The organism is Pseudomonas sp. MWU16-30323 (genome assembly GCF_020515595.1).
Lineage (GTDB): Bacteria > Pseudomonadota > Gammaproteobacteria > Pseudomonadales > Pseudomonadaceae > Aquipseudomonas > Aquipseudomonas yamanorum.
Map to the genome: position 1 here is coordinate 1 of NZ_JAIWYM010000009.1, position 115343 is coordinate 115343.

Consider the following 115343-nt stretch of genomic DNA (forward strand, 5'->3'; position numbering starts at 1 on the left):
CGCCGTTACCTAAATAACGGATATGTACACAATCAAACCACCACAGCCTGCCGCACCTGCTTCTCCAGTTCAGCCTTCAACCCAGGCTCCAACTTAAGCTGCCGCGCCAACTCATCGAGATAAGCCTTCTCCATGAAGTTCTCCTCATCCACCAACATCACACTGGCAATATACATCTCGGCAGCCAACTCCGGAGTGCTGGCAGCCCGAGCCACATCCGCCGGATCCAGGGGCTTGTTAAGTTCAGCATGCAACCACTGCTGCAACTCACGGTCGTTGTCCAGTTTCACAAACTCCCCTTCGATCAACGCCCGCTCACGCTCGTCCACATGCCCGTCAGCCTTGGCCGCAGCCACCAGCGCCTTCAAAATCCCCTGGCTGTGCTGCTCCACCTGAGCCGGCGGCAGGCGGTCGATGGTCTGCGGCTCCCCCTGAGGCGCACCGGCCTGCTGCGCCTGCCAGTTGCCATACGCTTTGTAGGCAATCACCCCCAACGCCGCCAACCCACCGTAGGTCAGCGCCTTACCGCCAAACTTGCGGGCTTTCTTGTTGCCCAGCAACAACCCCATGGCACCGGCCGCAAGGGCCCCACCACCGGCACCGCCGAGCAAGCTACCCAGCCCGCCGCCGCCCAGCAGGCCGCCAAGGGCACCTTTGTCATCTGACTTGCGCTGCCCGCCAGCCTTGTTCTGCAACATGTCCTGGCCGGATTTGAGCAGTTGATCGAGCAATCCACGGGTATTCATTCACAGCCTCCAGAAACTAGGGTTCACAGGACCAATAGGCCCCCAGCGTAAAACTAAGTGCCAAAAACCCCCGATCTAGAGTGCTTCCAGATGTAACGCGCTTACCCCTCAATTAAAACGATATGCACTCGAACAAATCCTGCGCCAGGCGCACCTGATCCTTGCCACTGTCAACAACGCCAAGCGCAGCCTGCAAGTGGGCTAATCCCTGTGAATGATCGTTCCCACGCTCTGCGTGGGAATGCATCTCGTGGCGCTCCGCGCCACAACGCTTAGCAGAAACGTCTTGTTTCACATGCAACGCCATCAACACGCCATCAATCATTTTTCCTTCCGCACCGAACCGCTTAAGCTATTTGGCATCTGTTTAATGTCCGTTGCGTTTGGCCGAAGGCATGTCCGAACCGTTTTCCTTGATCCAGCACGTGCCAGGAACGGCGCGGGATTGTTCACGACAGGTTGTATTTATGCACCGCAGGAATTTGCTCAAAGCGTCCATGGCCATTGCGGCTTACACCGGTCTATCGGCCAGTGGCCTGCTGGCCGCCCAAGCCTGGGCGGGCAATCGCGCCGCTGACGGCGAGGCCCAGGCCTTTGATTTCGAGGCGCTGAAGATCCAGGCCAAGCAGTTGGCCGGCAATCGCTATCAGGACACCAAGCAGGTATTGCCACCGACCCTGGCGACCATGACCCCACAGAATTTCAATGCCATCGGCTACGACGGCAAGCATTCGCTGTGGAAAGAATTGAACGGCCAGCTGGACGTGCAGTTCTTCCACGTCGGCATGGGTTTCAAGACGCCGGTGCGCATGTACAGCGTCGACCCGAAAACCCGCCAGGCCCGCGAGGTGCACTTCCGCCCTTCGCTGTTCAACTATGAAAAAACCACGGTAGACACCAAGCAGCTGACCGGCGACCTGGGTTTCTCCGGCTTCAAGCTGTTCAAGGCCCCGGAACTGGACCGCCATGACGTGCTGTCCTTCCTCGGCGCCAGTTACTTCCGCGCGGTGGATTCCACCGGCCAGTACGGCCTTTCCGCACGCGGCCTGGCCATCGATACCTACGCGAAGAAGCGCGAGGAATTCCCGGACTTCACCAAGTTCTGGTTCGAAACCCCGGACAAGGACAGCACCCGCTTCGTGGTCTACGCCCTGCTGGATTCGCCAAGCGCCACTGGTGCCTACCGCTTCGATATCGACTGCCAGGCCAACCAGGTGGTGATGGGCATCGACGCCCACATCAACGCACGCACCGCCATCGAGCAATTGGGCATCGCGCCGATGACCAGCATGTTCAGCTGCGGCACGGTTGAGCGGCGGATGTGCGACACGATCCACCCGCAGATCCACGATTCGGATCGCCTGGCCATGTGGCGCGGCAATGGCGAGTGGATCTGCCGCCCGCTGAACAACCCGGCCACCCTGCAATTCAACGCGTTTGCCGACACCGATCCGAAAGGCTTCGGCTTGGTGCAGACCGACCATGAGTTCGCCAGCTACCAGGACACCGTGGACTGGTACAGCAAGCGCCCAAGCCTGTGGGTAGAACCTACAACTGCGTGGGGCGAAGGCTCTATCGACCTGTTGGAAATTCCTACAACCGGCGAAACCCTGGACAACATCGTGGCCTTCTGGACCCCGAAGAAACCCGTGGCAGCCGGCGAATCCCTGAACTACGGCTACAAGCTCTACTGGAGCGCCCTACCGCCGGTCAGCACGCCACTGGCGCAGGTCAACGCCACCCGTTCGGGCATGGGCGGCTTTACCGAAGGTTGGGCACCGGGGGAGCATTACCCTGAAGTCTGGGCGCGGCGCTTTGCGGTGGACTTCAATGGCGGCGGGCTGGATCGGTTGCCTGAAGGCACCGGGATCGAGCCGGTGGTGACGTGCTCCCATGGCGAGGTCAAAGACTTCAGCGTATTGGTCCTGGATGCCATCAAGGGCTATCGAATCCTGTTTGATTGGTACCCCACCAGCGACAGCGTCGAGCCGGTTGAACTGCGACTGTTCATCCGCACCCAGGACCGCACCTTGAGCGAAACCTGGCTGTACCAGTACTTCCCACCGGCTCCAGACAAGCGCAAGTACACCTGATACCGAACGTTCCCACGCTTGCGTGGGAACGTCCCTTCGGCGCTTTCAGAACCGCGAAATACTCTTCATTGCCCCGATCAAGTACCGCATCGCCACCTGATCACTCTCGGTCAGGGCGCGGTACTGTTCCAGCAATTCCGCCTCGTCCGAACTCAACCGCCGGCCACGCAACGACATGCGTCGGGCCAGAAAGGACGACACAACACCCGCAACACCATAAGACTTGGCCATGGACTGTCTCCTCGTATCAATCGACTGCTCCTGGTTGCCCATAACCTCATCCCGTGGTTCGACCCGCGAGGTTCATCAAGCCGACTTCCTGGGCCAGAAATCAGACTTACTGTAAGCGTAGAAACTATCTTGCCGGGCGTGAGATTTTTTTAGAGTAATCACTTAAAAAAATGCTTATAGGGCAGTGACCTACAGCGTTATCCCACAAGTGGCCGGTAGAGGTGGATGTCGTCCGGTTCCTGTTGATACAGCTCGGGATCCGGCTGCTTGAGCAGGTGGCAGCCATGCCGGAGATAGAACTCCACCGTGTTGCGCGACTCGGTGGCCGATACGTAGAGCGCCTCGGCCCCCGCCGTGCGGGCGTGCTCACAGGCCAGGGCAAACAGCTGGCCACCCAGGCCCAGGCCACGGGCACCATGGCTCACATGCAAGAACTTGAGCTGGCGCATGCGCAGGCCCTGGTTGTGGATAACCCGGTTGTCCACCACTACGGCGGCCAGCAACGTTTGGCCGTCGAACACCCCGTGCAGCCAGCCGCCGCGCTTCAGGCACGCGTGCAGGGCCACGGCATCCTGCTCGGCTTCGCCCTCAGGCCAGCCGTGCATGTCGTGGTGCTCGGGGTATAGCCGCAACTCACCGTGTTCCACGCGATAACACTCGTCGACCCGTTCGGTGCGGTCAATCAGCGCCAGCAACGGCAGGTCTTTTTCGGCCAGGTCACGCTTGATCAACATGCTGTGTGTCCGAGGGCTGATAGTGAACAAGGTTGAAGGCTTCCCCAGGCGTTGGCGCCTCGAAATAGCCGGTGATCAAATCGAACTGGGCATCACTGGTTTCAAACGCGTGGGTACCGGCAGCATTGCGTGCACGCAGGCGTGCCTTGCAGACCTCGTCCGGCACGTCCAGGTAATGCAATTGGTGATCGGCGCCCGCGCCCTCGAACAAAGACCGCATCCAGCGACGGCTGGCCAGGGTGTTGGCGGGAAAATCCAGCACCACCGAGACGCCGGCCTTGAGCAACGAAATGATATGGGCCGTCAACGCATCGCGCAGGTGGCCGGTGCAGCGCACGTAGTCGCCCAGAGCCTGGATCTGTCCGGGATAAAGGCGTGACAGCCACTCATCCTCGCTGATCAATACCGTCTGGGGAGCCTGCGACAACTGCTGGGTCAGGGTCGATTTGCCGGATGCGATTTTGCCGCAGATCAGGTGCAACATGAGTTTCTCCGGTATTGAAGCCAATAAAAAACCCGCCGGTTCAAGGGCGGGCTTTCATGTTTACCACGATTGCTGTGCAGATCAATCCCGCAAATCGGACTCATGAATCGGCTGGTCGCGATGGGTGGCCCGCTGATACTGCGCCGGCCAGGTCGCCTTGCGCCCACCCAGGTCGTCGTCGGCATGCAACGGCCAGTACGGGTCACGCAGCAGCTCACGGGCAAGGAAGATGATATCGGCCTGGCAAGTACGCAGGATGTGCTCGGCCTGGGCGGGCTCTGTAATCATGCCCACAGTGCCGGTGGCGATCCCCGATTCTTTGCGCACACGCTCGGCGAAGCGGGTCTGGTAACCGGGGCCGGTCGGAATCTCCGCATTGGCCGCGGTGCCGCCGGAGGAGACGTCGATCAGGTCGACGCCCAAGTCTTTCAGGCGGCGCGCCAGTTCGACGGTTTCATCCGGGTTCCAGCCGTCTTCGACCCAGTCGGTGGCCGAGACCCGCACAAACAGCGGCAGCTCTTGGGGCCAGGCTTCACGCACCGCCGTGGTCACTTGCAGCACCAGGCGGATGCGGTTTTCGAACGAGCCGCCGTATTGGTCCTGACGCTGGTTGCTCAGGGGCGAAAGAAACTGATGCAGCAGGTAGCCATGGGCTGCGTGGATTTCCGCCACTTTGAAACCGGCGGTCAACGCGCGCTTGGCGGCAGCGACGAAGTCAGCGATCACTTGCTGGATCTGCCCTTCGTCCAGTTGCTTGGGTGAAGTGTGCTGCGGATCGAAGGCAATCGGCGAAGGCCCCACCGGCACCCAACCCCCATCTTCCGGCTTAACGCTGCCGTGCTTGCCGATCCATGGCCGGTGCGTGCTGGCCTTGCGCCCGGCGTGGGCCAGTTGAATGCCCGCCACCGCGCCTTGGGCGTTGATGAAGCGCGTGATGCGTTGCAGGGGTTCGATCTGTTCGTCGTTCCACAGGCCCAGGTCCTGGGCGGTGATGCGGCCATCGGCAGTCACGGCGGTGGCTTCGGTAAAGATCAGCCCGGCGCCACCGACGGCACGGCTGCCGAGGTGCACCAGGTGCCAGTCATTGGCCAGGCCATCGACGCTGGAATACTGGCACATCGGCGAAACGGCGATGCGGTTGAGCAGGGTCAGTTGGCGCAGGGTATAGGGTTCAAGCAGCAGACTCATGGGGCACCTCTTTTATGCAGTGGGCAGGCTCCAGGGTTCTGTTTGAAAGGTCGACGAAAAACCCGTCCCCGGCGGGCTGAAATAAGACAAGGTCACAAGACCGATCACACAGTGCTTAGAGACTAGTCGACAACAGAGGATTGCACAGGGTTCAGCGTGGCTCGATATGGGCAATCATCAGTTGCACGGTTTCCTGACCACGGAACTCGTTCACGTCGAGCTTGTAGGCCAGTTCCACCCAGCGAATGGTCGGGTTGGGCCAGATCTCGCGGTCGATACCGAACGCAATGCCATCGAGTTTCACCGATCCACACTCGCTCTTGAGCACCACTTTCAGATGCCGCTCGCCGACGACACGCTGCTCCACCAACTGGAACACCCCGTGAAACAACGGCTCGGGAAAATGCTGCCCCCACGGCCCGGCGTTGCGCAGGGCGCGGGCCAGTTCCAGGTGAAACTCTTCAACTGCCAGGGTGCCGTCGGACAGCAGCCGGCCAGTCAGGTCTTCTTCACGCAGTTGGCGGCGCACTTCGGCGTCAAAGGCTTCGGCGAACAGTGGGAAGTTGGCCTCGGGCAAGGTCAGCCCCGCCGCCATGGCGTGGCCGCCGTACTTGGCGATCAGCGTTGGGTGCTGGCTGGCCACCACGGCCAGCGCGTCACGGATATGAAAGCCCGGCACGGAACGTCCGGAGCCCTTGAGCAGGCCATCCCCGGCATCGGCAAAGGCGATGGTCGGGCGGAAGTAGCGCTCTTTCATCCGCGAGGCGAGGATGCCGATCACGCCCTGATGCCATTCCGGGTCGAACAGGCACAAGCCATACGGCATCGACTCCACCGGCAAATCCTTGAGCTGGGCCAGGGCCTCACGCTGCATGCCTTGTTCGATGGATTTACGGTCCTGGTTCATGCCGTCCAGTTGCGCGGCCATTTCCCGGGCGGCGGCGAAATCCGAAGTGAGCAGGCATTCGATGCCCAGGCTCATGTCATCCAGGCGACCGGCGGCGTTGAGGCGCGGGCCGAGGATAAAGCCGAGGTCGGTAGAGGTGATGCGGGCGTGATCGCGCTTGGCCACTTCGAGGATCGCCTTGATCCCCGGGCGAGCGCGACCGGCACGAATGCGTTCCAGGCCTTGATAGACCAGGATGCGGTTGTTGGCGTCCAGCGGGACCACGTCGGCCACGCTGCCCAGGGCCACCAGGTCCAGCAGCTCACCGATGTTCGGCTGCGGCTTGTTCTCGTACCAGCCAAGGCTGCGCAAACGCGCGCGCAGGGCCATCAGCACGTAGAAGATCACGCCTACACCGGCCAACGCCTTGCTGGGAAATTCACAGCCTGGCTGGTTCGGGTTGACGATCGCATCCGCCGCCGGCAGTTCATCGCCGGGCAAGTGGTGGTCGGTAACCAGTACCTTGAGCCCCGCCGCTTTCGCGGCCGCCACGCCTTCGACGCTGGAGATGCCGTTGTCCACGGTGATCAGCAGCTGTGGCTCGCGCTGCAGGGCCACCGCGACGATTTCCGGGGTCAGGCCGTAACCGTATTCGAAACGGTTGGGCACCAGGTAGTCGACGTGGGCGGCCCCCAACAAACGCAGGCCCAGGGTGCCCACGGTGCTGGCGGTGGCGCCATCGGCGTCGAAGTCACCCACGATCAGGATTCGCTGGCGCTGTTCCAGGGCCGTCACCAGCAGGTCCACGGCGGCATCGATGCCCTTGAGCTGCTGATACGGAATCAGCCGCGCCAGGCTTTTATCCAGCTCGGCTTCCGATTGCACCCCGCGTGCGGCGTAGAGACGGGTCAACAACGGTGGCAATTCACCGAGGAATGGCAGGACGGCGGGCAACGGGCGAGGATCGATACGCATGGGGTGACGGAAGCTTCTCTTTAATACAGCGTTGAAAATTAATGCTGAAAACAGCGGTGATCCCTTGTGGGAGCTGTCGAGCCCCGGCGAGGCTGCGATGGGATCACCTCGGTGTACCTGTCAGACTGCAGCGCCTGCATCGCAGCCTCGCTGAAGCTCGACAGCTCCCACACTCGACCAGCGTCCGATCAGTTATCGACGTTTCAGCCGCGCTCGCCAGCCAGCCATTCCAGCTGGACTTCGTGCTGGCCACGGTCGTCAGTCACGAAGATCGTGCCTTCGCTGATCATCACGTCCCACTTGATCACCCGGGGCATGTCCTTGGCCAGGACTTCCAGGATTTCCTGGGGTACGGCGGCGATGCTCACGTTTTTCAGGTTCTTCGCCACCGGCACCACTTTGCCTTCCCAGACGCGCAAGCTGCCATAGGCCAGCAAGGTGGTGCGTTCGGTACGGCGGGAACACCAGGTCAGGCGGTCCGCGTCCGGCTGGCCGACTTCGATCCAGTGCAGGACGCGGTCATCCAGGCTTTTTTCCCACAGCGCTGGCTCGTCTACATCTGACAGGCCACGACCAAAAGACAACTGTTCGTTGTAGAAAAGTGCGTAGGCCAGCAGGCGCACGGTCATGCGCTCTTCGGTTTCCGAAGGGTGGCGGGCGATGGTCTGCTTGACGCTCTCGTACACCGAACGATCAAGGTCGGTGAGGTTGAGTTCAAACTTGTAGGTCGTGGACGGCTGGGCCATGAACGGACTTCTAGAGACAGGGAAAGGCGGCAAGTCTAACCGATGGCGAGGTGATTCAACGAATCCTGCGCTGCATCATCCTTATCACTGCGCCACTCGCCTATGTTAAAAGGCTCACATCCCTGCCCTGCCCGAAAGGTTCCTCATGTCGTTTACCGCCAAACCACTTGCCGGCCTGAAAGTCATCGAACTCGGCACCTTGATCGCCGGCCCGTTTGCGTCCCGCATCTGTGCCGAGTTCGGCGCCGAGGTGATCAAGGTCGAATCCCCGGATGGCGGCGACCCGCTGCGCAAGTGGCGCAAGCTGTATGAAGGCACCTCGCTGTGGTGGTTTGTGCAGGCGCGCAACAAGAAGTCCCTGACCCTGAACCTGAAACACCCGGACGGCCTGGCGATCCTCAAGCAGCTGTTGGCGGATGCCGACATCCTGATTGAGAACTTTCGCCCTGGCGTGCTGGAAAAGCTCGGCCTGAGCTGGGAAACCTTGCACGCCCTGAACCCGAAACTGGTGATGGTGCGCCTGTCGGGCTTTGGCCAGACCGGGCCGATGAAGGACCAGCCTGGGTTTGGTGCGGTGGGCGAATCCATGGGGGGCCTGCGTTACATCACCGGTTTCGAGGACCGCCCGCCGGTGCGCACCGGGATTTCCATCGGTGACTCAATCGCGGCGTTGTGGGCCGTGATCGGCGCGTTGATGGCCCTGCGTCATCGTGAAGTGAACGGCGGACTCGGCCAGGTGGTGGATGTGGCGCTGTATGAGGCGATCTTCGCGATGATGGAAAGTATGATCCCGGAGTTTGACGTATTTGGCTTTATCCGCGAACGCACCGGCAACATCATGCCCGGCATCACGCCGTCCTCGATCCACACCAGCCAAGACGGCAAGCATGTGCAGATCGGCGCCAATGGCGACGCAATCTTCAAGCGGTTCATGTCAGCCATTGGTCGGGACGACCTGGCCAACGACCCGGCCCTGGCCAGCAACGATGGCCGCGACAGTCGGCGCGATGAGTTGTATGGGGTGATTGATCGCTGGGTCAACTCGCTGCCGCTGGAGCAAGTGGTGGAGCAGCTGAACAAGGCCGAAGTCCCCGCCAGCCGAATCTACAGCGCCGAAGACATGCTGGGAGACCCGCAGTTTCTCGCCCGAGAGATGTTCCTCAAGGCCCAACTCCCTGGCGGCAAGGACTTCAAGATGCCCGGCATCGTGCCCAAACTGTCAGACACACCGGGCAGTTGTGAGTGGGTCGGACCAGAGTTGGGCGAACACAACACCATGGTGCTCAATGAATTGGGCTACGACGCAGCCGCCATTACCCGCCTGCGTGAGAATGGCGCGATCTGATGGCCCGGCGCTTCATCATTCGCCTGTGCCTGCTGGGTTCACTGCTCGGGGCGTGGCCGCTATCAAGCCAGGCCCAGGGCACCTTGATCTGGCTGCTGCGTGATCTGCCGCCCGTGACAATTTTCGACGGCCCGCAAAAGGGCCAGGGTGCCCTCGACCAACTGCTGCCGATACTTGCCGAGCATATGCCGGAGTATCGACACAGGACCCTCCACGTGAACCGCGCCCGCGGCATGCAAATGCTCCGCGACCCAGACACGCTGACGTGCGACCCGTCCCTGCTGCGGACAGCAGAACGCGCAAAAACCATTGTATTTTCTGCCCAGGCCTTTGCGACGGTGAGCAATGGGGTGACCATCCGCCAGGGTCAGCGGGCAGCGCTGGCGCCGTTTGTGGTGGACGGAATGTTCGACCTGGAGGCGTTTTTGAATGCCCGGGATGCGCGCCTTGGCATCATCGCCGAACGCAGTTACGGCGCCCTTATCGATGAAGCCCTCAAGCACGCCAGTATTCACAAGCTGGCACCGCATTACGGCAATGACGCCCTCGGCAGCCTGCTGCAAATGCAGCGCAAGGAGCGGCTGGAGGCGGTGTTGGGTTACTGGACAGAAGTTCGCTATCAGGCGCTGCAACAGGGCATCGATCCCCAGGACCTGATTTTTTATCCCATCAAGGGCACCCCGCCCTATCAACTGACCCATATCGGCTGCACGGATACGGCAGCAGGACGCGAGGCTATCGAGCGGATCAATCAGGTACTGCGCGAGATCCCGCAGGAGCAACTGCGGCAGTCCTACGCCTCTTGGCTCGACCCGGTCATGCGTGAGCAATACCTGCAAGACAACCCGACGTTTTTCCAGGAGGCCCCCGGCCCATGACAAATCGCGGGCAAAAAGAAACCCCGAGCAGTGGGGAGACAACTCGGGGTTAATAAGGGCCTAAAAAGACCAGTAACAACGAGCCACAAGCACCGGAGCACAATGCTTGATCTCGCTGTTACAAAATCTGACTCGCCTTACCGTAGGAAGGTTCCCAACAAAAATAAATCTTCATGCACAGGCATTCGGCCGAGTCAGGGCCGCATTGCGCAGGGCTGCCATGACCGAGGGTTCCAGGCGTCCTTCGGCGATCATCAGGTCGCGGTGCAAGCAATCCACCACATCCACCAACGCACGCTTGTCGGTCAATTGCGCCTGGTCGACTTCACGTTCGACCACGATGGCACCGGCCGGATTCTTTACGGTTACCAGGCATTCGCCCTGCACACCCGAGGTGGTCAGCGTGACCTGATAAGGGCTCAGTGCTTCACCGAGCAATAGGCTGATACTTTCCATCTCGATCACCACTCAATAGTTCGGGAACAATCGTGTAAACGGGAGCTGCATCTATCCTAAGTGACTATTTGTGTCGTAGGAAAGTTCGCTTTTTCGTCTTTCAAGGGTTGCCGGGGGATGACGTGTCCAGCATGCGCTTGCAACATGACAACCAAAAAACGGCAGCACATAACTGCTTACTCAATGAGTTGCCGTTCTGGCGCTGATGCCGAGGGTGAATCCTATACTCGGTGAGTGCGGGTCACGCGGCCACACAGGCCTATCAAAAGCCCCCATTTCGAAGGATGACGACCATGCTGGAACACAACAAAGAGCAGGCTGTACTAGAGAAAATTCACGCTGACATATCACGAATTTATGCCGAACAACGCAAGCTCAACGCAGAATCCCACAAGATAACCCGTGAGAATTTCTGGTACCCCGTGGGTATCGCCATAGGCTTCTTCACGGCTGTCGGGACCGTCATGGCAATCGCGCAAAAGCTACTCGCGTAAACGCCCCCTACGACCAGGGCTGCCTGAAACGCAACCGCCGCTAACCCAAGGAAGGGAAAGCGGCGTTGTTTTGCCGATCGTTAAAACGCCACTCCGGCCATCCCTCCCATTAACAGGCTAGAATCCCCGAATTGCCCCGGGAGCCTGTATTGAAAGAAGCGTCTGATAAGCCATTGCGCATCGTCCTCGCCGACGACCATCCGATTTTCCTCATCGGTCTGCGGGCGGTCCTGGAACGTGACGAGAGGCTGACCATCGTCGGTGAGGCCAACTCACCCCAGGCCCTTGGCGAACTGCTGCAACAGTGTGCCTGTGACCTCCTGGTGACCGACTTCATGATGCCCGCCGAGCCCCAGGCCGACGGCTTGCGCCTGATCGAACAACTGCGCCGGCATCACCCGACCCTGCCCATCGTGGTGGTGACCATGCTCAATAACGCCGGGTTGTTCCACGCCATCCTGGAATTGGGGGTCATGGGCCTTCTGAGCAAGGCCAGTCTGGCGGATGAACTGCCTGAAGCCATCCGCCAGGTACGCCAGCAGCGACGCTATGTGGCCCAGACCATTCGCCAGTCACTGAACCTCGCCGGTGTCGATCGGGTGCACTCCCAGGATCAACTGTCCCCCCGTGAACTGGAAGTCATTCGCCTGCTGGCCGGCGGCTTGACGGTAGGCGAGATCGCCGCGAATCTTCATCGCAGCAAACAGACCGTCAGCGCGCAAAAAGTCAGCGCCATGCGCAAGCTGGGCCTGAGCAACGACGCGGCGTTATTTATCTATGTGCAGGAACACGGACTGGCCTAGCCTGAAACGCGATCCACTGTTTCAGTGCCTCGGCATCCATGGGCCGGGCGATAAAGCAGCCTTGCAACCACGCAGCCCCCAACTCACTCACCGCGTGATAATCGGCGGCACTTTCAACCCCGGTCACCACCACCCCCACACCCAGTCGCCCCGCCATGCTCATGGCGCCGGCAACCACTGCGGCCTTGCGATCGTCCCTGGCCATGCCGCTGGCAAACGCCGGCGGGATCTTCAATTCGCTGAAGGGTAATTCCAGCAAGCGTTGCAGGCTGGTGCCGCCCACGCCGAAATCACCAATGGACAGCTTGCACCCCATCATCCGCAAACGCAGCAAGCCGGTGACATGGGCGCTGTCGGTGTTCAAGCGCGAGGTTTCCACCAGTTCCAGGGTCAGGCCATGAGCCGGCACGCCGTGAAGTTGCAGCAAGCCTTGCAGCACTTGGGGAAAGTGCGCGCGCTCCAGCATGCGCCCCGGGATATTCACCGCCACCGGCAGCGCCTGGCCGGTTTCGCGCATGACGTGTGCCGCCAGGCCCAGCGCTTGCTCCAACACGTGCCAGGTAAACGCCTCTTCCATGCCGGCAAACTCCAGCACCGGTAGAAACTCATCAGGCAACAGCAGCCCGCCTTCAGGAAGCTGCCAGCGGGCCAGCGCTTCAACACCTTGCAACGCACCTGCCTGGCTGACGATAGGCTGATACCAGACCGTGCCACAGCGTGCGATAACCGCCTGGCTCAGATCCGCCGAGGGCGGCAACAACTCGATTTCGCTCAAGCCCAGCAACTGTCGCACCCGCTCCCAGGACATCGCCTGTGGCCCGGGACGCAAGCGCTCCCGGCACGCCGTCAAGACCTGCCCGATCAGGGTGGCCGACGCAGGCTTGGGCAAACAACCCAGCACGTTTAGCCCCAATTGCCGCGCCATATTCGCCACGCCTTCCAGCACATCCGGCTCGGCGTTGCTCAGCAGAATCAACACTTGGGCCTGGCGACGCTCGGCCATTTCCCGAATCAACTCCAGGCCATCGCCCTGCTCCAGGTACAGATCGCAAATCGCGATATCCACCGCGCCCTTGCTCTGCAGTGACTGCCGAGCGGCGTCAACCGTTTCGGCAGTGCGCACATTGAATACGCCGTTGGCATTGAGCATCTGATGCAGGGCCATCAGTTGGAACGGGTTGTCTTCGAGGATCAGGACGTTGAGGGAGCGCATGAACACTTTACCGGGGAGACGCGAGGGTGCACAGACTAGTCAAAACCCCGCGTCTTCCCCATAGGACATGTCTTATTCGGACTGATCCAGACAGGCATCAAGCTCGCACCGAAACTCGACCAATGCTTCGCGCAGCGCTATCCAATGCCTTTCAATCTCAGCGTTGCGCTGCTCCCGAATACAAACTTCCAGCGCCACGCAGGCCTTGGCCAATGGCAACGCATCCACCAGGCAGCATATGCCCTTCAGGCGGTGCAACGAGGCGATCAGCCGGGCCTGATCGTGGTCCGCCATGGCGGTGGTCATCACCCTTTGTTCCTGCTCAAGACTCCTCGCCAGTTCCTGCAACATCTGCTGCAAAACCGGCCCGTCGGCCTGGGTCATGGTGCGCAGGGTCTCGATACTGAAAGAACGCAAAGGCGCCACCCGGGCGAGCACACGCGTCCAGTGTTCAAGGGTCACGGGCTTGACCAGCAGTTCATCCATTCCAGCCTCCCGGCAGCGCTGCTGTTCGTCATCCTGGGCATTCGCCGTGCAACCCACCAGCGCCAGGCGTGGCCGTTGCTCCTGGGCTTCAAGCCGGCGGATGGCCTCGCTCAAAGCGTAACCGGACATGCCCGGCATGTTGCAGTCGGTCACCAACAGATCAAACACCTCGTTGCGCCAATGCTGCAAGGCCGCCTCGGCCGAGTCGACGGCCACCACCTGATGGCCAAGGAACTGTAACTGCTGAACCAGTACCAGACGGTTGGCCGGCAGGTCATCCACCACCAGCACCGACAGGCTGCGGCCGGCGACGGGCAACGACACGGCAGGCGCCGCCGGCACGTCGTCGCTGCTGACCCGGTCCAGGTACAGCTCGATGCACACCACCGTGCCCTGCCCCACCACACTGCTCAAAGTGATGCTGCCGCCCATCAACTCCACCAGTTGCTGGCAAATGCTCAAGCCCAGCCCCGTGCCACCGTGTTCGGCAGCCGTCATTGCACTGACCTGGATAAACGGCTTGAACACCCGCGCCTGCTGCTCGATGCCGATCCCCGGGCCGCTGTCCTCCACGCACAGGTGCAAGTATTCGACACCTGAGTGGTCAAGCTTGCGCGCGACACTGAGCCGAACCTCGCCGTGCTGGGTGAATTTAATCGCGTTGCCCAACAGGTTATGGATCACCTGGCGCAAGCGCAGCGGGTCGAACCAGTAGTGCCCTTGTGCCGCCGGATCGAAAGCGAGAGTCAAGTGCAGGCCTTTTTTCTGCGCCATGGCTTCAAACAGCCGCTGTATGCCCTCGAAGAACGCTTTCAAGTCAGTGGTCTGCGGCGCCAGTTGCAGATGACCGGCTTCAATCTTCGCCAGGTCCAGGCTGTCCCCCATCAGGGCGATCAATTCCCGCGCCGAGCGATGGGCTACCCGCAGCGCTTCAGACACCGGCTTGCCTTCGGCCAAGGCCCGCTCCTGCTCCAATTCAAGCAGACCGATGATGGCGGTCATCGGCGTGCGAATCTCGTGGCTCAGGGTCGAGAGAAAGGCGCTTTTGGCGTAGTTCGCTTCATCAGCAGCCTGGCGCGCATCCATCAACTGGTGCTCCAGGACCTTGCGCTCGTTGATGTCGATCCAGCCACCGAGCAACCCTTGCAATTGGCCCTTGGCGTCAAAGAACGGCACCGTCCACTGATAGACATGAAACGCCCCGCCGTTGAACTCCAGTTGCCGGTCGACGAACAGCGACTGCTGGGTCGCCAACTGTTCCATATGCCCGGCGTGCAGGCGCGCGGCCGTTGCGTCAGGCATCAACCCGCTTTCCATCAGCGTCAGGCCCTGGATCTGCTCACGCCGGGTGTTCAACTGTTGTTCATAGCGGGTGTTGCAGGTCACCAGGCGTCCTTCCAGATCACGCACAAATACCGGGTTGGGCATGCCATCCAGCAACGCGCGTTTAAAGGCCAACTGGTCGTTGAGCCGCTGCTCGGCCTGCAGGCGCTGGCGAATCTGGCGCTTGAGGCGGCTGTTCCAGGCCAGGGACACCAGCACGAACAGCAACGCCATGGCGACCGTCCAATAGGCCCATGGCGGCACGCGCTGCCAGGCCGGCACCGGGACCGGCACGGTCCCCAGCCAACGCAAGCGCAGGGCACTCAACTCCGCGACCGGCAGCGCTTCCAGTGCCTTGTTCAAAATGCTCAACAGTTCCGGTTGGTCCTTGCGCACCGACAGGCTGTTGGCCGACCACTTGCCCTCGACACTGCGACCAATGCGCAGCTCATCGGCCGGGTAACTCTGAACTTCCACTTCACTTTGGATGGTCGCCGCCGCGCGGCCCTGCGTTACCAGCTCACGGGCCTGGGCATAGTTATCCACCGAGTGCAGCTTGATCCCGGGGTGCTCACGACGAATGTACCCCTCCAGGACATGGCGTGCCGGCAGCGCCAGGACCTTGCCTGACAGCTCGCTCAAACTGGCCACGGGTGGTGCATCCACGCGCTGGATAAACACCCAGCCGGAACCCCCAAATCCATGGCTGAAATTGAGGAACGCCTTGCGCTCCTGATTCTCGGCCAGGGTGGTATTCATGTCCGCCCTGCCCGTTTCCAGCAACGCCAGGGTTTGTGCCGTGGAAGACACTTCCTCCATGACAAACTGCAAGCCGGTCATGCGTGAAATGCGGTTGAGCAGGTCCACATTCAGCCCCACCCATTGGCCGTCCTTGTCCTTGAATACATACGGCGACAGTTGCTGGGACGCCACCACCACATGGGGATGCTGCAGCACCCAGGCCCGCTCCTGGGCCGACAAGGCGATGCGCTCGGCGGCAATGCCGACGCCCAGGCCGGTGGTCCAGCGCGCGAGGATCTCCCGGCGCACGGAGTCATCGATGCTCGCCAGCGCCTGGTCCATCATCGTCCCCAGCAGCGGGTCGGCCTCCCGTGTGGCAAAGGCGAAACCGATGGGTGCCAGCCGGCTTTCCACCTTGATCTGCAAGCCCAGGTAGGGCCGCAGAGACTTGTAGGCGCGCACGATCACTTCGTTGCCGATAAACGCATCGGCATCGCCTTGCTTCAGCGCTTCCAGGCCGCTGTAGAGATTCGGTGCCAGCATGATGTGGCTGCCGGGATATGCCAGATGGACGTTCTTGACGTTGGCGTAGCCGTCCAGCAACACCAGCTTCTTGTCCTTGAGGTCTTCGTTCTGGGTGGTGTCATCCCGGCGCACAACCACCACCGAACGGTCCGGCATGTAGTCTTCGGTAAAGCGCAGCCCGGGTACATCACGCTCATAACCGTTGGCACTGGTGAGAATATCGATGGTGCCGTTACGCAAGGCTTCCACCGCCTGCGCCCGCTCGGAAAAACCCAGTACTTGCATCGGTGCATTCAGGCGCGCGCCGATCAGGCTCAGGTAATCAGCGCTGATGCCCTGGTAGCGATTGCGGTCGCGGGTGATATCAATCGGCTGATAGTCATCAATCGAGATGCCCACCTTCAACGGCCGATGGGCCGCCAGCCATTGCTGCTCGCTGGTCGTCAAGGGCATGGGCTCGAGGGCAATGAACGCCGGCACCAGCTTGAACGGCAGGCTGACAGCCGCAAGGCTTGCCGACCCCTGCACAAGCAACAGCACACCTGCCAGCCACACACACGCGCGGGTCGATAAATACACCAGTTGGGTTTCCTTGATTATTTTTGTTGGTCGCCGCGCAAGTATGGCTCGCCAGAATGAAAAAGCCCGTCATGAAGACGGGCTTGAGCTACCACGCAAAGCCGTTGGCTCAGAGTGGCTTGCCGCGATTGCCATGCTGGCTGACAAACGCCTGCACCGCTTTCAGGTCATTGGCCAACACGGTGCAACGCTCTTCGCGTTCAAACAGGTCGGTGAGGTGCGGCGGCAATTCCAGCGCCTTGCCAACCCCGGCCTTCTCCACCGCTTCCGGGAATTTGACCGGGTGCGCAGTGCCGAGAATCACCATCGGAATGTCCAGGCTGCGGCGGCATTCCCGCGCGGCCTTGACGCCAATGGCGGTGTGCGGGTCCAGCAACTCGCCGGTCTGGGCGTAGACTTCGGCGATGGTCTCGCAGGTTTGTGCATCGTCCACGGCCAGGGAGTCGAACAGCTTGCGGGTTTCGGTCCAGCGCTCTTGCTCGACGCTGAAACCGCCACCTTGCTTGAAGCTGTCCATCAGGCCAGCCAGGGCAGCGCCGTTGCGACCGTGCATGTCGAACAGCAAGCGTTCGAAGTTCGACGACACCATGATGTCCATCGACGGCGACAGCGTGGCGTGCAGGGTTTCCTTGACGTACTGGTTGCCGCTCATGAAGCGGTGCAGGATGTCGTTGCGGTTGGTGGCGACGATCAACTGGTTGATCGGCAGGCCCATGTTGCGCGCCAGGTAACCGGCGAAAATGTCGCCGAAGTTGCCGGTCGGCACCGAGAACGACACCGAACGCGCCGGGCCGCCCAACTGCAGGGACGCATGGAAGTAGTAGACGATCTGGGCCATGATCCGCGCCCAGTTGATCGAGTTCACCGCCACCAGGCGCGTGCCCTTGAGGAAGCTCTGGTCGGCAAAGCTGGCCTTGACCATTTCCTGGCAGTCATCGAAGTTGCCTTCGATGGCGATGTTGTGGATGTTCTCGCCGAAGATCGTGGTCATCTGCCGACGCTGCACTTCCGATACGCGGTTGTGCGGGTGCAGGATGAAGATGTCGACGTTTTCGCAGTGCTTGCAACCTTCGATCGCCGCCGAGCCGGTATCACCGGAAGTGGCGCCGATGATCACCACGCGCTCTCCGCGTTTTTCCAACACGTAGTCCAGCAGGCGACCCAGCAGTTGCAGGGCGAAATCCTTGAATGCCAGGGTCGGGCCGTGGAACAGTTCCAGGACCCATTCGTTGCCGTTCAGTTGGCGCAACGGAGCAATGGCGCTGTGGGAAAACACGCCGTAGGTTTCTTCCAGGATCTTCTTGAAATCCGCATCCGGGATGCTGCCGGTGACGAACGGGCGCATGACCCGGAACGCCAGCTCGTGGTACGGCAGGCCGGCCCAGGACGCGATTTCTTCCTGGGTGAAGCGTGGCAGATTTTCCGGCACGTACAGGCCGCCGTCAGTGGCCAGACCGGCCAGCAGAACGTCTTCGAAATTCAGGGCCGGTGCCTGGCCGCGGGTGCTGATATAACGCATGACTGGCTCCTCTAGAGCATGCTTGAACAAGGGCCGCCGAACGCGTGGGGCTCTTGCCGCAAAACGATTAGTTCAGGTGTTCGACGCGAATCCGCACCACCGGCCCAACCACACCCTGCAACGCTTCAAGCGCGGCGATGGCATCGTTGATGTGCTGTTCCAGCACACGGTGGGTCAGCAGGATCATGGGCACCAGGCCGTCTTGTTCTTCGACTTCCTTCTGCATGATCGATTCAATGTTGATGCCGCGCTCCGACAGGATGCTGGCCACCTGAGCGAGCACGCCCGGGTGATCCTTGGCCTGGATGCGCAGGTAGTAGGCACTTTCGCAGGCCTCGATCGGCAGGATCGGGTGGGCCGACAGCGAGTCCGGCTGGAAGGCCAGGTGCGGTACGCGGTTTTCCGGGTCGCTGGTCATGGCGCGAACCACGTCCACCAGGTCGGCGATCACCGACGAAGCCGTGGGCTCCATGCCGGCGCCGGCACCGTAGAACAGGGTCGAACCGGCAGCATCACCGTTGACCATCACGGCGTTCATCACGCCATTGACGTTGGCGATCAGGCGGTCGGCCGGGATCAGCGTCGGGTGCACACGCAGCTCGATGCCGGCCGGGGTGCTGCGCGCCACACCGAGGTGCTTGATGCGGTAGCCCAGGGCTTCGGCGTAGTTCACGTCGGCAGTGGTCAGCTTGGTGATGCCTTCGGTGTAGGCCTTGTCGAACTGCAGCGGGATACCAAAGGCGATGGACGCCAGGATCGTCAGCTTGTGGGCAGCGTCGATGCCTTCGACGTCGAAGGTCGGATCGGCTTCGGCGTAACCCAGTGCCTGGGCTTCGGCGAGCACGTCTTCGAAGGTACGGCCCTTCTCGCGCATTTCGGTGAGGATGAAGTTACCGGTGCCGTTGATGATGCCGGCCACCCAGTTGATGCGGTTGGCGGACAGGCCTTCACGGATGGCCTTGATCACCGGGATACCCCCGGCCACCGCGGCCTCGAATGCCACGATCACGCCCTTCTCGCGGGCCTTGGCGAAGATCTCGTTGCCGTGCACGGCGATCAGCGCCTTGTTGGCGGTGACCACATGCTTGCCGTTTTCGATGGCCTTGAGCACCAGTTCGCGGGCCACGGTGTAGCCGCCCACCAGTTCGATGACAATATCGATTTCAGGGTTGGTGGCGACGTCGAAGACATCGTTGGTAATCGCAATACCGGTCGTTTGGAACTGAGGCTTTGGTGTACGCGTGGCAATTTGCGCCACTTCAATCTCACGCCCTGCACGGCGGGAAATTTCTTCAGCGTTACGCTGAAGTACGTTGAAGGTGCCGCCACCGACGGTCCCTAACCCACAGATGCCTACTTTGACCGGTTTCACTGAAGAACTCCCCATGAAACGGCCGACTCAAGGTCGGCCGTGAAAACAGCCGCACAACTGCGGCTCTCTATTAATGACCCGCCGAACTGTCGGCGGATCATGATCGTCAAGGCTCGACGATTTTGCTTACTTTGCGTTGAGTGCCAGTTTGGCAACTTGCGGCGCCGGCTGGTAGCCCGGAATCACCTGACCGTCAGCCAAAACGATGGCCGGCGTGCCGCTCACACCAATCGACTGGCCGAGGGCGAACTGCTTGGAAACCGGGTTGGCGCACTTGGCAGCCTTGATTTCCTTGCCATCGACCATCTTGTCCATGGCGGCCTTCTTGTCGGCGGAGCACCAGACGGCTTGCAACTGCTCGTCACCCGGCGAACCCAGGCCCTGGCGCGGGAACGCCACGTAGCGCACTTCAACGCCGAGCTTGTTCAGCTCAGGCACTTCGGCGTGCAGCTTGTGGCAGTACGGGCAGGTGGTGTCGGTGAACACGGTGATGTGGGTCTTGGTTTCGCCAATGGCCGGGTAAACCACGGTTTCAGCCACCGGAATGCCGTTGATCAGCTTGGATACACCCAGGCGCTCGGCTTTTTCGGTGAGGTTCACGGGCTTGCCGTCTTTCAACTGGAACAGGTAGCCCTGGACGATGTACTGGCCATCGGCGCTGGCGTACAGCACGCGGCTGCCCTTGAGCTTGACTTCGTACAGGCCGGCCATCGGGCTGGCGCTGATGCTTTCAATCGGAGTGTCGAGCTGGAGGGCTTCCAGGCTCTTGCGGATTGTCTTTTCTGCGGCGTCATCGGCGACGGCAAAGGTGGAGACCAACGCAATGGCTGCGATGGCAAAAATCTGGGTCAAGCGCATGGGAACTCCTGAAGGCAGATGCAGGGACGGGAGCAGGAACACCGATCTTCAAAAACGGGTTTGGGCCGTCCCCTTTGCGAACCGGCAAAGCCTACCACAGTTGGGCCGCAGGGCAGCCAGTCGCGGGGAAATTGGGCTTTTTCCGAAGGGTTTTTCATCCACGGGGATGGTGCTTGGCGTGCATCTCCTGCAAACGTGCCCGCGCCACGTGGGTGTAGATCTGGGTGGTGGATAAGTCACTGTGGCCCAGGAGCATTTGAACCACGCGCAAATCCGCGCCGTGGTTGAGCAAATGCGTGGCGAACGCGTGGCGCAGGGTATGGGGCGACAACGACTTGCCGATCCCCGCGACCTTGGCCTGATGCTTGATGCGATGCCAGAAGGTCTGGCGGGTCATCTGCTCGCCACGCTGGCTGGGGAACAGCACATCGCTGGGCCGACCGTTGAGCAACTCGCTGCGGGCGTCGCGCATGTAGCGCTCGACCCACACAATCGCCTCTTCGCCCATGGGCACCAGGCGCTCCTTGCTGCCCTTGCCCATCACGCGCAATACGCCCTGGCGCAGGTTGACCTGCTCCAGGGTCAGGCTGATCAGCTCGGTGACGCGCAGGCCGCAGGCATACAGCACTTCCAGCATGGCGCGGTCACGCTGGCCGATGGCCTCGCTCAAGTCCGGGGCTGCGAGCAGGGCTTCGACGTCGGCTTCCGACAGGGATTTGGGCAATGGCCGGCCCAACTGCGGCATGTCGATTTGCAGGGTGGGGTCGACAGCGATCAGCTTTTCCCGCAGCAGGTAGCGATAAAAGCCACGTACGCCCGAGAGAAAACGCGCGGTAGAGCGCGGTTTGTAATTTTGCTCCAGGCGCCAGGACAAATGGTCGAGGATCAGCTCGCGACCGGCGTTGAGCAGCTCGAGGTTTTTTTCCTGCAACCAGCCATTGAACAACGCCAGGTCACTGCGGTAGGCCTGGCGGGTGTTGTCTGACAGGCCTTTTTCCAGCCATAGGGCATCGAGGAAGCGGTCGATCTGGGGATGGTCGATGGCGGGCATGGGGGCTCAGGCTGGGAAAATGGCGGTGTCGAGTAGATCCTATCGCAGCACAGTCATCTACACATCAATGAAGGCGGGCAAATAATCTGTGGCGAGGGAGCTTGCTCCCGCTGGGGCGCGAAGCGGCCCTGATTGACCATTGAGGTTCAGCAGAGAGACTTCTATTGCCGGTTTCAGGGCCGCTGCGCAGCCCAACGGGAGCAAGCTCCCTCGCCACAAAAGCGGAAAACGGCTTTAAGGTCAGTGCGACGCTGAATTTCTTCGAGGCGGGGAGTCATGAATAGATACCGGGGAAATGGACAAATTTCAGGCAACAAAAAAGCAGCCCGTAGGCTGCTTTTTTCTGCATCGGGAAGCTGGACTTAAGCCAGTTTTTCCTTGATGCGAGCTGCTTTACCGGACAGGTCACGCAGGTAGTACAGCTTGGCTTTACGTACGTCACCGCGACGCTTAACGGCCATGCTGTCGATTTGCGGGCTGTAGGTCTGGAAAGTACGCTCTACGCCAACACCGTTGGAGATTTTACGAACAGTGAAAGCACTGTTCACACCACGGTTACGCTTGGCAATTACCACGCCTTCGAACGCTTGCAGACGCGAACGGTCGCCTTCCTTCACTTTCACCTGAACGACAATGGTGTCGCCCGGGGCAAAGGTAGGGATCTCTTTGGTCATCTGCTCTGCTTCGAGTGCAAGGATGATTTTGTTAGTCATGCTGTGCTCCTAAGGTAAGTCGTCGGACCTACCATCGATACGTTGTTAACTATCGTCCCGCCCGAGGATGTATTCCTCGAGCAGCTTCTTCTCTTCTCCAGAAAGCGAGCGGCTTTCCAGAAGATCGGCGCGTCGTTCATAGGTCCGCCCGAGGGACTGCTGTAAACGCCAACGCCGGATGTGTGCGTGATTGCCACTTAGCAATACGTCGGGAACACGCTGATCCGCATACACCTCCGGTCGGGTGTAGTGCGGGCAATCCAGCAAACCATCCGTGAAGGAATCTTCCTCCGCGGAGTCCGCATGCCCTAAAGCTCCAGGCAGCAGTCGTGTAACCGCATCTATCAGGACCATCGCCGGCAGCTCGCCGCCAGACAGGACATAGTCCCCAATCGACCACTCTTCATCGACGTGAGCTTCAATAAACCGCTCGTCAATGCCTTCATAGCGACCGGCAATCAGGATTAATGCTTCCAGATTCGCCAACTCGCGTACCGCCGACTGATTCAGCTGACGGCCTTGAGGGGACAGGTAAATTACCTTCGCCTTCTCCCCGGCGGCTGCCTTGGCCTGAACCAACGCATCTTCCAGGGGCTTGATCTTCATCACCATGCCCGGGCCACCGCCAAATGGGCGGTCGTCCACAGTGTGATGTCGATCTGTCGTGTAGTCTCGCGGGTTCCAACAGGTGAGCTGCAAGAGCCCCTGTTTCACCGCCCGACTGGTGATGCCGTACTCGCTGATGGCGGAAAACATCTCGGGAAACAAACTGATCACTTCAACGCGCAGGTTAGCCACGTTAGAAGTCCGCGTCCCATTCCACCTTCATCTCGCCCGCTGCCAGGTCGACGGCCAACACGCATTGCTCGGTATAGGGCAACAGGCGTTCGCGATCATCCAGGCTGCCAGCGCAAGGCTTGACCACCATTACATCATTGGCGCCGGTTTCCAGAAGATGATCGATTTTCCCGAGCAATTGCCCGAGTTGATCAATAACCTTCAGACCTTCCAGCTGGTACCAGTAGTACTCGCCGTCGGTCAATTCAGGGAACAGGTTGCGCGGCACGCAGATCTCATAACCGGCCAGAAGACGAGCTTCTTCACGATCATCAAGACCCTTGAGCTTTGCGACCAGGAACTTGTCGCTCCCGCGTCCACTGACCAGCTCTACCTGTTTCACACTACCTTCGCGCTTGAGCGTCCAGGTCTTGTACTGCAACAGGTTTTCAGTCGGATCAGTAAAGGAATACACCTTCACTTCGCCGCGAACGCCATGAACAGAATAAATCTTGCCGATAACGATCAAATCATCAGCAACCGCTGGCGTCGCGTTCATATTGCTCAGGCCGCAGCCTTAGATGCATCCTTCAACAACTGAGCAACGCGCTCAGAAGGTTGTGCACCAACGCTCAGCCAGTAGGCTACGCGCTCTTGGTTCACGGACAGACGGACTTCTTGACCACGAGCGATCGGGTTGAAGAAGCCAACTTGTTCCTTGTGAGAGCCGTCACGTGGGTTGCGGCTGTCAGTTACGGTCAAGTGGTAAAACGGGCGCTTTTTGGAGCCGCCAAGGGCAAGACGGATTGTTAGCATGTGAACATCGTTCCTGTAGTCGGTGCTGCAAATCTAAATGCACAGCGGGCATAGGTGCCCGAAAGGCCGCATATTCTAAGGAATATCCGGACTTTTGCAAATGTCTTTTTCTGGCGCCTATCAGCGTGCCATTCAGATCTGCTATAGAGCCGTCGGTTAAAACGGCAAGTCAGCTCCCGCCAACGGCGGGTTTGCTGGAGATCCCACATCCGTGTGGGTCGGAGCAGAAGCGAGCTTCTGCTCGAATTCTTTACATTTTCGGCATGCCGCCGCCGGGCAACATACCGCCCATGCCGCGCATCATCTTGGCCATTCCGCCTTTTGCGGAGAATTTCTTCATCATCTTCTGCATCTGCTTGTGCTGCTTGATCAAGCGACCGATGTCCTGCACCTGGGTGCCGGAACCCATGGCGATCCGACGTTTGCGCGAACCGCTGATCAGCTCAGGGTCGCGGCGCTCGGCCGGGGTCATGGAGTTGATGATGGCTTCCATCTGCTTGAATTGCTTCTCTGCCGCGCCCTGGGCATTGCCCATTTGCGCCAGGTTCACGCCGCCGATGTTCGGCAGCTTGTCCATCAGGCCGCCGAGGCCGCCCATGTTCTTCATCTGTTGCAGCTGGTCGCGGAAGTCTTCGAGGTCGAAGCCCTTGCCCTTCTTCAGCTTTTTAGCCAGTTTGTCGGCCTTGTCCTTGTCGAGGGTCGCTTCCGCTTGCTCGATCAGGCTGAGCACGTCGCCCATGCCGAGGATACGCGAGGCGATCCGCTCAGGGTGGAACGGCTCGAGCGCTTCGCTCTTCTCGCCCATACCGATGAACTTGATCGGCTTGCCGGTAATCGCACGCACCGACAAGGCGGCACCGCCACGGGCGTCGCCGTCAACCTTGGTCAGGATCACGCCGGTCAGCGGCAGTGCATCACCAAAGGCCTTGGCGGTGTTGGCCGCATCCTGGCCGGTCATGGCGTCGACCACGAACAGGGTCTCTACCGGGTTGATCGCGGCATGCAGCGCCTTGATCTCGCCCATCATCTCTTCATCGATGTGCAGGCGACCGGCGGTATCGACGATGACCACGTCGATGAATTTCAGCTTGGCTTCTTTAATAGCCGCCTGGGCGATATCGACCGGCTTCTGGCTCAGGTCGGACGGGAAGAAGGTCACGCCCACTTCGCCCGCGAGCATTTCCAGCTGTTTGATCGCGGCCGGACGGTAAACGTCCGCAGACACCACCATCACCGACTTCTTCTTGCGCTCTTTAAGGAAGCGCGCCAGTTTGCCGGCGGTGGTGGTCTTGCCCGCACCTTGCAAGCCGGCCATCAGCACAACGGCTGGCGGGACGGCGCTGAGGTTCAAATCTTCGTTGGCCGCGCCCATCAGGCTTTCGAGTTCGGCCTGGACGATCTTCACAAAGGCCTGGCCCGGGGTCAGGCTGCGGGACACTTCAGTGCCGACCGCGCGCTCTTTGACCGAGTTGACGAAGTCCTTCACCACCGGCAAGGCGACGTCGGCTTCCAGCAACGCCATGCGCACTTCACGCAGGGTGTCTTTAATATTGTCCTCGGTCAGCTTGGCCTTGCCGGTGACATGGCGCAGCGTCTGCGAGAGACGGTCAGTCAAGTTTTCAAACATGCGCGATCCTTTCAGGCCCTATTCATCGAAATGCATTGGTAGACCGAGGTAATGGCGGCCCAGGCTGTGGTAAATCGCTATTAAAAACAGCGTTCGGCGAGCCTGCGGCGTGGGCAGGTCGCGGATTATAGCGAAGACTGCCGCCATGCACACCCGCTGTCTGGCCTGAGAGTCTTTCGTGTTACGCAGGTGTATGCCAAACTCAGCGCCTTTCGGGCCTGCTTAACAGGATTTATGCTCCCTTTGTCACCCAGTTTGCTACCCAGCCTCGCCGCCGCCATCTTGTATGCCGCTGCGACCCTTTATCAGGGCACTCGTCTGGCCCAAGGCGCCAAGGCCGACAAACGCCTGTTGGTAGGCCTTGGCGTCCTTGCTCTGCTCGCCCACGCGGCCAGCCTGTTCACGCACTTGATGACGCCGGTCGGCCTGGGCCTGGATTTTTTCAGCGCCGCCAGCCTGATTGCCGCCGCAGTGATCGCACTGACCCTGATGGCCTGTTACAGGATTCCGGTGGAGAACCTGCTGGTGCTGCTGTTCCCGCTCGGGGTGCTGACGGTACTGCTGGCGCAATTCACGCCGACCGGCACCGTGCAGGTCATTGATGAAGAGCCGGGCATCCTCGCCCACATCCTGCTGTCGATCCTCGCCTACGGCATGTTCACCATCGCGGTGTTCCAGGCTTTGTTGCTGCTGTTGCAAGACCACCAGCTCAAGCACAAGCACCCGTCCGGGCTGATCAAGAACTTCCCGCCGTTGCAAACCATGGAAAGCCTGCTGTTCGGCTTCCTCTGGGCCGGCTGGACGCTGCTGTCGCTGTCGCTGATCTCCGGCTGGCTGTTCGTCGAGAACCTGTTCGCCCAGCACCTGGTGCACAAAACCCTCCTGGCCTGCCTGGCCTGGGTGGTGTTCAGCGTGCTGCTGTGGGGCCGCAACCGCCTCGGCTGGCGCGGGCACAAGGCGATCCGCTGGACCCTGGCCGGTTTCTGCCTGCTGATGCTGGCCTATTTCGGCAGCAAGCTGGTTCGCGAATACATCCTGCATATCTGACGGGCAGCCGACATGGACAACTTGCCCTTAGGGCCGATGCTTGCGGTAGTAGCCTTGCTGGTTTTATGGTCGGCGCTGTTTACCGCCATCGAAGCCGCCCAGCAACATTTGCTGGCCCTGCGCCCTGGCACCCGCCAGGGTGACAAAGCCGCCGCCCGCCTGAATTTCCCGCGCAACAGCCTGATCCTCTGCAACACCTTGTGCCGCGCCGTGGTGGTGATTCTCTGCACCCTGCTGGCGATCTACGCCTGGGCGGAAAACGGCCCATGGCTCGGCTGGGTGATCTCCAGCGCGGTCCTGCTGGTGCTGGCCGACTACCTGCCCCGCGCCCTGGCCACTCGCCACCCGCAAACCATCCTCGGTTTCGGCAATACGTTGCTGAGCGTGCCGTTGAAAATCCTTTATCCGCTGGCTTGGCTGCTCAACGGCGTCAGCCTGTTGCTGCTGCGCCCATTTGCCCGCAAACCTGGCGTGGTCAAGAAGAGCGACGAGCCGCAGCCGGATCAGGACGACGAGCCGGAAGCCGAAATCCCCAATACCCGCGCACCGGGCATGCCAGGCATTCATGCCCTGGACAACATCACCGTGAATGACATCCTGGTGCCCCGCAGCGAAGTGGACGGCATCAACCTGGATGACTCGGTAGAGGAAATCATCGAGCAACTGCGGGTTTCCACGCGTACCCGGCTGCCGGTTTTCCACAGCGACATCAACCAGGTGGAAGCGGTGCTCAACACTCGGCAGATCCGCCACCTGCTGCCGGACGCCAGCCTGACCAAGGAAGCGCTGCTGGAGGCCTGTCACGAGCCCTACTTCGTCCCGGAAAGCACACCGCTGCAACTGCAATTGCTGAACTTCCACAAGCAGCAGCGCCGCTTGGGCATGGTGGTGGATGAATACGGCGAAGTGCTGGGCATTGTGACCCTGGAAGACATTCTTGAAGAAATCGTCGGCGAGTTCGAAAGCGAGCAGCACCTCGACAACCCGCACATCCAGCCACAACTGGATGGCCGCTACGTGATCGACGGCGCCGCCTCGATTCGCGACTTGAACAAAACCCTCGGCTGGCACCTGCCCAGCGACGGCCCCAAGACCCTCAACGGCCTGGTCACCGAAGCGCTGGAGACCATTCCGGACTGCGCCGTGTGCCTGAAAATCGGCCGCTATCGCCTGGAAATCCTCGAGACCGAGGACAACCGCGTCGCCAAGGTGCTGATCTGGCACACCAGCACAGTGCCGGTCGCTGCTTAAGCCCCTTGTTGGATCCGCAAACCCCTTCCTATAATCGGGCGGCTTACCCAAGCCCCGCCCGACCGCGTGCTACCCGCACTGAGCGCGTCCAGGCACCGTTTTACCCATGTCTGACCGGTGCTTGCTCCCATCCCGAGCCGCCCCGCGCACAACCCTGATCCATGGGTGTTCGACCAATAATAATCCGCGTCCAAACGCGCAATGACCGTCAGGGATACCTCAATGAGCACCACCTATAACGAGACGGCGACCGCCGCCCCGACCAACTCGACGGCCCGGGTCGCCACCGCGAGCATCATCGGCACCGCCATCGAGTTCTACGACTTCTATATCTATGCGACTGCCGCTGCCCTGGTGATCGGCCCGGTGTTCTTCCCGCAAACCTCCGGCACGGCGCAGATGCTTGCCTCGTTCCTGACCTTCGGTATCGCGTTTATCGCGCGGCCGTTGGGTTCGGCGCTGTTTGGCCACTTTGGCGACCGGATCGGCCGCAAGTCGACACTGGTGGCGTCCCTGCTGCTGATGGGCGTGTGCACCACCCTCATCGGCTTGCTGCCCGGTTACGACAGCATCGGGGCCTGGGCGCCGATCCTGCTCTGCGTACTGCGCTTTGGCCAAGGCCTCGGGCTTGGCGGCGAATGGGGCGGCGCGGCGTTGCTGGCCACCGAGAACGCACCGAAGGGCAAACGCGCCTGGTTCGGCATGTTCCCGCAACTGGGCCCATCGATCGGCTTTCTGGCAGCCAACGGGCTGTTCCTGATCCTGGCCATGAGCCTGAGCGACGAGCAATTCCGCAGCTGGGGCTGGCGCATTCCGTTCATCCTCAGCGCGGCGCTGGTGATGGTGGGCCTGTATGCGCGACTCAAACTGCATGAAACGCCTGTATTCGCGAATGCCGTAGCCAAGGAAGCCCCGGTTAAAGTGCCACTGGTGGAACTGTTCAGCCAGCATTGGCTGCCGGTACTGCTGGGCGCGGCGTCGATGGTGGTGTGTTATGCGCTGTTCTATATCACCACGGCGTTTTCTCTGAGTTACGGCGTGTCCACGCTGGGCTACAGCCGTGAAACCTTCCTCGGCCTGCTGTGCTTCGCCGTGCTGTTCATGGGCGCGGCGACGCCGCTGGCGGCGTTGGCCAGCGACCGTTACGGGCGTAAGCCGGTGCTGATTGTCGGCGCGATCCTGACCATCCTCTCCGGCTTCACCATGGAACCGTTGCTGACCCACGGTTCAACCTGGGCCGTGGCACTGTTCCTGGCGCTGGAGCTGTTTTTGATGGGCGTGACGTTCGCCCCGATGGGCGCGATGTTGCCGGAACTGTTCCCGACCCGCGTGCGTTATACCGGTGCTTCGGCGGCGTATAACCTGGGCGGGATCGTGGGCGCGTCGGCGGCACCGTTCTTCGCGACCAAACTGGTGGCGATGGGCGGTTTGAGCTATGTCGGCGGGTATGTGTCGGCGGCAGCGGTGATCAGCTTGATTGCTGTGCTGTGCCTGAAAGAGACGCGCAATAACGATTTGAACAAGGTCGCCTGATAAACCGCCTTCGGGAGCAAGCCCCCTCCCACATTTTGATTTGCGAATACATTCAAATGTGGGAGCGGGCTTGCTCGCGAAGGGCGCGACTCGGTTACAGCTCTACAACAACCGCCTTCGACGCACGGGTCGCTTTAGCCCGGGCAGCCTCAATCGACTCATCCCGCGCCAGCGCCACGCCCATACGGCGCTGACCGTTCACTTCCGGCTTGCCGAACAAACGCAACGCCGTGTCCGGCTCGCTCAACGCAGCCCCCAGGTTGGCGAACGCCGTCTGGGTCGACTTGCCTTCCACCAGAATCACTGCCGAAGCCGAAGGCCCGAACTGACGGATCAACGGAATCGGCAGGCCGAGAATTGCCCGCGCATGCAGGGCGAACTGCGACAGGTCCTGGGAAATCAGGGTTACCAGGCCAGTGTCATGAGGGCGCGGCGATACTTCGCTGAACCACACCTGATCGCCCTTGATGAACAGCTCGACGCCAAACAGACCACGACCACCCAATGCTTCGGTTACCGCCTTGGCAACGCGCTCGGATTCCGCCAGTGCAATCGGGCTCATGGCCTGTGGCTGCCAGGATTCCTGGTAGTCGCCCTTCTCCTGACGGTGACCGACAGGCGCGCAGAAGGTGGTGCCGCCAATGTGGCGCACGGTCAGCAGGGTGATTTCGTAGTCGAAGTCGATAAAGCCTTCGATGATCACCCGGCCCTTTCCGGCACGCCCGCCTTCCTGGGCGTAATCCCAGGCTTTCTGCACGTCATCGGCGCTGCGCAACAGGCTCTGGCCCTTGCCCGACGAACTCATCACCGGCTTGACCACACACGGGAAGCCCAGGTCGGTGACGGCTTTGCTGTAGTCCTCGAAGGTGTCGGCGAAGTGGTACGGCGAGGTCGGCAGGTCCAGCTCTTCAGCGGCCAGGCGACGGATGCCTTCGCGGTTCATGGTCAGCAAGGTCGCACGGGCGGTCGGGATCACGTTGAAGCCTTCGGCCTCCAGCTCCACCAGGGTGGCGGTGGCGATCGCTTCGATTTCCGGCACGATGAAGTGCGGCTTTTCGGCCTCGATCACGGCACGCAGGGCGGCACCGTCGAGCATGTTGATCACGTGGCTACGGTGGGCAACCTGCATCGCCGGCGCGTTGGCGTAGCGATCCACGGCAATCACTTCAACGCCCAGGCGTTGCAGTTCGATTACCACTTCCTTGCCCAGCTCACCGCAGCCACACAGCATTACGCGGGTCGCGGTTGGCGACAATGGAGTTCCGATTCGGGTCATCTCAGGTCCTCAGGGGAGCGGATCGTGGGGAGAAAGGCCGGCATTTTACATGAACTGTAAAGATTGGCTTCAGTTGGCGACGCGCTGCCGACGCAAACGCCAGGCCATGGCCAGCCACACCACGGTGACGCCGGCGAATTTCGAGACCAGGGCGGTGCCGGCCACGGCAGGCGTGAGTGCGCCGATCAGGCCGAAAAAGATGAAGGTATCGAGGGGAATACTCAGCGCCGAACTGATCCACAGGCGATCGTGGAGTGGGCGCTTGGTGATGCTGAACACCAGCCAGTCAATGCATTCGGACACCGCGAACGCCGTGGCGCTGGCCAGGGCGATGGACGGATCGGAGGTGATATAGGACAGCACCAGCGCCGCCAGCATGGCGATGATCGCGCCATGGCCGAAGCGGGTTTGCACCATGTCCCGCAGGACAAACACCAGGCCGCCCCAGGCAGACCAGATGACATCCAGGTGCGGAGCGGTGGAAAAGGCAAAGTTGATCAGCACGACGCTGCTGATATAGGCGATCAGGAAGAACATGGGGCGAGGGACCTGTGAACAAGGGCCACAGGGTACTTCACAACCCATCAATGTGGCGAGGGAGCTTGCTCCCGCTGGGGCGCGAAGCGGCCCTGAAATGGGCGATTGCGGTGTACCTGAAGTCATCCTGTCGTCTGATTTGGGGCTGCTTAGCAGCTCAGCGGGAGCAAGCTCCCTCGCCACATTAAGTGCAGCCCTCTAGCGATCAGCCGCCGGATTTACCGGGAATCATCCACACCAAGCCACTCGCCTTCGCCCGCTCATGGCACAACCCCAGCACCACCCGGCGCTCGGCGTTGTCCATACGGCTCCAGCGGGTGATCTCCTCCACAGTCCGCTGGCAGCCGGTGCAAATATCATCGTCATCCAGGGCACAAATGCTCACGCAAGGCGAGGCGACGGGGCGTTCCACCGGGTTCATTCTTCCTGCTCAACCAGGTCACGGGCATAACGCTGGGCGTTATGCACATAGTGCGCAGCGCTGGCCTCGAGCATCTTCTTCTGCACCTCGGTCAGCTCCCGTACCACTTTGCCCGGCGAGCCCATCACCAGCGAACCATCGGGAATTTCCTTGCCCTCGCCGATCAGCGAATTGGCGCCGATGATGCAGTGCTTGCCGATCTTCGCGCCGTTAAGAATCACCGCGTTGATCCCAATCAGGCTGAAATCGTCCACCGTGCAGCCATGCAACATGGCGTTATGGCCGATGGTCACGCCGGTGCCGAGGGTCAGCGGGTAACCCATGTCGGTGTGCATCACGCTGCCGTCCTGCACGTTGCTGTTCTTGCCGATCAGGATCAGTTCGTTGTCGCCGCGCAACACCGCGTTGAACCAGACGTTGGCGCCCTCCTCCAACTTGACCTTGCCCACCAGCGTGGCATTGGGGGCCACCCAGCTGTTGGGATGGGTTTCGACTCGGGCGTCGCCCAGGCGGTATTTCATAGGTGGATCCTCACGGCAGGAACGATGGCCATCTGGCTCTTAGGTATTGATGAAGCTTTTCGGCGGTCGATGCAGGCTGATGTCGGTGTCGTCATAGAGCAGATTGATCAGCTCGACGATCATGATCGCCGTCAGGCCCCAGATCTTGTATTCGCCAAACCGGTAACTGGGCACGTACCAACTGCGGCCCTGGTAATCGATACGGTGGGTATGCTCGCGAGGGTCCTGGCGAAAAAACTCCAGTGGCACGCTGAAAACAGCGGCGATCTCGGCGTCATTGGCCAGGTATTCAACGTAATCGGGGATAACGCCTACATAAGGCGTGACGCGGATACCGTGCAGGGAAATCAGCGGGCTCAACGGGCCGATGACTTCCACCAGGCCCGGCGGCAGGCCGATTTCTTCTTCGGCTTCACGCAGCGCGGTGAAGATCAGGTCCGGGTCTTCCGGGTCGCGGCGCCCGCCAGGGAACGCCACTTCGCCGCCATGGGTCGACAACCCGCTGGCGCGCAAGGTCAGGATCAGCTCGGGTTCGTCACTGCGGGTGATCGGCACCAGTACCGCCGCTTCCGGGAACCGACCGTCGGTCTCCAGCGTGTGGGGCGTATGATTGCTTACCCGGCGAAGTAGCTCGTCCAGCATGAGTCATCTCGGTCTGTTGGCTACCTTGCATCATGCACCAAACCGTGCGCACGCCCAACCCCAAAACCCCGGGCATGTCGCTAAACGACAACTTGCAGCCCATACCCGGTCACGCCAAGATAGGCGCACTCTCCAGGAACCCCAGCATGAACTTCTGCAGCCAGTGCGGTAAACCGGTCACCCAGCGCATTCCCGAAGGCGACGCACGCCTGCGTTATGTCTGCGATCACTGTCAGACCATTCACTATCAGAACCCCAATATCGTCGCCGGCACCGTGCCGGTATGGGGCGACCAGGTGCTGCTGTGCCGCCGCGCCATCGAGCCGCGCCTGGGCTTCTGGACCTTGCCTGCAGGCTTTATGGAGAACGGCGAGACCGTCGAACAGGCCGCCATGCGCGAAACCATGGAAGAAGCCTGCGCCCGGGTGCGCAACCTGAGCATCTACACCCTGATCGACGTGCCGCACATCAGCCAGGTGCACATCTTCTACCGGGCCGAACTGATCGACCTGGACTTTGCCGCAGGCCCCGAAAGCCTCGAAGTGCGCTTATTCGATGAAGCCGACATCCCTTGGTCCGAGCTGGCTTTCCGCACGGTCGGGCGTACCTTAGAATGCTTTTTTGCTGACCGCCGGCAACAGTCGTATCCGGTGCGCAGCGAGTCCGTGCCGCCGCTGACCCAGTTGGCCAAATAACACTCCAGGCGGCACGTAGTCTTTTCAGGGGATACCGTTTTAATGCGTTGGTTGCTTGCTCTGATCTGCCTGTCGTTTGCCACGCTGTCGCCAGCCTCCACCCAAGTGATCCTGGGGGACAAACCCGTCGAAAAAGTCCTGGTGCTCAAGTCCGCCCATCAGTTGCAACTGATCAACGACGGCAAGCCCCTCAAGACCTACCGCATTTCCCTGGGCAAGAACCCCAAGGGCACCAAGCTGATGGAAGGCGACCGCCGAACCCCGGAAGGCTTCTACTGGATCGACTGGCGCAAGACCAGCGACCGCTTCAACCTGGCCATGCACATTTCCTACCCCAATATCAGCGACTCCGCCCGCGCCCGCCGCGAAGGGGTCAAGCCCGGCAGCATGATCATGATCCACGGCACCCCCGACGCCGAGGACTACCCCGAAGAGCTGTTCCACACCCTGGACTGGACCGACGGCTGCATCGGCATGCGCAACGTCGACATGCGCGAAGTCTGGAACCTGGTGAAAGACGGCACGATGATCGAGATTCGTCCGTAATTTTTCCGCCACTCGTAAAATAATTCAAAAAAAATTCCTGCCCCACGCAGCGCTTGCCGGTGAATACCAGTTCACCCCGGCAAGCTGCGCGCTTCTGCGCGACAGAAAGACCTCTCTAATACCACTTGAACTGGCGCACTATTAAGGCGCCCGTAAACGCTCGCCTGCACCGTTTTCGCTGCATTGACATGGTATTTAAGTGGTATTAGCTTGCGATCACTACCGGGCGACAACACTCCAATAACCGCATCGGAAACCGACACGATGAATCCCATCCTGGCCCTGCGCCCCGACGATAAACAATCGACGCCGCTGTACCTGCAACTGGCCCGTAACCTCGAAGCCGCGATTCATGCCGGCCAATGGAAATCCGAGCAGGCATTGCCGTCGGAACGCGCCCTCAGCGAGCAACTGAGCATTTCCCGAGTGACCGCCCGCAAGGCGCTGGAAGTACTGTTCGAACAAGGCCTGATCCGTCGCAGCCAAGGCTCCGGAACCTTCATCACGCCGCGCCTGGAACAGCCGCTGTCGCGCCTCTCGGGCTTCAGCGAAATGCTCCGGCTCAAGGGGTTTGTGCCGACGTCCCAGTGGCTGGAGCGGGACATCACCCAGCCCACCCATGAAGAATTGATCCGCCTGGGCCTGTCGCCTGCCGACAAGGTCGCACGGCTCAAGCGCTTGCGTAAGGCCGACGACACGGTGATGGCGATTGAAATGACCGCCATGCCCGCCTCTGTCCTCCCCCACCCGCAGGCCATCGGCAACTCGCTGTACGAGTACCTGGAGAGCATCGGCAAGCCCATCGTGCGCGCCCTGCAACACATCCAGGCGATCAACGCCTCGGACGAGTTCGCGGCCCTGGTGGGCATCGCCCCCGGCACCGCCATGCTGCTGATGACCCGGGTGGGCTACACCGCCGACAACACCCCGATTGAAATCACCGACACCTATTGCCGCAACGACTACTACGACTTCGTCGCAGAACTGCGCCGCCACGACTATTCCGCTGAACTGCGAATTTAGAGAACTGCCCATGTCCGAAGACAACATCCTCACGCCCAACGGCTGGATTCGCGGTCGCCTGGTGCACCAGCACGGCAAGGTCACTGCCGTTGAAGGCAGCCCGTGCGACCCGGCTGACAACGACCTGCCGTATTTGCTGCCAGGCTTTATCGACCTGCATGTGCACGGCGGTGGCGGCAAGGACATCATGGAAGGCTCCGACGCCTTCCACACCATCACCCGCACCCACGTGCGGTTTGGCACCACCTCGCTGCTGGCCACCACCATGACCGCGCCGGTGGACGAAATCACCCGTGTGCTCGGCGAAATCGGCACCTATTGCGAGAGCCGCCCGACCGGCACCGCCCGTGTGCTCGGCGTGCACCTGGAAGGCCCCTACATCAATCCCGGAAAACTCGGCGCACAACCGAACTTCGCCCACACCGCCTTGATGGCCGAAGTCGAAGAATACCTGCGCCTGGCGCCGATCCGGGTGATCACCATTGCCCCGGAAATCGCCGGCCATGACGGCCTGATCCGCGCCCTCAGCGAACGCGGCGTGCGCATGCAGATCGGCCACACCCTGGGCAGCTACGAAGAAGGCGTCGCCGCCCTCGCCGCCGGCGCCACCAGCTTTACCCATTTGTATAACGCCATGAGCCCGCTGCATCACCGCGAGCCCGGCATCGTCGGTGCCGCATTGGCCCACGCCAAATACGCCGAACTGATTCCCGACCTGCTGCACGTGCACCCCGGCGCCATGCGTGTGGCCCTGCGTTCGATCCCGTGCCTGTACTGCGTCACCGATTCCACCGCCGCCGCCGGCATGCCCGACGGTGAATACAAGCTGGGCAGCCACACCGTGACCAAGTGCCTGGGCGGCGTACGCCTGGCCGATGGAACGCTGGCCGGCAGCACCCTGACCATGGACCAGGCGCTGCGCAACCTGGTGAAGATCGGCCTGCCCATCAGCGAAGCCTCACAACGCCTGTCGCAATTTCCTGCGGACTACCTGGGCCTCGAAGAACGCGGTCGCCTGCAACCCGGCAGCTTTGCCGACTGCGTGCGCCTGGACCGCTCCCTGCACCTCACCGACGTAATGGTCGAAGGAGAAACCATTGACTTCAAAAATGCTTGAAGAGGCCCTGGCCTCCTGCGAGGCCGTCGAGGCTCAACTGCAACGTCTGGACCCTGTGCTGGTGGAAGTCGCCGGCCGCCTGCGTCGCCAACCGCCGCAAGTGGCGATGACCATCGCCCGCGGCAGTTCGGACCATGCCGCCAGTTACTTCGCCTACCTGACCATGCAACACCTGGGGATTCCGGTGGCTTCGTTGCCGATGTCGGTGGTGACCATGCTGCAATCGCCGCTCAAGGTCAGCGGGCAAGTGGCGTTCGGTTTCTCCCAGTCGGGGCAGAGCCCGGACCTGGTCAACAGCCTGCGCCTGTTGCGCAAGCGTGGTGCCTTGAGCATCTCGATGGTCAACGCCGAAGACTCGCCACTGGAAGCCGCCTGCGAATTCCACGTGCCGCTGTGCGCCGGGCCGGAACGCAGTGTCGCGGCCACCAAAAGCTTTATCGCCACCCTGAGCGCCAGCGCCCAATTGATCGGCCACTGGAATCAGGAAGACGAGTTACTTCAAGCCTGTAAGGCATTGCCCGAAGGTTTGCGTGAAGCCGCCAAGCAAGACTGGAGCGTGGCCATCGAAGCCCTGCGCGACTGCCAGCAACTGATGGTGATCGGCCGTGGCGCCGGTTTTGCCATTGCCCAGGAAGCTGCGCTCAAGCTCAAGGAAACCTCGGCGATCCAGGCCGAAGCCTTCAGCAGCGCCGAAGTGCGCCATGGCCCGATGGCCCTGATCGATGACAACTACCCGCTGCTGGTCTTCGCCCCCCGTGGCGCCGAACAAGCCGGCCTGCTGAGCCTCGCCGCCGACATGCGCCAGCGCGGTGCCCGCGTATTACTGGCCGCTCCCGACGACATCGCCGAACGCGACCTGACCCTGAGCCGCGCCGAACACCCGGCCCTGGACCCGATCCTGGCGATCCAGAGTTTCTACGTGATGGCTGCCGGTTTGGCAGAAGCCCGGGGCATGGACCCGGACCAACCGCGTCACTTGAGCAAAGTGACCCGTACCCACTGAGTTGATTACAGCGTTTTCCTGATGAGTACCGTGCCCATGTCCCACAATAATAAAGACCTCACCCTCAGCGCTCCCCTCAGTGGGCCGGTGTTGACCCTGGGCAACGTTCCCGACGAAGTGTTCGCCAGTGGCGCCATGGGCGACGGCATTGCTATCGACCCGCTCAACGATTGCCTGCATGCGCCGTGCGACGGCGTGATCATCCACGTCGCCCGCACCGGGCATGCGCTGACCATTCGCGCCGATAACGGCGCCGAATTGCTGATGCACGTGGGCATCGACACGGTGGAATTGAACGGCGAAGGCTTTGCGCTGCTGGTCAAGCAAGGGGCGCGGGTCAGCAAGGGCCAGACGCTGGTGCAGTTTGACCTGGACCTGATTGCGCGGCAGTGCAAAAGCCTGGTCAGCCTGATCATCCTGACCAACAGCGAGTCGTTTGAGTTGCGGCCCATCACCCTGAAAACCGTCAGGGTCGGTGAGCCGTTGCTGCATGTGGTTGCGCGGTTGGCCGGTGCAGCGAAAGTGATTGATGAGTCGGTCGCCGAAGCCAGCGCGACCATTCGCATCACCCATCGTGGCGGCCTGCACGCGCGCCCTGCGGCCTTGATCCGCAAGACTGCACAGGCATTCAGCAGCCAGTCGCAGCTGCATTTCGCCGGCAAATCGGCCTCGTGCGACAGCTTGATCGGTTTGATGGGACTGGGGATTGGTGAGCAGGACGAGGTACAGGTCACTTGTCGCGGCAAGGATTGTGAAGCGGCGCTGCAAGCACTGATCGCCGCGCTGTCGGTGGCCGTCAGCGAAGAACATCACGCCCCGGTGGCCGCCGCCCCGCGACGCGCGAATACCGAGGCCGGTGTGCTGCAAGGCGTCTGCGCCGCGCCGGGTCTGGTCTGCGGCCCGCTGTTCCGCCTGAACGGGATCGAGTTGCCGGTGGACCCGGGCAACAACGCGCCGGATGAACAGCTGCAGCACCTGGACAGTGCCTTGGAACAGGTGCGCGGCGAAATCCGCCATACCCTGGACCAGGCCCGTCAGCGCAAGGATGTGGAGGAAGAAGAGATCTTCGCCGCCCACTTGGCCCTGCTGGAAGACCCGACCCTGCTGGAAGCCGCCACCACCGCCATCGAACACGGCAGTGCCGCCACTCACGCCTGGCGCGATGCGATCCAGGCCCAATGCGCAGTGCTGCTCGCCCTTGGCAAACCGCTGTTCGCCGAACGCGCCAACGACCTGCGGGACTTGCAACAACGCGTGCTACGGGCGCTGCTGGGTGAGGCCTGGCACTTCGAATTGCCGGCCGGCGCGATCGTCTCCGCCCATGAATTGACCCCGTCGGATCTGCTGCAATTGAGCCAGCAACACGCCGCCGGCATCTGCATGGCCGAAGGCGGCGCGACTTCTCATGTGGCGATTCTGGCACGGGGCAAAGGCCTGCCGTGTGTGGTTGCTTTGGGCGAGCAACTGTTGGAGGTGCCACAGGGCCAGCGCGTGGTGCTGGACGCCGCCAACGGTCGACTGGAACTGACGCCGGATGATGCACGCCACGCTCAGGTTCATCAGTTGCGCGATGCACAGAAACTGCGGCGCCAACAGCAGCACGCGGAGGCTCAAGGCACTGCGAGCACTCAGGATGGCGTGCGTATTGAGGTCGCGGCAAACGTTGCCTCCAGCACCGAAGCCCAACTGGCTTTTGAAAATGGCGCCGATGGCGTCGGCCTGCTACGCACCGAATTCCTCTTTGTTGATCGGCGCACTGCACCCGATGAACAGGAGCAGCGCCAGGCCTACCAGGCCGTGCTGGATGCCATGGGCGACAAATCCGTGATCATCCGCACTATCGACGTCGGCGGCGACAAGCAACTCGACTACCTGCCGCTGCCGTTCGAGACCAACCCGGTGCTGGGCCTGCGGGGCATTCGCATGGCGCAAGTGCGTCCGGAAGTACTGGACCAGCAACTGCGTGCCCTGCTGCAAGTCTCGCCACTGGAACGCTGCCGGATCCTGCTGCCGATGGTCAGCGAAGTCGACGAACTGCTGCACATCCGTCAGCGCCTCGATGAACTGTGCACCGAGCTGGAACTGACCCAGCGCCCGGAGCTGGGCGTGATGATCGAAGTCCCCGCCGCCGCGCTGATGGCAGAGCAACTGGCCGAGCATGCGGACTTTTTGTCCATCGGCACCAATGACCTGTCCCAGTACACCCTGGCCATGGACCGAGACCACGCCGGCCTCGCCGCCCGGGTCGACGCCCTGCACCCGGCGCTGCTGCGGCTGATCGCCCAGACGTGCATCGGCGCGGCCAAGCATGGGCGCTGGGTCGGTGTGTGCGGGGCGCTGGCGTCCGACCCGCTGGCCACGCCGGTGCTGATCGGCCTGGGCATCAGCGAGCTGTCCGTCAGCCCGCCGCAAATCGGAGAAATCAAGGACCGTGTCCGTCACCTGGACGCAGCCCAATGCCGGCAACTGAGCCAAAGCCTGCTTAACCTGAGCAGCGCCAAAGCCGTTCGCCAAGCCTGTCAACACCACTGGCCGCTGAGCTGAAAACAACAAAAATAGGGAGACACGCCGTGTATCAACATTTTATCGAAGGGCTGCAACGCCTGGGCCGTGCGCTGATGCTGCCGATCGCGATTCTGCCGATCGCCGGCCTCCTGCTGCGACTGGGCGACACCGACTTGCTGAACATCGCGGTGATGCACGACGCCGGGCAGGCGATCTTCGCCAACCTGGCGCTGATCTTCGCCATCGGGATTTCCGTGGGTTTTGCCCGCGACAACAACGGCACGGCGGGCCTGGCGGGTGCCATTGGCTACCTGGTGATGGTCTCCACCCTCAAGGTGATGGACGCCAGCATCAACATGGGCATGCTCGCGGGGATCGCCAGCGGCTTGATGGCCGGTGCGCTGTATAACCGCTTCAAGGACATCAAGCTGCCGGAGTACCTGGCGTTCTTTGGTGGGCGACGGTTTGTGCCGATCGTCACCGGGTTCTCCGCGGTGGCGCTGGGGGTAATCTTTGGTTTGATCTGGCCACCGATCCAGCACGGCATCAACAGCTTCGGCGTACTGCTGATGGAAAGCGGCAGCTTTGGCGCGTTCGTGTTTGGCGTGTTCAACCGCCTGCTGATCGTCACCGGCTTGCACCATATCCTCAACAACATGGCCTGGTTTGTGTTCGGCAGCTTCACGGATCCGGTGACCGGCGCGGTAGTGACCGGCGACCTGACCCGTTACTTTGCCGGCGACCCGAAAGGCGGCCAGTTCATGACCGGCATGTTCCCGGTGATGCTGTTCGGCCTGCCAGCGGCGTGCCTGGCGATGTACCGCAACGCCCTGCCGGAGCGGCGCAAGATCATGGGTGGGATTTTCCTGTCGATGGCGTTGACCTCGTTCCTGACCGGGGTGACCGAGCCGATTGAATTCGCGTTCATGTTCCTCGCGCCATTCCTGTATCTGATCCATGCGCTGCTGACCGGCTTGTCGATGGCGGTCACCAACATGCTCAACATCCACCTGGGCTTTACCTTCTCCGGCGGGTTTATCGACATGGTGCTGGGTTGGGGTAAATCCACCAATGGCTGGCTGGTGTTCCCGGTTGGGCTGGCGTATGCGGTGATCTACTACAGCGTGTTCAATTACTGCATACGTCGCTTCAATTTGAAGACGCCGGGGCGTGAGGATATTCAGGTCGTACAGGCTGAAGCCATGACCGATAACCAACGGGCCGGGGCTTACATTCGAGCGCTGGGTGGTGCGGACAATCTGCTGAGTGTGGGTGCTTGCACAACGCGCCTGCGGTTGGACATGGTGGATCGCAACAAGGCGGTGGATGCCGAGCTGAAAGCGCTGGGTGCCATGGCGGTGGTTCGGCCGGGGAACGGTGGGAGTTTGCAGGTAGTGGTCGGGCCGATGGCGGACAGCATCGCCGATGAGATTCGGCTGGCAATGCCTTCGTATGTTGCGGCGCCTGCGGTGGTGGTAGCGCCGGTTGAGAAGAGCACGCCGGTGAATGTGCATGAGGCCGAGAAATGGCTGAGTGCGCTGGGCGGTCGGGCCAATGTCTTACAACTGGATGCGGTGGCGATGACCCGGCTGCGGGTGGAGTTGGGGGATGGTTCGGTGTTGTCGGAATCCCAACTGACGGCGCTGGGTTGCCAGGGCGTGAGTCAACTTGAGAGCGGTGTTTGGCACTTGCTGATTGGTGACAAGGCTTCGGGCTTGGGTGAGGCACTGGAACGGTTGGTCAGTGGCCGCAAAGCCGTAACCGGCGCCTAGCAAAATTGTGGCGAGGGAGCTTGCTCCCGCTGGGCTGCGCAGCAGCCCCATTAAGAACGCCGATTTTTTCAGGTAGAACTCTGTGGCAGATTTTGGGGCCGCTTCGCGCCCCAGCGGGAGCAAGCTCCCTCGCCACAGGGTTACTGCCTATATGGAAGAGATGTTTCTAAGCCGGGTCCGCCTGTTCAGGCACCTCATACAAGTCCAGCATCCGATCCACCATCAACTGAACCCCCTCCCAGCTAAAGGTATCGCAGGCAATAAAACCTGGGGCCAAGCCAGGTTCTTAATTTCGTTTATTCGACCCGAGCAAAACGCTCAATCACAGGCTGTTCTCGATGTTCTGCCTGCCACAGATCATAGCTGCTCTGCATGGAGAGCCACATCTGGGCTTTGCTGATGCCTGCACGCTCGAGCCTTACCGCCAGATCGGGGCTGACCGGCGCGTGTCCGTGAAGAGTTCTTGAAAACGTCTCCCTGGCAAAACCCAAGCGCCGTGCCACTTCAGTGATGGTCATACCCAGACCAGGAATAACATCCTCAAGCAGTAGTGGTCGCGAAGCCGTAACCGGCGCCTGACAACTTTGTGGCGAGGGAGCTTGCTCCCGTTGGGCTGCGCAGCAGCCCCAATAAAAACGCCGCTTTTTTTCAGGTAGAACTCTGTGGCAGATTTTGGGGCCGCTTCGCGCCCCAGCGGGAGCAAGCTCCCTCGCCACAGGGTTACTGCCTATATGGAAGAGATGTTTCTAAGCCGGGTCCGCCTGTTCAGGCAGCTCATACAAGTCCAGCATCCGATCCACCATCATTTGAATCCCCTCCAGAATCCGACAAATCCCCAGCGCCACATCACGGTGGGAACCGTCGACTTCAAACGCCAGATGAACCGTCAGCGCCTGCACTGAGGCAAGGTCCTGAGAGGCGTTGGCCAGCAGGGTTTCGCTATCCAGATTAGGTACAAGGGTGAATAACTGATCGGCAGGTTGACTCGTCGCCTGACGGGCTGCAGCTTGAAGCGAGGCTATGGAAGATGAAGTGTTTTCGTTGACCATCGTGAAGCTCCGAGAAGAATACGCTCCTAGTGATGTTTACGAGCTTGCAGTCCCGGTCACTGAATTGGCAGCGACTGGCGAAGGTTAGAGAGGCAGGTTCCGAGGGACAACCTGAAAGACTTGTCAGAAAAATCCGAGTCGCTCCGACAAGCCAGCTCCCACATTTGATCGCCACCAGACATGGCAACGCGGTCCAATGTGGGAGCCGGGCTTGCCCGCGATGAGGCCCTACAGGCAACAAAAAACCCGCTGACCAAACTGGCCCAGCGGGTTTCTTGTTTTGCAGCCAGCGAATCAAAAATCCGCCAACTGCCACACCTCATACGCCGGTGTCTCATACGGGTGGCTCAGTTTCAACGCAGCCACCACAGCCACGATCAACTCATCCGCCACCACCAACTCAACCTTCCATTCTTCAACCACTTCAACCTGCCCTACCTGCCCGATAAACGGCTGGCTGCCGTCCATCGCGCGGAATTGGCCCTGGCCCAGGACCTGCCAGGCGCAGCTGTCGTAGTGGCCGATACGCCCGCCACCCGCTGCGAAGACGGCGGCTTTCACCGTCTCCACGTGGCTGTCGGGCACAAAGAAGCTGAGCTTGTACACCGACTTAGTTCACCCAGACGCGGGCGTTACGGAACATGCGCATCCACGCGCCGTCTTCGTTCCACTCTTCCGGGCGCCACGAGTTCTGCACGGCGCGGAACACACGCTCCGGGTGCGGCATCATGATGGTGACGCGACCGTCGCGGCTGGTGAGGCCAGTAATCCCGCGCGGCGAGCCGTTCGGGTTGGCCGGGTAGCCTTCGGTGACCTTGCCGTGGTTGTCGACGAAACGCAGGGCCACGGTACCGGACAGGTCGGCTTCCAGCAGTGCTTCTTCGCTGGCGAACTCGGCATGGCCTTCACCGTGGGCGATGGCGATTGGCATGCGCGAACCGGCCATGCCCTGCAGGAAGATCGAGTTGGATTCCTGCACCTGAACCATCGCAACCCGGGCTTCGAACTGCTCGGAACGGTTACGCACGAAGTGCGGCCAGAACTCGCTGCCCGGGATCAGTTCGCTGAGGTTGGACATCATCTGGCAACCGTTGCACACACCCAGGGTGAAGCTGTCGTTGCGCTCGAAGAAGCCCTGGAATGCGTCGCGGGCACGGCTGTTGAACAGGGCCGATTTGGCCCAGCCTTCACCGGCACCCAGTACGTCGCCGTAGGAGAAACCGCCGCAGGCCACGAGGCCTTTGAACTCGTTGAGGTCGACGCGACCGGCGAGGATGTCGCTCATGTGCACGTCGATCGCATTGAAGCCGGCACGGTCGAACGCCGCCGCCATTTCCACCTGGCCGTTGACGCCCTGCTCACGCAGTACGGCCACTTGTGGGCGGATGCCTTTCTTGATGTAAGGCGCGGCGATGTCCTGGTTGACGTCGAAGCTGAGCTTGGTGCTCAGGCCCGGGTTGTCTTCTTCCAGGATGACGTCGAATTCCTGCTCGGCGCAGTCGGCGTTGTCACGCAGGCGCTGGATCTGGTAGCTGGTCTCGGCCCACTGGCGTTGCAGCAGGCGGCGCTGGCCTTCAAACACGGTTTCGCCGTTGAAGACGATGTTGATTTCACCGTTGTTGATCGGCTGGCCAACCACGGCCACGCAGTCGCCCAGGCCAGCGGCGCTGAACTGTGCGAGTACGTCTGGCGTTGCGTCCTGGCGAACCTGGATCACGGCGCCCAGCTCTTCGTTGAACAGGATTGCAGCGATGTCGGCGGAAGTTTCCGCCAGGCCATCGAGGTTCAGGTTCAGGCCGCAGTGACCGGCGAAGGCCATTTCCACGGCGCTGGTCAGCAAACCACCGTCGGAACGGTCGTGGTAAGCCAGCAGGTGACCGTCGGCGTTCAGGCCCTGGATCACGGCGAAGAAGGCTTTCAGGTCTTCGGCGTCGTCGACGTCCGGGGCCTGTTTGCCAAGCTTGCCGTGCACCTGGGCGAGGATCGAGGCGCCCATGCGGTTCTGGCCGCGACCGAGGTCGATCAGGATCAGGTCGGTGGTGCCCTTGTCCATGCGCAGTTGCGGGGTCAGGGTCTGGCGGATGTCGGTAACGGGCGCAAAGCCGGTGACGATCAGCGACAGCGGCGAGGTGACGCTCTTGTCCACGCCTTCATCGTTCCAGCGGGTGGCCATGGACATGGAGTCCTTGCCCACCGGAATGGTGATGCCCAGCTCAGGGCACAGCTCCATGCCGACCGCTTTCACGGTGTCGTACAGACGCGCATCTTCACCCGGGTGACCGGCAGCGGACATCCAGTTGGCCGACAGCTTGATGTCGGAGATCTTGGCGATACGCGACGCGGCGATGTTGGTCAGGGTTTCGCCGATGGCCATGCGGCCCGACGCCGGAGCGTCCAGCAGGGCCAGCGGAGTACGCTCGCCCATGGCCATGGCTTCACCTGTGTAGACGTCGAAGCTGGTGGCGGTGACGGCAACGTCAGCCACGGGAACCTGCCACGGACCGACCATTTGATCACGGGCAACCAGACCGGTAATGGTGCGGTCGCCGATGGTGATCAGGAAGCTTTTGCTGGCAACGGCCGGGTGGTGCAGGACGCGCTCCACGCAGTCGGCGATGGCCAGGGTCGATGGATCGAAATCATCGCCCAGTTCATTTTCACGCACAGCTGAACGGTGCATGCGCGGGGCTTTGCCCAGCAGCACTTCCAGCGGCATGTCTACCGGGCTGTTGCCGAAGTGGCTGTCGGTGACCGTCAGTTGCGGCTCGGCAGTGGCTTCGCCGACCACGGCAAACGGGCAGCGCTCGCGTTCGCAGATTGCCTGGAAGCGTTCGAAGTCCGCAGGACCTACCGCCAGAACGTAACGCTCCTGGGATTCGTTGCTCCAGATTTCGTGCGGGGCCATGCCCGGCTCGTCGTTTGGAATGTTGCGCAGTTCGAAGCGGCCGCCACGGTCGCCATCGTTGACCAGTTCCGGGAAGGCGTTGGACAAACCGCCGGCGCCGACGTCGTGGATGAAGCTGATGGGGTTCTTCTCACCCAACTGCCAGCAACGGTCGATGACTTCCTGGCAACGGCGTTCCATCTCAGGGTTTTCACGCTGGACGGAAGCGAAGTCCAGGTCGGCCGAGCTGGTGCCGGTGGCCATGGAGGAAGCAGCGCCGCCGCCCAGGCCGATCAGCATCGCCGGGCCGCCGAGGACAATCAGCTTGGAGCCGACCAGAATCTCGCCTTTCTGTACGTGCTCGGCGCGGATGTTGCCCATGCCGCCGGCCAACATGATCGGCTTGTGGTAACCGCGCACTTCATCGCCACGGGGGGTGGTGATGGATTGCTCGAAAGTACGGAAGTAGCCCGTCAGGGCCGGGCGCCCGAATTCGTTGTTGAACGCAGCGCCGCCCAGCGGGCCTTCGATCATGATGTCCAGCGCGGTGACGATGCGCTCAGGCTTGCCGTACGGCACTTCCCACGGCTGTTCGAAGCCCGGGATCTGCAGGTTGGACACGGTGAAGCCAGTGAGGCCAGCCTTTGGCTTGGCGCCACGCCCGGTTGCACCTTCGTCGCGAATCTCGCCGCCGGAACCGGTGGCTGCGCCCGGGAACGGGGCAATCGCGGTCGGGTGGTTGTGGGTCTCGACTTTCATCAGGATGTGCACCGGCTCCTGCACCGCGCCGTACTGGCGGGTCTCAGGGTCCGGGAAGAAACGGCCAGCGACGGAGCCGACGATGACCGAGGCGTTGTCCTTATAAGCCGACAGAACGCCTTCGCTGTGCATCACGTAGGTGTTCTTGATCATGCCGAACAGGCTTTTTTCCTGGCTCTGGCCGTCGATGTCCCAACTGGCGTTGAAGATCTTGTGGCGGCAGTGCTCGGAGTTCGCCTGGGCGAACATCATCAGTTCGATGTCGTGGGGGTTGCGCTTCAGGCCGATGAAGGCGTTGACCAGGTAGTCAATTTCGTCTTCGGCCAGGGCCAGGCCCAGCTCGGTGTTGGCGGTTTCCAGAGCGGCACGGCCACCACCGAGCACGTCAATTGCGGTCAGCGGCTTGGGTTCGGCGTGGCTGAACAGACCGGCGGCCTGTTCCAGCTGGCCCACGATGATCTGGGTCATGCGGTCATGCAGGCTGCTGGCGATCAGCTCGGCCTCGGCGTCGCTGAACTGGCCTGCTACATAGAAGGCGATCCCGCGCTCCAGGCGCTGGATTTTTTCCAGGCCGCAGTTGCGGGCGATGTCGCTGGCCTTGCTCGACCAGGGCGAGATGGTGCCGAACCGTGGCAAAACCAGGAACAAGCGGCCCGCAGGCTCTTGAACTGGAACGCTGGGACCGTACTTCAGAAGGCGCGCCAGCACTTGCTGTTCGTCGGCGGTCAAAACGCCGGTAACGTCGGCGAAGTGAGCAAATTCAGCATACAAGCCACTGACAGAAGGTACCTTCTGGCTCAGTTGCTCAAGGAGTTTGCTGTGGCGAAAGGCAGAAAGGGCAGGAGCGCCGCGCAGGATCAACATCTTCGGGACAGCCTCGGGAAGGGGGTGTGCTTTGAGGCCGTGCATTCTAGCGTAAACCGTCGCCAACGGCACCCGAAACGGCACCTATGGCCGCTGCCGGACGTCAGTTGGCATAAATCGTACGGTATCAGAGGGCCATCCCGGGTATTCGGGGCAGTTATTTTAACCGTCACAATCGGCTGCCAAGCCCCGTTTCTGCGGCCTGCAGCCAAGGTTTACGGGCGCTAGCAGACAAGTGCCCCGCTGTCGAGATATGGCGCCGAGGGTCCTTTGCGTATACTGCGCAGATGTTCTCCCCTACTGCTTTACGCCCGCGATGCGCCAAATGGCTCTTCGTCACCGGACTCTTCCTGCTGCTCAGCGCGTGTGTGGATAAACCCAACACGCTCGAGCGAATCAAGGAGGATGGCGTATTGCGGGTGGTCACCCGAAACAGCCCGGCTACTTATTTCCAGGACCGTAACGGCGAAACCGGTTTCGAATACGAACTGGTGAAGCGTTTTGCCGACGAGCTGGGGGTAAAGCTGGAGATCGAGACCGCTGACAACCTGGATGACCTGTTCTCACAGATCGGCAAGCCCAACGGCCCGGTACTGGCCGCCGCCGGTCTGGTCAGCAGTGAGCCGCGTCGCCAGCAAGTGCGTTTCTCCCATCCGTATCTGGAAGTCACCCCGCAGATCATCTACCGCAACGGCCAGTCCCGCCCGACCACGGCGGCAGACCTGGTGGGCAAGAAGATCATGGTGCTCAAGGGCAGCACCCATGCCGAGCAACTGGCGCAGCTGAAAAAGCAATTTCCCGGGATTGAATACGAAGAATCCGACGCCGTTGAGGTGGTCGACCTGTTGCGCATGGTGGACGAGGGGCAAATCGACCTGACCCTGGTGGACTCCAACGAAGTAGCGATGAACCAGGTGTACTTCCCCAACGTGCGGGTGGCCTTTGACCTCGGTGACGCCAGCCATCAAGCCTGGGCGGTCGCCTCCGGCGAAGACAACAGCCTGCTCAACGAGGTGAACAGCTACCTCGACAAGGTCGAAAAGAACGGCACCCTGCAGCGTCTGAAAGATCGCTATTACGGGCACGTGGATGTACTCGGCTACATGGGCGCCTACACCTTCGCCCAGCATTTGCAGCAGCGCCTGCCCAAGTACGAGAAACACTTCCGCGCCTATGCCAAGGAAGAAAAGGTCGACTGGCGACTGCTGGCGGCCATCGGCTACCAGGAATCACTCTGGCAGCCGGCGGTGACCTCCAAGACCGGCGTGCGCGGCCTGATGATGCTGACCCAGAACACCGCGCAGGCCATGGGCGTGTCCAACCGCCTGGACGCCAAGCAGAGCATCATGGGCGGCGCCAAGTACCTGGCCAAGATCAAGGATGAGCTGGACGACAAGATTGCCGAGCCGGACCGCACCTGGTTTGCCCTGGCGGCGTACAACGTCGGCACCGGTCACCTGGATGACGCGCGCAAGCTGGCCGAAAAGGAAGGCCTGAACCCGAACAAGTGGCTGGACGTGAAGAAAATGCTGCCACGCCTGTCGCAGAAGCAGTGGTACAGCAAGACGCGTTATGGCTATGCCCGTGGCGGTGAGCCCGTGCACTTTGTGGCGAACATCCGGCGCTACTACGACATCCTGACGTGGGTGACGCAGCCGCAGTTGGAAGGCAATCAGGTGGTGGAAGGCAACCTGCATGTGCCGGGTGTGGACAAGACCAAGCCGACCGACGAAACCCCGCCGCTCTAATCCCCCCATTCTCCAAACACCACAAAATACTGTGGGAGCCGGGCTTGCCCGCGATGGCGGAGTATCAGCCAGCCTATGTATCGCTGACACACCGCCATCGCGGGCAAGCCCGCTCCCACATTTGATCTTCTTTGATTTATAGAGCGGTGTTTAGGCCGGTAAGCAGGTGCACCACCCCACCCGCCAACACCATCACGCCCGGCACGCCTGCCGCCTTGAGCGCCTGCGCATCCAACCGCCCCGCATCCTGCAACTGCACCCGCACCCGGGTCAGTGCTACTCGCTGCTGCGACTTGAGATTCTCCGCGCCGCCCAGCGCATTCAGCACTGCCGGGGCCAACAGTGTTTCGCTCAATGGAGCTGCCTGCGGCGTTTCAAGCACCAGATCCGGCGTCAGGGCCTTCCAGAACGCCCGCTGAAATTTCTCGAACATGTCAGTGCTCCACAACCAATGAGGTTTCAACGGTAGCCGCGTGGTACAGGCGCAACGCCTCACGTACCTGCGCCGCTTCTTCCAGGCCGAGTACCTGGCGCGCGATGGATTGGCAGTCCGCCAGGTCCAGCTCGCGCACAGTGGCCTTGATGGTCGGGATCAACGGCACGCTGACCGACAACTCATCCACCCCCAACCCGATCAGCACCGGCACCGCCAGCGCTTCAGACGCCAGCGCCCCGCACACACCGACCCACTTGCCATGGGCATGGGCCGCCTTGACGGTGCTGGCGATCAGGCGCAGCACCGCCGGGTGAAAGCTGTCGGCCTGGCTGGCGAGGCGCGGGTGATCGCGGTCCATGGCCAGGGTGTATTGGGTCAGGTCGTTGGTGCCGATGGAGAAGAAATCCACCTCCGGCGCAAACAGATCGGCCATCAACGCCGCCGACGGCACTTCGATCATGATTCCCAGCTTCGGCAATTCCGTCAGCCCCAGGGCCAACGCTTCCTCTTCAAGAATCTTGCGCGCCAGGCGCAATTCCGAAAGCAGGCTGACCATCGGCAACATGATGTGCAGGCGGGCGAAGCCGGCACTGGCGAGAATCGCGCGGAATTGTTCGCGCAGCAGTTCCGGGCGTTCCAGGCACAGGCGAATCCCGCGCAGGCCGAGGAACGGGTTGGTCTCGCTGTCCATCGGCACATAGGCCAGCGGCTTGTCGCCACCGACGTCCAGGGTGCGCACCACCAGGTTGCGCTCGGGGCCCAACGCACGGGCGATGGCGCTGTAGGTGCCCGCCTGCTCCTCGGGGCTCGGTGCGCGGTTACGGTCCAGATAGAGGAATTCGGAACGCAGCAAACCGACACCTTCGCCCCCCAGGGACAACGCCTGCTCCACCTCCTGCAACGACGCGACGTTGGCCGTCACTTCGACGTGATGACCGTCGCGGGTGGTGGCGGGCAATGAAGCCTGTTCCACTTCCCGCTGGCGGCGCAGCACCTGCTGTTGGCGGGTGACTTGCAGTTGCTCGATCTCGGCCAGGTCCGGGTTCAGGTGCAGCTCGCCTTTGTCGGCATCCAACAGCACCTGCTTGCCGTTGGTCAACTCCAGCACCTGCGCCGGCACGCCGCAGATGGCCGGCAAGCCAAGGGCGCGGGCAAGGATGGCGACGTGGCTGGTAGCACCACCGCCCACCGTGACGAAACCCAACACCTTGCGGGTGTCGAGGCTGGCAGTTTGCGAAGGCGTCAGTTGCTCGGCAATCAGGATCGCCTGCTCCGGTAAGTCCCAGGCGCGGTCCTGAACCCCGAGGATCAGTTTCAACACCCGCTGGCCAACGTCTGCCAGGTCGGCAGCGCGCTCGGCGAGCAAGGCATTGCCCAGGCCCTGGAAGAGCGTGGCGGTGGCTTCGGTGGCGCTGTTCCAGGCGAAGGCCGCGCTTTTGCCCTGGTCCAGCAGGTCGCGGGTCTGTTCCAGCAGGGCCGGATCGTCCAGTAACTCCTGATGGGCGCGGAAGATCTCGGACTGGGCGGTGCCGACGGCCTTTTCCTGCAAGGCTTGCAGCGCCTGGTTGGCGTTGTTCAGGGCATGGGTCAGGGCCGCGCGCTCCAGCGCCTCACCGTTGCCGGCTTCGGCGAAGGTCAATGCCGGTTCTTTAACCTGCACCACCTGGCCAAACGCCGAACCGGGCGAGGCACACACACCGCGCAGCATGGTCGCCGATGAATCAGGCACCACGGGTGCAGCAGGTGAATGAGCCGTGACAGCTTCCCCGCAGCCTTCGGCCAGCAAGGTTACCAGCGCCTGGATCGCCGCTTCGGCGTCCTCGCCTGCCGCACTGACTTGCACGGTGTCACCCTGCACCGTCTGCAACGCCATGATCCGCACCAGCGACTTGGCGTTGGCGCTCTCGGTTTGCTTGTGCAGGTAAATACTCGCCTTGAAGCCTTTGGCCGCCTGCGCCAGCACCGCCGCCGGGCGCGCATGCAGGCCGTTGGCGTTGGGCAAGGTCAGTGGCTTGGAGAACAGGGCGTCCCCCTCCTCGTCCTTTACCTCGTCGGCAACCGCTTGCGGCGTTACTCGCAGCAGCGGTTGCCCCACATCCACCAAACCCTGCTCGGGCGTCAGCAGTTTGAAGGGCTCACCACTGACCACCAGCATCAGGGTCAGCAAACTACGGGCATTGAGCGCCATGTAGTCGGCATCGAATTCAATCAACGGTTGCCCGGCTTCCACCCGCTGGCCTTCCTCGACCAGTCGGGTGAAACCCTTGCCCGCGAGATTCACGGTGTCCAGGCCGATGTGCATCAGCACCTGGACGCCGTTGTCGTCGGTGACACTCACCGCATGACCACTGTCCTGGATATTGCTGATCACCCCGGCCAGCGGCGCGCAGAGGGTCTGCGAGGTCGGATCGATGCACAGGCCATCGCCGATCAGGCGACTGGAGAACACCGGATCCGGCACCTGGTCCAGGGCGAGCAGCACCCCGGACAAGGGCGCCAGCAATTCCAGGGGTTGAGTTGTGGTCATGACTTCACCTGCTGTTTTGTTCTGTAAAAATCATTGAATGGAGGCGACTTATTTCCACCAATATTCGACTTGCACACCAAAATTGGAACCATGCAACGCCGTGCCGTAGCTGCCGGTGTCGGACAACGCCGAACCTGCCGCCAGCTCATTGGCCGCACGCTTGGCCGCTTCGTTCCAGGTCGCGTAGGTGTAATACAACCGCACTTCCGGCCGCGCCCAGAAGTCCGGGCCTTTGGGGGACCAGGTCGGGGCGAAGGTAAATTTGCTCAGCTTGCGCGTACCACCTGTGGCCTCGACCTGATCATGGCCAAGTTCGGTGACCAGTTTGAACTGTTCGGAGATGGCATAGGCCGGGCGCACGCCCAGCGACATCCAGGTCTGGTCCTGGCTGCCCGGGCGAATATCCTTCTGGTACACGGCCTCGATCTGCCCGCCAAAACGCGGGGTCACTTGCCAGTCGAAGAACTCCACCGCGCGGTAGCTCTTGCTGCTTTTATCGAGGAAGGTATCGCCGGTGTAGCCGAGGCCGGTGCCGGGGCCTTCGCCGTACTGCAGGGCAAACTTGTTGCGCCCGCCGAGGAAGGGTTTCTGCACGTGCTGGGCGGTAATGGCCCAGCCACTGTTGGTATCACGACCACCGGCTTTTTCGATGTAACTCAAGCCCAGTTCCACCTCGCCGCCGGGGTTGGTCTTGAAGCCGGCCACGTTGAAGTCGTGACGGGTGGCGTATTCCTTCTGGTACAGGTTGTCCTTGCGGGACAGCGCATAGCTGTACTTCAGGTCGCCGATTTTCACGTCCTCGATACCGCCGCCTGTGGCGCTCTGGTTCCAGTAGTAAAAGTCGGAGATATGGATGTCGTTTCGTTTGTAGTAACGCCGGCCGGCCCACAGCGAACCGCCGTTGAGGCTGGGAATGTTCGACCACTGCGCATACATCTGCGGCATGCGGGCCGAGCCGTTGTCTTCACCCTGGAACTTCAGCGCCCGGTCGTACTTGTTGTATAGCGAGGCCATGGCATCGACGCTGAACACCGAGCCGTCGTCGAGGGTCAGCAAGTCCTGGCGCAATTCGAGTTCGGCGTACTGCTCACACTCGTTGCCCAGACGGTATTTGGATTGTGCACCCGGCAACTGGAAGCACTGCTGCTTGCCACTGCCGGTTGAAGTCCCCGCACCGCTACGCAAGTAGCCGGCAAATTCCAACGCCTGAGCTGCCAGCGGCAAGGTCAGGCAGGATGCAACGAGGCCCAGCTTTATTGTTGTTTTCATGAAGCACTCCGATATTTTTATTATGTTTTTTTAAAGCGCCCCGGCGCTCCCACACCGGGGGGTAAAGCGGGTCTCAGTCCTTGAGGTGCAGCACAAACGATTCATACGGGCGCAGCGAGACCTGGTTCGAACGCTGTGGGCAGTCGTCGTAGTTGCTGATCAGCAGGCGTTGCTCACTTGCCGCCGTCAGCAGGCCATCGGGCAGTTCGATCTGGCAGGGCGTACCGTAGAAGTTGTTCAGCACCAGCAGGCGCTCGCCGTGGCCTTCGCGCAGGTACGCCCAGACCTGGGTGTGCTGCGGCAGCAGTTGGCAATAAACGCCTTCCTGAATCAGCGGCTCGTGACGACGCAGTTCGATCAGCGCACGGTAGTGATGCAGCACCGAATGCGGATCATCCAGCTGGCTTTGCACGTTGATCCGGGCCGCGTTGGCCGGGATGCCGATCCACGGTTCGCTGCTGCTGAAGCCGGCGTTTTGCTCGGCATTCCACTGCATCGGTGTGCGGCCGTTGTCGCGGGATTTCTGCATGATCGCCGCCATGCTCGACGCTTCGGACTCACCCGCCTCGCGCTTGAGCCGGTAGATGTTCAGGGTTTCGACATCCCGGTATTGGTCGATGGTGTCGAAGCCCGGATTGGTCATGCCCAGCTCTTCGCCCTGGTACACAAAAGGTGTGCCCTGGAGGAAGTGCAACGCAGTGGCGAGCATCTTCGCCGAGACCACGCGGTGCTCGCCGTCGTCACCAAAACGCGAGACCACTCGCGGCTGGTCGTGGTTACACCAGAACAGCGCATTCCAGCCGCCACCGGCCTGCATGCCGAGTTGCCAGTCAGACAAAATCTGCTTGAGTTGCAGGAAGTCGAAGTCGGCCGCGACCCACTTCTGCAGGTTCGGATAATCGACTTTCAGGTGGTGAAAGTTGAAGGTCATCGACAGTTCTTTCGACTGTGGATTCGAATAACGAATGCAGTGCTCAAGGCTGGTGGACGACATCTCGCCGACGTTGATCAGGTCATGCCCTTCGAACACTTCGCGGTGCATTTCCTTCAGGTATTCGTGCACGTTCGGGCCGTCGGTGTAGAAGCGTCGGCCGTCGCTGTTGTCTTCCGGGAAATCCGCCGGCTTGGAGATCAGGTTGATCACGTCCAGGCGGAAACCGCCCACACCCTTGTCGCGCCAGAAGCGCATCAACTTGAACACTTCGGCGCGCACCTTGGGGTTGTCCCAATTCAGGTCGGCCTGGGTATGGTCGAACAGGTGCAGGAAGTACTGGCCGGTTTGCGCCTCGTATTCCCAGGCCGAGCCGCCGAACTTGGATTCCCAGTTGTTCGGCTGGTCGCGCCAGATGTAGAAGTCGCGGTACGGGTTGTCGAGACTGCTGCGGGCCTGCTGGAACCACTCGTGTTCGATGGAGGTGTGGTTGACCACGATGTCGAGCATCAGCGTGATCCCGCGCTTGGCGGCTTCGCTGATCAGCAAGTCGCAATCGGCCATGGTCCCGTAGCTCGGGTCGATGGCGTAGTAGTCGCTGATGTCGTAGCCGTTGTCGCGTTGCGGCGAGCGCAGGAACGGGGTGATCCACAGGCAATCGACGCCCAGCCACTTCAGGTAATCGAGCTTGTCCACGATGCCCAGCAGGTCACCGGTGGCGTTACCCGCGTGGCTATGAAAGCTTTTTGGGTAGATCTGGTAGATCACCGAGTGTTGCCAGTTTTGCATGGTGGGTTCCTTCAATTTGAAATGCGATCAACGGTGGGAGCTGGCTTGCCTGCGATAGCGGTAGGTCAGGCGACCCGGTATCCAGGCCGAACAATCTTCATGCTCAGCACACAGGTCAAAACAAATGGCACGACAATCGCAACGACCATGCCGATGACAAAACTTGGGATGTATTGCGGGATGATCGAGATGAACCCGGGCAAGCCACCCACGCCAATGGCCGAGGCCTGGACCTTGTTCAGCGACAGGAAAATACTGCCCAGCGCCGAGCCGGTCAGGGCGGCATAGAACGGAAACTTGAAGCGCAGGTTGACCCCGAACATCGCCGGCTCCGTGATGCCGAAGTAGGCGGAAATCGCCGAGGTGGACGCCATGCTTTTGTCCCGCGCATTGCGGCTCATGTAGAACACGCCGAGCGCCGCGCTGCCCTGGGCCAGGTTGGACATGACGATCATCGGCCAGATAAAGGTGCCGCCCTGAGTGGAGATCAGTTGCAGGTCCACGGCGAGGAACATGTGGTGCATGCCGGTGATCACCAGCGGTGCGTACAGCAGGCCGAAAATGGCGCCGCCGACCATGGGCGCCAGGTCGAACAAAGTGACCACGCCTTCGGTGATCAGGATGCCGAGGTGACGGGTCACCGGGCCGATGATCGCCAGTGCCAGCACGCCGGTGACGACGATGGTAGTGATCGGCACTACCAGCAATTGGATGGCATTCGGCACCCGCGCCCGCAGCCATTTTTCAATCACGCTCATCACGTAGGCGGCCAGCAGGATCGGCAGGATCTGGCCCTGGTAGCCGACCTTCTCGATCTTGAACCAACCGAAAATATCGAAGTACGGCAGGCTCTGGCCGTCGAGGCCGGCGACCGCCTTGCCGTAGTTCCAGGCGTTGAGCAAATCGGGGTGCACCAGCATCAGGCCGAGGACGATGCCGAGGATTTCACTGCCACCAAAGCGCTTGGCCGCCGACCAGCCCACCAGCGCCGGCAGGAACACGAACGAGGTGTTGGCCATCAGGTTGATCAGGCTCCACAGGCCATCCAGGTTCGGATAGGCGTCGAGCAGGGTCTTGTCCGCGATGAACATGCCCTTGGCGCCCATCAGGTTGTTCACCCCCATGAGCAAGCCGGCAATGATCAGCGCCGGCAAAATCGGCATGAACACGTCGGAGAACACCCGCACGAGGCGCTGCATCGGGTTTATTTTGTCGGCGCTTTTCTGTTTCACATCCGCGATGGTCGACGCGGCGAGGCCGGTTTGCTCACGCAGGGCGGCGTAGACCTTTTCCACTTCGCCGGGGCCGATCACGATCTGGAACAGGCCGCCGGTGAAGAACGAACCCTTGACCAGATCGACCTGGTTCAGAGCGCCGCTGTTGGCCAGGCTCGGGTCCTTGAGAGCCAGGCGCAGGCGGGTGACGCAGTGGGCAGCTTGCTCAAGGTTGTCGCTGCCACCGAGGTTCTTGAGAATCTCGCGGGCAATATTCGGATAGTCGTGGCTCATGCTTGGTATCCACTTTGGTTTTTTTTATTGGGGCGGTCATAGGCAGCACGCCGAGGCCAAAAGTACTCGTCTGTACGAGTTAAAGCAATAACTCGTATGTACGAGTTTGAAAATGATTAATTTTCTGTTTTTCGAGTCAGAAATTTCCGAGTTCTACAATGGGTTGCATGGACAAACCCCATCGCTGCCACTAAGGTTCCTGCCTTGAACGCCAACGCGGCACAGAGCCCTCCCCCATGAGTAAATACAACCAGATCTATACCGATCTGCTTGCCAGCATCACCACCGAACGCCTGCAACGCGGCACGCGCCTGCCCTCCGAAACCGAACTGATGGACGCCTACCAGGCCAGCCGTGGCACGGTGCGCCGGGCGATCGAGCAATTGCAGGAGCGTGGGTTCGCACAAAAAATCCATGGCAAGGGCACGTTCGTACTGTCGCCCAACCCCATCGAGTTCCAGCTCGGTGGCATCGTCAGCTTTCGCGAGACCCATGCCGCCCTCGGCGATGACGTCAGCACCGAAGTGGTGGAGTTCAGCCAATTCCCCCTGGAAGGGCCGCTGATGCAACACATCGAAGCCGAAGCCGGCAGCCTGATAACCCGGGTCAAACGGGTACGGCGGATCGACGGCAAGCGGGTGATCCTCGACATCAACCACTTCGTCGCCGATCTGATACCGGGGCTGGACCGCTCGATTGCCGAGCAGTCGATCTATGCGTTTATCGAGCAGACGCTGCAGCTGCAGATCAGCTATGCGCAGCGCACCATCGAAGCGCTGCCGCGGGGGAAGGACGATCAGACACACTTGGACCTCGAAGGTCAGAGCCATGTGATCGTGGTGAGCAACCAGACGTTTTTGCAGGATGGACGGCAGTTCGAGTACACCGAGTCGCGGCATACGCTGGATAAGTTTTACTTTTCGGATATTGCGCGGCGGTGAGAGAACAAAGAATTGGGTGACTCATTGATTGTTGATCAGGACTCCCGACTCATCTCTATCCAAATGCATCCTATACAGTGCATAAAAAGGTAATTGCGTAAAAATGCATCGCATACGATGCAACTTACATCAACGATCATTTGCAGCTCTCGATTAAAAGCGCCTACCCCACAAACACAAAACCCCGGCACCAGGCCGGGGGTTTGATTTTCAGCGCTCACCTGCTACGGCAGGATCACTCCCACTCGAACATAAACAACCATAAAAAGTCTTTACAAATCATATTTTTATTTCAATTTTTTCAGTTGATACCACGAAAAATACCATTAACGAAAAGCTGTTTTCGCACGCACTGCATTACTCATGTGGTGCGGTCATCGGTTAGGAGCAAAAACTTGCGTTTTACCTCTTCTTTCCTCTTTCAGTTCAAATAGCCCTTGCTGGAGCGCAAGCCTGACGGCATGTAGGAAAACCTCCTGCAACACCATCGACAGCCGCTTAAGATCTACCGGGACATTTCACCGGCAAGACCATAAGACCGTGCGCCGCATCAACAGGGCAAATGCCTCGTGCGCTACGAGGCCCCCAAGATCAGCACAACCCCGCTAATGAGGCGCGAGCATTCTTGGATATGCTCGATCCAGGTATTAATATCTAGCAAACTATCTGATTCGCTAGCCTCAGCACTCGCAATACGCGTGAAGATCGTCACATTCCTGAGCGTTTTCCTGAGCGTTGTTACCGCCGCCTTGCCCATCACGGAACTTTCGGACTAAGCCTCAATCAGAGCGCATGACTGAATGTAGGAAACTTCGTTTCTGCTCGTCGAAACCCTTACATTTTTCTATTTTCTTCAGTGCCACTGCCGTTCCAGGCGGTTCACTTATTGTGCCTCTGATTCTGATCACAAGGATGTGAAATGCCCGCGGACTCACGCTGCCCACTGCACAAGCCAAGCCCCTCTCGATATGTCGTGGGGCTGGCCCGCTTGTCGTCGATGAATGCAAGACACCTCGCGCTGACGGCGCTGGCAGTGTGGACACTTTTTACGACCGCCGCCGCTCAGGCTGCCGGGCCTGAAGAGGAATTACTGCGTCAGCAGGAGCGTGAGCGCGCGCTGCGTGATCAATTGGAATCGCGGCCCGATGTGCGGCTTCAGGCACCTGCGCTCGACGAAGGCGGCTCTCGTCTTCCTGTAAAAGAAGCACCCTGCTTCGCCATTAAAGACATCCGCCTGATTGGCGACGCATCCGAGAAGTTTCAATGGGCGCTGAAGGCCGCCAACCCCGAGGACGACCCCGCCGTGGGGCGTTGCCTGGGTGGCGCGGGCATCAACATGACGATGAAGCGCATGCAGAATGCGATCATCCAGGAGGGATTTGTCACCACCCGCGTGCTTGCCGAAGCGCAGGACCTCAACAGCGGGATTCTGGTGCTGACAATCGTGCCGGGGCGCATCCGTGAAATCCGCTTTGCCGAAGGCACCAGCCGCCGCGCCAACCTGTGGAATGCGATGCCTGCCAACCCCGGCGACCTGCTTAACCTGCGTGATATCGAACAGGCGTTGGAAAACTTCAAGCGCGTGCCCACTGCCGACGCCGACATTCAGATCACCCCCACCCTGGCGGCTGATGCCAAGCCCGGCGAAAGCGATGTGGTGATCAAATGGAGCCAGCAGTTTCCGGCCCGCGTGAGCCTGTCCTTCGACAACTCGGGCAGCAAATCCACAGGCAAGTATCAGGGCAATGTGTCGCTGTCGCTGGACAACCTGCTGTCGCTCAACGACTTGTTCTACGCCAGCTTCAACCACGACCTGGGCGGCGGCGAGTCCGGCCGACACGGCTCCAATGGCAATACGCTCCACTACTCGCTGCCGATGGGTTACTGGCAACTGGCGTTCACCACCAGCGAGTACAACTACGAGCAGTCGGTCGCCGGCGCTACCCAGACGTACCAGTATCGAGGCGAAAGCCGTACCAACGATCTGCGCCTGTCGCGTCTGCTTTACCGCGATGCCGTGCGCAAGACCACGGCGTGGGGTGGCCTATGGACACGGTCTTCTGAAAACTTCATCGACGACACCGAGATCGGCAACCAGGATCGGCGCATGGCGGGCTGGCAGCTCGGCCTGGATCACAGGGAATTTATCGGCACTTCTATTCTGGACCTTGGCGTCGCCTACCGTCGCGGCACCGGCGCACATGATTCGTTGTCGGCGCCCGAAGAAGCCTCTGGAGCCGGCACATCCCGCTCGCAGATCATCACCGCCGACGCCCAGTTGCAAGTGCCCTTCACCATCAGCGACCAACGTCTGCGCTATATCGGCAGTTGGCGGTCGCAATGGAACCGCACGCCGTTGGTGCCGCAGGACCGCTTCTCGATTGGCGGACGTTACAGCGTGCGCGGATTTGACGGCGAAAACATTCTTTCTGCCGATCGCGGCTGGACACTGCGCAACGAAGTCGGCCTGGCGCTGGGGCAAACCGGCCAGGAGCTTTACACCGGTGTCGACTACGGCGAAGTCAGCGGTCAGGCCAGTAAGTTCCTGATTGGTAAACGACTGGCGGGGGCTGTGGTGGGTGTACGTGGTGGTTACAAGGGCCTGTCTTATGACTGGTCGGTAGGCACGCCGCTCAAGAAGCCCGATGGCTTCAAGACCGCCAACGTGACCAGCGACTTTACCGTCATCTGGTCGTTCTGAGGGGTAATGCCATGCGTTTTGAAACCCTGGACATCACGGCCCCCGGCCTGATCGACGAGCCTTGGAACGAGGCGGCGGTGCTGGGCTCGGTCACTTGGTTGTGGATGCATTCCAGCGCTCACCGGGATGCGCCACTGCACAGCTTACCGACACTTCTGCTGCCGGCGCTCAAGCATCGCCAATTCGTGCTGGGCAGCGAGCACGGCAAGCCGGTGTGCTACCTCTCTTGGCTTAACGTCGATGAGGCAGCGGAACAACGCTATTTGCAGCAATCACCGTTGACATTGAGCGACGCGGACTGGAATTGCGGCGAGCGTCTCTGGCTCAACGACTGGGTCGCGCCGTTTGGCCATACAGCCACCTTTACCCGAATCCTCCAGCGCCACCTGTTCGCCAACCGATGCGGTCGCGCGCTGTATCACCGGGGCGACGAGCGAGGCCTGCAAATCAAGACATTCCAGGGCATCGGTGTGATCCCTGAACAGGCCAGAGCCTGGTTTGCAGCTCACCCGGTTGCCACAGCACCGTAACTTCAACTTTTGTATCGCGGGCCGGCTCCGCAAATGGAATTGCTATGAACAAGCACCTGTACCGAATTGTTTTCAACAAGGCACGCGGGCTGTTGATGGTGGTGGCGGAGAACGTCACCAGCCAGGTCAAGGCGCCGGGCACTCGCGTCAGCCTCACCACCGCCGACGCGGGCTGCACGGCAACGCTCGGACCGATGCGTTTTGCATTGATGATCGCGCTCGGGCTGGTGTCCTGGAGCGCTGTACCGGCGTGGGCGGCGGGCACGATTGTGGCCGATCCGACTGCCGCAGCCGGCCAGCGTCCGACGGTGATTCAAAGCGCCAACGGCACGCCGCAGGTGAATATTCAGGCGCCCAGCGCGGCCGGGGTTTCGCGTAACACCTACAATCAATTCGATGTCGACCCGCGCGGCGTCATCCTCAACAACAGCGGCGCCAACACCCAAACGCAACTGGGTGGCTGGATCGAAGGCAACGCAGCGATGGCCAAAGGCAGCGCGCGGGTCATCCTCAATGAGGTCAACGCCAGCAACCCCAGCCAGTTACGCGGCTATGTCGAAGTCGCCGGGCAACGCGCCCAAGTGGTCATCGCCAACCCGGCCGGCATTACCTGCGACGGTTGCGGCTTCATCAACGCCAACCGTGCGACCCTGAGCACCGGTCAGGTGCAGCTGGAGAACGGCAGCATCAGCGGCTACACCGTGAACGGCGGCACCCTGAACATTCAGGGCAAGGGCCTTGATAGCCGCGACGCCGATTACACCGACCTGATTGCCCGTACCGTGCAGGTCAATGCGGGTATCTGGGCCAATGACCTTAAGGTCACCGCCGGACGCAATCAGGTCAACGCCGATAACACCCAGGCCAAGCCTCAGGCCGGCGCCGACGGCGACAAGCCAGCCGTCGGCATCGACGTGGCGCAATTGGGCGGAATGTACGCCGGGAAGATCGTGCTGGTGGGGACCGAATCGGGTGTCGGCATGCGCAATGCCGGGCAAATTGGCGCCATGGCGGGTGAAGTGGTCGTCAGCGCAGACGGCAAACTGCACAACATGGGCACAATCAGCGGCACCACGGCCACCCGTATCACTGCCACAAGCGTTGACAATAGCGGCTCGCTTTACACCAAGGGCGATTTGAACCTCACCAGCTCCGGGGATATCGATAACAGCGGCACCATTGCCAGCCAGAATCAAACAACCCTCAGCGCCAAGTCGATTCGTAGCACCCAGGGCTCAAGCCTAGCGGCGGGCGCAGGCGTGGATGGCAAACTGGGCAGCAGCGGCAACCTTGCGGTGCGCGCCACCCACGTCAAAGCGCAGGGTCAAAACCTGGCGGCAGGCGATGTCAGCATCCAGGCCGATGATCTGGACCTCAGCGGCAGCCAGACTCAAGGCCGCAATGTCACCCTGACCGCCAACAACGGCGATAGCAATCTCAGTGGCAGCCGCGTGGATGCCAGCCAGACCCTCGCGGCCAACGCGACAAAAACCCTGCGCACAGACAGCGCCAGCGTCAACGCCGACAACCTGCAACTGAACGCAAGTGATCTGTCCAACGTCGGCGGCGAGCTGGTGCAGACCGGCGTCGCCGACACCTCGATAAACGCCAGCGCGAGCCTCGACAACCGCAGTGGACGCATTGCCTCCAACGCCAACAATGCACGGATCAGCGCCAGCCGCGTCGACAACAGCGGCGGCACCATCGAGCATGCCGGCAAGGGTTCGCTGGACATTCAGGCCAACCAACTCGGCAGTACCAAAGGTAGCATTGCCAGTAATGGCAGCGTGTCGATCAAGGCTGACGACGTGGTGCTGGATGAAGGTCTGGCCCAGGGCCAACAGCTCACACTCCAGGCCCGCACCCTGTCCAATCAATACGGGCGCATTCTGCAAACGGGGCTGGAGCCTTTACAGATCAATGTCAGCGAGCAATTCAACAATCAGAACGGCCAGGTCAACAGCCCAGGCGCTGTGGCGATCAACGTTGGCACGCTGAATAATAAGAACGGCAAAGTTGTTGCAACCGACGGCGGCCTGCTGACGGTGACCGCCAGTGATCTGATCGACAACAGCGGCGGCACGCTGGCGGCCAGCGGCACCGCGCAACTGAACGGCGCACGCCTGGAAAATACCCAAGGCACCGTCAGCGCCGGTGGCGAGCTGCAAGCGCAGTTCAGCCAGTTGAACAACATCGGCGGCACGCTCGCGTCTACCCAGCGCATGGCGATCATCGCCGGGCAGTTCAACAACACCAATGGTGTGCTTGGCTCGGTGCAGTCCGGCCTTTCGGTCAACGTGACCAACGGCGCGCTGACCAACAATGGCGGGCGTCTGGAAGCCCAGGGTGACATCGCCGTTACAGCTCAGGGCCTGGATAACCGCAGTGGTGTGATCAGCGGTCAGGCATTGGACCTCAACAGCAACGGCGCTCTGGCCGACAACAGCGACGGTACACTCGACGCCCGCGCCACCCTCGACCTGCGCAGCGGCGAGTTGCGTAACGCGGCGGGCTTGATTCAGTCCACAGGCAAGCTGTTCATCGACACCAGCAGCCAGGCGCTGAACAACCTGCAATCCGGCACCACCAAAGGCATCAGCGGCCAGGATGCCGTGGAAATCCGTAGCGCCAGCCTCAACAACAGCGCAGGCTTTTTGAGCGCCAAGGGCAACCTGTTGCTCAACGCCAGCGACGTGGCCAACACCGACGGTGGCCAGATCATTGGCGAGAAAACCGTCCACATCGAAGGCGAACAACTGGACAACCGTGGCGGCCAATTGCAAAGCCTCGGCGACGTTGAACTGGTGCTGGGGCAGACCCTTAACAATCAGGGCGGTCTGGTGCGCAGTGCCGGCGCATTGAGCCTGAGCACCGACGCGCTCGACAACAGCTCCACGCAGGGCACCAACCAAGGCCTTGAAGGCCGCAGCATGAACCTGGCGGTCAACACCCTCAACAACCAGAGCGGTGCTTTACGCACCGATGAAGGTCTATTGCTGGGCGTGAGCCAGGCGCTGAATAACCAGAACGGGCTGATCTCTTCGACCGGCGACCTGACGATAAGCGACCGCGATACTGCGCAGCGTCGCCAATCGATGAATAACCTCGACGGCACGCTGATTGCGGGCAAGCTGCTGTCGCTCAACGCCGCGTATTACAGCGGCACGGGCCGGGCGCTGAGCCTGGGTGACATCAACTTCAGGTTGCAGAGCGGCCTTGATTTGAGCGGGCAGATTCAGGCCAACAACAACGTTGATCTGAGCACCGCCGGGGCGCTCAACAACACCGGGCGTTTACTGGCGGGCAGGTCGCTGCTGGTCAGCGCACAGACGCTCGACAGCAGCGCCAACGCCGAAATCAGCGCGGGCCAGGTGCGCCTGAACGTCGCTGACACCCTGACCAACCGCGGGCTGATCGACGGCCAGCAAGTCCGCCTGCAGGCAGCGACGCTGAATAACCTCGGCACCGCGCGCCTGTATGGCGACCAACTGGCGATAGCCACCTCAACGTTGAACAACCTCGATGAAAATGGCACCGCAGCAACGATAGCAGCCCGTGAGTCACTGAATATCGGCACCGCGACCCTGAATAACCGCGAGCAATCGCTGATCTTCAGTGCTGGCGACCTCGCCATTGGCGGGACCTTGAGCACGCTCGACACCGCTGAGGGTCGCGCTCAATTGCTGACCAATGCCAGCGCGACCCTCGAAGCGCTTGGCGATCTGTCTTTGAACGTCCAAAGCGTGCGCAACACCAACGAACATTTCAGCACGCGCGATGTTGAGGTCAGTCGAACACCCGAGCAGGAATTCCAACTCACCGGCTCGACCAACCGCTACCAGGCCAACGAGATCTCCCTGCGCAATGATGAGGTGAATTACCTGGTCACCCCCGAGGGCCAGCGCGACAACTGGAACCGCTACGACTACACCCGCGTCGTCAACGAAACCCAGATCGCCACCTCGGCCCCGGCGCAGATCCTGTCTGGCGGGACAATGCAGATCAGCGCCGGCGACGTGCTCAACGACAAAAGTCGCATCATCGCCGGCGGACTGTTGCAGGCAGACGTCACCAGCCTGACCAACACCGAAGTGTCGGGCCAGCGCACCACCGTCGACAGCGGCAGCGTCACCAACTTCTACCGCATCCAGCGCAAGGGCCGCGACCGGCAAGGCGCGAACACCGCAGCCTATACCCCTGCCCCGCTGATTCAGGATATCTCCCTGCAACCTACCGTCTTCGCGCAGAACACAGCGGTCAGCGGCACGGGCACCCAGATCAGCGCACGCGGTACTCAGGCCGTCGGCCAGCAGATCGCTTCCACCGGTACGGTCAGCACTGCGGCCGCCCGTACCTTTCAAGTAGCTCCGATCGTTCAGGTGGCAGCGCAGACCACCCAGAACGCACAAGGCGTGGCCGAGCAAATTCGCACCGGGGGCCCGTCCCTGGAATTGCCGAATAACAGCCTGTTCACCACCCATCCGCAGACCACCAGCAATTACCTGGTCGAAACAGATCCGCGTTTCGCCAGCTATCGCACCTGGCTGTCGTCGGATTACATGCTGGAGCGTTTGCAAGTCGACCCTGCCTTGACCCAGCAGCGCCTCGGCGATGGCTTCTATGAGCAGAAACTGATTCGCGAACAGGTCGCGCAACTCACTGGTCGGCGCTTTCTCGACGGCTACGCCAACGACGAAGCGCAATACCGGGCGCTGATCGACAACGCCGTCACCCTGGCCAATCAATGGCAACTGGTGCCCGGCGTCGAGCTGTCCCCCGAGCAGATGGCTCAACTGACCAGCGACATCGTCTGGCTGGTACAAAAAAAGGTCACCCTCGCCAACGGCGAAACCCGCAACGTGCTGGTGCCACAGGTCTATGTGCGGGTGCAGGAAAGCGACCTTAACGGCTCTGGCTCGCTGATTGCCGGGCAACGCCTGAACCTGAACATTGCCGGTGATCTGGTCAACAGCGGCAGCCTGGCCGGGCGCAGCGTGATGGCGATTACCGCGCAGAACATCGAAAACCTCGGCGGCCGCATCCAGGCCGACAAGGTCTCGCTGACAGCACGGGAAAACCTCGACAACCTCGGCGGCCTGATCGGCGCCACCGATACCCTGGCGATCAATGCAGGGCAAAACGTCAACGTTGTGTCCAACAGCCGTGACAGCAGCAGCACCCAGGGTACGCGCACCAATCTCTCGCGGGTGGCCGGGCTGTTTGTCAGCGGTGCTGACGGCACCATGGACGTCAACGCGGGCAAAGACCTCAACCTGACCGGCGCTCAGGTGGTCAACGCAGGCGCCGGCGGCAGTACCTCGCTGCAAGCAGGCAACAACATCAACCTGACCACCGTTGGCGAAGCCCATCAGCAATCGGTTAACTGGAACGGCAGCAACTGGCGCAAAGACGCCAGCCAGACCGAAGTCGGCTCAACCATTCAAGGCCAAGGCGATGTGCGCCTCAGTGCCGGGCAGGACCTCAATGCCCGAGGCGCAAGCGTCACCAGTCAGCAAGGTGCAATCATCGCCGACGCCGGGCGCGACGTGAACCTGACCGCTGCGCAAAACACCCAGTTCGCCGATGAAGCGCACAAATTCAAAGGCAGCAACGGCCTGTTCTCCAGCAAGACCACCACCACACGCGACACCGTCAACCAGACCCAGGCGCAGGGCTCGACGCTGAGTGCCGAGAAAACCTATGTGCAGGCCGGTCGCGACATCAACGTCAGCGGCAGCAACGTCGTGTCCACCAACCAGACCATTCTGGCGGCTAACAACAACATCAACATCGAAGCAGCGACCGAGAGCAGCAGCGAACGTCACGACAAGTCGGTGAAGACAAGCGGCCTGTTCAGCGGCGGCGGTATCGCGGTCACCCTCGGCACCCAGCAGCAAACCGTCAAGGACCTCACCACCAGCCAGACCGCAGCGGCGAGTACCGTGGGGTCAACCAAGGGCGATGTGCTGATGGAAGCGGGCAAAGGCTACCGCCAGGTGGGCAGCCAGGTGAGCGCGCCCGAAGGCAGCGTCGATATCACCGGGCAAACCATCGATGTCGTCGAAGCCCGCAACACAAGCAAGCGCGAACGTGAAACCCTGTTCAAACAGACCGGGTTCACTCTGACGGTGACTAACCCTGTCATCAGTGCAATCCAGACCACCCAGCAGATGAAGCAGGCATCGGAGAAAACCGATGACGGGCGCATGAAGGCGCTGGCAGCGGCCACGGTCCTGCTGGCCGGTAATAACGCCGCCACGGCGGTGGCAATGGACCCTGGCGCGGCAGGCGGTATCAACATCAGCCTGTCGCTGGGCACCAAGAAGAACGAAAGCAAAACCACGCAGATCAGTGAAAGTGCCGCCGGATCGAGCATTACCGCCGGCAACGATGTGCGTCTGCGCGCTACTGGCGCTGGCGCAGCCAGTGACATCACCGTACAAGGCAGCCAGATCAAGGCCGGGCGTAATGTCAGCCTGCTGGCGGACGGCGACATCAACCTGCTCGCCGCCAACAACACCAGCCAGCAAAACACCGACAGCAAAGGCAGCAGCGCCAGCATCGGTATCGGCCTCTCGCTGGGCGGTAGCAGAAACGGCTTTACCCTGGACCTGGGTGCCACCGGAAACCGGGGCCAGGCCGACGGCGACGAGCTGACCCATACCAATACCAAAGTGGAGGCTGGCAACCAGTTGCTGCTGTCATCCGGCGGCGACACGCAGCTTAAGGGGGCGGTGGCCAGTGGAAAAAAAGTCATCGCCGACGTCGGCGGCGATCTTAATATCGAAAGCCTGCAAGACACCAACACGTACAAAGTCGATGAAAAGAGCCTGGGCATCGGCATCAGTCTTTGTATTCCACCGTTCTGCTACGGCATGAGCTCGATAAGCGGTGCCAGCACAAACTTTGGCGCAACCAACATCGACTCCAACTATGCCAGCGTCACAGAGCAGTCAGGCATCAAGGCTGGCGATGACGGTTTCGACATCAACGTGCGGGGCAACACCGATTTGGTCGGCGGCGTGATCGCCAGCAGTGACAAGGCCGTGCAGGACGGCAAAAACAGCCTGGTCACATCCAGCCTCACCAGCCGCGACATCAAGAACAAGGCGGATTACGACGCCAATACCGTCAGCCTGGGCGGCGGCTACAACGAAGTCGGCAAGGACCAGAAGGGCAACGCGCAGACTGGCGGCAAGGTTAACCCGGGCACCGACCTGGCCAAAAACGAGAACAAGATCGGCGCCAATATGCCGATCGCCATCAGCGCCAGCGACAAGGCAAGCAGCGTGACACGCAGCGGCATCAGTGGCGGTGCCGTCGTCATTACCGACGACGCCGAGCAGCAGAAACGCACCGGCCAGACCGCTGAACAAACCGTCGCCAGCCTCAACCGTGATGTGTCCAGTGATCGCGATGGCAGCAACTCGCTCAAACCGATCTTCGACGAAGATGAAATCCGCGCCGGTTTTGAGATCGTCAGCGCGTTCTCCAACGAAGCCAGTACCTTCCTTGCGAACAAAGCCAGGGAAGCGGACCTCAAACGCCAACAGGCAAAAGAGCTGCAGTCAAAAGCAGACAATCGTGACACGCCAATGAGTGACGCTGCGCGCCTGCAACTGCAGCTCCAGGCGCGGGAGTACTCGGCACAGGCCAACGCGATCTCCGAAAACTGGGGCGCAGGCGGCACCTATCGCCAGATCACCACTGCCCTGATCGGTGCTGCAGGCGGCAATATCAGCGCGGGCAACGCTGCCTTCGTGCAAGGCCTGGTGGTCAATTATGTGCAGCAACGGGGTGCCGGCTACATCGGCGACCTGGTGGCCAAAGGCGAGCTCACCGAAGGCTCGCCACTGCACGCCGCACTGCACGGCATCGTCGCCTGCGCCGGTGCCGCCGCCAGCAGTCAAAGTTGCGGCAGCGGCGCGGCAGGCGCGGCGGCATCAAGCCTGCTCACCGGCCTGTTCTCACAAAGCAGCCCCGACGAAAGCGAAGAACAACGCGAAGCCAAGCGCAACCTGATCGTCAGCCTGGTGACCGGCCTGGCAGCGACCAGCGCCTCCATCGACCCGACCACCGCCAATACCGCGGCGGGTGCGGCGGTGGATAACAACTGGCTGGCGACTCAGCAGATCGTGCAGTTCAAGAAGGAGTATGACGAAGCAAAAGGCCTGATTGCCGCCGGCAAAGTCGTTGCCAAATGGTCGTACATCAGCGGCAGGCAGGATGTTCTGACCCAGTTCGGCATCGGCAAGGGGTTGGCCCAGTCAGGCTGGAATGACGTCACGGGCCTCGCCGAATTTGTTGCGCACCCCATCGAAGGGCTTACCGGCCTTGGCCAACTGATTAATAACCCGGAGGCCAGAAAGCAGTTTGGCGACAGCGTCGTCAACGAACTCAACGTCAAGATAGAAACGATCAAGACCGCGCTGGAAGTCGGCGGCGATGAAAACGCCGAAGCGTTGGGCAAAGCCATCGGCGAAATCGCCTGGCAGGTCGGCAGCATTGCAACGGGCGTCGGCGGGGCTGCGAAAGGTGGCGTGGCGCTGGCCAAGGCAGGGATCAAGGTTGGAGCGCAGCAGCTTGAAAAGATGGCTGAGGTGGCTAGAATCGAGAAGCTTGCTGCGAAGAGTGCTAAAAATCCGAATCCGATGAGCGCAGTGACGGATTTTGAAACGACGACTCTTGCTGAGCGCGGAAGCACGGGCGGAGCTAACGCAGGAAAAACTGCTGAAAGCGCTCCGATTGAAAGCCCTCTGGCGCTTCCCGCCCCTGCAAAACATAAGGTTCCCGATGGGTATGTCGTTGTAGAAAATGCAGACGGTACTGTGACAGTTACAGGACCACGAGGCGGCACATACGATTCCACCGGTAGGTATACAAGTGATGGTAAGCCTATTTATCGACAAAACAGTGGCGGATACGTAGTGCTTGAGGACGGGCGGACTCCCGTCGCCGCACCACCCGATTATTCAAGCATCCCCATCCATCATATTTGCACCAACAAATGCAGTGCGAGCGCAAACGGTCAGATTGCTTGGTCCAAAGCCTTTCAAAAGTTTTTTGATGGCTCAGACTTGGATATAAATAAAGCAACAGAAAATCTTGTGGCTGTTCCTGGGCATAGAGGACCACATCCGCAGAGTTATCATCAGTACGTATATGGTAGCCTAGATGACGCTACACGTGGACTAATCCCAAATACACCACAGTATAAAGACGCAGTGCTTAATACCTTGACTAAAATCAAGGCTGAAGCAGTAACACCCGGCAGCGCCGTCAACAAGTGGCTCACGAGAGACTGACATGAAATACTACTTATTGCGAGAAGATACAAACATTAACAATAGATGGTACTTAGGCAGCATCAAACACTGCAATAACTGGTTCTTTACAGACCCACCGGTAGAATATATGGAGCCTAGCACTTATGAAATTGAAATGCAAAGTGATGGTGTTGCTCTAGACTTCTCCCTGGCTGGATACGCCTCCGTTCCCATCATCAGTCATAAAGCAAAAAAATCACTTATCGGTATTTCCGATTTTGATGAACCCTTCAGGCACATCGTACTTGAGCCTGCGAAAGTCGCAGGCCACCAAGATGAATTTTATGTAATGATTGTGGAAACACAAATCGACTGTGTAGATGAGACACGCTCTATATTTGAAAAATACAAATCAGATGATTCAGTCCGCCCAGACAGGGCAGGTGAGTATAGAGTTTTCTTGAACCTTGTTATTGACCCAGCAAAGGTTAATGGGGAAAATATTTTTCGAATCAAAAAACACCTAGGCGCTCTAATCGTCAGCGAAAAAGTCAAGCTTAGAATGGAGCAAGCTGGTGTGACAGGCGCTATCTTTGAAAGTGTAAACGGGGAGAATACTGTCGTTTGCTAGATGGCAATTTATTTCCGCCTATACCTATAACAGTCAGCTCGCAAAAGGCAATCGGCGAATTTGCCTGGCAGGTCGGCAGCATTGCGACTGAAGGCGACGGTGGTGCAAAGGGTGGCGTGACCAGGAAGTGGATCAAAGGATAACGGTAGATGGCCGAGCCGCTTGAAAGCGCTGGATCAGACAGTGTCTTCCGCCATCGCCAACGGTTCAGGGCAGGCGAAGATGAATGTCAGACTGGAGTTACTAAGAGGGCGTGGAAATTGAGAGATGATTTTTTTCAATCATTGATCGATAATCTAGGCGAACCAAACTCGCGTCGAGAAGTGCCCAAGTCAAGTATCGACAAGTATCGCTCAATATTACCCAAGGCCCTGCTTGGTTATTGGCAGAATGAAGGTTGGTGCTCTTATGCTGATGGGCTGTTCTGGATTGTAGACCCCGAGCCATACAAGGCGACGCTCGATAGGTGGCTGCAGGGCAGTGGCTTGGCAGAAGTCGACAACTATAATGTGATCGCCAGGGATGCATTTGGTTCGTTGTATGCATGGGGTGAGCGTTACCAGCGCAAAATTACAATATCAAGTCTAGCGGGCGGTATTGTTGCGTTGAAGAACCAATTGAGTAAGCCCAATCCGGTCCCGGATAGAACGCTGGGTATATTCCTCGGTTCTACCAGTCGGGAAAGTCTCGACTTTGAGGACAATCAAGGCAAGCCGCTGTTCCAGCGCGCACTGGCAAAGCTTGGGCCGGTTGGCGAAGATGAGATGTACGCGTTCGAGCCCGCCCTTTGCATTGGAGGAAAGGCTGACCTGGAGCATATGAAAAAGGTGGATATTCATGTTCACCTGATGATTCTTGATCAATTACGACGTTGAATAAGATTAAATAAATAAAATAATTATTCCGTTCGCAACAGGATCAATTGTGGAATTAACGCCCCCCCATCATTGGCCTAAAGGAAAAGGGAGCGTGACCGCATCGAAGGGCTTGCCGTCGTCATCGTGCATCGACCGCTTGCTTCCGGCCGCAAGTAGCCGCGCCATATCGGGGCGGCTCCAGGGGCGTCCGTCGGGGCGGGCGCCGATCAATCCCCATTTCGTGAGCGCCGTCCAGTAGACATAGGCAGGCGGCTGGCTGATTGTACGAGGATAGACCTCACCACCGATCACGCCGTCGGGTTCCCCTCCACTACCCTTGAACTGAAGGCGCCCGGTCAGCTTATGCTCAAGATCAGTGAATGCGTGCCCGAAATCTTTGGGGACGGCCGCTTCGCCCGCAAGCTCTGATATAGCCACGGAATGAGGAGCGCGTATCGGAGCCGGGTGTGCAGAACCGAGGTGCCCGGGAAGAAATGGTCTGCGTAACGTTGGTGAACAATTAGGAAGCCAACCTCATCGCGGACCCCGGAGCTGGCACCGAACATCATCTGCTCTGCCTGCCCAAGTGCCTTTCGCGAAAGAAACGTAGAGCCAAAAGATGACAAGAGGCTGCTACCTATTAACTCTACAAATCAGATTGCTGCTTGATACCAGATAAAGTACCAGTTCCTCGACTCACAGTATTGACCTCGCACAGCGCCGTGATCAACCACATTATCCCCGCATTAAGCGGCTGATCACGGTGATCCGGAAGCAGCGATATACCTCACAATCCACGGTATTCACATAGAGATGCAAGGAAGCTCATATATCGCAATTATTCCAGGCGAGGTTCCAGCCTGCCGATTAAATCATTTATCGTTAAACTTATAGCTAATAGAGGCACTCTCCGAACTGACAATTACTACTGAATGCGCGTTAGTGCTGTTCTCGCCTGCCACTTCCAAATAATAAAGCTCGGGAGTTCTTAATAGCAGCTTCCCTTCAATGGCACTACCAGAAACAGATTTACCAAACCCTAACGGCTCGGTTAGCACAACAGGCATTCCTCCAACACGCATCTGAAACAGAGCGTTACCGGCAAGCGCAGCCGCATAGGAATGAAATATAACAGGAGTAACTAGTGCTATCCCTGAAAAAACCAACGGCACCCACCAGCGATTGATTTTCCCATCAATGCCATTAGAAATCCAAAAGAGTACATAGCCTCCTATCAAAAATGCGAAGAACAACGTTGCAACCAAGAGATCATAACTCTTAGCGTAATACGCAACACCGAGTAGTCCCACAGCAACCAGAAGCGCTGCCACAGTTGACAAAGCAACTAGAGGCCAAGGAGCTTTCGCCTTCCAAAATATAGCAGCCCCCATCAAAGACACAGACAAAACAATAAAATTAAATAGCACATTCAAACTAATAATGCGCATACCTCCCTGCTGGGAGCCAAAGATCTCGTAAGCAAAAAAACCATGCTGTCGCATATAAATTGACAGCAATAAACTAGGCAGCACGGACAACGTCATGGCGAGCAGTGCTGCAGAGCCAAGATATTTGATGAGGCCCCGTTTATTTTCGACCACTACCTTGAGCAGTTCCGTTTTTGCATCGCCACCCCTTTCCCAAAACAGCACACATAACATCAACAGTACAAAAAACATTTCCACTACAAAACCTCTCCCTATCAGCGAACAAAACAATATGCACCTACTGACTGCTACACACAGCAGGATCCATAGAAGCAGCGTGTATTCTTTTCGGCTAAAGCAGCAGAAACTTAAGCGTCGCACAAACAAAAGCCCGCGATTAGGCGGGCTTTTGGGGCATATGGAAAGAACTCACTCCCACTCAATCGTCGCCGGCGGCTTGCTCGACACGTCATAAGTCACGCGCGAAATACCTTCGATCTCATTGATGATACGACCGCTGACAGTCTCCAGCAGTTCGTACGGCAGGTGTGCCCAACGGGCGGTCATGAAGTCGATGGTTTCCACCGCACGCAGGGCCACAACCCAGGCGTAACGACGGCCATCGCCGACCACGCCAACCGATTTCACCGGCTGGAACACTACGAACGCCTGGCTGACCTTGTGGTACCAGTCAGCCTTGCGCAGCTCTTCGATGAAGATGTGGTCGGCGCGACGCAGCAGGTCGGCGTATTCCTTCTTCACTTCACCGAGGATCCGCACGCCCAGGCCCGGGCCCGGGAATGGGTGGCGGTAGACCATGTCGTACGGCAGGCCGAGTTCGAGGCCCAGACGACGGACTTCGTCCTTGAACAGTTCGCGCAGTGGCTCTACCAGCTTGAGGTTCATTTCCTCAGGCAGGCCACCCACGTTGTGGTGGGACTTGATCACGTGGGCCTTGCCGCTCTTGGCGCCTGCCGACTCGATCACGTCCGGGTAGATGGTGCCCTGGGCGAGGTACTTGATGTTGTCCAGTTTGTTGGACTGGGCATCGAATACGTCGATGAAGGTGCGGCCGATGATCTTGCGCTTCTTCTCCGGGTCGGACTCGCCGGCCAGGTTGTTCAGGAACTGATCTTCAGCGTTGGCGCGGATCACCTTGACGCCCATGTTCTCGGCGAACATGGCCATCACCTGCTCGCCTTCGTGCAGGCGCAGCAGGCCGTTGTCGACGAAGACGCAAGTCAGCTGGTCGCCGATGGCCTTGTGCAGCAATGCCGCAACCACGGAGGAGTCAACGCCGCCGGACAGGCCCAGCAGGACGTTGTCGGTGCCGACCTGGGCACGTACGTTGGCGATGGCGTCTTCAGCGATCTTCGACGGGGTCCACAGGGCTTCGCACTGGCAGATGTCGAGGATGAAGCGCGACAGGATGCGACCGCCTTGCTTGGTGTGGGTCACTTCCGGGTGGAACTGCACGCCGTAGTAGCCGCGCTCGTCGTTGAACATGCCGGCAATCGGGCAGCTCGGGGTGCTGGCCAGGATGTGGAAGTCTTCCGGCATCCGGGTGACCTTGTCACCGTGGCTCATCCATACGTCGAGGCCGAACAGGCCATCGGCGTCGATGTGGTCTTCGATGCCGTCCAGCAGGCGGCTCTTGCCGACCACGTCGACACGGGCGTAACCGAATTCACGCAGCTCGGAGCCTTCAACCTTGCCGCCCAACTGCTCGGCCATGGTCTGCATGCCGTAGCAGATACCGAAGACCGGGACGCCCAGGTCAAACACCGCCTGCGGGCAACGCGGGCTGTTGGCTTCGTGCACGGACTCGGGGCCGCCGGCGAGAATGACGCCTTTTGGAGCGAATTCGCGAATCGCTTCGTCGTCCATGTCGAACGGATGCAGTTCGCAGTACACGCCGATTTCACGCACGCGGCGGGCGATCAGCTGGGTGTACTGGGAACCGAAGTCGAGGATCAGGATGCGGTGGGCGTGAATGTCGAGGGCCATGAGATCAGTCTCGTCTAATGAATCAGAAACAACTCGGGGCTGAATAAGACAGCCCCGGTTACTTAACTATTTGCTGAAAGCATCAACCTACGCGGTAGTTTGGCGCTTCCTTGGTGATCTGTACGTCGTGGACGTGGGACTCGGCCATGCCGGCACCGGTGATCCGCACGAACTCAGGCTTGGTGCGCATTTCTTCGATGTCGGCGCTGCCGGTGTAGCCCATCGAGGAACGCAGGCCGCCCATCAGTTGATGGATGATGGCGCTCAGGGTGCCCTTGTACGGAACACGCCCTTCAATGCCTTCCGGTACCAGCTTCTCGGCGCCCGCGGAGGAGTCCTGGAAGTAACGGTCGGAAGAACCTTGAGCCTGGGACATGGCGCCCAGGGAACCCATGCCGCGGTAAGCCTTGTACGAACGACCCTGGAACAGTTCGATCTCGCCCGGCGCTTCTTCAGTACCGGCGAACATCGAGCCCATCATCACGCAGGAAGCACCGGCGACGATGGCCTTGGACAGGTCACCGGAGAAACGGATGCCGCCGTCGGCGATCAACGGTACGCCAGTGCCTTCAAGGGCAGCGGCGACGTTGGCAATGGCGCTGATTTGCGGCACGCCTACACCGGCCACGATACGGGTGGTGCAGATCGAGCCAGGGCCGATACCGACCTTGACCGCATCAGCACCGGCTTCGGCGAGGGCCTTGGCGGCAGCGCCGGTGGCAATGTTGCCGCCGATCACTTGCACGTCAGGGAAATTCTGTTTGACCCAGCGAACGCGGTCGATCACGCCTTTGGAGTGGCCGTGGGCAGTGTCGACCACCACCACGTCAACACCGGCAGCCACCAGGGCCGCTACACGGTCACCGGTGTCTTTGCCGGTACCGACCGCAGCGCCTACGCGCAGACGACCTTGATCGTCCTTGCTGGCCAGCGGGTAAGCCTTGGCTTTTTCGATGTCGTTGACGGTCATCATGCCCTTGAGGGCGAATTTGTCGTCGACGATCAGTACGCGTTCGATGCGGTGCTTGTGCAGCAGTTCGCGCACATCGTTCTTGTCGGCGCCTTCCTTGACAGTCACGAGGCGCTCTTTAGGCGTCATCACTTCGCGGACGGTGACTTCAAGACGGTTCTCGAAACGCACGTCACGGGACGTGACGATGCCGACCAGGTCGCCATCGTGCAGCACCGGAACGCCGGAGATGTTGTGCAGGCGGGTCAGGTCGAACAGGTCACGAACGGTGGCATCGGCCTCGATGGTGATCGGGTCCTTGACCACACCGGCTTCGTAACGCTTGACCTTGCGAACTTCGGCAGCTTGCTGCTCGATGGTCATGTTCTTGTGGATGATGCCGATGCCGCCTTCCTGAGCCATGGCGATTGCCAAACGGGCTTCAGTGACGGTGTCCATGGCAGCGGAAACCAGAGGAATATTCAGCTCGATGCCACGGGTTAGGCGGGTCTTGAGACTGACTTCGTTAGGAAGCACCTCGGAATAACCGGGCACTAGGAGAATGTCGTCGAATGTCAGAGCTTCTTGGCTGATACGCAGCATCGCGGGGGCTCCCGAGCGGGAAAATGGAAGCGCGCCATTATAGTCAGACACCCCCTCGGGTTCAATGTAAAACTCTGACAAACTTGGTAATACTGATAGATGGATGACTTTTGCAGCACTGATCGTTCACACGCTCTGCGTTGGAATGCCGCTTTGGACGCTCCGCGTCCTGGCCAGGGCGACGCGGAGCGTCACGGGAAGCGTTCCCACGCGGGAGCGTGGGAACGATCACATCAGGTCAAAGCTCGACTTTGACCCAACTCATCTTCTGGTCCAGCCAATCGGCAAATTCGTCGATAAAACTCTGCTTGAACCCCGCCTCCGCCCAGTTATTGAAGATGAATCCCAGGTTGGAAAAGCCGCATTCCTGCAGGAACAGGAAGCCATTGATGTCGTCTTCATGCCCACACAACGGGCAGGTGAAGTTATCGGTGTGACCGGGCATCCAGTCTTCCAGGCTTTCGAACAGGGCTTCGCCGACTTCCTTGAGGCATTCCGGGCAGCCGGCTTCTTCGAGAAAACCCTTGGCCGGGGTGTAGATGCAGCGCTTGTAGATAATCTCCAGGCCGTTGATTGGCTCGTTGAACGGCAGCGCATCGGGATGCAGCACCACGGCGCGGGCACCGTCGGCCAGGGCATAGCCCATGCGGTTGCCGGTGCGCCCGCATGTGGTGAGTTCTTCCTTGACGATGTTCTTGCGCACCAGCCAGCGCACAATCGCCCGGGCGCGGGGTTCGTGGACGGGCAAGGTGGAGATCTTGGGGACAAGGATGCTTTGGGAGTTCATGGTGCCTGGGTGTCCTGCGGTGTGGCTTCTGACGCCTTCGCGAGCAAGCCCGCTCCCACATTCGACCGCATTCCTACAGGATAAATGCAGTCGAATGTGGGAGCGGGCTTGCTCGCGAAGAGGCCCTAAAGCCCGGCAGCTTAATCCCTGACACCCACAGGTCAAGTACTCAAGTAACGGGCAATCAAGGCAATGCCACTGGCCAGCACCAGCCAGGTCACCAACCGCACGAATGCCTCTCGGGACATGCGCAGGGTCAACCGCCGCCCCGCCCACAGCCCGAGCGCCATGGCCGGCAACAGGCACACCGCCAACATCAATAAGGGTAGCTCGGCATACACGCCCGCGATCAGAAACAGGCCCAGGCGCACCACTGTGCTGCAACTGATCAACGCGCTCTGGGTCGCCCGCGCGCCGTCCTTGGGCAAGCGGCTGTTGAGGTAGATCGCATATAAAAAACCGCCGCTGCCGAACAACGCCCCGAACAGCCCACCGACAACCCCCATGGGAATCGCCCAGCCGGCCGCCAGCTGTGTGGGCTTGGCCTTCACCGCCAGGCTGTAGATCGCATAGGCGCTGATAAACAGCCCCATCAATAGCAGCAATAAATCAGAGTGCAGGTTGAGCAGGAAGATCACCCCAAGGGTGCAGCCAATCGCCATGCACGGCAGCAGCCTCAGCAATTCCGGTTTCACCACATCCCGCCGCGATTGCAGGAGGTTGCCAAAGGCCGCGACAAAATCCAGCAGCACCAGCAACGGAATGATCTTCGACAACGGCATGAACAGAATCAGGATCGGCCCCGCCACCAGCGCGGTACCAAAGCCTGCGATACCGAACACGATATACGCCAGGGCAATCGCCACGCCGATCACTAGCCAGTCAACACCGCCAAACGACCAATGACTCAACAGTTCGACCGGGCTCATGAGGTATTCCTTATTGGAGATGGCCATCACTTTAGCCATTGGCGAGGGTTGCGACTAATATCTTCAAAGCCCATCACTCATCTCGAAAAGGCATGACTTGTGATTTCCACCCGGCAGTTGCGTTACTTCGTCGAAATCGCCGAGAGCGGCAGCTTCAGCGCGGCGGCCGAGCGGCTGTTTGTGGCGCAATCGGCCCTCAGCCGGCAGATCAAGGAACTGGAAAACCTGCTGCAAACGCCTTTGTTCGAACGCACTGCGCGCCAGCCACGACTGACGGCTGCGGGCGAAACGTTTTACCCACGGGCGCGCAACCTGCTGGGCGAACTGCTCAAAGCCAGTGAAATGGCGACGCAAGTGGGCAATGGCCAACTCGGTACCCTGCGCATGAGCCATTCGAGCACGGTACCGATGAGTGGCCGCCTGCTGCGCGGCATCGGTGCCTGGTTGGAACAGTGCCCGGGCGTGTCGATGGACATCGCCAAACTGTCCTCCGAAGCCCAGTTGGAAGAAATCGCCGACGGTCGGCTGGAAGTCGGGCTGTTGCGCTTGCCGGTGTTGCGCCAGCGCGAGGGCGTGCGCATCGTGCCTTTATATAGCGAGCGGCTGTTGCTGGCGGTGCCGCCGAGTCATCGGTTGGCCGGGCACACATCCGGTATCGATTTGGCGCAACTGAAGAACGAAGCGTTTATCTCGATCCCTCACCCCCAGCGTGGAGGGCTGAGTTACCTGTCAGCCGAGTTGTGCATGCGTGCAGGATTTTTCCCCAAGGCCGCCCGGGTGATGTCGCGCAAGACCACGCAGTTGCAGCTGATCCAGGCCGGATTCGGGATCGCCCTGCTGCCGGAGTCGATGCAGGACATCGCGCCGGCCAACATTCATTTTCTGCCCTTGGCCGACCCCGATTGCCAAAGCACCGTCGCCCTCGCCTGCCAGCAAACGCCGAGTGCGCTGGTGGAGCAGTTCTGTCAAACCCTGCACGAATGCCTATAAACTGCCGCCCATGATTAAAGATCCCTTTGCCCGTCTGGGCCTGGACCGCGAAGTCCTGACTGTCAGCCAGCTCAACGGCCGTGCGCGGGTGTTGCTGGAAGACGTGTTCACCAATATCTGGGTCGAAGGCGAGATCTCCAACCTCGCCCGCCCGGCCTCCGGCCACGTGTACTTCACCCTAAAGGACAGCGGCGCCCAGGTGCGTTGTGCGCTGTTCCGGCAGAACGCCGCCCGGGTACGGCAGGCGTTGAAAGACGGCCTGGCGGTGAAGGTACGGGGCAAGGTCTCGCTCTTCGAAGGCCGTGGCGACTATCAGCTGATTCTCGACACCGTGGAGCCAGCCGGTGACGGCGCCTTGCGCCTGGCCTTCGACGCGCTGAAGGAAAAACTCAGCGCCGAAGGCCTGTTCAGTGCCGAGCGCAAGGTACCGCTGCCCGCACACCCAAGGCGCATCGGCATTATCAGCTCGCCCACCGGCGCGGTGATTCGCGACATCATCAGCGTGTTCCGCCGCCGGGCACCCAACGTGGAGCTGACGTTGATCCCGACGGCGGTGCAAGGCCGTGAAGCGGTCGCGCAAATCGTCCGCGCACTGAAGCTGGCCGACGCACGGGGCTTCGACGCGTTGATCCTGGCCCGTGGCGGCGGCTCGCTGGAAGACCTCTGGTGCTTCAACGAAGAAGCGGTGGCGCGTGCGGTGGACGCCTGCGTGACACCGATCGTCAGCGCCGTTGGCCATGAGACCGATGTGTCGATCAGCGACTTTGTCGCCGACGTACGCGCCCCGACCCCTTCCGCCGCTGCCGAGCTGTTAGCGCCGGATTCCAGTCACCTGACTCGCCAGGTAGAGAATCTGCACCGTCGCCTGGTGATGCTGATGCGCAATCGCCTGACCCACGACCGCCTGCGCCTGGAAGGCATGGCCCGCCGCCTGCGTCACCCGGGCGAACGCCTGCGCCAGCAAGCCCAACGCCTCGACGACCTGGACATGCGCCTGCGCCGGGCCTTCGAGCGCAACCTGAATACCCGTCGTGAACGGCTGATCCGCCTGGAAACCCGCCTCGCCGGCCAACACCCTGGCCGTCAACTGGCCCTGCTGCGCCAGCGCCTGGACAGCCTTGCCGAACGCCTGCCCCGCGCCATGCGCGAAGGCCTCAAGGCCCGTCGCCTGCAACTGCAAAGCCAGGTGCAGACGCTGCACGTGGTCAGCCCACTGGCGACGCTTGGACGCGGCTACAGCATCCTGCTCGACGAACGCGGCCAGGCGATTCGCAATGCCGCGCAAACCCACACCGGCCAGCGCCTCACCGCGCGCCTCGGTGAAGGCCAATTGCAAGTGCGGGTGGAAGACAACCACCTGACGCCCGTCACCCTCTCGTTACTGGATTGATTGATGCCACGCTTTTTAAGTTTGTTGATGCTGTTGTGCCTGACCTTCAATGCCCACGCCGACAGCTACATCACTCGGCTGCTGAACAAGCCGGTGCCCGGTGGCGTCGCGGTGGTCGACCTCGGCACATCGGCGACGGCGCCCAAAGCCACCTACCTGAACCGGCCAGTGCTGGTGGTGAAGGAACAGAACAACTGGCTGGCGATTGTGGGCATTCCGCTGACGGTCAAACCCGGCACCCAACGCATCACCAGCGGCAGCCAGAACCTGCCGTTTGTCGTGGGGTTCAAGAAGTACCCTGAGCAGCACATCACCCTGAAGAACAAAAGCCAGGTGAACCCGGACCCGGCGCAACTCAAGCGCATCGAAGGCGAACTGGCGGTCCAGCTCAAGGCGTATCGCAGCTTCAGCCCGAACACGCCAAGCAACCTGCTGCTGGACAAGCCGGTGAACGGGCCACTGTCGAGCAAATTCGGCGTGCGACGTTTCTTCAATGGCGAGGAGCGTAATCCGCATTCCGGCCTGGACTTTGCCGTAGGCGCTGGCACGCCGATCAAGACCCCGGCAGCGGGCAAGGTGATTCTGACTGGCAACTACTTCTTTAACGGCAACACCGTGTTTGTGGACCATGGCCAGGGCTTTATCAGCATATTCTGCCATATGTCGAAGATTGACGTGAGCGTAGGCCAGCAACTGGCCCGTGGTGCGGTGGTGGGCAAGGTCGGTTCCACGGGCCGGGCGACCGGGCCGCATATGCATTGGAACATCAGCCTGAACGACGCCCGGGTGGATCCAGCGATCTTTATCGGCGCGTTTCAGCCCTGACACTCAATTGCGCACCCGGCAACGGGCGCGCAAACAAAACAGCGTCACGCACAATTCTCAACCATAAAATCTCGTTTTCTGCACCAATAGCAGAACTTCTCTCAATTTTTTTCGACTGCTTGCCATCTTTCACCCCGGCGGTTAGGGTTGGACTTATGAAAACCTCTCACACCCTCATTCAGCTCCGCCAGCACCGCAGCCTGTGCCTAGTCAGCGCACGACTGCCAGGCTGAATCGATCTGCCTCGTCTTCTGCTTTTCCCCCAATAACAGTTTTACGGCAGGCCGCCTTTTTTCGGCCCTTAAACAAAGGATTTCCCGATGAGCATGCTCAAAGATCCGTCTTCGAAATACCGCGCGTTCCCGACCATTGATATCCCGGACCGCACCTGGCCGTCGAAGACCATCACCACCGCGCCGATCTGGTGCAGTTCCGACTTGCGCGACGGCAACCAGTCGCTGATCGAACCGATGGACGCGGTGAAAAAGCTGCGCTTCTGGAAGACCCTGGTCGCCGTCGGCGTGAAGGAAATCGAAGCCTCCTTCCCGGCCGCATCACAAACCGATTTCGACTTCGTGCGTACCCTGATCGAAGACAATCACATCCCCGAGGACACCACCATCCAGGTGCTGACCCAGGGCCGTGAAGACTTGATCGCACGCACCTTCGAATCCCTGCGCGGGGCGAAAAAGGCCATCGTTCACTTGTACAACGCCACGTCGCCGTCGTTCCGCCGCATCGTGTTCAACCAGGACAAGGACGGCATCAAGGCCATCGCGGTCAACGCGGCCAAGCTGTTCGTCAAATACGCCGCCCAGCAGCCGGAAACCCAGTGGACCTTCGAGTACTCGCCAGAGACGTTCAGCGCCACTGAGCTGGAGTTCGCCAAGGAAGTCTGTGACGCGGTGATCGAGGTCTGGAACCCGACGCCTGAGCACAAGGTGATCCTCAACCTGCCGGCCACCGTTGAATGCGCCACCCCGAACATCTATGCCGACCAGATCGAGTGGTTCGGTCGCCATATCAACCGTCGTGACAGCGTGATCATCAGTCTGCACACCCACAACGACCGTGGCACCGGCGTGGCCGCGACCGAATTGGGCCTGATGGCTGGCGCCGACCGTGTCGAAGGCTGCCTGTTCGGCAACGGCGAGCGTACCGGTAACGTCGACCTGGTGACCGTGGCGTTGAACATGTACACCCAGGGCCTCGACCCTCAGTTGGACTTCTCCGACATCGACGGCATCCGCAAGGTTGTCGAAGAGTGCAACCAGATCCCGGTGCACCCGCGTCACCCGTACGTCGGCGACCTGGTTCACACCGCCTTCTCCGGCTCCCACCAGGACGCCATCCGCAAGGGCTTCTCCCAGCAGAAAGACGATGCCCTGTGGGAAGTCCCGTACTTGCCGATCGACCCGGCCGACATTGGCCGCAGCTACGAAGCGGTGATTCGCGTCAACAGCCAGTCGGGCAAAGGCGGCATCGCTTACCTGTTGGAGCAGGAATACGGCATCAGCTTGCCGCGCCGCATGCAGATCGAGTTCAGCCAGGTGGTACAGGCCGAAACCGACCGCGTGGGGCTGGAGATGACTGCCGCACAGATCTACAGCTTGTTGCAGCGCGAATACCTGCAAGCCAACATTCCTTACGCGCTGGTGAGCCATCGCTTGCAGGAAGAGAACGGCAACAGCTCGGTGGAAGTTGAAGTCTCCGGCAAGGGCCAGGGCGAAACCAACCTGCGCTGGCACGGTAAAGGCAACGGCGCCCTGGAGGCGCTGGTGGCCGGCCTGCCGATTGGTGTCGAGATCATGGACTACAACGAACACGCGATTGGTGCCGGCACCCATGCCAAGGCAGCGGCTTACATTGAGCTGCGGGTGAACGGTGAGCGTCCGGTGCACGGTGTGGGTATTGATGAAAACATCACCACGGCGAGCTTCAAGGCGGTGTTCAGTGCGCTGAACCGCTCGTTGAGCCAGCTGGAAGCGAAAGCGGCGTAAGTTCCAACCGCTGACATGCAAAAGGCCCCGGGATGAGAATCCAGGGGCCTTTTTATTGGAGTTCGAAATTTGTGGTGACTGTCAGGGCCTCATCGCGGGCAAGCCCGACTCCCACAGGGGAATGCATTCCTCCAGACGATTCAGATCAAATGTGGGAGCCGGGCTTGCCCGCGATAGCGATCTCCCTGGCGATGGAGGTCCTTTAGACAAACTCAAAGCTGTCCGCATCCAGGTTCGCCGGGAAGCGTGTGCGGTACTCCGCCAATTCCGCTGCGTCCAGGCACACCTGGAACACCCCGTCCGCCTCCCCTGCGCTCAGCAGGCTTTCGCCCTGGAAGTCCACGACCTGGCTGTCGCCGGTGTAGGCAAAACCCTTCCCGTCCGTGCCCACCCGATTCACCGCCGCCACGTAGCACAGGTTTTCAATGGCCCGTGCCGGCAACAAGCGGTTCCAGTGCTGACGCCGTGCACCCGGCCAGTTGGCGGTGTACAGCAGCAGGTCCGTGTCCTGGGCGTCACGGCTCCACACCGGGAAGCGCAGGTCGTAGCAGATCAACGGACGAATCCGCCAACCCTTGAGTTCAAACTGCACCTGACGCTCGCCCGGGGTGTAGTGGTCGTGCTCACCGGCCATACGGAACAGATGACGCTTGTCGTAGTGCAGCACCTCACCCTCCGGGCGCGCCCACAGCAGGCGATTGCGGTGGCTGCCGTCGGCGGCCTGGATGATCACGCTGCCGGTGATCACGGCGTTGTACTTCTTCGCCTGGGCCAGCAACCATTGATGGGTGGGGCCGTTTTCAGGCTCGGCGAGGGTTTGCGATTCCATGGAAAAACCGGTGGTAAACATCTCCGGTAGCACGATCAGGTCGGCACCCTTGGCCTGTTCCAGCAGCAGTTCGAAATGCTCCAGGTTGGCCTGGCGGTCGTGCCAGGCCAGGGTGGTTTGCACCAGGGCAATGTTCAGGTTGGGCAGTGCACTCAGATCACGCATAGTTTCTCGGCTGCTTGACGCAGCGTTTCCTCGCGTTTGGCAAAGCACAGTCGCACCAGGCGCTGGCCTTGCGGTGGGTTCTGGTAGAACACCGAGACCGGGATGGTCGCCACGCCATGTTCGCGGGTCATCCATAGCGACATGGCGACGTCATCCAGGTCGGGGCGAATCTGTGAGTAATCCACCAGTTGGAAGTAAGTACCGGCCACCCGGGTAAAGCTGAAACGCGACGGTTCCAGCAGGTCGCAGAACAGGTCGCGCTTGGCTTGATAGAAAGCCGGCAGTTCCTCGACGTGTTCCGGGTGTTCGGCCATGAAGTCTGCCAAAGCGTACTGCAACGGGGTCACCCCGCAAAAGTTGACATATTGATGCACCTTGCGCAGCTCGGCGCTGAGGGCCGGCGGCGCGACCACATAGCCGGTTTTCCAGCCGGTGACGTGGTAGGTCTTGCCGAAGGAGCTGACCACGAAGGCGCGCTGGTACAGTTCCTCGTGGGCCAGCACGCTGACGTGGGGTACACCGTCGAACACCAGGTGCTCGTAGACCTCGTCGCTGACCAGGTAGATGTCACGGTCGCGGATCAACTCGGCCAACTGGTCCAGCTCGGCGCGGCTGATCAGGGCACCGGTGGGGTTGTGCGGGCTGTTGAGGATGATCATGCGGGTGCGCGGGGACAGCGCCGCCTTGATCTGTTCGAAGTCCAGAGCGAAGTCATGCAGCCCCAGTTGCACGTGTACGCAGCGACCGCCTGCCAGCTCCACAGAAGGCTCATAGCTGTCGTAGGCCGGATCGAACACGATCACTTCATCACCGCTGCGGATCACCGCCTGGATCGCGCAGAAGATCGCCTCAGTGGCGCCAGGGGTGATGGTCACTTCGCTGTCGGCATTCACCGTGGCGCCATAGCTGCGGGCGATCTTGGCCGCCACCTGCTGGCGCAGCACCGGCAGGCCGGTCATGGGTGCGTATTGGTTATGGCCAAGGGCAATGTGCTTGCCCACGCCATCGAGCAAACCTTGAGGCCCGTTGAAGTCGGGAAACCCCTGGGACAGGTTGAGCGCACCGGTTTCGGCGGCAAGTTGCGACATGGTGGTGAAGATGGTGGTGCCGACATTCGGCAGCTTACTGGTGATCATCGGTGCGCCCCTTGCGGTGAGCCCCAAGTTTTAAGCTGCATGCCGCGAGGGGTCAACCGCCTGGCACAAAAAAGGGCTCTTAAAGAGCCCTTTTTCAACCGATCAGGATCAGCGCTTGTCGCGGCGCTTTTTGTCGGCTTTCTTGTGGTGCGTCATCATCCGGCGCTTTTTGTTGACCTGGCGGTCGGTGAGGCTGTTCTTGTTACCTTCGTACGGGTTCTCGCCACCCTTGAACTCGATACGGATCGGCGTGCCGACCAGTTTCAAGACACGGCGATAGGTGTTTTCCAGGTAACGCACGTAGGACTTCGGCACCTTCTCCAGCTGGTTACCGTGGATCACGATAATCGGCGGGTTGGCACCACCCAAGTGAGCGTAACGCAGCTTGATCCGACGGTTGTTGACCATCGGTGGCGCGTGCTCGCTGACCGCATCTTCCAGAATCTGGGTCAGGCGGTTGGTCGGCCAGCGGGTAACCGCGGACTTGAACGAGTTCTGCACCGAAGCGTAGAGGTTGCCCACGCCGGTACCGTGCAGTGCCGAGATAAAGTGAATATCGGCAAACTCGACGAAGAACAGGCGACGCTGCAGCTCGACCTTGACGTAGTCGCGCTCGCTCGGCGTCATGCCGTCCCACTTGTTGATCGCGATCACCAGGGCACGACCGGCTTCCAGGGCAAAGCCCAGCAAGTTCAGGTCGTGGTCTACCACGCCTTCGCGGGCATCCATGACGAAGATCACCACGTTGGCGTCTTTGATCGCCTGCAGGGTTTTCACCACGGAAAACTTTTCAACTTCCTCGTGGATCTTGCCGCGCTTGCGCACACCGGCGGTGTCGATCAGCGTGTACTTCTCGTCGTTACGCTCGAACGGGATGTAGATACTGTCGCGGGTGGTGCCGGGCTCGTCGTAGACGATTACCCGGTCTTCACCGAGCATGCGGTTGACCAGGGTCGACTTGCCGACGTTCGGACGGCCGATGATCGCGATCTTGATACCGTCTTTTTCGCTTGGGCCAGGAATGCGCTTGGCTTCCTCGCCTTCGGCAACGATTTCTTCTTCGCCTTCGACTTCATCCACGTCATCACGCGGGAAGTCGCGCAGCGCGATTTCCAGCATCTGGGTGATGCCGCGACCGTGGGCACCGGCGATCGGGATCGCGTCGCCCAGGCCCATCGGGCTGAACTCGGCACGGGCCATTTCAGGATCGATGTTGTCGATCTTGTTGGCCACCACATAGGAACGCTTGTTGCGCTTGCGCAGGTGCTCGCCAATCATCTGGTCAGCAGCGGTGTAGCCCGCGCGGGCGTCCACCAGGAACAACACGACATCAGCTTCTTCAATGGCCAGCAGCGACTGCTCGGCCATCTTTTCGTCCATGCCATGCTCGTCACCGGAGATACCACCGGTGTCGACAATAATGTAGGAGCGCCCTTGCCACTTTGCCTCACCGTATTGGCGATCACGGGTCAGACCGGACAAGTCGCCGACAATGGCGTCACGAGTCCTGGTCAGGCGGTTGAACAAGGTGGACTTGCCGACGTTCGGTCGGCCCACCAGGGCGATTACGGGAACCATGCGGCTCTCCACTTCGTTATTTCAGAAAATACAAAAGCCGCTGCAAGGCAGCGGCTGGTGCTCGGGGCAGCATATTCAAATGCCGCATGCCCCGCCGAAGCGGGGCCGCCTGGGTGTTACCCCAAGCATAGTCAAACCATTACTTGATGGTCAGCGCTTCCAGTTTGCCGCTGTTGCCATACACGTAAAGCATGTTACCCACCACCAGCGGACGGGCACGCAGGCCGTCGCTGTCGATGCGTTCGCGACCGACGAAGCGACCGTCCACCTGGCTCAGCAGGTGCAGGTAGCCTTCAAAATCGCCTACCGCTACGTAGCTGGAGAACACTTCCGGTGCCGACAACTGACGGCGAGCCAGGGAGTCGTTGCTCCACAATGCAGTGGTGGAACGCTCGTCGACACTTTCAACCGTGCCAGACGCCAGGCTTACGTAGACGCTGCCAAACCCTTGGGCGACACCGGCGTAGCTGGAAGCATCACGCTGCCAGTTGATCCGGCCGCTTTGCACGTCCAGCGCCGCGACGCGGCCCTGGTAAGTGGCGACGTAAAGGGTATCACCCGACAGCAGCAAGCCACCGTCGATGTCCACTACGCGGTCCAGTTCCGAACGCCCCTGAGGAATAGCGACCCGGGTTTCCCAGGCCGGCACGCCGTTCTGGGTGTCCAGGGCGACCACTTTACCGGTCGACAGGCCTGCCAGTGCGAGGTTGCTGGTCACAACCGGACCGCTGGTACCGCGCAAGGTCAGGACCGCCGGCGTGCTGTCGTACAACCAGCGCTGGTTACCAGTGGCGGCGTCGAGGCCGATTACACGGTCATCCTGGGTCTGCACGACAACGATGTCGCCGTTGGTAGCCGGTGGCGAGAGCACTTCACTGGTCACGCGAGCGCGCCATTTCTCTTCACCAGTGCTCTCATCCAGCGCCACCACATCGCCTTTCAGCGTGCCGAGCAGCAGCATGCCGGAACCCACGCCAACGGCGCCGGACACAGGCAAGTCGAGATCTTTCTTCCATTTGACGTCGCCGTTCATGCGATCCATGGAGACCACAACGCCGGTGGAGTCAGCAGCGAAGATGGTGTCACCGTCGATAGCCGGAACCATCAGGTTGTACAGATCGCCCTGACCGTCACCAATGGAGCGGCTCCACTGCTTTTGCAGGACCACTTCTTCCTTGAAGCTGGTCAGCTCGGCCGGAGGCAGTTCTTTTTTGCTGTTGCTGCTGCAACCCGCGGCCAAAACGGCCAGAGCCAGCAATGCTGCATGTTTCCAACGGATCACGTCACGCATCCCCTTTGGCCAAGTCGTCGAGCTTGATTTGTAAGCCACCGACCGCCGCTTCATCAGACAGCGCCGCCTTGGCTTTTTGGTACGCAGCATTGGCTTCGTCGGTACGACCCAATTGGACCAGGAGGTCGCCCTTGAGCTCTTCACGAGTGGCCAGGAATGCCTTGTCAGCATCGCCGTCGAGCAGTTTCAGTGCGTCGTCGGCCTTGTTCTGTGCCGCGAGTACCTGAGCCAGACGCTGACGTGCGATTTCACCCAGTGTCGGGTTGGCCGGCTTGTCGGTGATGGCTTTCAGCTCGGAGGCTGCGTCATCCAGCTTGCCGTTGTCGACCGCAACTTTTGCGACGAACAGGCTGCCGTATTGCGCGTAGGTGCTACCGCCGAACTCGCTCTTCAGCTTGCCGGCCAGGTCTGCAACCTGGGCAAGGTCAGGCTTGCCGTTTGGCGTCAGCGTGGTTTCCAGCAGTTGCTGATAGATAATCGAGGCGCCTTGCGACTGGTTAGCCTGATACTTGTGCCAGGCTTGCCAGCCGAACACCACTACTAAAGCCAGCAAGCCGCCAGTGACCAGGGGCTTGCCGTTGCGCTGCCACCAGTCTTTGAACTCGGCCAGCTGGTCATCATCAGTACTCGACACCCCAATACTCCTTAATCGCTAAATCGGCTGTTTGACAGCTTCAACCCTGCACGATGCAGGTGGCCAGGTGCGCTGCAAGCGCATCAAAGGCAATGCTTTGTTGTTCACCCTGACCACGCAGGGGTTTGAAACTTACCACTTGCTGGGCCAACTCATCATCACCCAGGATCAGTGCATACAACGCACCGCTCTTATCGGCTTTCTTGAACTGGCTTTTGAAGCTGCCGGCACCGGCATTGATTTGCAGGCGCAGGTTCGGCAGTTGGTCGCGCAGCTTCTCGCTCAGGGCCAGGGCAGCCAGTTCGGCCGCCTCGCCAAAGGCACAGAAGTACACGTCCACCTGACGGGAGATTTCTTCGGGGACCTGCTCCAGGGTTTCCAGCAGCAGGATCAGCCGCTCAATACCCATGGCGAAGCCAACACCAGTGGTCGGCTTGCCGCCCATCTGCTCGACCAGGCCGTCGTAACGGCCACCGGCACACACGGTGCCCTGGGCGCCGAGCTTGTCAGTCACCCATTCGAACACGGTCTTGCTGTAGTAATCGAGGCCACGCACCAGTTTCGGATTGATGACGTATGGAATACCGGCTGCATCCAGGCGAGCCTTGAGGCCCTCGAAGTGGACGCGGGACTCGTCGTCCAGGTAGTCGGCCATTTTCGGCGCGTCCACCAGTACGGCCTGGGTCTCGGCGTTCTTGGTGTCCAGTACCCGCAGCGGGTTGGTTTTCAGGCGGCGCTGGCTGTCTTCGTCCAGCTTGTCCAGGTGGGCCGACAGGAATTCCACCAGGGCTTCGCGGTAGCGGCCCCGGGATTCACTGGTGCCCAGGCTGTTGAGTTCAAGCTTGACCGCATCGCGGATGCCCAGCATGCCCCACAGGCGCCAGGTCAGCACGATCAGCTCGGCGTCGATGTCCGGACCGTCAAGGTTGAACACCTCCAGGCCGATCTGGTGGAACTGGCGATAACGGCCTTTCTGCGGACGCTCGTGGCGGAACATCGGGCCGATGTACCAGAGCTTCTGCGGCTGGCCACCCCCGGTGAGGCCATGCTCGAGCACCGCACGCACGCACGCGGCAGTACCTTCCGGACGCAGGGTCAGGGAGTCGCCGTTGCGGTCTTCGAAGGTGTACATCTCTTTTTCGACGATGTCGGTCACTTCACCGATGGAGCGCTTGAACAGCTCGGTGAACTCGACGATCGGCATGCGGATCTGCTTGTAACCGTAGTTATCCAGCAGGCGCGCGACAGTACCCTCGAAGTAGCGCCACAGGGGCGTCTGCTCAGGCAGGATGTCGTTCATGCCACGAATGGCTTGCAGAGACTTGCTCACATCAAATCCTTAAATTCGTTCTTAGCCGCGCGCGATCAGCGCTGCGTCAGCCGCGACCTTCTCGGCCGCTTTCTGGCGGATCAGCCGTTCCAGCTCATCCACCAGATTGTCATTCGTCAGTTTCTGCGACGGCTTGCCGTCGATGTAAATCAGGTTTGGCGTACCGCCGGTCAAGCCCACATGGGCTTCTTTGGCCTCACCCGGCCCGTTGACCACACAGCCAATCACCGCAACATCCAGCGGCACCAGCAGGTCTTCGAGGCGTACTTCCAGTTCGTTCATGGTTTTCACCACGTCGAAGTTCTGCCGCGAGCAGCTCGGGCAGGCAATGAAGTTGATGCCACGGGAACGCAAATGCAGGGATTTGAGAATGTCGTAACCGACTTTCACTTCCTCTACCGGGTCTGCCGCGAGGGAGATGCGAATAGTATCGCCAATCCCGTCGGCCAGCAGCATACCGAGACCCACCGCAGATTTCACTGTGCCTGAACGTAAACCGCCGGCTTCGGTGATACCCAGGTGCAATGGCTGGACGATTTCCTTGGCCAGCAGGCGGTACGCTTCTACCGCCATGAACACATCGGAAGCCTTTACGCTGACTTTGAAGTCCTGGAAATTCAGGCGCTCAAGGTGCTCAACGTGGCGCAACGCGGACTCCACCAGTGCTGCCGGAGTCGGCTCGCCGTATTTCTTTTGCAGGTCTTTTTCCAGGGAACCGGCGTTGACGCCGATGCGGATGGGAATCCCGCGATCACGGGCGGCATCCACCACGGCGCGAACCCGGTCTTCACGACCGATGTTGCCCGGGTTGATCCGCAGGCAGTCGACGCCCAGTTCGGCCACGCGCAACGCGATCTTGTAGTCGAAGTGGATATCGGCGACCAGCGGCACCTTGACCAGTTGCTTGATGCGGCCAAAGGCTTCGGCAGCGTCCATGTCCGGTACGGAAACCCGCACGATGTCGACGCCCGCCGCTTCCAGGCGATTGATCTGGGCGACAGTGGCCGCCACGTCATTGGTGTCGCTGTTGGTCATGCTTTGTACGGCGATGGGGGCATCGCCGCCCACCGGCACCGAGCCGACCCAGATCTTGCGCGATACGCGACGTTTGATTGGAGATTCGCCGTGCATGACTTTATTGTCCCAACTTCAGGCGAGCAGTCTCGCCACTGGTGAACGGCGCCACGTCCACAGGCTGGCCGTTGTAGGCCACTTGCGCGCCACGGGCAAAGCCCAGACGCAGCGTCAAAGGAGGCTTGCCGCCCTGGTCAAGTGTATCTCCCTTACGCTTCAGACCACTGAACAGCACTTTGCCGTTGCCATCGGAGACTTGCGTCCAGCAGTCAGCGACGTAGGTAATTTGTACTCGGCCATCACCGGCGATAAGCGCTGGGGTGGTTGGCGCGGAAATCGCCGGGGCAGCCGGAGCGGCTGGAGCCGGAGCCTGCGCCGGGGCGGCTGGCGTATGAGCCGGAGCAACTGGCGTCGCGGCGACCACTGGAGCGGGAGCGACAGGAGTCGTGGCAGGTGCAGTACCCGCTTCAGGAGCAGGCTGCTCGGCGCTCGGCTCTGCCTCAGGCGCCGCCTGGCCCTGGGCCACGGCCTGGTCTTCCGGCTCGTCCAATGGATGAATCTGGGTGGTGCCGTCGGCGCTTTCGACTTCGACATGCTCCATGGCGTTGGTGGACAGATCCTTGCCACGTTGGGAGGTCTGATCCTGCCACCATACAAAACCACCACCTATCACGGCGATCAGCAGCAACAGGCTGACAATTCGCAAAATCGTGTGGGAAACACGCACAGGCTCTTCAATGCGCCCCAGGCCATGGACATTGCTGCCCTGGGAATCGGTACCGGTGATCTGGTCGAATTCCTGGACCAATGCCGCCTGGTCGATACCAAGCAACTTGGCATAGGCGCGGATATAGCCGCGGGCAAAGGTATGCCCTGGCAGCTTGTCGAACGCGCCAGCTTCAAGGTTGCCCAATGAAGTCGTGGTCAAATTGAGCTTGAGGGCCACTTCTGCCAGCGACCAACCATTGCTTTCGCGGGCCTGACGCAAGGTCTCGCCTGGGTTTCCACGATTAGCTGCTACAACTTCCGGGTGCGCCGCTTTCATCATTGCTCCGACAGGTATTGCTGATATTCCGGCGTACCGGGATAGAGTCGTTCGAGTTGCTGGCCAAAACGTGCGGCCTTGTCGCGTTCTTCATGAACCGTCGCCAGGCGCACACCGAGCAATAGACTACGTGCATTTTGCCCGCTCAGCAGGCTAAAACGCTCGTAATAGTCACGTGCCGGCACATAATGCCTGTCTTCGAAGGACAACTCAGCCATTTCGAGCAAGGCTCGAGGCTGACGCTGGTTCAGGTGCAGGGCTTTTTCCAGTTGCTGGCGGGCGGTGTCGCGCTGGCCGAGAAGCATTGAGGTCACCCCAAGATTCTCGAAAACCCGCGAGCGCTCAGGATAGAGGGTATCGGCCGCAGCCTGCTGGAAATATTCGGACGCCTGTTGATAACGCTTCTGCGCAAACAAAAAACTGCCGTAATTATTCAGCAGTCTTGGGTCGCCAGGACGTATGGCCAGGGCCTTTTGGAAATATTGATCGGCCAATTCAGGCTCGGCCTGGGCCTGGAACACCAAGGCTAACGCAGCATTGGCGTCTGCGTCGCTGCCATCCAGTTCAAGGGCCTTCTTGAGCGGCACCTTGGCCTGTTCGGCCATTCCTTGCTGCAAGTACCCCAAGCCCAACTGCACATAGGCCGCACGCGCCTCGTCACGGCCCTTGCCGGTTTGCAACGGGCTGTCATAGCCCGATGAAACACAGCCAGCCGCAAGGCTGGCAACAAGCAAAAGCAGCGCAAGGCGCAAGGGCATAGAGATCCTCTCTCAGGTTCGAGTCGCGGCGCTTTGCGGCATATCGTCGGCGGCACTCAGTTCACGCACGGCGATATAACGTTCGCTGCGACGGGTGCGATCCAGCACCTGTCCTACCAATTGGCCACATGCCGCATCGATGTCTTCGCCGCGGGTGGTGCGCACGGTGACATTGAAGCCTGCATGGTGCAGTTGATCCTGGAAACGGCGGATGGCGTTGTTGCTCGGCCGCTCGTAGCCAGAATGGGGAAACGGGTTAAACGGAATCAGGTTGATCTTGCACGGTACGTTCTTGAGCAACTCGATCATCTCGACCGCATGCTCGACCTTGTCGTTGATGTCCTTGAGCATGGTGTACTCAATGGTCAACACACGTTTCTCACCCAAGGTCGCCATATAACGCTGGCAAGATTCGAGCAGCATCTTAAGCGGATACTTCTTGTTGATCGGCACCAATTGGTTACGCAATGCGTCATTCGGTGCGTGCAGCGACAACGCCAGGGAGACGTCGATGTGCTTGGCCAGCTCATCGATCATCGGTACCACGCCGGAGGTCGACAGGGTCACACGGCGCTTGGAAATGCCGTAGCCCAGGTCATCCATCATCAGGTGCATGGCCGCAACAACGTTGTCGAAGTTCAGCAGCGGCTCGCCCATGCCCATCATCACCACGTTGGTGATGGCACGGTCGGCGGTCGCCGGGATGCTGCCGAACGATTTATTGGCAATCCACACCTGGCCGATGACTTCGGCGGCGGTGAGGTTGCTGTTGAAACCTTGCTTGCCGGTGGAGCAGAAACTGCAGTCCAGGGCACAGCCTGCCTGGGACGAAACGCACAAGGTGCCGCGCTTGCCCTGGGGAATGTAAACGGTCTCGACGCAGCTGCCGGACGCCACGCGCACCACCCACTTACGGGTGCCGTCGGTGGAGATGTCCTCGCTGACCACTTCGGGGCCGCGAACTTCGGCAATGGCCTTGAGCTTGTCGCGCAGGGCCTTGCTGACGTTCGTCATGGCGTCGAAATCATCGACGCCAAGATGGTGAATCCACTTCATTACCTGAGCGGCACGAAAACGCTTCTCCCCGATTGAGTCGAAGAATTTTTCCATTTCCTGTTGAGTCAGACCCAGCAGGTTGGTTTTTGCAGTCAATGTAGTCATGGATTCACCTTCGCTCTTTTAAGCCAATGCTTAGCGAGCGGTTACTTCAGTAGCAGCGAAAAAGTACGAGATTTCGCGGGCAGCAGCGGCTTCGGAGTCCGAACCGTGAACGGCGTTGGCGTCGATCGATTCAGCGAAGTCAGCACGGATGGTGCCGGCAGCCGCTTCTTTAGGGTTGGTAGCGCCCATCAGCTCACGGTTCAGAGCGATAGCGTTTTCGCCTTCCAGAACCTGAACAACAACAGGACCGGAGATCATGAAGGCAACCAGGTCGCCGAAGAAACCACGAGCGCTGTGCTCAGCGTAGAAGCCTTCAGCTTCAGCTTTGGACAGTTGCTTGAGTTTCGAAGCTACAACCTTCAGGCCGGCTTTTTCGAAACGAGTGGTGATCTCGCCGATGACGTTTTTTGCAACAGCGTCAGGCTTGATGATGGAGAAAGTACGTTGAACAGCCATGGTGTAACTCCAGAAACGGTAATTTGCGAAAAATTAAACCCGCGAATTATACGCGGGTTCTTGGGTATTGCCTAACCTGCGGGGATGATCAGTCTATTTCTTCGATCCAGAGGGCCTGGACCGCTTCCAATACCTTCTCGCCGCAGCGGCCAGAGGTATTGTCGAAATCCGGAAGCTCCATGATCCATCGCTGCAGGTCGACGAAGTTGACAGTGAGCGGGCTCACATCGGGCTTGGATTCAGCCAGTTCTTCAGCAATGCGTTGTACATCATTCCAACCGTAACTCATGACAGTTCTACCAGTCAGTGCGGCGCTTCGGCGGCATGGTTAAGCGAATATTTCGGAATTTCAACAGTGAGGTCTTCTGTGCCCACTTTTGCCTGACAGCTCAAGCGCGATGTCGGCTCCAGACCCCACGCCCTATCAAGATAGTCCTCTTCCAGCTCATCAGCCTCTTCGAGGCTATTGAAACCTTCGCGGATGATGCAATGGCAGGTGGTACAGGCGTTGACGCCGCCGCAGGCGCTTTCGATCTCGATGTGGTTGTCGTGAGCGACTTCGAGAATGGACTTGCCGGTCTCAGCCTCCACAACCATACCGTCCGGGCAATGCTCGGCGTGTGGCAGAAAAATGATCTGCGGCATCAGTTAATCCTCAAGTTCGTTCAAGTTGCGGCCCGCCAGGGCGGCTTTCACCGACTGGTCCATACGACGGGCGGCAAAGGCATCCGTCACTTGCGACAGACGCTTGGTCTGCTGCTCGATGGCGTAACCATCGGTGCCTTTCATCAATTCAGCCAGCTCCTGCATCTGCAGGTCGATAACCATGCGCTCTTCGGCATCCAGCAGGCGCTCGCCGTCAGCCTCAAGGGCGCCCTGCACCGCTTCGAGCAGGCGCTGGGCGTCGACTTGCTGCTCTCGCAACACGCGGGCGACCTTGTCGTCACCGGCGTACTGGAACGAATCCTTGAGCATCTTGGCGATTTCGCCGTCGGTCAGGCCGTAGGACGGCTTGACCTGGATGCTGGCTTCAACGCCGGAGGCCAGTTCGCGGGCGGCGACGCTGAGCAAGCCGTCGGCGTCGACCTGGAAGGTCACGCGAATCTTCGCCGCACCGGCCACCATCGCCGGAATCCCGCGCAATTCGAAGCGCGCCAGGGAACGGCAGTCGCTGATCAGTTCACGCTCACCTTGCAGCACATGAATCATCATGGCCGTCTGGCCATCTTTGTACGTCGTGAAGTCCTGGGCACGGGCAACGGGGATGGTGGTGTTGCGTGGAATCACCTTCTCCATCAGGCCGCCCATGGTTTCCAGCCCCAGGGACAAAGGAATCACGTCGAGCAGAAGCAGTTCGCCACCCTCGCGCTTGTTACCGGCGAGGGTGTCGGCCTGGATCGCGGCACCAATGGCCACCACTTGATCCGGGTCGATTTCAGTCAGCGGCTGGCGACCGAAGGCTTCAGCGACCGCCTCACGAACACGTGGCACGCGGGTCGAACCGCCCACCATGACCACGGCAGCCACGTCTTCCAACTCGACACCGGAGTCACGTACGGCGCGGCGACAGGCTTTCAGGCTGCGGGCGACCATCGGCTCAATCAAGGAATCGAACGCTTCACGGGTCAGTTGAGCCGACCAGCTGCCGTAGGAAACTTCCACCGAAGCAGCCTCAGTCAGCGCTTCTTTGGCGGCGCAGGCGGTTTGCAGCAGATTACGTTGCGCGCCCGGATCCAGGTCGGCAGACAAGCCGGCGCTGGTGATGATCCAGCCCGCGATGGCGTGATCGAAGTCATCGCCGCCCAGGGCCGTATCGCCACCGGTAGCCAGCACTTCGAAGACACCGCCGGTCAGGCGCAGGATCGAAATATCAAAGGTACCGCCGCCCAGGTCGTAGATAGCCACCAGGCCTTCGGCGTGCTGGTCCAGGCCGTACGCCACAGCGGCCGCAGTCGGCTCGTTGAGCAGGCGCAGCACGTTCAGGCCGGCGAGCTTCGCCGCATCCTTGGTGGCTTGGCGCTGAGCGTCATCGAAGTACGCAGGAACAGTAATCACCGCCCCTACCAGTTCGCCGCCCAAGGTAGTTTCCGCACGCTGGCGCAGCACCTTGAGGATATCGGCCGACACTTCCACCGGGCTTTTCGGGCCCTGGATGGTGTCGATGAACGGCATATGGGATTCACCGCCAACGAAGCGGTAAGGCAGTTGGTCACCCAGCTGCTTGACGTCGGACAGACCACGACCCATCAAGCGCTTGACCGACAGCACGGTGTTCAAAGGATCGGTAGACGCTGCCAGCTTGGCCGACTCGCCCACTTCAGTGCGGTCAGCGTGATAGCGCACGGCAGACGGCAGGATGACCTGGCCATCCGCGTCAGGCAGCGGCTCGGAAAGACCGCTGCGCAATGCAGCGACCAGCGAATTGGTAGTGCCCAAGTCAATCCCGACCGCCAGACGACGCTGGTGCGGTTGAGGACTTTGGCCGGGTTCGGCGATCTGCAGTAGGGCCATGGTAATCAGGACTTATCTGTATATCAGGCGTGCAACCTGGGCGGCACTGGGTTAATCGTCGAGGCGCTCTTCTAACTGGCGCACTTCGTAGGTGAGCTTGTCGAGGAACTGCATGCGCCGCATCAGGCGTTCGGCCTGTTCACGTTGCGCTGCATCATCCCAACAGGCTGCGAAGCTTTCGTTGAGTTCATCCTGGGCCACTTTCAGACGGCGCTTGAAGACCGCGACGCCGGCCAAATCGGCCTCGTCCTGCAACTCTTCAAGCTCCTCGCGCCATTGCATCTGCTGCATCAGGAAATCAGGGTCCTGGACCGTGACCTCAAGCGGCAGCTCGCGACCGCCCATGGCGAGCAGGTAGCGCGCGCGTTTGGGAGGGTTCTTGAGCGTCTGATAGGCTTCGTTGAGGCTGGCTGATTGCTCCAGCGCCAAGCGTTGCTCACGCTCGGAAGCGTCAGCAAAGCGGTCCGGGTGCACCCCACGCGCCAGTTCACGGTAGCGCGTGGCAAGCTGTTCAAGGTCCAGTCGAAAACTCGGCTGCAGCTCGAATAAAGCGAAATGACAAGGAGTACCCACGATCAGCCTCAGATGTTGAAGCTTTCGCCGCAGCCACATTCACCGCGTACGTTGGGGTTGTTGAACTTGAAGCCTTCGTTCAACCCTTCCTTGACGAAATCGAGTTCGGTGCCGTCCAGGTAGGTCAGGCTTTTCGGGTCGATGATCACTTTTTCGCCGTGACTTTCGAACACCTGATCTTCCTCGACCACCTCGTCGACGAACTCCAGCACGTAGGCAAGGCCGGAACAGCCCGTGGTGCGAACACCCAGACGAATCCCCTCACCTTTGCCGCGCCCGTCAAGGGAGCGTCGCACGTGTTTAGCCGCCGCTTCTGTCATGCTGATAGCCATCGTGACTCCTTACTCGTCGCCAAATGCTTAGATCAAGCCTTTCTTCTGCTTGTAGTCGCGAACTGCCGCCTTGATGGCGTCTTCTGCGAGTACCGAGCAGTGGATTTTCACTGGCGGCAAGGCCAGTTCTTCGGCCAGTTGGGTGTTGCTGATAGTCACAGCCTCATCCAGGGTCTTGCCTTTCATCCATTCGGTCGCCAGGGAGCTGGAGGCGATGGCCGAACCGCAGCCGTAAGTCTTGAACTTGGCGTCTTCGATAACGCCAGCTTCGTTGACCTTGATCTGCAGGCGCATAACGTCGCCGCACGCCGGAGCGCCGACCATGCCGGTGCCGACATCAGGGTCTTCCGCGTTCATCTTGCCGACGTTGCGCGGGTTTTCGTAGTGGTCGATGACCTTTTCGCTGTAAGCCATGGTACTGAATCCTCACTCATCAGGGCCGCTCTGGAACCCTGTAAACACGCCTGCGTTTTCCGCCACGTCTTTACAGAGCCTTTTGGGTGGCGGCTTCTATAGTTAGTGTGCCGCCCACTCGATCTTGGAAATATCGACACCGTCTTTGTACATGTCCCACAGCGGGGACAAGGTACGCAGCTTGGTGACGGCCTCGCAGACTTTCTGCGCGGCGTAGTCGACTTCTTCTTCGGTGGTGAAACGGCCGAACGTAAAGCGGATCGAGCTGTGAGCCAGTTCGTCGTTGCGGCCCAGGGCGCGCAGGACGTAGGACGGCTCAAGGGAAGCCGAGGTGCAGGCCGAACCGGACGAAACCGCCAGGTCCTTGAGCGCCATGATCAGCGACTCGCCTTCGACGTAGTTGAAGCTCAAATTCAGGTTGTGCGGTACACGGGCGGTCATGCTGCCGTTGATGTACAGCTCTTCAAGGTGCTCGACCTGCTTGTAGAAGCGATCGCTCAGGGCCTTGATGCGCACGTTTTCAGCAGCCATGTCTTCCTTGGCCACACGGAACGCTTCGCCGATGCCGACGATCTGGTGGGTCGCCAGGGTGCCGGAACGCATGCCGCGCTCGTGACCGCCGCCGTGCATGGTGGCTTCGATACGTACGCGAGGCTTGCGGCTCACGTAGAGGGCGCCAATGCCTTTAGGGCCGTAGGTCTTGTGGGCAGAGAACGACATCAGGTCGACTTTCAGTTTCGACAGGTCGATATCGACCTTGCCGGTGGACTGAGCAGCGTCGACATGCAGCAACACGCCCTTGGAGCGGGTCAGCTCGCCGATGGCGGCGATGTCGTTGATGGTGCCGATTTCGTTGTTCACGTGGATCACCGAAACCAGGATGGTGTCTTCACGCATCGCGGCTTCGATCATCGCAGGGGTCACGATACCGTCGGTGGTTGGCTCGAGGTAGGTAACCTCAAAACCTTCACGCTCCAGTTGGCGCATGGTGTCGAGGACAGCCTTGTGCTCAATCTTGGTGGTGATCAGGTGTTTGCCTTTGGTCGCGTAGAAATGCGCCGCACCCTTGATTGCCAGGTTGTCGGACTCGGTGGCACCGGAGGTCCAGACGATTTCACGTGGGTCGGCATTCACCAGGTCAGCGACCTGGCGACGAGCGTTTTCCACGGCTTCTTCAGCTTTCCAGCCGAAAACGTGGGAACGGGACGCCGGGTTACCGAAGTTTCCGTCAACCAGCAGGCATTCGCTCATCTTTTGCGCGACACGCGGATCAACCGGGGTGGTCGCTGAGTAATCAAGGTAAATCGGCAATTTCATGGACTTTCTCCTAAATCAGGCTGGCTGGCGTGCCGTTAGCTCTTCGGCTGTCACTCGACGGCGGACGCTTCAATCTTGTCCAGACGCGGCGCCTTGGTGTTGCAACGGCGCTGGTCCTGACGCTGGGCTACTTCTTGCACCTCACGGCGAGTCACAAGATCAGCCAAGCTGATACCACTCAAAAACTCATGGATCTGCAGGCTCAGGTCACACCACAAGTGGTGCGTGAGGCAGGTGTCACCGGCATGGCAGTCACCCAGGCCCTGGCATTTGGTGGCATCGACGGATTCATTCACCGCGTCGATCACCTGGGCGACCTGGATGCCCTGCATGTCGCGGGACAGTTGATAGCCGCCGCCTGGACCACGAACGCTGGAAACCAGATTGCTGCGGCGCAACTTGGCGAACAACTGCTCGAGGTAGGACAGGGAAATGCCTTGGCGCTCGGAGATATCGGCCAGGGACACCGGCCCATTTTGCGCGTGCAAGGCCAGGTCAAGCATGGCGGTCACCGCGTATCGGCCTTTTGTAGTCAGTCTCATGGACAAGTACCAAGGTGTTTCAGAATGGGAGCAAGTATGCGATTCCCGAGTATTTAAGTCAACTATAAGACCTAGTACTTTAGTCAGGATTACCCGTAAAAGGGCGCGCGAATAATAGCAGGGCGGGGCGGGATGGACCAGCGGGAACAGGGCCAAGCCCCAACCTCAAGACCAATGGAGATCAAATGTGGGAGCTGGCTTGCCTGCGATAGCGGTTTGCCAGCCAGCCTTTCCGGCACTGACTCGCCGCCATCGCAGGCAAGCCAGCTCCCACAGGGATCGCGACCGGCTCAAGAGTCAGCCAGCTTTGGTAGCGCTTTCGTCCTTGATCTCGGCGAAGTCTTCCTTGCGCAGCTCAGGCAGGTCCTTGGCGCAGTAGTTGCTGCCGAGGTCTTTCAGGGCACCGCACATGCCGTCCAGCTTGCCGTCCACCGCTTGCAGGTGATCCAGCAACTGGCCGATGGCACGCGCCACCGGGTCAGGCATGTCTTCACTGACACCATAGGCATCGAAGCCGATTTTCTCGGCCATGGCCTTGCGCTTGGCTTCCTGCTCATCACCGACTTCCGGCTTGACGATAATCCGCCCCGGAATGCCGACAACCGTTGCGCCAGGCGGCACGGCCTTGGTCACCACGGCGTTGGAGCCGACCTTTGCACCCGCACCGACGGTAAACGGGCCGAGGACTTTGGCGCCCGCCCCTACTACAACGCCATCTTCCAGCGTCGGGTGGCGCTTGCCCTTGTTCCAAGTGGTGCCGCCCAGGGTCACGCCCTGATACAGGGTTACGTCATCACCAATCTCGGCGGTCTCGCCAATAACGATGCCCATGCCGTGATCGATAAAGAAACGACGACCGACTTTGGCGCCCGGATGAATCTCGATCCCGGTCAACCAGCGACCAAAGTTGGAGACCAGCCGCGCCAGCCACTTCCAGCCCATATGCCACAAGGCGCCGGACAGGCGGTGGATCCAGATCGCGTGCATGCCCGGGTAGCAGGTCAGCACCTCAAAGGCGTTGCGCGCCGCCGGGTCACGGTGGAAAACACTCTGGATATCTTCTCGCAAACGCTCGAACATTTTTAATCCTTCCGCTTAAGAAGCTCGCCACGGGCCGCTTTCTGGGTTTCCGTGAGGATGCCACGCAATATATTCATTTCCGCCCGGCTGACCGAGCTGCGTCCGTACAACCGACGCAGGCGCGCCATCAAGTGCCGTGGTTTTTCCGGATCGAGGAATTCAATGGCCACCAGGGTTTGCTCCAGGTGTTCATAGAATCGCTCCAGCTCGTCCATGGTGGCCAACTCACCACTCTTAGTCGATGCAACCTCGTCCTTTTCAACCTTGCTTGGCTGACCTTCAGCGGCCAGCCAGGCCATGCGCACTTCATAACTCAACACCTGCACCGCCGCCCCGAGGTTCAGCGAACTGAACTCTGGGTCTGATGGGATGTGCACGTGATAATGACATCGCTGCAACTCTTCATTGGTCAGGCCGGAGTCTTCACGGCCAAATACCAAGGCGATTTCAGCGCCGCCGGCGGCCTCTTCCACGACTTTGGTCCCGCATTCGCGGGGATCCAGCAGCGGCCAGGGGATGCGACGGTCGCGAGCGCTGGTGCCGAGCACCAGATTGCAGCCGACCAGGGCGCCTTCCAGGGTGGCGACGACCTGGGCTTTTTCGAGGATGTCATTGGCGCCGGACGCGCGAGCATCGGCCTCGTGGTGCGGGAACACACGCGGCTCCACCAGCACCAGACGCGTCAGCCCCATGTTCTTCATGGCTCGCGCCACGCCGCCGATATTGCCGGGATGACTGGTATTGACGAGGACCACACGGATGTTTTGCAGCAAGGGAGGCGCTCTCGGACACGGGAAAGGGGAGCAAATCTTACAGAACAGCCTAAGGTTATGCCATGAAAGGTAACGTCGTCCTTCACCTGAAGAAAGTTTCTGCTAGAATGCTCGGCTTTCTTTAACAACCTTAGGTGACACATCCATGCAGCCCATGCTGAATATCGCGCTGCGCGCCGCCCGCAGCGCCAGTGAATTGATCTTCCGCTCCATCGAGCGCCTGGATACCATCAAGGTCGACGAAAAAGACGCCAAGGATTACGTATCCGAGGTGGATCGCGCCGCCGAGCAGAAAATCATCGACGCGCTGCGCAAGGCCTACCCTACCCACGGCATCCTCGGTGAAGAAACCGGCCTGCACAAAGGTAGCGGCGAAGGCGAAGACTACCTGTGGATCATCGACCCACTGGATGGCACCACCAACTTCCTGCGCGGCATCCCGCACTTTGCCGTGAGCATTGCCTGCAAATACCGTGGCCGCCTGGAGCACGCCGTTGTTCTGGACCCGGTTCGCCAGGAAGAATTCACCGCCAGCCGTGGCCGTGGCGCCCAGTTGAACGGTCGCCGCCTGCGCGTCAGCGGTCGCACCAGCCTGGACGGCGCCCTGCTGGGTACCGGCTTCCCGTTCCGCGATGACCAGATGGACAACCTGGAAAACTACCTGGGCATGTTCCGCGCCCTGGTTGGCCAGACCGCCGGCATCCGTCGCGCCGGTGCAGCCAGCCTGGACCTGGCTTATGTCGCTGCCGGTCGTTTTGATGCGTTCTGGGAGTCGGGCCTGTCCGAGTGGGACATGGCTGCAGGCGCACTGCTGATTCAAGAAGCGGGCGGCCTGGTGAGCGACTTCACCGGCGGTCACGACTTCCTGGAGAAGGGCCACGTCGTTGCTGGCAACACCAAATGCTTCAAGGCAGTACTGACGGCGATCCAGCCGCACCTGCCGGCCTCGCTGAAGCGCTAAGCGAGCGAGCACAAAAAAGCACCCCTCGGGGTGCTTTTTTTTATATCTGAAATTACTGCTGCGGCTGGTTCTGACCGATAACCAGGCGCCCTTCCTTGTCGACCGGGATCTGATTGCCTGGATCACGATCCATGCGCACAGAGCCTTCCTTGCCGTCCAGGGTGTAACGCACGTCGTACCCGACAACCTTGTCACTGATGTCGTTAACGGTGTTACAACGGGTTTGCGTCGTGGTGTAGGTATCGCGGTTCTGCATGCCTTCCTGAACCTTGTTACCGGCATAACCGCCACCGACCGCACCGGCCACCGTGGCCAGCTTCTTGCCATTACCGCCGCCGACCTGATTACCCAACAGGCCGCCCGCCAGCGCACCGACCACCGTACCGACGATCTGATGCTGATCCTGCACAGGCTTCTGCCGGGTCACGGCAACGTCCTTGCAGACTTCACGCGGGGTTTTAATCTGGGTTTTCACCGGCTGCACCGCCAGCACTTGCGCATACTCAGGGCCGCTTTTTACCAGGCTGTAGGTGGCAACAGCACCCCCGGCAGTCACACCGACAGCACCCAATACCGCACCAACCAGTAACGACTTGTTCACGTGAACCTCCTGACCATCACAAACGGACCGAACGATCCGCGCTATACCCAGCCTTGGAGCAAAAAAAAAGGCGCGAGTTCAATACTCGCGCCTTATTTGTAACAGCAGATCAACACACACCCATCAAGGGCGGTCGTCGACCTCCTTGCCGGTGCTGGCAGGAGGGATCAGGTCTTCGCTGTTGAGGTTCAGCCAGATCAGTACCACGTTGGCGATGTAGATCGACGAGTAGGTACCCGCCAGTACGCCGATGAACAGCGACAGCGAGAAGCCCCACAGGTTGTCACCACCGAACACCATCAGTGCGGCAATTGCCAGCAAGGTGGAGATCGAGGTCGCCATGGTGCGCAGCAGGGTCTGGGTGGTGGAGATGTTGATGTTCTCGATCAACGTCGCCTTGCGCAGTACCCGGAAGTTCTCACGAACCCGGTCGAATACCACGATGGTGTCGTTGAGGGAGTAACCAATGATCGCCAGCACCGCCGCCAATACCGTCAGGTCGAAGGTAATCTGGAAGTAGGCCAGGATACCCACGGTCACGATCACGTCGTGGATCAGCGACACAATGGCGCCGACACCGAACTTCCACTGAAAGCGGAAAGCCAGGTAGATCATGATGCCGACCAGCGCCATCAGCATGCCGAGGCCGCCCTGGTCGCGCAGCTCTTCACCCACTTGCGGGCCCACGAACTCGACGCGCTTGACCGACGCCGGGTTGTCACCACCGACCTTCTGCAAGGCCTCGGCTACCTGGTGACCCAGTTGCGGGTCTTCGCCCGGCATACGCACCAGCAGGTCAGTGGTAGCACCAAAGCTCTGCACGATAGCTTCGTGATAGCCGGCCTTGACCAGCTCGTTGCGCACCAGGCTAACGTCGGCCGGCTTCTCGTAGGTCAGCTCGATGAGCGTACCGCCGGTGAAGTCCAGACCGTAGTTCAGGCCCTTATGGAACCAGCTGAACAACGCCAGAACGGTAAGGAGCACGGTGAAGCTGAACGCAACGTTGCGAACGCCCATGAAGTTGATTGTACGTAACATGGCAGCCCCTTAAATCCACAACTTCTTGAAGTCACGTCCGCCAAAGATCAGGTTGACCATTGCGCGGGTCACCATGATGGCCGTGAACATCGAGGTAAAGATACCGAGGGACATGGTCACCGCAAAACCTTTGACCGGGCCGGTGCCCATGGCAAAGAGAATCCCGCCGACCAACAGAGTGGTCAGGTTGGAGTCGAGAATCGCGGTAAATGCCCGGCCGAAGCCTTCGTTGATTGCCCGTTGAACGGTCATGCCCGCAGCAATCTCTTCACGAATCCGCGAGAAGATCAGTACGTTGGCGTCTACCGCCATACCCATGGTGAGTACGATACCGGCGATACCCGGCAGGGTCAGCGTTGCACCCAGCAGCGACATCAGGGCCAGCAGCATCACCATGTTGCCCGCCAGTGCGACGGTAGCGATGATGCCGAAGAAGCGGTAGATGGCGATGATGAACAGAGAGACGAACAGCATGCCCCACAGTGCAGCGTCGATACCCTTGGTGATGTTGTCAGCACCCAGGCTCGGGCCGATGGTACGCTCTTCAGCGAAGTACATCGGGGCCGCCAGGCCACCGGCACGCAGCAGCAGCGCCAGTTCGGACGACTCACCCTGGCCGTTCAGGCCAGTGATGCGGAATTGAGCACCCAGCGGCGACTGGATGGTCGCCAGGCTGATGATCTTCTTCTCTTCTTTAAAGGTTTGTACCGGAACGTCTTTCTCGACGCCATCGACCACTTGCTTGGTGTAGGTGGTGACAGGACGCTGCTCGATGAAGATCACCGCCATGCTGCGACCGACGTTGCTGCGGGTTGCGCGGCTCATCAGTTCGCCGCCGTGACCGTCCAGGCGAATGTTCACTTCAGGCGTACCGTGCTCGCCGAAACCGGCCTTGGCGTCAGTAACCTGGTCACCGGTGATGATCAAGCCACGCTCGATCAGTGCAGGTGGACGATTGCCCTCACGGAACTCGAACTCTTCAGCAGTCGCGCGGGTAGCACCCGGCTCAGCCGCCAGACGGAATTCCAGGTTGGCAGTCTTGCCCAGGATACGCTTGGCTTCAGCAGTGTCCTGCACGCCCGGCAACTCAACCACGATGCGGTTGGCACCCTGGCGCTGAACGATCGGCTCGGCCACACCCAGTTCGTTGACGCGGTTACGGACCGTGGTCAAGTTCTGCTTGATGGAGTATTCACGGATTTCCGCCAGCTTGGCCGGGGTCATCGCCAGACGCAGTACCGCCTGACCATTGAGGTCGGCCGGAACAATGTCGAAATCGTTGAAGTTCTTGCGGATCAGTGCACGGGCCTGTTCGCGGGTTGCTTCGTCAGCAAAGCCCAGCTGGATGGCGCCGTTGAGCTGCGGCAGGCTGCGATAACGCAGACGCTCTTTACGCAGCAGGCTCTTCACATCGCCTTCGTAGACTTTCAGGCGAGCGTCGAGGGCCTTGTCCATGTCCACTTCCAGCAGGAAGTGCACACCACCGGACAAGTCCAGACCCAGCTTCATCGGGTGTGCGCCAATCGCGCGCAGCCATTTTGGCGTGGTCTGTGCCAGGTTCAGCGCGACAACGTAGTCATCACCCATGACCTTGCGCACAACGTCTTTGGCCGGCAATTGGTCTTCTTGCTTGGTCAGGCGCAACAAGCCGCCCTTCGCATCAGCTGCCAAACTTGCCGCTTTAACCTGGATACCCGCATCAGTGAGCGCTTTGCTCGCACGGTCCAGATCAGCCTGATTGACCTGCAACGCAGTGCTGGCGCCAGTGATCTGGATCGCCGGGTCATCAGGATAGAGATTGGGAGCGGAATAAATAAAACCGATCGCCAGCACCGCCAGGATCAGTACGTATTTCCACAGAGGGTATTTGTTCAGCATCACGCCGCCCGCTTATAACGCGGGGCGCCTTGCGCGCCCCGTCGATTGGTAAAGGTTGTTACTTAGATCGCTTTGAGCGTGCCTTTTGGCAGCGTGGCGGCGATGGCGCCCTTCTGGAACTTCATTTCTACGGTGTCGGAGACTTCCAGAACCACGAAAGCGTCGGACACTTTAGTGATCTTGCCGGCGATGCCGCCAGTGGTCACGACTTCGTCGCCTTTCTGCAAGCTGCCCAGCAGGTTCTTCTGCTCTTTGGCGCGCTTGGCCTGTGGACGCCAGATCATCAGGTAGAAGATGACCAGGAAGCCGACCAGGAAAATCCACTCAAAACCACCGCCCATAGGACCGGCAGCGGCCGGTGCAGCGGCATCAGCCATGGCATTAGAGATAAAAAAGCTCATTTAGCACTCCAGTTGCAAATAGTGAATCTTAGGGTCGGAAAACTCAGTCCAAGGGCGGCACAGGCAGCCCGCGCTTGGCATAGAAGGCATCGACGAAGGCGGCCAATGTACCCTGTTGAATAGCCTCGCGCAAACCAGCCATCAGGACTTGGTAGTGGCGCAAATTGTGGATGGTATTCAACATGCTACCCAGCATTTCCCCACACTTGTCCAGATGGTGCAGATAAGCACGCGAGAAGTTCTGGCAGGTGTAGCAGTCACAGGTGGGATCCAGCGGCGATTCATCATGGCGATGGAACGCGTTACGGATCTTCAGCACGCCTGTATCGATGAACAGATGCCCATTGCGGGCATTACGGGTTGGCATCACGCAATCGAACATGTCCACACCGCGGCGCACACCCTCTACGAGATCTTCCGGTTTGCCAACGCCCATAAGGTAACGAGGTTTGTCAGCCGGCATCAGGCCCGGCAGGTAGTCCAGCACTTTGATCATCTCGTGCTTGGGCTCGCCCACCGACAGACCGCCGATGGCCAGGCCGTCAAAACCGATCTTGTCCAGGCCTTCCAGCGAGCGCTTGCGCAAGCTTTCATGCATGCCGCCCTGCACGATACCGAACAGCGCCGCGGTGTTATCGCCATGGGCATTTTTCGAGCGCTGGGCCCAACGCAGCGACAGCTCCATGGAGATCCGCGCGACGTCTTCATCGGCCGGGTACGGCGTGCATTCGTCAAAAATCATCACGATGTCGGAGCCCAGGTCTCGCTGGACCTGCATCGACTCTTCCGGGCCCATGAACACTTTGGCGCCGTCCACCGGGGAGGCGAAGGTCACGCCCTCCTCCTTGATCTTGCGCATGGCGCCCAGGCTGAACACCTGGAAGCCACCCGAGTCGGTCAGGATCGGGCCTTGCCACTTCATGAAGTCATGCAAGTCGCCATGCTTCTTGATCACTTCGGTGCCCGGGCGCAGCCACAGGTGGAAGGTGTTGCCCAGGATGATCTCGGCGCCGGTGGCGACGATGTCACGCGGCAGCATGCCTTTTACCGTGCCGTAGGTACCGACCGGCATAAAGGCCGGGGTCTCGACGGTACCGCGAGGGAAGGTCAAACGGCCGCGGCGAGCTTTACCATCCGTGGCCAGCAATTCAAACGACATACGACTCATGATTGTTCCTCTGGGCCGCGCGGCGCCGGATTACGGGTGATAAACATCGCATCACCGTAGCTGAAAAAACGGTATCCGTTATCGATGGCGGCTTGATAAGCGGCCATGGTCTCGGGATAACCGGCAAATGCCGACACCAGCATCAACAGCGTGGATTCCGGCAAATGGAAATTGGTCACCAGGGCATCGACCACATGAAACGGCCGGCCCGGGTAGATAAAGATATCGGTGTCGCCACTGAACGGCTTGAGCACGCCATCGCGCGCCGCACTTTCCAGCGAACGCACGCTGGTGGTACCGACCGCCACCACCCGCCCGCCACGCGCCTTGCACGCGTCAACCGCATCCACGACTTCCTGGCTGACTTCCAGCCACTCGCTGTGCATGTGATGGTCTTCGATGTTATCCACACGCACCGGCTGAAAGGTGCCGGCCCCCACGTGCAGGGTCACATAGGCCGTTTCAACGCCTTTAGCGGCGATCGCATCCAGCAGCGGCTGGTCGAAATGCAGCCCCGCAGTCGGTGCCGCCACGGCACCCAGGCGCTGGGAGTACACCGTCTGATAACGCTCGCGGTCCGAGTCTTCGTCGGGGCGGTCTATATAAGGAGGCAACGGCATGTGGCCGACACGCTCCAGCAGCGGTAACACTTCCTCGGCAAACCCAAGCTCGAACAACGCATCGTGACGGGCCAGCATTTCAGCTTCGCCACCGCCATCGATGAGAATCTTCGAACCCGGTTTCGGCGACTTGCTGGAGCGCACATGGGCCAGCACGCGGTGGCTGTCCAGCACCCGCTCCACCAGAATTTCCAGCTTGCCACCGGACGCTTTCTGGCCAAACAGCCGTGCCGGAATCACCCGGGTATTGTTGAAAACCATCAAGTCGCCCGGGCGTAAATGCTCAAGCAAATCAGTGAATTGACGGTGTGCGAGGGCACCGCTGACCCCGTCCAGGGTCAGCAGTCGACTGGCGCGACGCTCGGCCAAAGGGTGGCGAGCGATCAGCGAATCAGGGAGCTCAAAAGTAAAGTCAGCAACGCGCATGATGGGGTTCGTCTAGCAGGGCCGGGAAGTCTAGCGGAAATAGTGAAAATTGACCATGAAACGTGATTGACCAACGGTAATCTCATCTCTATACTTCGCCGCCATTGAGCCCTGATGGCGGAATTGGTAGACGCGGCGGATTCAAAATCCGTTTTCGAAAGGAGTGGGAGTTCGAGTCTCCCTCGGGGCACCATCTTAAAAAAAGACCTTGAAATTCAAGGTCTTTTTTTTCGCCTGCAGGAAAGTGATGATGGGCAGGCGAACGCGAGAGAAGAGGAACCTTGACCATGGAACTGACGCTGGAAGCTGTTGCGCTTTTTGCGCTCAAGCTGGTGCATGAGACCGAAGGCGCGAGCCCGATTCTTCGGGATGACCTGGTCATGGACGGCTATGAGCGGGAAGTGTTTGGCTTGCTGGTGCGCAAGGGCGATCTCAACGCCATCCAGCAAAAAATCGAAGAATGCCTGGCATTGGCCCTCGAATCCCTGGGCGGTGCAAACACCGTGATGGGCCGCGAGCTGCAACGGCTCGCGGTGGGTGTGCATCAAGCAACGACACTCGAAGCACTCAATGCTCCGCTCAGCGCACTCAAGGATTACCTGAAGGCGATCCTTTAACGCCGACCTTCGACCGCCATGCGTACGGCCAGGCCCATCAGCACCGAGCCCATCACCCAACGCTGCACGGTTTGCCAGACGGGTTTACGGATGAAAAATCCTGCAATCGAGCCTGCCATAACGGCGATCAGCGCGTTGACGCTCACGCTGATCATGATCTGCGTAAAGCCCAGAACCAGGGATTGCGAGAGCACACTGGCGTGGCCGTTAGGGTCGATAAACTGAGGCAGCAACGACAAATACATCACCGCCACTTTGGGATTCAGCAGGTTGGTGACAAAACCCATCATGAACAGCTTGCGCGGGCTGTCCTTGGGCAAGTCCCGTACCTGGAAGGGTGAACGGCCACCTGGCTTCACCGCCTGCCAGGCCAGGTACACCAGATACAACGCCCCGCCGAGCCGCAGCGCGTCATAGGCGTAAGGAACCGCCATCACTAACGCCGTGATGCCCAATGTCGCGCAGAACATATAGACGACAAACCCCAACGCAACGCCGCCGAGGGAAATCAACCCGGCCATACGCCCCTGGCAGATCGACCGCGAAATTAGGTAAATCATGTTCGGGCCGGGCGTCAGCACCATGCCGAGCGAAATCAGGCCGTAGGCAAGCAAACTGGACAGTTCGGGCATGGTGTAACTCCTTGGCGACGTAAAATTTTGTAATGGCCGGCGGGTTGTTGGCGCCATGGTAGGGCGATAAAAGGAAGGCTGTTAGATACAGATCCGCGAGCAAAACGTCATACACCGGCATAGGCGTTTACCGCACCATTTACCCAAGGAAAGGCACATGATCGACTTCAACAACAAAGGCTTCTTCAAACTCAAACAGAACAACGAATACGCAGAACGCGTTTCGTCATTGCTGCTGGATGATGAGCAGGTCATCGATTCCTACAAGGCCATGCGCGATGGGGTGGTGTTCACCACCAAGCGCATCATCGCGGTGAACGTGCAAGGGATTACCGGCAGCAAGAAGGACTTCACTTCACTGCCGTACAAAAACATCGTCGCGTATTCGGTGGAAACGTCCGGGACGTTTGACCTGGATTCGGAACTGGAGATTTACTTTTCGGCGGTGGGGAAAGTGAAGTTTGAGTTTACGGGGAAGACGTCGATTGTTGAGATATCGAGGGTGATTTCAAAGCATGTGCTTTGAGCTGTCGAAGCCATCAAACGCCTAAAAAAAGACCTCGAATAACGAGGTCTTTTTTTCGCCTACGGAAAAGTACTCCTGGGTGGACTCAATCAAATGTGGGAGCTGGCTTGCCTGCGATGGCATCCTCCCACACCCTGCAAAACCACCTACCTACTCAACCGCCCCATTCGGCAACATCCCATTCGCCAAATCATCTACCACCGCCTTAGCCATCTCCCCCAAATAATGCGACGCCCACGCATAGCGATCGGCGCCCTTCTCCATGGCTGCATCCAACGCCAACATCTTTGAACAGTGGAGCAAGACAGACGCGTGCTCCAAGGCATCGCGAATCGGCACACCGGAGTTGACGCGGAAAAGATGGTGGAAATCCGGCGAAACGCCGCAGGTGGAAAAGGTGATGATACCGAGGGTTTTGTTGAGAGGCGGGTTGATCATTGGACACCTCCGGTATGGGCCGGGGTGGTGATTGCAGAACAGTAGATGTACGAACAGACAGAAACGCTCATGGGCATAGCTCCTAATGTCAAAAGAGCTACCACATTCGTTATCAGGCGAATAAGGGTGGCAGCTGTGCGCAGGCTGATAAACCGGGACAATAGGAACCCGGCAGGTCCGAAGACCTCCCGCGCACAGCCGCCATAACACGGCCGTACGGACGCAAAAAAAGCGTCGGCAATGGTGCTGGAGACGCTTTGTGCGCCTATTGTTCCACGGGTTATCAGGCCCGGTCACTGAATTTGCAGTGACAACCCAGAAGGTAGCCCGGGATATACGATGCTGAAAGGGCGGCTTTGTCGCCAAAAATTTCCGCCATCAATTTCATATCGACCATGATCGAAACGTACTGAAGCTGAGGAAACCGGGGCTGATAAAAAAAATGATGACTAAGTGATATCAGTATGAAATCATTTGATTAAATCCGTAAAAATACGGCTCATCAAAAGGGAATACTGATGAATAACGTCAAATTGACGAGGTTAGAAGTAACTAACTACCGATCCTGCGTTTCGACGTCATTTGAGCCGAATAAAAATTTATCAGCACTAATTGGCCCTAACGGAAGCGGTAAAACCACAATACTTTCAGCCTTCCAATTGCTTACAGGCATCCTCAACGCGCGACACTCACCGTATACGAGAAAAGTTCAAAATGATCCATTTTCTTCTGACTGCATCTTAAAATCCCGATTCGAGTGGAACGGCAAGACAATTCTCCACGAAGCAAAAATCAGCCTCGTAAACAATGAACGAAACGAAGACGAAATACTAAACGCAACAGAAACATGGTATTTATATTCAATTACAGGTTCTAGAAAAAAAATCGGAATTCCAATGGCCGCGCTAACCGACGACTATAGATTTTCGAACAGAGACTTCAGGCATAGCCTAATCCGCTTCCTCAAAGAGCAATTTAACGACGAGAATATTGCGTCTAGCGCACTCTCCGCTTTTATCGACATTGTAAAATTCATCAAATCAATCAGCTATTATAGCGCTTCCATCTTCACCAACCCATCAAGCTCACCAATATCCTTTGAAGTTGAAAGCGAATCAGGTGTTCGTCGCGGAATATCTATAGGCGGACATAAAAAATTCTTATATGACCTCTACTCCTGCTATCGCTCAAATCCTAATGATTACGAGACATTTATTGACATAATTGGAATCAATGGCGTCCACCTAATCGACGAACTTAAATTTCAAGAAATTGAAACCTCATCTTCCGTATACAAAGTCTCAGTCGGCGGAAGAATTACAACAAAGGAAAAAAAGAACAATCTAATCATTCCAAACTTTATTATTTATGGAAACTCCCTCTCACCAAGTCAACTTTCAGAGGGCACCTTCAAAACTCTAGCTTTGATCTTTTACCTCATAACAAATCATGGTTCACTCATGTTAATTGAGGAACCAGAGGTCTGCGTTCACCACGGTTTACTTTCTAGTATCATAGAGCTCATAAAAATATACTCACTAGAAAAACAAATAATAATCTCCACTCACTCTGACCAACTACTGGACCGATTAGAGCTAAGCAGCGTATTTAAGGTTTCTAGAAACGAAGAAGGAACAACTGTAACCAACGTCAAGAAAAACTTAAACATAGATGAACTAGCCGCATTAAAGGATTACCTCTGCAACCAAGGTGGCCTTGGTGAGTACTGGAAGCATGGAGAGCTCTAATGGCAATTAAAATAGGCGTAATCGCAGAAGACATTAGTGACGTCCAGGTCATAACAGAAATATTAGCAAAATATATTGACCGCACAAAATTTTCCGTAAAACACTTTGTAGGCCAAGGGTGTGGAAAACTCAAAACAAAATGCCAGGCCTGGGCAACCAACTTAACTAAAGCTGGCTGCCAACACATATTAATTTTTCATGACCTAGACCGCAATAACGAAGCAAGTCTAAGGAAAGACATTACTGAAAGAATCCAACAAGCCGATGCAATAAAAACTCTGATTGTCATACCAGTCGAGGAACTTGAGGCTTGGTTATTGTCGGACATAGAAGCTATAAGGCACGTTTTCTCGATCGCACAAAAAATCAAAGCAATCTCGAACTCCGAGACTGTAAAGTCTCCAAAAGAGCATCTTCAAAAGATGGTCAGAAGGCATAGCAACAAAATCTATATGAATACCGTCCACAACAAAAAAATTGCAACATACACAAACCTACAAAACTTAATAAAATGTAGCTCATACAAACCGCTTGACGACTACATGAGAGAAAATTTCCCTCGCGCACTACCTGCTTAAAATATGAACTAATGTACTCGCGGACAGCAATCGGCTTTCGACGAAATCTAAAGCCGATGACGGCCTAGGCATACCTTATAACATTTACCAGACAAATGATTGGGATATGACAAGCTCATCTAAACGGATAGTCCAAAGGCACTGATCAAAAAACACCGCTAAAAATGACAATACTTCTACAACATCATCTCATAAGGCCCAAGGAACCTAGTCGTCTGCCCCAACCCCTGCCGCATCAACATCTCCAGGTAATTCCCCGCATCCATCGGCGGCCTCTTCAGCGATCGCCTTTGCTTCTGCGCCGCAGCCAACACAGCTGCCTGATCCAAATCCCAAAGATCCGAAACAAAGTCATCCGGATGCATCGCTTCAATGTCGTACGCGTCCAACACCCGCGCTGGAAAATCCTTCAAGTTGAAGGTCACGATAACCTCCGCCTTGCTCCTGATCGCCGCCGCGAGCACATGACGATCATCAGGATCAGGCAAATCCAGGCTCGAACAAAGATCCTCATACCCCGTCACCAGAGCATCCGGTATCGCCATGTCCATCAGCGCCGACGTGCAATGCATTTGAGCTGCCGTCAAGTCAGGCCGATTCTTGAGCACATTTCGCTTCCACTCTTCATGAATCTGATTAGTCCATCGCGCCCGAAACAGGCCCGAAAGGCCGAGCCACATAAGCAAATCCCTGAGTGGCGCAGGGTAGAGAACACAGGCGTCGTATACCGCAGTAAAAGGCGAACACCTCATCCCTCATACCCCATTCCCAACTCCTGCGCCTGCAGCGCCAACGCATCCATCGCCTCCTGACTTTTATCCTCACGCCGCTGCTTGAACGCCATCAAATCAGAAAACCGTATCCGCCGATGCCGTCCGGTTTTGGTGAATGGAATAGCGCCCTCTTCCAGCATCTTGACCAAATGCGGTCGCGACACATTGAGCAGGTCGGCAGCTTCCTGGGAAGTCAGTTCAGCGTGGACAGGCACAACCTTTACGGCATTACCAATGGCCAACTCACCCAGGATATCGACCAGCAGGCGCAGCGCTGAGGTAGGTAGCACCAGCGTATGAGGCTTGTCTTCCTTGTCGAAAATGTCGATACGCTGGGTCTCAAACTGGGTCGATAGTAGAGACGCCAACGCTCGCTGGCCTTGTACGGCGGCTTCGACTTCCTTTTCCAACGGCAGGACGGTTTTGGGGAGATGGCTGGCAATCATGATTTCGCTCCGGCAAGTACTCAATTGAATGGGATCAACGCTAAACGAAACAAACGAAAATCGCAATAAACGAAACGACTGGTCAGTGAGCTGTTCGTCAGTAAAGGAGCACAGGGGACGAATCTACTTACTCGTCGTACTTCGGAGCACGGAGGCGATGATTGGGAATACCGTAAATTTGCTGCCTGCAGCGTGCGGCGCGATTGTCGCTGTTGATCTGATGACTTTTCCCACACCTCCCATCGAACAGCGAGAATTTCAGGTTCTTCTGCGCTCTCATAGGCTCGCTTCCTTGCACAGGGAAGTGAGCAACCATGACAGAGCGCGCATATCCAATTACCGAAGAAG

General features: G+C 59.7%; 102 protein-coding genes and 1 tRNA gene (1 of these 103 running past the window's edge). 33 read left to right on the forward strand and 70 right to left on the reverse strand.

The window, feature by feature from the left end:
- Nucleotides 1-32: 32 nt before the first annotated feature.
- Both LIY45_RS12870 and LIY45_RS12875 read right to left on the reverse strand, forming a co-directional pair.
- On the reverse strand, nucleotides 33-746 hold the full coding sequence (locus LIY45_RS12870; RefSeq protein WP_226476546.1) for a tellurite resistance TerB family protein: 714 nt from the start codon (nucleotides 744-746) through the stop codon (nucleotides 33-35).
- 112 nt (nucleotides 747-858) lie between these two features.
- Entirely contained in the window at nucleotides 859-1071 is a 213-nt protein-coding gene (locus tag LIY45_RS12875; protein ID WP_226476547.1) for a hypothetical protein, read from the reverse strand.
- Nucleotides 1072-1213: 142 nt separating this feature from the next.
- Between LIY45_RS12875 and LIY45_RS12880 the strand changes: the two genes are divergently transcribed.
- The gene (locus LIY45_RS12880; RefSeq protein ID WP_026078137.1) at nucleotides 1214-2839 is read left to right on the forward strand and encodes a glucan biosynthesis protein D; all 1626 of its coding nucleotides are present in this window, start codon (nucleotides 1214-1216) and stop codon (nucleotides 2837-2839) included.
- 45 nt (nucleotides 2840-2884) lie between these two features.
- Here the strand turns inward: LIY45_RS12880 and LIY45_RS12885 are convergent, their stop codons facing one another.
- From LIY45_RS12885 to LIY45_RS12910, 6 genes are all read right to left on the reverse strand, one after another.
- Nucleotides 2885-3070 (reverse strand): hypothetical protein, encoded by a 186-nt coding sequence (locus LIY45_RS12885; protein WP_226476548.1) that lies wholly within the window; start codon nucleotides 3068-3070, stop codon nucleotides 2885-2887.
- Nucleotides 3071-3267: 197 nt separating this feature from the next.
- Nucleotides 3268-3804 carry a GNAT family N-acetyltransferase gene (locus tag LIY45_RS12890; RefSeq protein WP_226476549.1) on the reverse strand — a complete coding sequence of 179 codons (537 nt, stop codon included), beginning with the start codon at nucleotides 3802-3804 and terminating at the stop codon, nucleotides 3268-3270.
- A complete protein-coding gene (locus LIY45_RS12895; protein ID WP_226476550.1) occupies nucleotides 3788-4288 on the reverse strand; it encodes an ATP-binding protein in 501 nt (166 codons plus the stop codon). The genes LIY45_RS12890 and LIY45_RS12895 overlap by 17 nt, the downstream gene beginning before the upstream one ends.
- Nucleotides 4289-4369: 81 nt before the next feature.
- On the reverse strand, nucleotides 4370-5476 hold the full coding sequence (locus LIY45_RS12900) for an NADH:flavin oxidoreductase/NADH oxidase (protein WP_003209564.1): 1107 nt from the start codon (nucleotides 5474-5476) through the stop codon (nucleotides 4370-4372).
- A 151-nt stretch (nucleotides 5477-5627) separates the two neighbouring features.
- The gene (gene recJ, locus LIY45_RS12905) at nucleotides 5628-7337 is read right to left on the reverse strand and encodes a single-stranded-DNA-specific exonuclease RecJ (RefSeq protein ID WP_076017504.1); all 1710 of its coding nucleotides are present in this window, start codon (nucleotides 7335-7337) and stop codon (nucleotides 5628-5630) included.
- Nucleotides 7338-7540: 203 nt separating this feature from the next.
- The gene (locus LIY45_RS12910) at nucleotides 7541-8083 is read right to left on the reverse strand and encodes a YaeQ family protein (protein ID WP_003209567.1); all 543 of its coding nucleotides are present in this window, start codon (nucleotides 8081-8083) and stop codon (nucleotides 7541-7543) included.
- 145 nt (nucleotides 8084-8228) lie between these two features.
- Between LIY45_RS12910 and LIY45_RS12915 the strand changes: the two genes are divergently transcribed.
- Together LIY45_RS12915 and LIY45_RS12920 are read left to right on the forward strand one after the other, a co-directional pair.
- Nucleotides 8229-9428 carry a CaiB/BaiF CoA-transferase family protein gene (locus tag LIY45_RS12915; RefSeq protein ID WP_226476551.1) on the forward strand — a complete coding sequence of 400 codons (1200 nt, stop codon included), beginning with the start codon at nucleotides 8229-8231 and terminating at the stop codon, nucleotides 9426-9428.
- Nucleotides 9428-10306: a TIGR02285 family protein gene (locus tag LIY45_RS12920; protein ID WP_226476552.1), complete on the forward strand. Its 879-nt coding sequence runs from the start codon at nucleotides 9428-9430 to the stop codon at nucleotides 10304-10306. Before LIY45_RS12915 ends, LIY45_RS12920 begins: the two co-directional genes overlap by 1 nt.
- Nucleotides 10307-10477: 171 nt before the next feature.
- Here LIY45_RS12920 and LIY45_RS12925 read toward each other — a convergent pair whose 3' ends face one another.
- Nucleotides 10478-10762 carry a DUF3509 domain-containing protein gene (locus LIY45_RS12925; RefSeq protein ID WP_017478706.1) on the reverse strand — a complete coding sequence of 95 codons (285 nt, stop codon included), beginning with the start codon at nucleotides 10760-10762 and terminating at the stop codon, nucleotides 10478-10480.
- Nucleotides 10763-11055: 293 nt separating this feature from the next.
- On the opposite strand from LIY45_RS12925, the gene LIY45_RS12930 reads away from it, so the two are divergent.
- Together LIY45_RS12930 and LIY45_RS12935 are read left to right on the forward strand one after the other, a co-directional pair.
- A complete protein-coding gene (locus LIY45_RS12930) occupies nucleotides 11056-11256 on the forward strand; it encodes a hypothetical protein (protein ID WP_010176820.1) in 201 nt (66 codons plus the stop codon).
- Nucleotides 11257-11405: 149 nt separating this feature from the next.
- A complete protein-coding gene (locus LIY45_RS12935; RefSeq protein WP_017478705.1) occupies nucleotides 11406-12059 on the forward strand; it encodes a response regulator transcription factor in 654 nt (217 codons plus the stop codon).
- Here LIY45_RS12935 and LIY45_RS12940 read toward each other — a convergent pair.
- The 11 genes from LIY45_RS12940 to ffh form a co-directional block, all read right to left on the reverse strand.
- Nucleotides 12028-13272: an EAL domain-containing response regulator gene (locus LIY45_RS12940; RefSeq protein ID WP_226476553.1), complete on the reverse strand. Its 1245-nt coding sequence runs from the start codon at nucleotides 13270-13272 to the stop codon at nucleotides 12028-12030. The two genes, LIY45_RS12935 and LIY45_RS12940, sit on opposite strands and share 32 nt — an antisense overlap.
- 72 nt (nucleotides 13273-13344) lie before the next feature.
- Complete coding sequence (locus tag LIY45_RS12945) at nucleotides 13345-16926, reverse strand: transporter substrate-binding domain-containing protein (protein WP_226476554.1); 3582 nt, start codon at nucleotides 16924-16926, stop codon at nucleotides 13345-13347.
- Nucleotides 16927-17035: 109 nt separating this feature from the next.
- The gene (gene thrC, locus LIY45_RS12950; RefSeq protein ID WP_226476555.1) at nucleotides 17036-18445 is read right to left on the reverse strand and encodes a threonine synthase; all 1410 of its coding nucleotides are present in this window, start codon (nucleotides 18443-18445) and stop codon (nucleotides 17036-17038) included.
- Nucleotides 18446-18512: 67 nt separating this feature from the next.
- Nucleotides 18513-19817 (reverse strand): homoserine dehydrogenase, encoded by a 1305-nt coding sequence (locus LIY45_RS12955; protein WP_226476556.1) that lies wholly within the window; start codon nucleotides 19815-19817, stop codon nucleotides 18513-18515.
- A gap of 126 nt (nucleotides 19818-19943) precedes the next feature.
- The gene (gene dsbC, locus LIY45_RS12960) at nucleotides 19944-20675 is read right to left on the reverse strand and encodes a bifunctional protein-disulfide isomerase/oxidoreductase DsbC (RefSeq protein WP_063032964.1); all 732 of its coding nucleotides are present in this window, start codon (nucleotides 20673-20675) and stop codon (nucleotides 19944-19946) included.
- A 154-nt stretch (nucleotides 20676-20829) separates the two neighbouring features.
- Nucleotides 20830-21726, reverse strand: coding sequence for a site-specific tyrosine recombinase XerD (xerD, locus tag LIY45_RS12965; protein ID WP_017478700.1), 897 nt, complete (start codon nucleotides 21724-21726; stop codon nucleotides 20830-20832).
- A gap of 362 nt (nucleotides 21727-22088) precedes the next feature.
- Nucleotides 22089-22439: a 50S ribosomal protein L19 gene (gene rplS / locus LIY45_RS12970; RefSeq protein WP_003175895.1), complete on the reverse strand. Its 351-nt coding sequence runs from the start codon at nucleotides 22437-22439 to the stop codon at nucleotides 22089-22091.
- 45 nt (nucleotides 22440-22484) lie between these two features.
- Nucleotides 22485-23195, reverse strand: a complete 711-nt coding sequence (gene trmD, locus LIY45_RS12975; protein ID WP_231988895.1) for a tRNA (guanosine(37)-N1)-methyltransferase TrmD — start codon at nucleotides 23193-23195, stop codon at nucleotides 22485-22487.
- A gap of 43 nt (nucleotides 23196-23238) precedes the next feature.
- On the reverse strand, nucleotides 23239-23775 hold the full coding sequence (gene rimM / locus LIY45_RS12980; RefSeq protein WP_003175898.1) for a ribosome maturation factor RimM: 537 nt from the start codon (nucleotides 23773-23775) through the stop codon (nucleotides 23239-23241).
- Between the two features lie 5 nt (nucleotides 23776-23780).
- Nucleotides 23781-24032, reverse strand: coding sequence for a 30S ribosomal protein S16 (rpsP, locus tag LIY45_RS12985; protein ID WP_003209587.1), 252 nt, complete (start codon nucleotides 24030-24032; stop codon nucleotides 23781-23783).
- Nucleotides 24033-24282: 250 nt separating this feature from the next.
- A complete protein-coding gene (ffh, locus tag LIY45_RS12990) occupies nucleotides 24283-25659 on the reverse strand; it encodes a signal recognition particle protein (RefSeq protein ID WP_003209589.1) in 1377 nt (458 codons plus the stop codon).
- Nucleotides 25660-25902: 243 nt separating this feature from the next.
- Between ffh and ccsA the strand changes: the two genes are divergently transcribed.
- The 3 genes from ccsA to LIY45_RS13005 all read left to right on the forward strand — a co-directional run bounded on the left by ccsA (nucleotide 25903) and on the right by LIY45_RS13005 (nucleotide 29490).
- Complete coding sequence (gene ccsA / locus LIY45_RS12995; RefSeq protein ID WP_172834530.1) at nucleotides 25903-26706, forward strand: cytochrome c biogenesis protein CcsA; 804 nt, start codon at nucleotides 25903-25905, stop codon at nucleotides 26704-26706.
- 12 nt (nucleotides 26707-26718) lie between these two features.
- Nucleotides 26719-27957, forward strand: coding sequence for a transporter associated domain-containing protein (locus LIY45_RS13000; protein WP_226476557.1), 1239 nt, complete (start codon nucleotides 26719-26721; stop codon nucleotides 27955-27957).
- 222 nt (nucleotides 27958-28179) lie between these two features.
- Nucleotides 28180-29490: an MFS transporter gene (locus LIY45_RS13005; protein ID WP_226476558.1), complete on the forward strand. Its 1311-nt coding sequence runs from the start codon at nucleotides 28180-28182 to the stop codon at nucleotides 29488-29490.
- A 94-nt stretch (nucleotides 29491-29584) separates the two neighbouring features.
- Here LIY45_RS13005 and purT read toward each other — a convergent pair whose 3' ends face one another.
- From purT to LIY45_RS13030, 5 genes are all read right to left on the reverse strand, one after another.
- A complete protein-coding gene (gene purT / locus LIY45_RS13010) occupies nucleotides 29585-30766 on the reverse strand; it encodes a formate-dependent phosphoribosylglycinamide formyltransferase (protein WP_026078133.1) in 1182 nt (393 codons plus the stop codon).
- A gap of 69 nt (nucleotides 30767-30835) precedes the next feature.
- Entirely contained in the window at nucleotides 30836-31303 is a 468-nt protein-coding gene (locus LIY45_RS13015) for a hypothetical protein (protein ID WP_003209599.1), read from the reverse strand.
- Nucleotides 31304-31508: 205 nt separating this feature from the next.
- Nucleotides 31509-31724, reverse strand: coding sequence for a DUF1289 domain-containing protein (locus LIY45_RS13020; protein WP_226476559.1), 216 nt, complete (start codon nucleotides 31722-31724; stop codon nucleotides 31509-31511).
- Complete coding sequence (locus LIY45_RS13025) at nucleotides 31721-32245, reverse strand: gamma carbonic anhydrase family protein (RefSeq protein ID WP_226476560.1); 525 nt, start codon at nucleotides 32243-32245, stop codon at nucleotides 31721-31723. The genes LIY45_RS13020 and LIY45_RS13025 overlap by 4 nt, the downstream gene beginning before the upstream one ends.
- Before the next feature lie 39 nt (nucleotides 32246-32284).
- Nucleotides 32285-32887, reverse strand: coding sequence for a CoA pyrophosphatase (locus LIY45_RS13030; protein ID WP_226476561.1), 603 nt, complete (start codon nucleotides 32885-32887; stop codon nucleotides 32285-32287).
- A gap of 146 nt (nucleotides 32888-33033) precedes the next feature.
- On the opposite strand from LIY45_RS13030, the gene LIY45_RS13035 reads away from it, so the two are divergent.
- From LIY45_RS13035 to nagE, 7 genes are all read left to right on the forward strand, one after another.
- Nucleotides 33034-33582, forward strand: coding sequence for an NUDIX hydrolase (locus LIY45_RS13035; RefSeq protein WP_017478693.1), 549 nt, complete (start codon nucleotides 33034-33036; stop codon nucleotides 33580-33582).
- 42 nt (nucleotides 33583-33624) lie between these two features.
- A complete protein-coding gene (locus LIY45_RS13040) occupies nucleotides 33625-34128 on the forward strand; it encodes a L,D-transpeptidase family protein (RefSeq protein WP_226476562.1) in 504 nt (167 codons plus the stop codon).
- A gap of 264 nt (nucleotides 34129-34392) precedes the next feature.
- Nucleotides 34393-35151, forward strand: a complete 759-nt coding sequence (locus LIY45_RS13045; RefSeq protein WP_017478691.1) for a GntR family transcriptional regulator — start codon at nucleotides 34393-34395, stop codon at nucleotides 35149-35151.
- Between the two features lie 10 nt (nucleotides 35152-35161).
- Nucleotides 35162-36268 carry an N-acetylglucosamine-6-phosphate deacetylase gene (gene nagA / locus LIY45_RS13050; RefSeq protein WP_226476563.1) on the forward strand — a complete coding sequence of 369 codons (1107 nt, stop codon included), beginning with the start codon at nucleotides 35162-35164 and terminating at the stop codon, nucleotides 36266-36268.
- Nucleotides 36249-37271 (forward strand): SIS domain-containing protein, encoded by a 1023-nt coding sequence (locus tag LIY45_RS13055; protein WP_226476564.1) that lies wholly within the window; start codon nucleotides 36249-36251, stop codon nucleotides 37269-37271. The genes nagA and LIY45_RS13055 overlap by 20 nt, the downstream gene beginning before the upstream one ends.
- A 36-nt stretch (nucleotides 37272-37307) precedes the next feature.
- The gene (gene ptsP, locus LIY45_RS13060; protein ID WP_226476565.1) at nucleotides 37308-39815 is read left to right on the forward strand and encodes a phosphoenolpyruvate--protein phosphotransferase; all 2508 of its coding nucleotides are present in this window, start codon (nucleotides 37308-37310) and stop codon (nucleotides 39813-39815) included.
- A 26-nt stretch (nucleotides 39816-39841) separates the two neighbouring features.
- A complete protein-coding gene (gene nagE, locus LIY45_RS13065) occupies nucleotides 39842-41548 on the forward strand; it encodes an N-acetylglucosamine-specific PTS transporter subunit IIBC (RefSeq protein WP_226476566.1) in 1707 nt (568 codons plus the stop codon).
- 296 nt (nucleotides 41549-41844) lie between these two features.
- Here nagE and LIY45_RS13070 read toward each other — a convergent pair whose 3' ends face one another.
- From LIY45_RS13070 to purL, 4 genes are all read right to left on the reverse strand, one after another.
- A complete protein-coding gene (locus LIY45_RS13070; RefSeq protein WP_226476667.1) occupies nucleotides 41845-42096 on the reverse strand; it encodes a HigA family addiction module antitoxin in 252 nt (83 codons plus the stop codon).
- A gap of 198 nt (nucleotides 42097-42294) precedes the next feature.
- Nucleotides 42295-42597 carry a DUF6124 family protein gene (locus tag LIY45_RS13075; RefSeq protein WP_226476567.1) on the reverse strand — a complete coding sequence of 101 codons (303 nt, stop codon included), beginning with the start codon at nucleotides 42595-42597 and terminating at the stop codon, nucleotides 42295-42297.
- Between the two features lie 294 nt (nucleotides 42598-42891).
- A complete protein-coding gene (locus tag LIY45_RS13080; protein WP_226476568.1) occupies nucleotides 42892-43203 on the reverse strand; it encodes an NGG1p interacting factor NIF3 in 312 nt (103 codons plus the stop codon).
- A gap of 4 nt (nucleotides 43204-43207) precedes the next feature.
- Complete coding sequence (gene purL / locus LIY45_RS13085) at nucleotides 43208-47104, reverse strand: phosphoribosylformylglycinamidine synthase (RefSeq protein ID WP_226476569.1); 3897 nt, start codon at nucleotides 47102-47104, stop codon at nucleotides 43208-43210.
- A 287-nt stretch (nucleotides 47105-47391) separates the two neighbouring features.
- Between purL and mltF the strand changes: the two genes are divergently transcribed.
- On the forward strand, nucleotides 47392-48852 hold the full coding sequence (gene mltF / locus LIY45_RS13090) for a membrane-bound lytic murein transglycosylase MltF (RefSeq protein ID WP_226476570.1): 1461 nt from the start codon (nucleotides 47392-47394) through the stop codon (nucleotides 48850-48852).
- A 136-nt stretch (nucleotides 48853-48988) separates the two neighbouring features.
- On the opposite strand, the gene LIY45_RS13095 is transcribed toward mltF, so the two are convergent.
- The 5 genes from LIY45_RS13095 to treP form a co-directional block, all read right to left on the reverse strand.
- Nucleotides 48989-49285, reverse strand: coding sequence for a PTS transporter subunit EIIB (locus LIY45_RS13095; RefSeq protein WP_226476571.1), 297 nt, complete (start codon nucleotides 49283-49285; stop codon nucleotides 48989-48991).
- A gap of 1 nt (nucleotide 49286) precedes the next feature.
- The gene (gene ptsP, locus LIY45_RS13100) at nucleotides 49287-51815 is read right to left on the reverse strand and encodes a phosphoenolpyruvate--protein phosphotransferase (protein ID WP_226476572.1); all 2529 of its coding nucleotides are present in this window, start codon (nucleotides 51813-51815) and stop codon (nucleotides 49287-49289) included.
- A 48-nt stretch (nucleotides 51816-51863) separates the two neighbouring features.
- The gene (locus LIY45_RS13105) at nucleotides 51864-53084 is read right to left on the reverse strand and encodes a carbohydrate porin (RefSeq protein WP_226476573.1); all 1221 of its coding nucleotides are present in this window, start codon (nucleotides 53082-53084) and stop codon (nucleotides 51864-51866) included.
- Nucleotides 53085-53157: 73 nt separating this feature from the next.
- A complete protein-coding gene (gene treC / locus LIY45_RS13110) occupies nucleotides 53158-54804 on the reverse strand; it encodes an alpha,alpha-phosphotrehalase (protein WP_226476574.1) in 1647 nt (548 codons plus the stop codon).
- Between the two features lie 65 nt (nucleotides 54805-54869).
- The gene (gene treP / locus LIY45_RS13115; protein ID WP_017478678.1) at nucleotides 54870-56312 is read right to left on the reverse strand and encodes a PTS system trehalose-specific EIIBC component; all 1443 of its coding nucleotides are present in this window, start codon (nucleotides 56310-56312) and stop codon (nucleotides 54870-54872) included.
- A 236-nt stretch (nucleotides 56313-56548) separates the two neighbouring features.
- On the opposite strand from treP, the gene treR reads away from it, so the two are divergent.
- From treR to LIY45_RS13145, 6 genes are all read left to right on the forward strand, one after another.
- Nucleotides 56549-57253, forward strand: coding sequence for a trehalose operon repressor (gene treR, locus LIY45_RS13120; RefSeq protein ID WP_017478677.1), 705 nt, complete (start codon nucleotides 56549-56551; stop codon nucleotides 57251-57253).
- Nucleotides 57254-58250: 997 nt separating this feature from the next.
- Nucleotides 58251-59954, forward strand: a complete 1704-nt coding sequence (locus LIY45_RS13125; RefSeq protein WP_260525328.1) for a ShlB/FhaC/HecB family hemolysin secretion/activation protein — start codon at nucleotides 58251-58253, stop codon at nucleotides 59952-59954.
- An 11-nt stretch (nucleotides 59955-59965) separates the two neighbouring features.
- Nucleotides 59966-60484, forward strand: coding sequence for a toxin-activating lysine-acyltransferase (locus LIY45_RS13130; RefSeq protein ID WP_017139694.1), 519 nt, complete (start codon nucleotides 59966-59968; stop codon nucleotides 60482-60484).
- Between the two features lie 44 nt (nucleotides 60485-60528).
- Nucleotides 60529-69789, forward strand: a complete 9261-nt coding sequence (locus LIY45_RS13135) for a hemagglutinin repeat-containing protein (protein ID WP_226476576.1) — start codon at nucleotides 60529-60531, stop codon at nucleotides 69787-69789.
- A 1-nt stretch (nucleotide 69790) separates the two neighbouring features.
- A complete protein-coding gene (locus LIY45_RS13140) occupies nucleotides 69791-70381 on the forward strand; it encodes a DUF1629 domain-containing protein (RefSeq protein WP_226476577.1) in 591 nt (196 codons plus the stop codon).
- 149 nt (nucleotides 70382-70530) lie between these two features.
- Nucleotides 70531-71256: a GAD-like domain-containing protein gene (locus LIY45_RS13145; RefSeq protein ID WP_226476578.1), complete on the forward strand. Its 726-nt coding sequence runs from the start codon at nucleotides 70531-70533 to the stop codon at nucleotides 71254-71256.
- 854 nt (nucleotides 71257-72110) lie between these two features.
- Here the strand turns inward: LIY45_RS13145 and LIY45_RS13155 are convergent.
- The 5 genes from LIY45_RS13155 to LIY45_RS13175 all read right to left on the reverse strand — a co-directional run bounded on the left by LIY45_RS13155 (nucleotide 72111) and on the right by LIY45_RS13175 (nucleotide 77940).
- Nucleotides 72111-72923: a hypothetical protein gene (locus LIY45_RS13155; RefSeq protein WP_205489134.1), complete on the reverse strand. Its 813-nt coding sequence runs from the start codon at nucleotides 72921-72923 to the stop codon at nucleotides 72111-72113.
- A gap of 171 nt (nucleotides 72924-73094) precedes the next feature.
- Complete coding sequence (gene guaA / locus LIY45_RS13160) at nucleotides 73095-74672, reverse strand: glutamine-hydrolyzing GMP synthase (RefSeq protein ID WP_003209644.1); 1578 nt, start codon at nucleotides 74670-74672, stop codon at nucleotides 73095-73097.
- Nucleotides 74673-74754: 82 nt separating this feature from the next.
- Entirely contained in the window at nucleotides 74755-76224 is a 1470-nt protein-coding gene (gene guaB / locus LIY45_RS13165) for an IMP dehydrogenase (RefSeq protein ID WP_003209646.1), read from the reverse strand.
- Between the two features lie 238 nt (nucleotides 76225-76462).
- Complete coding sequence (locus tag LIY45_RS13170) at nucleotides 76463-77011, reverse strand: hypothetical protein (protein ID WP_003209647.1); 549 nt, start codon at nucleotides 77009-77011, stop codon at nucleotides 76463-76465.
- 161 nt (nucleotides 77012-77172) lie between these two features.
- Nucleotides 77173-77940 (reverse strand): sulfite exporter TauE/SafE family protein, encoded by a 768-nt coding sequence (locus LIY45_RS13175; RefSeq protein ID WP_017478673.1) that lies wholly within the window; start codon nucleotides 77938-77940, stop codon nucleotides 77173-77175.
- A gap of 99 nt (nucleotides 77941-78039) precedes the next feature.
- Between LIY45_RS13175 and LIY45_RS13180 the strand changes: the two genes are divergently transcribed.
- From LIY45_RS13180 to leuA, 4 genes are all read left to right on the forward strand, one after another.
- Nucleotides 78040-78930, forward strand: coding sequence for a LysR family transcriptional regulator (locus LIY45_RS13180; RefSeq protein WP_226476579.1), 891 nt, complete (start codon nucleotides 78040-78042; stop codon nucleotides 78928-78930).
- Nucleotides 78931-78940: 10 nt separating this feature from the next.
- Nucleotides 78941-80320, forward strand: coding sequence for an exodeoxyribonuclease VII large subunit (gene xseA, locus LIY45_RS13185; protein ID WP_017478671.1), 1380 nt, complete (start codon nucleotides 78941-78943; stop codon nucleotides 80318-80320).
- Nucleotides 80321-80323: 3 nt separating this feature from the next.
- Nucleotides 80324-81145, forward strand: coding sequence for a peptidoglycan DD-metalloendopeptidase family protein (locus LIY45_RS13190; RefSeq protein WP_226476580.1), 822 nt, complete (start codon nucleotides 80324-80326; stop codon nucleotides 81143-81145).
- 320 nt (nucleotides 81146-81465) lie between these two features.
- A complete protein-coding gene (gene leuA, locus LIY45_RS13195) occupies nucleotides 81466-83145 on the forward strand; it encodes a 2-isopropylmalate synthase (RefSeq protein WP_017478669.1) in 1680 nt (559 codons plus the stop codon).
- 202 nt (nucleotides 83146-83347) lie between these two features.
- Here the strand turns inward: leuA and LIY45_RS13200 are convergent, their stop codons facing one another.
- The 21 genes from LIY45_RS13200 to trmJ form a co-directional block, all read right to left on the reverse strand.
- Entirely contained in the window at nucleotides 83348-84139 is a 792-nt protein-coding gene (locus LIY45_RS13200; RefSeq protein ID WP_226476581.1) for an amidohydrolase, read from the reverse strand.
- Complete coding sequence (locus LIY45_RS13205; protein ID WP_226476582.1) at nucleotides 84127-85275, reverse strand: pyridoxal phosphate-dependent aminotransferase; 1149 nt, start codon at nucleotides 85273-85275, stop codon at nucleotides 84127-84129. Before LIY45_RS13205 ends, LIY45_RS13200 begins: the two co-directional genes overlap by 13 nt.
- Before the next feature lie 108 nt (nucleotides 85276-85383).
- Nucleotides 85384-86853 (reverse strand): ribosome biogenesis GTPase Der, encoded by a 1470-nt coding sequence (gene der, locus LIY45_RS13210; protein WP_003209661.1) that lies wholly within the window; start codon nucleotides 86851-86853, stop codon nucleotides 85384-85386.
- 139 nt (nucleotides 86854-86992) lie between these two features.
- Nucleotides 86993-88144, reverse strand: coding sequence for an outer membrane protein assembly factor BamB (gene bamB, locus LIY45_RS13215; protein WP_226476583.1), 1152 nt, complete (start codon nucleotides 88142-88144; stop codon nucleotides 86993-86995).
- A complete protein-coding gene (locus LIY45_RS13220; protein ID WP_010176862.1) occupies nucleotides 88137-88778 on the reverse strand; it encodes a tetratricopeptide repeat protein in 642 nt (213 codons plus the stop codon). The genes bamB and LIY45_RS13220 overlap by 8 nt, the downstream gene beginning before the upstream one ends.
- Before the next feature lie 40 nt (nucleotides 88779-88818).
- Nucleotides 88819-90108: a histidine--tRNA ligase gene (gene hisS / locus LIY45_RS13225; RefSeq protein WP_226476584.1), complete on the reverse strand. Its 1290-nt coding sequence runs from the start codon at nucleotides 90106-90108 to the stop codon at nucleotides 88819-88821.
- Nucleotides 90109-90129: 21 nt separating this feature from the next.
- Entirely contained in the window at nucleotides 90130-91239 is a 1110-nt protein-coding gene (gene ispG / locus LIY45_RS13230) for a flavodoxin-dependent (E)-4-hydroxy-3-methylbut-2-enyl-diphosphate synthase (protein WP_017478664.1), read from the reverse strand.
- 4 nt (nucleotides 91240-91243) lie between these two features.
- Nucleotides 91244-92227, reverse strand: a complete 984-nt coding sequence (locus LIY45_RS13235; protein WP_226476585.1) for a RodZ family helix-turn-helix domain-containing protein — start codon at nucleotides 92225-92227, stop codon at nucleotides 91244-91246.
- Nucleotides 92227-92985, reverse strand: a complete 759-nt coding sequence (gene pilW / locus LIY45_RS13240) for a type IV pilus biogenesis/stability protein PilW (RefSeq protein ID WP_226476586.1) — start codon at nucleotides 92983-92985, stop codon at nucleotides 92227-92229. Before pilW ends, LIY45_RS13235 begins: the two co-directional genes overlap by 1 nt.
- Before the next feature lie 12 nt (nucleotides 92986-92997).
- Nucleotides 92998-94146, reverse strand: coding sequence for a 23S rRNA (adenine(2503)-C(2))-methyltransferase RlmN (gene rlmN, locus LIY45_RS13245; protein ID WP_003209670.1), 1149 nt, complete (start codon nucleotides 94144-94146; stop codon nucleotides 92998-93000).
- A gap of 30 nt (nucleotides 94147-94176) precedes the next feature.
- Nucleotides 94177-94602: a nucleoside-diphosphate kinase gene (gene ndk, locus LIY45_RS13250; RefSeq protein WP_003175956.1), complete on the reverse strand. Its 426-nt coding sequence runs from the start codon at nucleotides 94600-94602 to the stop codon at nucleotides 94177-94179.
- Nucleotides 94603-94690: 88 nt separating this feature from the next.
- The gene (iscX, locus tag LIY45_RS13255) at nucleotides 94691-94891 is read right to left on the reverse strand and encodes a Fe-S cluster assembly protein IscX (RefSeq protein ID WP_017478661.1); all 201 of its coding nucleotides are present in this window, start codon (nucleotides 94889-94891) and stop codon (nucleotides 94691-94693) included.
- A 14-nt stretch (nucleotides 94892-94905) separates the two neighbouring features.
- On the reverse strand, nucleotides 94906-95247 hold the full coding sequence (gene fdx / locus LIY45_RS13260) for an ISC system 2Fe-2S type ferredoxin (protein ID WP_003209674.1): 342 nt from the start codon (nucleotides 95245-95247) through the stop codon (nucleotides 94906-94908).
- Between the two features lie 3 nt (nucleotides 95248-95250).
- On the reverse strand, nucleotides 95251-97113 hold the full coding sequence (hscA, locus tag LIY45_RS13265) for a Fe-S protein assembly chaperone HscA (RefSeq protein ID WP_226476587.1): 1863 nt from the start codon (nucleotides 97111-97113) through the stop codon (nucleotides 95251-95253).
- A 51-nt stretch (nucleotides 97114-97164) separates the two neighbouring features.
- Nucleotides 97165-97686, reverse strand: coding sequence for a co-chaperone HscB (gene hscB / locus LIY45_RS13270; RefSeq protein ID WP_008438289.1), 522 nt, complete (start codon nucleotides 97684-97686; stop codon nucleotides 97165-97167).
- Nucleotides 97687-97694: 8 nt separating this feature from the next.
- Nucleotides 97695-98018, reverse strand: a complete 324-nt coding sequence (gene iscA, locus LIY45_RS13275) for an iron-sulfur cluster assembly protein IscA (protein WP_017478657.1) — start codon at nucleotides 98016-98018, stop codon at nucleotides 97695-97697.
- Between the two features lie 27 nt (nucleotides 98019-98045).
- Complete coding sequence (gene iscU / locus LIY45_RS13280; protein WP_003209682.1) at nucleotides 98046-98432, reverse strand: Fe-S cluster assembly scaffold IscU; 387 nt, start codon at nucleotides 98430-98432, stop codon at nucleotides 98046-98048.
- Between the two features lie 102 nt (nucleotides 98433-98534).
- Nucleotides 98535-99749 carry an IscS subfamily cysteine desulfurase gene (locus tag LIY45_RS13285; protein ID WP_008438290.1) on the reverse strand — a complete coding sequence of 405 codons (1215 nt, stop codon included), beginning with the start codon at nucleotides 99747-99749 and terminating at the stop codon, nucleotides 98535-98537.
- Between the two features lie 50 nt (nucleotides 99750-99799).
- Complete coding sequence (iscR, locus tag LIY45_RS13290; RefSeq protein ID WP_003210305.1) at nucleotides 99800-100291, reverse strand: Fe-S cluster assembly transcriptional regulator IscR; 492 nt, start codon at nucleotides 100289-100291, stop codon at nucleotides 99800-99802.
- Between the two features lie 297 nt (nucleotides 100292-100588).
- Nucleotides 100589-101371, reverse strand: coding sequence for a serine O-acetyltransferase (gene cysE, locus LIY45_RS13295; RefSeq protein ID WP_226476588.1), 783 nt, complete (start codon nucleotides 101369-101371; stop codon nucleotides 100589-100591).
- 2 nt (nucleotides 101372-101373) lie between these two features.
- Entirely contained in the window at nucleotides 101374-102144 is a 771-nt protein-coding gene (gene trmJ / locus LIY45_RS13300) for a tRNA (cytosine(32)/uridine(32)-2'-O)-methyltransferase TrmJ (protein WP_226476589.1), read from the reverse strand.
- A gap of 145 nt (nucleotides 102145-102289) precedes the next feature.
- On the opposite strand from trmJ, the gene suhB reads away from it, so the two are divergent.
- Nucleotides 102290-103105, forward strand: coding sequence for an inositol-phosphate phosphatase (gene suhB, locus LIY45_RS13305; RefSeq protein WP_003175971.1), 816 nt, complete (start codon nucleotides 102290-102292; stop codon nucleotides 103103-103105).
- A 52-nt stretch (nucleotides 103106-103157) separates the two neighbouring features.
- Here the strand turns inward: suhB and LIY45_RS13310 are convergent, their stop codons facing one another.
- The 6 genes from LIY45_RS13310 to queA all read right to left on the reverse strand — a co-directional run bounded on the left by LIY45_RS13310 (nucleotide 103158) and on the right by queA (nucleotide 109237).
- Complete coding sequence (locus tag LIY45_RS13310; protein ID WP_003210309.1) at nucleotides 103158-103706, reverse strand: glycine zipper 2TM domain-containing protein; 549 nt, start codon at nucleotides 103704-103706, stop codon at nucleotides 103158-103160.
- A gap of 123 nt (nucleotides 103707-103829) precedes the next feature.
- Nucleotides 103830-104744 carry a protein translocase subunit SecF gene (gene secF / locus LIY45_RS13315; protein ID WP_017478653.1) on the reverse strand — a complete coding sequence of 305 codons (915 nt, stop codon included), beginning with the start codon at nucleotides 104742-104744 and terminating at the stop codon, nucleotides 103830-103832.
- A 9-nt stretch (nucleotides 104745-104753) separates the two neighbouring features.
- Entirely contained in the window at nucleotides 104754-106622 is a 1869-nt protein-coding gene (secD, locus tag LIY45_RS13320) for a protein translocase subunit SecD (RefSeq protein ID WP_010176872.1), read from the reverse strand.
- Nucleotides 106623-106684: 62 nt separating this feature from the next.
- Nucleotides 106685-107023 (reverse strand): preprotein translocase subunit YajC, encoded by a 339-nt coding sequence (gene yajC / locus LIY45_RS13325; protein ID WP_003175975.1) that lies wholly within the window; start codon nucleotides 107021-107023, stop codon nucleotides 106685-106687.
- Nucleotides 107024-107066: 43 nt separating this feature from the next.
- Nucleotides 107067-108182: a tRNA guanosine(34) transglycosylase Tgt gene (gene tgt / locus LIY45_RS13330; RefSeq protein ID WP_003210314.1), complete on the reverse strand. Its 1116-nt coding sequence runs from the start codon at nucleotides 108180-108182 to the stop codon at nucleotides 107067-107069.
- 5 nt (nucleotides 108183-108187) lie between these two features.
- Nucleotides 108188-109237, reverse strand: coding sequence for a tRNA preQ1(34) S-adenosylmethionine ribosyltransferase-isomerase QueA (gene queA, locus LIY45_RS13335; protein ID WP_093201386.1), 1050 nt, complete (start codon nucleotides 109235-109237; stop codon nucleotides 108188-108190).
- 108 nt (nucleotides 109238-109345) lie between these two features.
- On the opposite strand from queA, the gene LIY45_RS13340 reads away from it, so the two are divergent.
- Together LIY45_RS13340 and LIY45_RS13345 are read left to right on the forward strand one after the other, a co-directional pair.
- A tRNA-Leu gene (locus tag LIY45_RS13340) sits at nucleotides 109346-109430 on the forward strand.
- A 94-nt stretch (nucleotides 109431-109524) separates the two neighbouring features.
- On the forward strand, nucleotides 109525-109854 hold the full coding sequence (locus tag LIY45_RS13345) for a hypothetical protein (protein WP_226476590.1): 330 nt from the start codon (nucleotides 109525-109527) through the stop codon (nucleotides 109852-109854).
- Here LIY45_RS13345 and LIY45_RS13350 read toward each other — a convergent pair.
- On the reverse strand, nucleotides 109851-110486 hold the full coding sequence (locus LIY45_RS13350) for a LysE family translocator (protein WP_226476591.1): 636 nt from the start codon (nucleotides 110484-110486) through the stop codon (nucleotides 109851-109853). The two genes, LIY45_RS13345 and LIY45_RS13350, sit on opposite strands and share 4 nt — an antisense overlap.
- A 157-nt stretch (nucleotides 110487-110643) precedes the next feature.
- Between LIY45_RS13350 and LIY45_RS13355 the strand changes: the two genes are divergently transcribed.
- Nucleotides 110644-111012 (forward strand): PH domain-containing protein, encoded by a 369-nt coding sequence (locus tag LIY45_RS13355; protein ID WP_177075462.1) that lies wholly within the window; start codon nucleotides 110644-110646, stop codon nucleotides 111010-111012.
- A gap of 150 nt (nucleotides 111013-111162) precedes the next feature.
- Here LIY45_RS13355 and LIY45_RS13360 read toward each other — a convergent pair whose 3' ends face one another.
- Nucleotides 111163-111450, reverse strand: a complete 288-nt coding sequence (locus LIY45_RS13360) for a DUF3077 domain-containing protein (RefSeq protein ID WP_226476592.1) — start codon at nucleotides 111448-111450, stop codon at nucleotides 111163-111165.
- A 518-nt stretch (nucleotides 111451-111968) separates the two neighbouring features.
- On the opposite strand from LIY45_RS13360, the gene LIY45_RS13365 reads away from it, so the two are divergent.
- Both LIY45_RS13365 and LIY45_RS13370 read left to right on the forward strand, forming a co-directional pair.
- Complete coding sequence (locus tag LIY45_RS13365) at nucleotides 111969-113198, forward strand: ATP-binding protein (protein WP_226476593.1); 1230 nt, start codon at nucleotides 111969-111971, stop codon at nucleotides 113196-113198.
- Nucleotides 113198-113776: a DUF4276 family protein gene (locus LIY45_RS13370; RefSeq protein ID WP_226476594.1), complete on the forward strand. Its 579-nt coding sequence runs from the start codon at nucleotides 113198-113200 to the stop codon at nucleotides 113774-113776. Before LIY45_RS13365 ends, LIY45_RS13370 begins: the two co-directional genes overlap by 1 nt.
- A 176-nt stretch (nucleotides 113777-113952) precedes the next feature.
- Here LIY45_RS13370 and LIY45_RS13375 read toward each other — a convergent pair whose 3' ends face one another.
- Nucleotides 113953-114528 carry a PIN domain-containing protein gene (locus LIY45_RS13375; protein WP_226476595.1) on the reverse strand — a complete coding sequence of 192 codons (576 nt, stop codon included), beginning with the start codon at nucleotides 114526-114528 and terminating at the stop codon, nucleotides 113953-113955.
- The gene (locus LIY45_RS13380; RefSeq protein WP_226476596.1) at nucleotides 114525-114995 is read right to left on the reverse strand and encodes a helix-turn-helix domain-containing protein; all 471 of its coding nucleotides are present in this window, start codon (nucleotides 114993-114995) and stop codon (nucleotides 114525-114527) included. Before LIY45_RS13380 ends, LIY45_RS13375 begins: the two co-directional genes overlap by 4 nt.
- 314 nt (nucleotides 114996-115309) lie before the next feature.
- Here LIY45_RS13380 and LIY45_RS13385 point away from each other — a divergent pair, with 314 nt between their 5' ends.
- Nucleotides 115310-115343, forward strand: the start of a protein-coding gene (locus LIY45_RS13385) for a colicin E3/pyocin S6 family cytotoxin (RefSeq protein WP_226476597.1). 1130 nt of this gene lie beyond the right edge of the window; the window shows 34 of its 1164 coding nt (coding positions 1-34); the start codon lies at nucleotides 115310-115312; its stop codon lies beyond the right edge, outside the window.

What these genes read in the sequence shown, in the direction of transcription:
- LIY45_RS13200 (WP_226476581.1), bottom strand. Translation starts at nt 84,139, where the DNA reads ATGCGTGATCTGAGTGCACTGCCCAACCTGAACATTGCCCTGGTGCAA.
- pilW (WP_226476586.1), bottom strand. Translation starts at nt 92,985, where the DNA reads ATGCCCTTGCGCCTTGCGCTGCTTTTGCTTGTTGCCAGCCTTGCGGCT.
- LIY45_RS13170 (WP_003209647.1), bottom strand. Translation starts at nt 77,011, where the DNA reads ATGAACTCCCAAAGCATCCTTGTCCCCAAGATCTCCACCTTGCCCGTC.
- suhB (WP_003175971.1), top strand. Translation starts at nt 102,290, where the DNA reads ATGCAGCCCATGCTGAATATCGCGCTGCGCGCCGCCCGCAGCGCCAGT.
- LIY45_RS13205 (WP_226476582.1), bottom strand. Translation starts at nt 85,275, where the DNA reads ATGATCACCAGTAAGCTGCCGAATGTCGGCACCACCATCTTCACCACC.
- LIY45_RS13355 (WP_177075462.1), top strand. Translation starts at nt 110,644, where the DNA reads ATGATCGACTTCAACAACAAAGGCTTCTTCAAACTCAAACAGAACAAC.
- LIY45_RS12910 (WP_003209567.1), bottom strand. Translation starts at nt 8,083, where the DNA reads ATGGCCCAGCCGTCCACGACCTACAAGTTTGAACTCAACCTCACCGAC.
- treP (WP_017478678.1), bottom strand. Translation starts at nt 56,312, where the DNA reads ATGAGCCACGACTATCCGAATATTGCCCGCGAGATTCTCAAGAACCTC.
- dsbC (WP_063032964.1), bottom strand. Translation starts at nt 20,675, where the DNA reads ATGCGCTTGACCCAGATTTTTGCCATCGCAGCCATTGCGTTGGTCTCC.
- ispG (WP_017478664.1), bottom strand. Translation starts at nt 91,239, where the DNA reads ATGCACGGCGAATCTCCAATCAAACGTCGCGTATCGCGCAAGATCTGG.
- ptsP (WP_226476565.1), top strand. Translation starts at nt 37,308, where the DNA reads ATGTCCCACAATAATAAAGACCTCACCCTCAGCGCTCCCCTCAGTGGG.
- ffh (WP_003209589.1), bottom strand. Translation starts at nt 25,659, where the DNA reads ATGTTTGAAAACTTGACTGACCGTCTCTCGCAGACGCTGCGCCATGTC.
- LIY45_RS13095 (WP_226476571.1), bottom strand. Translation starts at nt 49,285, where the DNA reads ATGTTCGAGAAATTTCAGCGGGCGTTCTGGAAGGCCCTGACGCCGGAT.
- purL (WP_226476569.1), bottom strand. Translation starts at nt 47,104, where the DNA reads ATGTTGATCCTGCGCGGCGCTCCTGCCCTTTCTGCCTTTCGCCACAGC.
- LIY45_RS13135 (WP_226476576.1), top strand. Translation starts at nt 60,529, where the DNA reads ATGAACAAGCACCTGTACCGAATTGTTTTCAACAAGGCACGCGGGCTG.
- LIY45_RS13020 (WP_226476559.1), bottom strand. Translation starts at nt 31,724, where the DNA reads ATGAACCCGGTGGAACGCCCCGTCGCCTCGCCTTGCGTGAGCATTTGT.
- rlmN (WP_003209670.1), bottom strand. Translation starts at nt 94,146, where the DNA reads ATGACTACATTGACTGCAAAAACCAACCTGCTGGGTCTGACTCAACAG.
- LIY45_RS12925 (WP_017478706.1), bottom strand. Translation starts at nt 10,762, where the DNA reads ATGGAAAGTATCAGCCTATTGCTCGGTGAAGCACTGAGCCCTTATCAG.
- guaB (WP_003209646.1), bottom strand. Translation starts at nt 76,224, where the DNA reads ATGCTGCGTATCAGCCAAGAAGCTCTGACATTCGACGACATTCTCCTA.
- LIY45_RS13370 (WP_226476594.1), top strand. Translation starts at nt 113,198, where the DNA reads ATGGCAATTAAAATAGGCGTAATCGCAGAAGACATTAGTGACGTCCAG.
- rplS (WP_003175895.1), bottom strand. Translation starts at nt 22,439, where the DNA reads ATGACTAACAAAATCATCCTTGCACTCGAAGCAGAGCAGATGACCAAA.
- secD (WP_010176872.1), bottom strand. Translation starts at nt 106,622, where the DNA reads ATGCTGAACAAATACCCTCTGTGGAAATACGTACTGATCCTGGCGGTG.
- treC (WP_226476574.1), bottom strand. Translation starts at nt 54,804, where the DNA reads ATGCAAAACTGGCAACACTCGGTGATCTACCAGATCTACCCAAAAAGC.
- purT (WP_026078133.1), bottom strand. Translation starts at nt 30,766, where the DNA reads ATGACCCGAATCGGAACTCCATTGTCGCCAACCGCGACCCGCGTAATG.
- ptsP (WP_226476572.1), bottom strand. Translation starts at nt 51,815, where the DNA reads ATGACCACAACTCAACCCCTGGAATTGCTGGCGCCCTTGTCCGGGGTG.
- LIY45_RS12915 (WP_226476551.1), top strand. Translation starts at nt 8,229, where the DNA reads ATGTCGTTTACCGCCAAACCACTTGCCGGCCTGAAAGTCATCGAACTC.
- LIY45_RS13025 (WP_226476560.1), bottom strand. Translation starts at nt 32,245, where the DNA reads ATGAAATACCGCCTGGGCGACGCCCGAGTCGAAACCCATCCCAACAGC.
- LIY45_RS13285 (WP_008438290.1), bottom strand. Translation starts at nt 99,749, where the DNA reads ATGAAATTGCCGATTTACCTTGATTACTCAGCGACCACCCCGGTTGAT.
- LIY45_RS13075 (WP_226476567.1), bottom strand. Translation starts at nt 42,597, where the DNA reads ATGGTCAACGAAAACACTTCATCTTCCATAGCCTCGCTTCAAGCTGCA.
- LIY45_RS13030 (WP_226476561.1), bottom strand. Translation starts at nt 32,887, where the DNA reads ATGCTGGACGAGCTACTTCGCCGGGTAAGCAATCATACGCCCCACACG.
- LIY45_RS13105 (WP_226476573.1), bottom strand. Translation starts at nt 53,084, where the DNA reads ATGAAAACAACAATAAAGCTGGGCCTCGTTGCATCCTGCCTGACCTTG.
- cysE (WP_226476588.1), bottom strand. Translation starts at nt 101,371, where the DNA reads ATGTTCGAGCGTTTGCGAGAAGATATCCAGAGTGTTTTCCACCGTGAC.
- LIY45_RS13005 (WP_226476558.1), top strand. Translation starts at nt 28,180, where the DNA reads ATGAGCACCACCTATAACGAGACGGCGACCGCCGCCCCGACCAACTCG.
- LIY45_RS12900 (WP_003209564.1), bottom strand. Translation starts at nt 5,476, where the DNA reads ATGAGTCTGCTGCTTGAACCCTATACCCTGCGCCAACTGACCCTGCTC.
- guaA (WP_003209644.1), bottom strand. Translation starts at nt 74,672, where the DNA reads ATGGCCCTCGACATTCACGCCCACCGCATCCTGATCCTCGACTTCGGT.
- LIY45_RS12875 (WP_226476547.1), bottom strand. Translation starts at nt 1,071, where the DNA reads ATGATTGATGGCGTGTTGATGGCGTTGCATGTGAAACAAGACGTTTCT.
- LIY45_RS13015 (WP_003209599.1), bottom strand. Translation starts at nt 31,303, where the DNA reads ATGTTCTTCCTGATCGCCTATATCAGCAGCGTCGTGCTGATCAACTTT.
- treR (WP_017478677.1), top strand. Translation starts at nt 56,549, where the DNA reads ATGAGTAAATACAACCAGATCTATACCGATCTGCTTGCCAGCATCACC.
- LIY45_RS13190 (WP_226476580.1), top strand. Translation starts at nt 80,324, where the DNA reads ATGCCACGCTTTTTAAGTTTGTTGATGCTGTTGTGCCTGACCTTCAAT.
- LIY45_RS12895 (WP_226476550.1), bottom strand. Translation starts at nt 4,288, where the DNA reads ATGTTGCACCTGATCTGCGGCAAAATCGCATCCGGCAAATCGACCCTG.
- mltF (WP_226476570.1), top strand. Translation starts at nt 47,392, where the DNA reads ATGTTCTCCCCTACTGCTTTACGCCCGCGATGCGCCAAATGGCTCTTC.
- leuA (WP_017478669.1), top strand. Translation starts at nt 81,466, where the DNA reads ATGAGCATGCTCAAAGATCCGTCTTCGAAATACCGCGCGTTCCCGACC.
- thrC (WP_226476555.1), bottom strand. Translation starts at nt 18,445, where the DNA reads ATGCGTTATATCAGCACCCGCGGCCAGGCACCGGCCCTGAATTTCGAA.
- LIY45_RS13345 (WP_226476590.1), top strand. Translation starts at nt 109,525, where the DNA reads ATGGAACTGACGCTGGAAGCTGTTGCGCTTTTTGCGCTCAAGCTGGTG.
- iscR (WP_003210305.1), bottom strand. Translation starts at nt 100,291, where the DNA reads ATGAGACTGACTACAAAAGGCCGATACGCGGTGACCGCCATGCTTGAC.
- LIY45_RS13000 (WP_226476557.1), top strand. Translation starts at nt 26,719, where the DNA reads ATGGACAACTTGCCCTTAGGGCCGATGCTTGCGGTAGTAGCCTTGCTG.
- yajC (WP_003175975.1), bottom strand. Translation starts at nt 107,023, where the DNA reads ATGAGCTTTTTTATCTCTAATGCCATGGCTGATGCCGCTGCACCGGCC.
- secF (WP_017478653.1), bottom strand. Translation starts at nt 104,744, where the DNA reads ATGTTACGTACAATCAACTTCATGGGCGTTCGCAACGTTGCGTTCAGC.
- iscX (WP_017478661.1), bottom strand. Translation starts at nt 94,891, where the DNA reads ATGAGTTACGGTTGGAATGATGTACAACGCATTGCTGAAGAACTGGCT.
- xerD (WP_017478700.1), bottom strand. Translation starts at nt 21,726, where the DNA reads ATGCCCGCCATCGACCATCCCCAGATCGACCGCTTCCTCGATGCCCTA.
- LIY45_RS12880 (WP_026078137.1), top strand. Translation starts at nt 1,214, where the DNA reads ATGCACCGCAGGAATTTGCTCAAAGCGTCCATGGCCATTGCGGCTTAC.
- queA (WP_093201386.1), bottom strand. Translation starts at nt 109,237, where the DNA reads ATGCGCGTTGCTGACTTTACTTTTGAGCTCCCTGATTCGCTGATCGCT.
- LIY45_RS12890 (WP_226476549.1), bottom strand. Translation starts at nt 3,804, where the DNA reads ATGTTGATCAAGCGTGACCTGGCCGAAAAAGACCTGCCGTTGCTGGCG.
- LIY45_RS13045 (WP_017478691.1), top strand. Translation starts at nt 34,393, where the DNA reads ATGAATCCCATCCTGGCCCTGCGCCCCGACGATAAACAATCGACGCCG.
- der (WP_003209661.1), bottom strand. Translation starts at nt 86,853, where the DNA reads ATGGTTCCCGTAATCGCCCTGGTGGGCCGACCGAACGTCGGCAAGTCC.
- LIY45_RS13375 (WP_226476595.1), bottom strand. Translation starts at nt 114,528, where the DNA reads ATGAGGTGTTCGCCTTTTACTGCGGTATACGACGCCTGTGTTCTCTAC.
- LIY45_RS12885 (WP_226476548.1), bottom strand. Translation starts at nt 3,070, where the DNA reads ATGGCCAAGTCTTATGGTGTTGCGGGTGTTGTGTCGTCCTTTCTGGCC.
- LIY45_RS13380 (WP_226476596.1), bottom strand. Translation starts at nt 114,995, where the DNA reads ATGATTGCCAGCCATCTCCCCAAAACCGTCCTGCCGTTGGAAAAGGAA.
- LIY45_RS13035 (WP_017478693.1), top strand. Translation starts at nt 33,034, where the DNA reads ATGAACTTCTGCAGCCAGTGCGGTAAACCGGTCACCCAGCGCATTCCC.
- LIY45_RS12930 (WP_010176820.1), top strand. Translation starts at nt 11,056, where the DNA reads ATGCTGGAACACAACAAAGAGCAGGCTGTACTAGAGAAAATTCACGCT.
- LIY45_RS13360 (WP_226476592.1), bottom strand. Translation starts at nt 111,450, where the DNA reads ATGATCAACCCGCCTCTCAACAAAACCCTCGGTATCATCACCTTTTCC.
- LIY45_RS13145 (WP_226476578.1), top strand. Translation starts at nt 70,531, where the DNA reads ATGGCCGAGCCGCTTGAAAGCGCTGGATCAGACAGTGTCTTCCGCCAT.
- recJ (WP_076017504.1), bottom strand. Translation starts at nt 7,337, where the DNA reads ATGCGTATCGATCCTCGCCCGTTGCCCGCCGTCCTGCCATTCCTCGGT.
- LIY45_RS13140 (WP_226476577.1), top strand. Translation starts at nt 69,791, where the DNA reads ATGAAATACTACTTATTGCGAGAAGATACAAACATTAACAATAGATGG.
- iscU (WP_003209682.1), bottom strand. Translation starts at nt 98,432, where the DNA reads ATGGCTTACAGCGAAAAGGTCATCGACCACTACGAAAACCCGCGCAAC.
- xseA (WP_017478671.1), top strand. Translation starts at nt 78,941, where the DNA reads ATGATTAAAGATCCCTTTGCCCGTCTGGGCCTGGACCGCGAAGTCCTG.
- bamB (WP_226476583.1), bottom strand. Translation starts at nt 88,144, where the DNA reads ATGCGTGACGTGATCCGTTGGAAACATGCAGCATTGCTGGCTCTGGCC.
- rpsP (WP_003209587.1), bottom strand. Translation starts at nt 24,032, where the DNA reads ATGCTAACAATCCGTCTTGCCCTTGGCGGCTCCAAAAAGCGCCCGTTT.
- LIY45_RS13125 (WP_260525328.1), top strand. Translation starts at nt 58,251, where the DNA reads ATGAATGCAAGACACCTCGCGCTGACGGCGCTGGCAGTGTGGACACTT.
- LIY45_RS12940 (WP_226476553.1), bottom strand. Translation starts at nt 13,272, where the DNA reads ATGCGCTCCCTCAACGTCCTGATCCTCGAAGACAACCCGTTCCAACTG.
- rimM (WP_003175898.1), bottom strand. Translation starts at nt 23,775, where the DNA reads ATGAACGCGACGCCAGCGGTTGCTGATGATTTGATCGTTATCGGCAAG.
- LIY45_RS12920 (WP_226476552.1), top strand. Translation starts at nt 9,428, where the DNA reads ATGGCCCGGCGCTTCATCATTCGCCTGTGCCTGCTGGGTTCACTGCTC.
- fdx (WP_003209674.1), bottom strand. Translation starts at nt 95,247, where the DNA reads ATGCCGCAGATCATTTTTCTGCCACACGCCGAGCATTGCCCGGACGGT.
- LIY45_RS13235 (WP_226476585.1), bottom strand. Translation starts at nt 92,227, where the DNA reads ATGAAAGCGGCGCACCCGGAAGTTGTAGCAGCTAATCGTGGAAACCCA.
- LIY45_RS13175 (WP_017478673.1), bottom strand. Translation starts at nt 77,940, where the DNA reads ATGAGCCCGGTCGAACTGTTGAGTCATTGGTCGTTTGGCGGTGTTGAC.
- LIY45_RS12870 (WP_226476546.1), bottom strand. Translation starts at nt 746, where the DNA reads ATGAATACCCGTGGATTGCTCGATCAACTGCTCAAATCCGGCCAGGAC.
- LIY45_RS13040 (WP_226476562.1), top strand. Translation starts at nt 33,625, where the DNA reads ATGCGTTGGTTGCTTGCTCTGATCTGCCTGTCGTTTGCCACGCTGTCG.
- tgt (WP_003210314.1), bottom strand. Translation starts at nt 108,182, where the DNA reads ATGTCGTTTGAATTGCTGGCCACGGATGGTAAAGCTCGCCGCGGCCGT.
- LIY45_RS13350 (WP_226476591.1), bottom strand. Translation starts at nt 110,486, where the DNA reads ATGCCCGAACTGTCCAGTTTGCTTGCCTACGGCCTGATTTCGCTCGGC.
- ndk (WP_003175956.1), bottom strand. Translation starts at nt 94,602, where the DNA reads ATGGCTGTTCAACGTACTTTCTCCATCATCAAGCCTGACGCTGTTGCA.
- trmD (WP_231988895.1), bottom strand. Translation starts at nt 23,195, where the DNA reads ATGTTTTCCGCCATCAGCGAGTACGGCATCACCAGTCGGGCGGTGAAA.
- LIY45_RS13365 (WP_226476593.1), top strand. Translation starts at nt 111,969, where the DNA reads ATGAATAACGTCAAATTGACGAGGTTAGAAGTAACTAACTACCGATCC.
- iscA (WP_017478657.1), bottom strand. Translation starts at nt 98,018, where the DNA reads ATGGCTATCAGCATGACAGAAGCGGCGGCTAAACACGTGCGACGCTCC.
- hscA (WP_226476587.1), bottom strand. Translation starts at nt 97,113, where the DNA reads ATGGCCCTACTGCAGATCGCCGAACCCGGCCAAAGTCCTCAACCGCAC.
- nagA (WP_226476563.1), top strand. Translation starts at nt 35,162, where the DNA reads ATGTCCGAAGACAACATCCTCACGCCCAACGGCTGGATTCGCGGTCGC.
- LIY45_RS13130 (WP_017139694.1), top strand. Translation starts at nt 59,966, where the DNA reads ATGCGTTTTGAAACCCTGGACATCACGGCCCCCGGCCTGATCGACGAG.